The 115,343-nt window shown below is 72.2% G+C and carries 89 protein-coding genes and 1 pseudogene (2 of these 90 only partly in view); 45 read left to right on the top strand and 45 right to left on the bottom strand.

Annotated features, from left to right (window positions below):
• Together FHX81_RS04155 and FHX81_RS04150 are read left to right on the top strand one after the other, a co-directional pair.
• On the top strand, nt 1-839 hold the 3' portion of the coding sequence (locus FHX81_RS04155; protein WP_246107620.1) for an ABC transporter permease. Its footprint begins 151 nt before the window's first position; only the last 839 of its 990 coding nucleotides appear in the window; its start codon lies off the left edge, out of view; the stop codon is at nt 837-839.
• A 29-nt stretch (nt 840-868) separates the two neighbouring features.
• Entirely contained in the window at nt 869-2,053 is a 1,185-nt protein-coding gene (locus tag FHX81_RS04150) for a substrate-binding domain-containing protein (RefSeq protein ID WP_141975285.1), read from the top strand.
• 234 nt (nt 2,054-2,287) lie between these two features.
• Here the strand turns inward: FHX81_RS04150 and FHX81_RS04145 are convergent, their stop codons facing one another.
• Entirely contained in the window at nt 2,288-3,343 is a 1,056-nt protein-coding gene (locus FHX81_RS04145) for a LacI family DNA-binding transcriptional regulator (protein WP_141975284.1), read from the bottom strand.
• Nucleotides 3,344-3,688: 345 nt separating this feature from the next.
• The gene (locus tag FHX81_RS04140; protein WP_141975283.1) at nt 3,689-4,462 is read right to left on the bottom strand and encodes a FadR/GntR family transcriptional regulator; all 774 of its coding nucleotides are present in this window, start codon (nt 4,460-4,462) and stop codon (nt 3,689-3,691) included.
• 153 nt (nt 4,463-4,615) lie between these two features.
• Between FHX81_RS04140 and FHX81_RS04135 the strand changes: the two genes are divergently transcribed.
• The 7 genes from FHX81_RS04135 to FHX81_RS04105 all read left to right on the top strand — a co-directional run bounded on the left by FHX81_RS04135 (nt 4,616) and on the right by FHX81_RS04105 (nt 14,327).
• Nucleotides 4,616-5,884, top strand: coding sequence for an ABC transporter substrate-binding protein (locus FHX81_RS04135; protein ID WP_141975282.1), 1,269 nt, complete (start codon nt 4,616-4,618; stop codon nt 5,882-5,884).
• Nucleotides 5,885-5,923: 39 nt separating this feature from the next.
• Nucleotides 5,924-6,868 (top strand): carbohydrate ABC transporter permease, encoded by a 945-nt coding sequence (locus tag FHX81_RS04130; RefSeq protein ID WP_246107619.1) that lies wholly within the window; start codon nt 5,924-5,926, stop codon nt 6,866-6,868.
• Entirely contained in the window at nt 6,868-7,695 is an 828-nt protein-coding gene (locus FHX81_RS04125; RefSeq protein WP_141975281.1) for a carbohydrate ABC transporter permease, read from the top strand. The genes FHX81_RS04130 and FHX81_RS04125 overlap by 1 nt, the downstream gene beginning before the upstream one ends.
• Nucleotide 7,696: 1 nt before the next feature.
• Nucleotides 7,697-8,884 carry a mandelate racemase/muconate lactonizing enzyme family protein gene (locus tag FHX81_RS04120; RefSeq protein ID WP_141975280.1) on the top strand — a complete coding sequence of 396 codons (1,188 nt, stop codon included), beginning with the start codon at nt 7,697-7,699 and terminating at the stop codon, nt 8,882-8,884.
• Between the two features lie 144 nt (nt 8,885-9,028).
• A complete protein-coding gene (locus FHX81_RS41805) occupies nt 9,029-11,413 on the top strand; it encodes an RICIN domain-containing protein (protein WP_246107618.1) in 2,385 nt (794 codons plus the stop codon).
• A 235-nt stretch (nt 11,414-11,648) separates the two neighbouring features.
• The gene (locus FHX81_RS04110; protein WP_342787165.1) at nt 11,649-13,133 is read left to right on the top strand and encodes an arabinofuranosidase catalytic domain-containing protein; all 1,485 of its coding nucleotides are present in this window, start codon (nt 11,649-11,651) and stop codon (nt 13,131-13,133) included.
• Between the two features lie 75 nt (nt 13,134-13,208).
• Nucleotides 13,209-14,327: an RICIN domain-containing protein gene (locus tag FHX81_RS04105; protein ID WP_246107617.1), complete on the top strand. Its 1,119-nt coding sequence runs from the start codon at nt 13,209-13,211 to the stop codon at nt 14,325-14,327.
• Nucleotides 14,328-14,384: 57 nt separating this feature from the next.
• On the opposite strand, the gene FHX81_RS41800 is transcribed toward FHX81_RS04105, so the two are convergent.
• Nucleotides 14,385-15,815, bottom strand: coding sequence for a glycoside hydrolase family 10 protein (locus FHX81_RS41800; protein WP_425473801.1), 1,431 nt, complete (start codon nt 15,813-15,815; stop codon nt 14,385-14,387).
• Between the two features lie 425 nt (nt 15,816-16,240).
• On the opposite strand from FHX81_RS41800, the gene FHX81_RS04095 reads away from it, so the two are divergent.
• The 7 genes from FHX81_RS04095 (at nt 16,241) to FHX81_RS04065 (ending at nt 27,854) form a co-directional block, all read left to right on the top strand.
• Nucleotides 16,241-17,884 (top strand): glycoside hydrolase family 27 protein, encoded by a 1,644-nt coding sequence (locus tag FHX81_RS04095; protein WP_141975278.1) that lies wholly within the window; start codon nt 16,241-16,243, stop codon nt 17,882-17,884.
• Nucleotides 17,885-18,030: 146 nt separating this feature from the next.
• A complete protein-coding gene (locus tag FHX81_RS04090; protein WP_246107616.1) occupies nt 18,031-19,509 on the top strand; it encodes a glycoside hydrolase family 43 protein in 1,479 nt (492 codons plus the stop codon).
• Between the two features lie 310 nt (nt 19,510-19,819).
• Nucleotides 19,820-21,595 carry a glycoside hydrolase family 6 protein gene (locus FHX81_RS04085; protein WP_141975277.1) on the top strand — a complete coding sequence of 592 codons (1,776 nt, stop codon included), beginning with the start codon at nt 19,820-19,822 and terminating at the stop codon, nt 21,593-21,595.
• A gap of 14 nt (nt 21,596-21,609) precedes the next feature.
• Nucleotides 21,610-22,926 (top strand): glycoside hydrolase family 6 protein, encoded by a 1,317-nt coding sequence (locus tag FHX81_RS04080; RefSeq protein WP_141975276.1) that lies wholly within the window; start codon nt 21,610-21,612, stop codon nt 22,924-22,926.
• 128 nt (nt 22,927-23,054) lie between these two features.
• Entirely contained in the window at nt 23,055-25,745 is a 2,691-nt protein-coding gene (locus FHX81_RS41795) for an RICIN domain-containing protein (RefSeq protein ID WP_141975275.1), read from the top strand.
• Nucleotides 25,746-25,914: 169 nt separating this feature from the next.
• Complete coding sequence (locus tag FHX81_RS04070; protein ID WP_141975274.1) at nt 25,915-26,802, top strand: sugar phosphate isomerase/epimerase family protein; 888 nt, start codon at nt 25,915-25,917, stop codon at nt 26,800-26,802.
• A gap of 35 nt (nt 26,803-26,837) precedes the next feature.
• Entirely contained in the window at nt 26,838-27,854 is a 1,017-nt protein-coding gene (locus FHX81_RS04065) for a LacI family DNA-binding transcriptional regulator (RefSeq protein WP_246107615.1), read from the top strand.
• 7 nt (nt 27,855-27,861) lie between these two features.
• On the opposite strand, the gene FHX81_RS04060 is transcribed toward FHX81_RS04065, so the two are convergent.
• Complete coding sequence (locus tag FHX81_RS04060) at nt 27,862-30,228, bottom strand: glycoside hydrolase family 9 protein (RefSeq protein WP_246107614.1); 2,367 nt, start codon at nt 30,226-30,228, stop codon at nt 27,862-27,864.
• Nucleotides 30,229-30,916: 688 nt separating this feature from the next.
• Between FHX81_RS04060 and FHX81_RS04055 the strand changes: the two genes are divergently transcribed.
• A complete protein-coding gene (locus FHX81_RS04055) occupies nt 30,917-33,646 on the top strand; it encodes a beta-L-arabinofuranosidase domain-containing protein (protein WP_141975272.1) in 2,730 nt (909 codons plus the stop codon).
• A 223-nt stretch (nt 33,647-33,869) separates the two neighbouring features.
• Here the strand turns inward: FHX81_RS04055 and FHX81_RS04050 are convergent, their stop codons facing one another.
• The 6 genes from FHX81_RS04050 to FHX81_RS04025 all read right to left on the bottom strand — a co-directional run bounded on the left by FHX81_RS04050 (nt 33,870) and on the right by FHX81_RS04025 (nt 42,306).
• Complete coding sequence (locus tag FHX81_RS04050) at nt 33,870-35,369, bottom strand: glycoside hydrolase family 43 protein (protein WP_141975271.1); 1,500 nt, start codon at nt 35,367-35,369, stop codon at nt 33,870-33,872.
• An 80-nt stretch (nt 35,370-35,449) separates the two neighbouring features.
• Nucleotides 35,450-37,408: a beta-galactosidase gene (locus FHX81_RS04045; RefSeq protein WP_141975270.1), complete on the bottom strand. Its 1,959-nt coding sequence runs from the start codon at nt 37,406-37,408 to the stop codon at nt 35,450-35,452.
• A 192-nt stretch (nt 37,409-37,600) separates the two neighbouring features.
• Entirely contained in the window at nt 37,601-38,641 is a 1,041-nt protein-coding gene (locus FHX81_RS04040) for a LacI family DNA-binding transcriptional regulator (protein WP_141975269.1), read from the bottom strand.
• 70 nt (nt 38,642-38,711) lie between these two features.
• Nucleotides 38,712-39,686, bottom strand: a complete 975-nt coding sequence (locus FHX81_RS04035; protein ID WP_141975268.1) for a carbohydrate ABC transporter permease — start codon at nt 39,684-39,686, stop codon at nt 38,712-38,714.
• Nucleotides 39,683-40,630: an ABC transporter permease gene (locus tag FHX81_RS04030; RefSeq protein ID WP_246107613.1), complete on the bottom strand. Its 948-nt coding sequence runs from the start codon at nt 40,628-40,630 to the stop codon at nt 39,683-39,685. Before FHX81_RS04030 ends, FHX81_RS04035 begins: the two co-directional genes overlap by 4 nt.
• Nucleotides 40,627-42,306 (bottom strand): type 2 periplasmic-binding domain-containing protein, encoded by a 1,680-nt coding sequence (locus FHX81_RS04025; protein ID WP_141975267.1) that lies wholly within the window; start codon nt 42,304-42,306, stop codon nt 40,627-40,629. Before FHX81_RS04025 ends, FHX81_RS04030 begins: the two co-directional genes overlap by 4 nt.
• Before the next feature lie 197 nt (nt 42,307-42,503).
• Between FHX81_RS04025 and FHX81_RS04020 the strand changes: the two genes are divergently transcribed.
• On the top strand, nt 42,504-45,350 hold the full coding sequence (locus FHX81_RS04020) for a glycoside hydrolase family 3 protein (protein WP_211363368.1): 2,847 nt from the start codon (nt 42,504-42,506) through the stop codon (nt 45,348-45,350).
• Between the two features lie 44 nt (nt 45,351-45,394).
• Here the strand turns inward: FHX81_RS04020 and FHX81_RS04015 are convergent, their stop codons facing one another.
• Nucleotides 45,395-46,387, bottom strand: a complete 993-nt coding sequence (locus FHX81_RS04015; RefSeq protein WP_141975266.1) for a PaaX family transcriptional regulator — start codon at nt 46,385-46,387, stop codon at nt 45,395-45,397.
• 264 nt (nt 46,388-46,651) lie between these two features.
• Between FHX81_RS04015 and FHX81_RS04010 the strand changes: the two genes are divergently transcribed.
• Nucleotides 46,652-47,980, top strand: a complete 1,329-nt coding sequence (locus FHX81_RS04010) for an extracellular catalytic domain type 1 short-chain-length polyhydroxyalkanoate depolymerase (RefSeq protein ID WP_141975265.1) — start codon at nt 46,652-46,654, stop codon at nt 47,978-47,980.
• A 43-nt stretch (nt 47,981-48,023) separates the two neighbouring features.
• Here the strand turns inward: FHX81_RS04010 and FHX81_RS04005 are convergent, their stop codons facing one another.
• Nucleotides 48,024-50,384, bottom strand: coding sequence for a family 43 glycosylhydrolase (locus FHX81_RS04005; RefSeq protein ID WP_141975264.1), 2,361 nt, complete (start codon nt 50,382-50,384; stop codon nt 48,024-48,026).
• A 563-nt stretch (nt 50,385-50,947) separates the two neighbouring features.
• Between FHX81_RS04005 and FHX81_RS04000 the strand changes: the two genes are divergently transcribed.
• On the top strand, nt 50,948-51,931 hold the full coding sequence (locus FHX81_RS04000; protein WP_141975263.1) for a LacI family DNA-binding transcriptional regulator: 984 nt from the start codon (nt 50,948-50,950) through the stop codon (nt 51,929-51,931).
• A 20-nt stretch (nt 51,932-51,951) separates the two neighbouring features.
• Here FHX81_RS04000 and FHX81_RS03995 read toward each other — a convergent pair whose 3' ends face one another.
• The 3 genes from FHX81_RS03995 to FHX81_RS03985 all read right to left on the bottom strand — a co-directional run bounded on the left by FHX81_RS03995 (nt 51,952) and on the right by FHX81_RS03985 (nt 54,711).
• Complete coding sequence (locus FHX81_RS03995; RefSeq protein WP_141975262.1) at nt 51,952-52,215, bottom strand: hypothetical protein; 264 nt, start codon at nt 52,213-52,215, stop codon at nt 51,952-51,954.
• Between the two features lie 53 nt (nt 52,216-52,268).
• Nucleotides 52,269-53,438: an ABC transporter substrate-binding protein gene (locus FHX81_RS03990; RefSeq protein WP_141975261.1), complete on the bottom strand. Its 1,170-nt coding sequence runs from the start codon at nt 53,436-53,438 to the stop codon at nt 52,269-52,271.
• A gap of 262 nt (nt 53,439-53,700) precedes the next feature.
• Entirely contained in the window at nt 53,701-54,711 is a 1,011-nt protein-coding gene (locus tag FHX81_RS03985; RefSeq protein WP_141975260.1) for a LacI family DNA-binding transcriptional regulator, read from the bottom strand.
• Between the two features lie 159 nt (nt 54,712-54,870).
• Here FHX81_RS03985 and FHX81_RS03980 point away from each other — a divergent pair, with 159 nt between their 5' ends.
• From FHX81_RS03980 to FHX81_RS03960, 5 genes are read left to right on the top strand one after another with little or no spacing between them, the layout of a single operon-like run.
• Nucleotides 54,871-56,100: a sugar ABC transporter substrate-binding protein gene (locus FHX81_RS03980; RefSeq protein WP_141975259.1), complete on the top strand. Its 1,230-nt coding sequence runs from the start codon at nt 54,871-54,873 to the stop codon at nt 56,098-56,100.
• Between the two features lie 4 nt (nt 56,101-56,104).
• On the top strand, nt 56,105-56,986 hold the full coding sequence (locus tag FHX81_RS03975; RefSeq protein WP_141975258.1) for a carbohydrate ABC transporter permease: 882 nt from the start codon (nt 56,105-56,107) through the stop codon (nt 56,984-56,986).
• Nucleotides 56,983-57,795, top strand: coding sequence for a carbohydrate ABC transporter permease (locus tag FHX81_RS03970; protein ID WP_141975257.1), 813 nt, complete (start codon nt 56,983-56,985; stop codon nt 57,793-57,795). The genes FHX81_RS03975 and FHX81_RS03970 overlap by 4 nt, the downstream gene beginning before the upstream one ends.
• Nucleotides 57,796-57,805: 10 nt before the next feature.
• Complete coding sequence (locus tag FHX81_RS03965; protein ID WP_246107612.1) at nt 57,806-59,536, top strand: amylo-alpha-1,6-glucosidase; 1,731 nt, start codon at nt 57,806-57,808, stop codon at nt 59,534-59,536.
• Nucleotides 59,537-59,550: 14 nt separating this feature from the next.
• On the top strand, nt 59,551-61,377 hold the full coding sequence (locus tag FHX81_RS03960) for an RICIN domain-containing protein (protein ID WP_141975255.1): 1,827 nt from the start codon (nt 59,551-59,553) through the stop codon (nt 61,375-61,377).
• A gap of 48 nt (nt 61,378-61,425) precedes the next feature.
• Here the strand turns inward: FHX81_RS03960 and FHX81_RS03955 are convergent, their stop codons facing one another.
• The 3 genes from FHX81_RS03955 to FHX81_RS03945 all read right to left on the bottom strand — a co-directional run bounded on the left by FHX81_RS03955 (nt 61,426) and on the right by FHX81_RS03945 (nt 66,403).
• On the bottom strand, nt 61,426-63,078 hold the full coding sequence (locus tag FHX81_RS03955) for a glycoside hydrolase family 27 protein (protein WP_141975254.1): 1,653 nt from the start codon (nt 63,076-63,078) through the stop codon (nt 61,426-61,428).
• A gap of 144 nt (nt 63,079-63,222) precedes the next feature.
• Complete coding sequence (locus FHX81_RS03950; RefSeq protein ID WP_141975253.1) at nt 63,223-64,248, bottom strand: LacI family DNA-binding transcriptional regulator; 1,026 nt, start codon at nt 64,246-64,248, stop codon at nt 63,223-63,225.
• Between the two features lie 610 nt (nt 64,249-64,858).
• Nucleotides 64,859-66,403, bottom strand: a complete 1,545-nt coding sequence (locus tag FHX81_RS03945) for a nucleotidyl transferase AbiEii/AbiGii toxin family protein (RefSeq protein WP_141975252.1) — start codon at nt 66,401-66,403, stop codon at nt 64,859-64,861.
• A 97-nt stretch (nt 66,404-66,500) separates the two neighbouring features.
• Here FHX81_RS03945 and FHX81_RS03940 point away from each other — a divergent pair, with 97 nt between their 5' ends.
• Nucleotides 66,501-66,857, top strand: a complete 357-nt coding sequence (locus tag FHX81_RS03940; protein WP_141975251.1) for a VOC family protein — start codon at nt 66,501-66,503, stop codon at nt 66,855-66,857.
• Between the two features lie 47 nt (nt 66,858-66,904).
• A complete protein-coding gene (locus FHX81_RS03935; RefSeq protein WP_141975250.1) occupies nt 66,905-67,297 on the top strand; it encodes an HNH endonuclease in 393 nt (130 codons plus the stop codon).
• A 340-nt stretch (nt 67,298-67,637) separates the two neighbouring features.
• Here FHX81_RS03935 and FHX81_RS03930 read toward each other — a convergent pair whose 3' ends face one another.
• Both FHX81_RS03930 and FHX81_RS03925 read right to left on the bottom strand, forming a co-directional pair.
• Nucleotides 67,638-68,663, bottom strand: a complete 1,026-nt coding sequence (locus tag FHX81_RS03930; RefSeq protein WP_141975249.1) for a ferric reductase-like transmembrane domain-containing protein — start codon at nt 68,661-68,663, stop codon at nt 67,638-67,640.
• 291 nt (nt 68,664-68,954) lie between these two features.
• The gene (locus tag FHX81_RS03925; protein WP_141975248.1) at nt 68,955-69,734 is read right to left on the bottom strand and encodes an NAD(P)H-dependent oxidoreductase; all 780 of its coding nucleotides are present in this window, start codon (nt 69,732-69,734) and stop codon (nt 68,955-68,957) included.
• Nucleotides 69,735-69,872: 138 nt separating this feature from the next.
• Here FHX81_RS03925 and FHX81_RS03920 point away from each other — a divergent pair, with 138 nt between their 5' ends.
• Nucleotides 69,873-70,721 (top strand): helix-turn-helix transcriptional regulator, encoded by an 849-nt coding sequence (locus FHX81_RS03920; protein WP_141975247.1) that lies wholly within the window; start codon nt 69,873-69,875, stop codon nt 70,719-70,721.
• A 39-nt stretch (nt 70,722-70,760) separates the two neighbouring features.
• Here FHX81_RS03920 and FHX81_RS03915 read toward each other — a convergent pair whose 3' ends face one another.
• Complete coding sequence (locus tag FHX81_RS03915; RefSeq protein WP_211363366.1) at nt 70,761-71,378, bottom strand: LLM class oxidoreductase; 618 nt, start codon at nt 71,376-71,378, stop codon at nt 70,761-70,763.
• Between the two features lie 103 nt (nt 71,379-71,481).
• On the opposite strand from FHX81_RS03915, the gene FHX81_RS03910 reads away from it, so the two are divergent.
• A complete protein-coding gene (locus FHX81_RS03910) occupies nt 71,482-72,351 on the top strand; it encodes an AraC family transcriptional regulator (protein WP_141975246.1) in 870 nt (289 codons plus the stop codon).
• 73 nt (nt 72,352-72,424) lie between these two features.
• Here FHX81_RS03910 and FHX81_RS03905 read toward each other — a convergent pair whose 3' ends face one another.
• From FHX81_RS03905 to FHX81_RS03875, 7 genes are all read right to left on the bottom strand, one after another.
• Complete coding sequence (locus tag FHX81_RS03905; protein ID WP_141975245.1) at nt 72,425-73,225, bottom strand: maleate cis-trans isomerase family protein; 801 nt, start codon at nt 73,223-73,225, stop codon at nt 72,425-72,427.
• A 22-nt stretch (nt 73,226-73,247) separates the two neighbouring features.
• Nucleotides 73,248-73,922: a transglutaminase-like domain-containing protein gene (locus tag FHX81_RS03900; RefSeq protein ID WP_141975244.1), complete on the bottom strand. Its 675-nt coding sequence runs from the start codon at nt 73,920-73,922 to the stop codon at nt 73,248-73,250.
• A complete protein-coding gene (locus FHX81_RS03895) occupies nt 73,915-75,087 on the bottom strand; it encodes an acyl-CoA dehydrogenase family protein (protein WP_141975243.1) in 1,173 nt (390 codons plus the stop codon). The genes FHX81_RS03900 and FHX81_RS03895 overlap by 8 nt, the downstream gene beginning before the upstream one ends.
• 72 nt (nt 75,088-75,159) lie before the next feature.
• On the bottom strand, nt 75,160-75,534 hold the full coding sequence (locus FHX81_RS03890; protein WP_141975242.1) for an ectoine synthase: 375 nt from the start codon (nt 75,532-75,534) through the stop codon (nt 75,160-75,162).
• 46 nt (nt 75,535-75,580) lie between these two features.
• Nucleotides 75,581-75,838, bottom strand: a complete 258-nt coding sequence (locus tag FHX81_RS03885) for an acyl carrier protein (protein WP_141975241.1) — start codon at nt 75,836-75,838, stop codon at nt 75,581-75,583.
• Complete coding sequence (locus tag FHX81_RS03880; protein WP_141975240.1) at nt 75,838-77,307, bottom strand: AMP-binding protein; 1,470 nt, start codon at nt 77,305-77,307, stop codon at nt 75,838-75,840. Before FHX81_RS03880 ends, FHX81_RS03885 begins: the two co-directional genes overlap by 1 nt.
• 306 nt (nt 77,308-77,613) lie before the next feature.
• The gene (locus FHX81_RS03875) at nt 77,614-78,066 is read right to left on the bottom strand and encodes a MarR family winged helix-turn-helix transcriptional regulator (RefSeq protein WP_141975239.1); all 453 of its coding nucleotides are present in this window, start codon (nt 78,064-78,066) and stop codon (nt 77,614-77,616) included.
• A 411-nt stretch (nt 78,067-78,477) separates the two neighbouring features.
• Between FHX81_RS03875 and FHX81_RS03870 the strand changes: the two genes are divergently transcribed.
• The 5 genes from FHX81_RS03870 (at nt 78,478) to FHX81_RS03850 (ending at nt 81,824) form a co-directional block, all read left to right on the top strand.
• Complete coding sequence (locus FHX81_RS03870; RefSeq protein ID WP_141975238.1) at nt 78,478-79,059, top strand: DsbA family oxidoreductase; 582 nt, start codon at nt 78,478-78,480, stop codon at nt 79,057-79,059.
• A 17-nt stretch (nt 79,060-79,076) separates the two neighbouring features.
• Nucleotides 79,077-79,400, top strand: a complete 324-nt coding sequence (locus FHX81_RS03865) for a DMT family transporter (RefSeq protein WP_141975237.1) — start codon at nt 79,077-79,079, stop codon at nt 79,398-79,400.
• Between the two features lie 52 nt (nt 79,401-79,452).
• On the top strand, nt 79,453-79,857 hold the full coding sequence (locus tag FHX81_RS03860; RefSeq protein ID WP_141975236.1) for a DMT family transporter: 405 nt from the start codon (nt 79,453-79,455) through the stop codon (nt 79,855-79,857).
• On the top strand, nt 79,857-80,321 hold the full coding sequence (locus tag FHX81_RS03855) for a deaminase (RefSeq protein WP_141975235.1): 465 nt from the start codon (nt 79,857-79,859) through the stop codon (nt 80,319-80,321). The genes FHX81_RS03860 and FHX81_RS03855 overlap by 1 nt, the downstream gene beginning before the upstream one ends.
• A 171-nt stretch (nt 80,322-80,492) precedes the next feature.
• A complete protein-coding gene (locus tag FHX81_RS03850) occupies nt 80,493-81,824 on the top strand; it encodes a cytochrome P450 (protein WP_211363365.1) in 1,332 nt (443 codons plus the stop codon).
• Between the two features lie 83 nt (nt 81,825-81,907).
• Here the strand turns inward: FHX81_RS03850 and FHX81_RS03845 are convergent, their stop codons facing one another.
• The 3 genes and pseudogenes from FHX81_RS03845 to FHX81_RS03835 form a co-directional block, all read right to left on the bottom strand.
• Nucleotides 81,908-82,444 carry an RICIN domain-containing protein gene (locus FHX81_RS03845; RefSeq protein ID WP_141975234.1) on the bottom strand — a complete coding sequence of 179 codons (537 nt, stop codon included), beginning with the start codon at nt 82,442-82,444 and terminating at the stop codon, nt 81,908-81,910.
• A gap of 750 nt (nt 82,445-83,194) precedes the next feature.
• Nucleotides 83,195-84,271 (bottom strand): annotated as a pseudogene (locus FHX81_RS03840) (winged helix DNA-binding domain-containing protein); the annotation flags it as partial.
• 68 nt (nt 84,272-84,339) lie between these two features.
• Nucleotides 84,340-84,762 (bottom strand): VOC family protein, encoded by a 423-nt coding sequence (locus FHX81_RS03835; protein WP_141975232.1) that lies wholly within the window; start codon nt 84,760-84,762, stop codon nt 84,340-84,342.
• A 94-nt stretch (nt 84,763-84,856) separates the two neighbouring features.
• Between FHX81_RS03835 and FHX81_RS03830 the strand changes: the two genes are divergently transcribed.
• On the top strand, nt 84,857-85,813 hold the full coding sequence (locus tag FHX81_RS03830) for a helix-turn-helix transcriptional regulator (protein ID WP_141975231.1): 957 nt from the start codon (nt 84,857-84,859) through the stop codon (nt 85,811-85,813).
• A 19-nt stretch (nt 85,814-85,832) separates the two neighbouring features.
• Here the strand turns inward: FHX81_RS03830 and FHX81_RS03825 are convergent, their stop codons facing one another.
• The 5 genes from FHX81_RS03825 to FHX81_RS03805 all read right to left on the bottom strand — a co-directional run bounded on the left by FHX81_RS03825 (nt 85,833) and on the right by FHX81_RS03805 (nt 92,880).
• Nucleotides 85,833-87,047, bottom strand: coding sequence for a GNAT family N-acetyltransferase (locus FHX81_RS03825; RefSeq protein WP_141975230.1), 1,215 nt, complete (start codon nt 87,045-87,047; stop codon nt 85,833-85,835).
• 94 nt (nt 87,048-87,141) lie between these two features.
• Entirely contained in the window at nt 87,142-88,899 is a 1,758-nt protein-coding gene (locus tag FHX81_RS03820) for an ABC transporter ATP-binding protein (RefSeq protein WP_141975229.1), read from the bottom strand.
• Between the two features lie 137 nt (nt 88,900-89,036).
• Nucleotides 89,037-91,244: a rhamnogalacturonan lyase family protein gene (locus FHX81_RS03815; protein ID WP_281291714.1), complete on the bottom strand. Its 2,208-nt coding sequence runs from the start codon at nt 91,242-91,244 to the stop codon at nt 89,037-89,039.
• A 359-nt stretch (nt 91,245-91,603) separates the two neighbouring features.
• Nucleotides 91,604-92,236 (bottom strand): choice-of-anchor M domain-containing protein, encoded by a 633-nt coding sequence (locus FHX81_RS03810; protein WP_141975228.1) that lies wholly within the window; start codon nt 92,234-92,236, stop codon nt 91,604-91,606.
• The gene (locus FHX81_RS03805) at nt 92,233-92,880 is read right to left on the bottom strand and encodes a choice-of-anchor M domain-containing protein (protein WP_141975227.1); all 648 of its coding nucleotides are present in this window, start codon (nt 92,878-92,880) and stop codon (nt 92,233-92,235) included. The genes FHX81_RS03810 and FHX81_RS03805 overlap by 4 nt, the downstream gene beginning before the upstream one ends.
• A gap of 218 nt (nt 92,881-93,098) precedes the next feature.
• Here FHX81_RS03805 and FHX81_RS03800 point away from each other — a divergent pair, with 218 nt between their 5' ends.
• Genes FHX81_RS03800 through FHX81_RS03775 form a run of 6 tightly spaced genes read left to right on the top strand, consistent with a single transcriptional unit; the run spans nt 93,099 to nt 99,959 of the window.
• Complete coding sequence (locus tag FHX81_RS03800; protein ID WP_141975226.1) at nt 93,099-94,625, top strand: anchored repeat ABC transporter, substrate-binding protein; 1,527 nt, start codon at nt 93,099-93,101, stop codon at nt 94,623-94,625.
• The gene (locus FHX81_RS03795) at nt 94,613-95,413 is read left to right on the top strand and encodes a choice-of-anchor M domain-containing protein (protein WP_170231918.1); all 801 of its coding nucleotides are present in this window, start codon (nt 94,613-94,615) and stop codon (nt 95,411-95,413) included. Before FHX81_RS03800 ends, FHX81_RS03795 begins: the two co-directional genes overlap by 13 nt.
• Entirely contained in the window at nt 95,406-96,158 is a 753-nt protein-coding gene (locus tag FHX81_RS03790) for an anchored repeat-type ABC transporter ATP-binding subunit (protein ID WP_141975224.1), read from the top strand. The genes FHX81_RS03795 and FHX81_RS03790 overlap by 8 nt, the downstream gene beginning before the upstream one ends.
• Nucleotides 96,155-97,036, top strand: coding sequence for an anchored repeat-type ABC transporter permease subunit (locus FHX81_RS03785; RefSeq protein WP_141975223.1), 882 nt, complete (start codon nt 96,155-96,157; stop codon nt 97,034-97,036). Before FHX81_RS03790 ends, FHX81_RS03785 begins: the two co-directional genes overlap by 4 nt.
• The gene (locus FHX81_RS03780; RefSeq protein ID WP_141975222.1) at nt 97,033-98,349 is read left to right on the top strand and encodes a choice-of-anchor M domain-containing protein; all 1,317 of its coding nucleotides are present in this window, start codon (nt 97,033-97,035) and stop codon (nt 98,347-98,349) included. Before FHX81_RS03785 ends, FHX81_RS03780 begins: the two co-directional genes overlap by 4 nt.
• On the top strand, nt 98,346-99,959 hold the full coding sequence (locus tag FHX81_RS03775) for a choice-of-anchor M domain-containing protein (RefSeq protein ID WP_141975221.1): 1,614 nt from the start codon (nt 98,346-98,348) through the stop codon (nt 99,957-99,959). The genes FHX81_RS03780 and FHX81_RS03775 overlap by 4 nt, the downstream gene beginning before the upstream one ends.
• A gap of 107 nt (nt 99,960-100,066) precedes the next feature.
• On the opposite strand, the gene FHX81_RS03770 is transcribed toward FHX81_RS03775, so the two are convergent.
• From FHX81_RS03770 to FHX81_RS03725, 7 genes are all read right to left on the bottom strand, one after another.
• Complete coding sequence (locus FHX81_RS03770; RefSeq protein WP_141975220.1) at nt 100,067-101,566, bottom strand: hypothetical protein; 1,500 nt, start codon at nt 101,564-101,566, stop codon at nt 100,067-100,069.
• A gap of 117 nt (nt 101,567-101,683) precedes the next feature.
• Entirely contained in the window at nt 101,684-102,112 is a 429-nt protein-coding gene (locus FHX81_RS03765) for a hypothetical protein (RefSeq protein ID WP_141975219.1), read from the bottom strand.
• A gap of 4 nt (nt 102,113-102,116) precedes the next feature.
• Complete coding sequence (locus tag FHX81_RS03760) at nt 102,117-102,563, bottom strand: hypothetical protein (RefSeq protein WP_141975218.1); 447 nt, start codon at nt 102,561-102,563, stop codon at nt 102,117-102,119.
• Nucleotides 102,535-107,031: a hypothetical protein gene (locus FHX81_RS42570; RefSeq protein WP_170231917.1), complete on the bottom strand. Its 4,497-nt coding sequence runs from the start codon at nt 107,029-107,031 to the stop codon at nt 102,535-102,537. The genes FHX81_RS03760 and FHX81_RS42570 overlap by 29 nt, the downstream gene beginning before the upstream one ends.
• A 135-nt stretch (nt 107,032-107,166) precedes the next feature.
• Nucleotides 107,167-107,517: an MmcQ/YjbR family DNA-binding protein gene (locus tag FHX81_RS03735; protein WP_141975213.1), complete on the bottom strand. Its 351-nt coding sequence runs from the start codon at nt 107,515-107,517 to the stop codon at nt 107,167-107,169.
• A gap of 20 nt (nt 107,518-107,537) precedes the next feature.
• Entirely contained in the window at nt 107,538-108,752 is a 1,215-nt protein-coding gene (locus FHX81_RS03730; RefSeq protein ID WP_246107611.1) for an MFS transporter, read from the bottom strand.
• Nucleotides 108,739-110,052 carry an FAD-dependent oxidoreductase gene (locus FHX81_RS03725; RefSeq protein ID WP_141975212.1) on the bottom strand — a complete coding sequence of 438 codons (1,314 nt, stop codon included), beginning with the start codon at nt 110,050-110,052 and terminating at the stop codon, nt 108,739-108,741. Before FHX81_RS03725 ends, FHX81_RS03730 begins: the two co-directional genes overlap by 14 nt.
• A gap of 100 nt (nt 110,053-110,152) precedes the next feature.
• On the opposite strand from FHX81_RS03725, the gene FHX81_RS03720 reads away from it, so the two are divergent.
• The 3 genes from FHX81_RS03720 to FHX81_RS03710 all read left to right on the top strand — a co-directional run bounded on the left by FHX81_RS03720 (nt 110,153) and on the right by FHX81_RS03710 (nt 112,600).
• Nucleotides 110,153-110,998 (top strand): helix-turn-helix domain-containing GNAT family N-acetyltransferase, encoded by an 846-nt coding sequence (locus FHX81_RS03720; RefSeq protein ID WP_141975211.1) that lies wholly within the window; start codon nt 110,153-110,155, stop codon nt 110,996-110,998.
• Between the two features lie 89 nt (nt 110,999-111,087).
• On the top strand, nt 111,088-112,065 hold the full coding sequence (gene ligD, locus FHX81_RS03715) for a non-homologous end-joining DNA ligase (protein ID WP_246107610.1): 978 nt from the start codon (nt 111,088-111,090) through the stop codon (nt 112,063-112,065).
• Nucleotides 112,066-112,120: 55 nt separating this feature from the next.
• Complete coding sequence (locus FHX81_RS03710) at nt 112,121-112,600, top strand: DinB family protein (RefSeq protein ID WP_211363364.1); 480 nt, start codon at nt 112,121-112,123, stop codon at nt 112,598-112,600.
• A gap of 74 nt (nt 112,601-112,674) precedes the next feature.
• Here the strand turns inward: FHX81_RS03710 and FHX81_RS03705 are convergent, their stop codons facing one another.
• Nucleotides 112,675-113,106 (bottom strand): hypothetical protein, encoded by a 432-nt coding sequence (locus tag FHX81_RS03705; protein ID WP_141975210.1) that lies wholly within the window; start codon nt 113,104-113,106, stop codon nt 112,675-112,677.
• Nucleotides 113,107-113,226: 120 nt separating this feature from the next.
• Between FHX81_RS03705 and FHX81_RS03700 the strand changes: the two genes are divergently transcribed.
• Nucleotides 113,227-114,366, top strand: coding sequence for a VanZ family protein (locus FHX81_RS03700; RefSeq protein ID WP_141975209.1), 1,140 nt, complete (start codon nt 113,227-113,229; stop codon nt 114,364-114,366).
• Here FHX81_RS03700 and FHX81_RS03695 read toward each other — a convergent pair.
• A protein-coding gene (locus tag FHX81_RS03695) for an acyl-CoA carboxylase subunit beta (RefSeq protein ID WP_141975208.1) crosses the window boundary here: on the bottom strand, nt 114,363-115,343 show its 3' portion. Its footprint extends 612 nt past the window's final position; 981 of the gene's 1,593 nt are visible here — the last part of the coding sequence; the start codon falls outside the window, past its right edge — the gene reads right to left on this strand; its stop codon occupies nt 114,363-114,365. The genes FHX81_RS03700 and FHX81_RS03695 overlap by 4 nt on opposite strands.

The following is a 115,343-nucleotide window of genomic DNA, read 5'->3' as shown; positions in this document are numbered from 1 at the left end:
TGGCGATCGGCCAGTACTTCGTGGTCGTGTCCGGCGGGTTCGACCTGTCGGTCGGGTCGCTGGTCACCGCCGAGGTGGTGATCGCCGCCCGGCTGATCGACGGCGACGACGCGAACACGGCGTGGGTGATCGCCCTGGTGCTCGGCTTCGGCGTGCTGGTCGGCCTGGTCAACGGCCTGGTCACGACGAAGCTGCTGGTGCCGTCGTTCATCGTGACGCTCGGCATGCTGCTGGTGCTCGACGGCGCGGTCTTCCTGTGGACCGGCGGGTCGCCGCGCGGCGCGTTGTCGCCGTCGTTCCGGGCGTTCGGCCGGGGCGGGTTCGACGTGCCGGTCCTCGGACAGGTGCCGTGGTCGGTGGTGATCCTGCTGGTGGTGTCGGTGGCCGCGGTGCTCCTGATGCGGAGCGGCACCGGCCGGATGCTGTCGGCGGTGGGGGACAACGAGCGGGCCGTCCGGCTGGCGGGTGGCCGGGTCGACCGGCTGCGGGTGCTGGCGTTCGTGCTCTCGGGACTGCTCGCCGCCCTCGCGGCCATCCTGCTCGCCGGGTTCGCCGGGGTGTCCGCGCAGGTCGGCACCGGCCTGGAGTTCCGGGCCATCACCGCGGTCGTGCTGGGCGGCGTGCTGCTCGGCGGCGGCCGCGGCTCGGTGGTCGCCGCGGCCGCGGGCGCGTTGTCGCTGGAAGCCCTGTTCTCGCTGTTGAACCTGCTCGGCGTCGCGGGAGCGCTCGAGTCCGCCGTGCAGGGCCTGATCATCATCGCCGCGGTCGCCTACGCCGCCCGCGGTACCGGCTCGTGGCGCAGGCTCCGGCCACGCCGCCCCGGGCCGGTGACCTCCTGAACGCCGCCGAAGAACCTGGGAGCAACACCATGCGCAGGAAGTGGTTCGCCGTCGTCCTCGTGGGAGCACTGGCCACCGCCGGTTGTTCGAGCGACCTGCCCACCGGGGGGCCGGGCGCCACGACGACGTCGGCGCGGGCCGACTCGGAGTTCTTCGACCGGGCCGAGTACGAGCGCCAACTGGCGCTGCGCACCGCGAAGCCCGTCGGGTTCGCGGACGCCGATCCGCCGGCCGGGCCGTGGGAGCAGGTGCTCGACCCGGAGATGGTCGACACCGCGCGGTTCGCCGCGCCGGGAGGCGACCACCACCTGTGCTTCTCCAACGCCTCGGTGGACAACCCCTGGCGGCAGGTCGGGGTGAAGACCATGCGGGAGGAGGTGAAGCTGCACCCGGAGATCACCCGCTTCACCGTGCTCGACGCGGAGGCCAAGGACGACAAGCAGATCAGCGACATCGGGTCGTTCGCCTCGCAGGACTGCGACGCGCTGATCGTGTCGCCGAACACCACCGCCACGCTGACGCCGGCCGTCGAGGCCGCGTGCGCGACCGGCGTGCCGGTGATCGTGTTCGACCGGGGCGTCGACTCCGACTGCCCCGTCACGTTCATCCACCCGATCGGCGGGTTCGCGTTCGGCGCGGACGGGGCGGAGTTCCTGAAGGAGGAGGTGGAGGCGGGCGGCAAGGTGCTCGCGCTGCGCATCCTGCCCGGTGTGGACGTGCTGGAGCAGCGGTGGGCGGCGGCGAACGAGATCTTCACCGGCAGCGGGCTGGACGTCGTCGGGGTCGAGTTCACCGACGGTGACGCGGCCAAGACCAAGTCCATCGTCGGCGACTACCTCCAGCGGGAGGGCCGGATCGACGGAGTCTGGATGGACGCCGGCGCGACCGCCGTGGCCGCGGTCGAGGCGTTCCAGGACGCGGGTGTGCCGATCCCGCCGTTCGTCGGCGAGGACCAGCAGGACTTCCTGCGGACGTGGGTCGCCGAGGGGATGACCGCGGTCGCGCCCACCTACCCGACGTTCCAGTGGCGCACCCCGGTGATCGCCGCGCTGCGGATCCTCGCCGGTCGTGAGGTGCCGCGGGAGTGGGTGCTGCCCCAGCCCAAGGTGACCCAGGAGAACGTCCGCGACTACATCGCCCAGGACATGCCGCCGCTGCACTACGCCATGTGCGGCTGCGAGGACATGCCGGGCTACCCCGGTTCCTGGAAGTAGCGGACGGGTCCGGGCGGGCCGCCGGCGTCCGGCGGCCCGCCGAACCTCCCCGCCGTGGCGGCGCCACGCTGGAGGACCTCGCGCGCGCGGCGGGAGAAAGACTCCCCGGAACCACGTGTCCTCCAGCTCACCGGACCGGCCTCGGCGCCGCCGGTGCTCGGTCCGACCCGGCTGGTCGGCGCGAGCCGCACCCGTGGGTGCGGGGGTCGGGCTGACGTGACGGACCGGCTCCGCTCACCGGGGCGGGGCCACGGAGTTCCGGTGCCGCACGGGCATCGGGACGCGGTGGGTGCGGCCGCGGCGGGCGTGGTCGGAGCCGGGCTGCCCGGTATCGGCGAAGAGGAGGTCGACGGCCTTCGCGCCCAGGTCGTGGTGGGGGAGGGCGACCGTGGTGAGGGCCGGGCGCAGCCAGGAGGCGATGGGGTGGTCGTCGAAGGAGACCACCGAGACGTCGTCGGGCACGGTGAGGCCGGCGTCCTGCAACGCCTGGTAGGCGCCGAGCGCGAGCCGGTCGTCCAGGCAGATCAACGCGCGGGGCCGGGCCTTGCCCAGCAGGTCCGCGGTCGCCTCGAAACCGCACTCCGGTAACCACCAGCGGCACGGCCGCCCGCTCTCCACCTCGACGCCCACCTCGGCCAGCTCCTGGTGGATGCCCGCGAGCCGGTCGGACGCCGTGGTGCGGCCCGGCGGGACGTCACCCCCGGACGGGCCGACGCCGATGAGGTGGATGCCCTCGCGGTGGCCGGCGTCCAGCAGCACGCGCGCGGCGGCCCGGCCTGCCTGCAACTCGTCGGGCAGGACCGAGATGAGCGGTGACGGCTCGCGCGGCAGCAGGTTGAGCAGCACCGCGGGACCGGTGGCGAGCTCGCTCGGGGTGGTGATCGTCCGGGTGTGCGCGGAGGCCAGGATGAAGCCGTCGACCTGGTAGTCGCGCATCGTCCCGATGAGCGTGCGCTGGAACCCCGCGTCGCCCTCGGTCTCGCCGAACAGCAGCGTCACGCCGTGCCGCCGGGCCGCGCCGAGCGCCCCCTTGATCATGTGGCCGGCGAGCCGCGAGCTGGCGACCGAATCGGACACGAAGGCGACCGTCCGCGTCCTCGCACCGAGCCGTGCCGTCGAGACCCGGTTGCGGCGGTACTCCAGCTCCGTCGCCGCTTCGCGGACCCGGCGCTGCATCTCCTCGGAGATCCGCAGGTCCCGACCGCGTCCCGACAACACCAGGGACACGGTGGTCTGGGAGACGCCGACCACCTTGGCCACGTCGGCCAACGTGACCCGTCGTGCGCCCACTGTGGACCTCCCGTTCTCCGAGCCGGCGGCCGACGCACGGCGATCGGTGCGGGCGAACGGGGGACGGGGCCGTGCGGATCGGAAGCCACCCCAGGGAACGCTCGCCGCCTGTCCTCCGGATGAGTCTGACTCATCGCGCCGTGCTAGCTACTCATGACAGCCTGTGCGCGTCGGTGCCGTCAAGAGAAACGGGGCTATTTCCGGAGATCCGCGTTCTGTCCGGGTAAGTACTACTCATCGTTCCCTTGAGCGCCGGTGATCGGTATGCTGACCGGAGTCGTCCGCGGGAGCGCGACGACGCTCAGCGGAGTGGCTGTGCGGAGGGGGTGGTGTCGTCGCCTGAACCTAGCGCTCCAGGCGGCTCGGATCCCCGTCTTCGGTGCGGCGCGCCAACCACGCTTCGGTGATGTGGTCGTACATGGCTTCGGCGGCGCCCGCCGGGTCGTGCGCCGCGATCCGCTCGTAGATCCGGCGATGGCCCCGGTTCGACGCCACGCACAGCGCGCGTTCGGTCCGGCCCATGTAGCGGGCGGTGTTGATGACCTGGCTCTCCAACGAGCGCACGACACCGCGCGCGATCCGGTTGCCCGACGCCCGCATGACCGCGTCGTGGAACGCGCGGTCCTGCTCGTGGTAGGCGTCCGGGTCGGCGACGAGCTGGTCCATCCGGTCCACGAGGTCGCGCAGCCGGTCGACCGTGTCCTGGTCGGCCGTGCGGGCGGCCACCTGGGCCATGTCCGATTCGAGGAGTCGCCGGGTGACCACGAGATCGTCGAGCACGGCCAGCGTCTCGTCCTCGGCGATGGTCGCCGCGAGGACCAGCTCGTCCAGCATGTTCCACGTCGTCGGCTGGGTGACCAGGGTGCCCGCGCCCTGGCGCACCTGGACCAGTCCCTTCTCCTGGAGCACCTTCACGGCCTCGCGGATCACGGTCCGGCTCACCGAGAAGGTCTCGCCCAGCACGGGTTCCGGTGGCAGCGCCGTCCCGGGCGGGTGGACGCCGCGGACGATGCGCCCGACGAGCTCCGCGGTGACCGCCTGGGCCAGGTTGGCCGGTCGGCGTGCCCACTCGGGGGCCGCGGGTGGGTCGTCGGCCGGTCGCCGGCCCGCTGAGGTCATCTTTCCTCCGGTCGCGCGGTGCGCCCCGGTGCCTTCAGGGCTGGGCCGAGTATACGGAGCAGCGTTGACGTCAGACGTCATACGAGTTACGTTTCCGATCCAATCGCGCCGAGCGCGGAGATCGCCCGGTCGCCGTCTGGGAAGTGAGCAGCGATGAAGCAGCGCGCACTGTGGTCGGCCGCCGTGGTGTTGGGACTGGTCCTCGCCTCGGGGTGCGGCAGCGCCACGTCGCCGGGCGCCTCCGGCGGATCGGGCGACGGGCTGGTGGTCTGGGACTGGAAGTCCGGTGACGCGAGCGCCGCCGCGTACCTCGAGAAGGCCAAGGCCGACTTCGCGAAGACCCACCCGGACGTGGACGTGGAGTTCGTGGCGCAGCCGTTCGACCAGTACTACACCCTGCTCGGCGCCGCCATCCAGGCGGGCGAGGGGCCCGACGTCGTGCTCTTCAACGGCGGCGGCCAACTCCGGGACCGGGTCGACGCGCTGCTGCCGCTGGACGAGTACCTCGCGCCGGACCGGCAGCGGCTGGCCGGCTGGGAGGCGTTCGCCCGGGACGGCAAGACCTACGCCGCACCGGTGACGCTGCAAGGCCACCCGCTGTACTACAACAAAGCGTTGTACGAACAGGCCGGACTGGACCCCGAGGCGCCCGCCGACACCTGGGACGACTTCGTCGCCGACTGCGGCGCCATCGCCGGCAAGACGGGCGCGAAGTGCTTCGGCGTGGGCAACAAGGAAGGCATCGGCATCCAGTTCTTCCTGTCCGCCATGGGTTCCGCGGTGCTCACGCCGCAGGAGTACGACGACTGGATCGCCGGGGAGCGGGACTGGAGCTCGCCGGGCGTGAAGCGGGTCTTCGAGCTGTGGAAGCAGGCGAACGACGCCGGCCTCAACAACGACGGGGTCAACTCCACCGCGATGTTCAACGACGCGTTCGCGGTGTTCCAGTCGGGCAAGGCCGCGCACATCATCGGGCTGATGTCCGACATCGGGCACTGGAAGGACTTCGGCGAGTTCCTCGACCCGGCCGACGTGGGCGTCATGGCCGCGCCGGTGGTCAACCCGGCGGCGACGCCGAGCCTGCCGTACGACGGCGGCATCGGGTACGCGGTGGCCAAGTGGACCGCGGACCCGAAGCGCGCCGCCGACCTGGTGCGGTCGCTGACGTCATCCGAGGCGCTGAAGGCCTTCCACGCCGACGCGGGGGCGATCACGTCCGACACCACCATCGACGTCTCCGCCGGCGGCCCGGCCGTCACCGCGATCACCGCGGGGATCAAGGGCGGCAAGCCCGCGCTGCACGTCGCGCTGTCCAGCAAGACGATCGACCTGATGGGCCGCCTCTCGCAGCAGTTGCTCAGCGGCTCGGTCACCGTGGACGACGCCGTGGCGCAGCTGGCCGCCTCCGACAAGGCGAGCTGATCCGTGCCACCCGGGGGTTCTCCTCCCTCGGTCCGCCCGGTGGTCGCCGAGCGGACCGGGGAGGTCGTCCGAGCGGCCGCCCGGCGGCCGGTGGGGCGGGTGTCGCGGCGCGCCCGTCGCGGGTCGCGGTCCGAGCGCCTGGCGCCGTTCGTCCTGCTGGCGCCGGCCGTGCTGACCATCGTGGTGCTGCGGCTGTGGCCGTTGGTGCTCGGGGTGAACTTCTCGTTCACCGGTGACGGTGACCGCAACGGCACGCCGGTCGGCCTGGACAACTACGCGACCCTGCTCGCCGACCCGCTGTTCCGCACCGCGTTGCGCAACGTCGGCCTGCTGGTGCTGCTGCTCCCGGTGGCGGTGGCGATCCCCGGCCTGCTGGCCACGTTCATCCACCTGCGGGTGCCGGGGCACCGGGTCTACCGGGGCGTGTACTTCTTCCCGGCCGTGCTGTCCCCGGTCATCGTCGGGGCGATCTTCAACCTGCTGCTCGCCCACGACGGCCCGCTCAACGCGGTCCTCGGCGGGGTGGGCCTCGGGCCGGTGGACTGGCTCGGCGATCCGGACGTGGCGATCTTCGCGGTGGTCGGGGTGCACGTCTGGGCCACGTTCGGCATGGCGCTGGTCGTGTTCCTGGCCGGCTTCTCCACCCTGGACCCCTCGCTGCTGGACGCGGCCAAGGTGGACGGCGCGTCGCTGCCGCAGACCATCCGGCACGTGATCGTGCCGGGGTTGACCCGCACGATCCAGTTCGTCTTCGTCACCACCATGATCGGCATGCTGACGTCGATGTTCGGCCTGCTGTACGTGATGACCGGCGGCGGACCGGAGGGCTCCACCTACCTGCCCGAGTACTACGTCTGGGTCCAGCAGGGGCAGTTCAACCAGCCCGCGCTCGCGTCCGCGGCGTCCACCGCGCTGTTCGTGATCATGCTCGTCGTGGGGCTGGCGCAGATCGCCGTCCTGCGCCGCGCGGGCAGGGAGGGCTGATGGCCGGCCGGAGGTTGACGGGCTGGGTCGTCGCGGTGCCGATGGCCGGGCTCGCGCTGGCCACGGTCTACCCGCTGGTGTTCACCACCAACGTCGCCCTGAAGACCCGTCGGGAGTACGTCCTCGACCGGTTCTCCCCGGCCGGGTCGTGGCACTGGGAGAACATCGCCGCGGCCTGGTCGAGCGTCGGGATGGCGCGGTACTTCCTGAACTCGGTGATCGTCGTGGCGTGCGCGGTCGCCGTGCTGTCGCTGTTCGGCTCGATGGCCGGGTTCGCGCTCGCCCGGCTGCGCTTCCGCGGCTCGTCCGCGTTGTTCCTCGGTGTCCTGGCGGCGCTGTTCGTCCCGTTCCAGGTGATCATGGTCCCGTTCGCGCGGATCATGGCCGACACCGGTCTCCTCGACACCTACCCGGGACTCGTCCTCGCGTACGTGGCGCAGTTCCTGCCGTTCACGGTCTTCCTGATGACCAGCTTCTACGCGGCCGTGCCGCCCGAGATCGTGGACGCGGCGCGGATCGACGGGAACACCGCGTACGGCGTGTACTGGCGGATCATGCTCCCGATGGGCGCGCCGGCCCTGCTGTCGGTCGGCGTGCTCAACGCGCTGTTCTGCTGGAACGACGTGCTCATCTCGCTGCTCGTGATGCCGTCGGCGGACCATCGCACGCTGATGGTCGGCGTCACGTCGTTGCGGGGCCAGTACTCCGACGACATCCCCGTGTTCGCTTCCGGCGTGCTGATCGCCGCGGTTCCCGTCCTCGTCGTCTACCTGTTCCTGCAGCGCCGGATCGCCGACGGCGTCACCGCAGGGGCCACGAAGGGCTGACATGCGCATCACCGGCTACCGGACCCTCACCACCGTCCAGGACTGGGGTCGACCGGTCGGCGACGCCAACGGCGTGTTCGCCGACGGCGTCGTGCGGGTGCCGATCGTCCTCGTCGAGACCGACGCGGGCATCACCGGCGTCGGCTTCGGACCGCACGTGGAGATCGACTCGGTCTTCGCCGCCATCGAGGGCGAAGACCCGCGCGGCGTCACCGCGCTGTACGACCGGATGCTGCGACAGGTGTTCAAGGCCGGTCACGCGGGCGCGGTGTTCGGCACCATCGGCGCCCTGGACACCGCGCTGTGGGACATCAAGGCGCAGGCCGCCGGCGAACCCCTGTGGCGGCTGCTCGGCGGGCGGGACCGCCGCGTGCCCGCCTACGCGTCCGGTGTGGACATCGGGCTGGGCGACGACGAGCTCGTGGCCCTGTACGCGACCTACGCCGACCTCGGACTGCGGGTGGCGAAGCTCAAGGGGGGTCTGGACGTCGAACGGGACCGCGACCGGCTCATCCTGGTGCGCGACGTGCTCACCGACGCCGGTCGGGGCACGCGACCGGGCCTGATGCTCGACGTCAACGAGGCGCTGACCCGCAAGCAGGCGGTGCGCCACGTCGGCGAGCTGGAGCGGACGCTCGACCTGATCTGGATCGAGGAACCGGTCCGGCGGTGGGACGCGGAAGGCCACGCGGCCGTCGGGCGGGGCGTCCGCGCGTCGGTCGCCACCGGTGAGAACCTGACCGGCCTGGAGCAGTACCGCCCGCTGATCTCGACGGGTGCGGTCGACGTCGTGCAGGCGGCCGCGGGCTGGGGCGTCACGCACTTCCTGCGGGTGGCGGCCTACGCCCACGCCCACGACCTGCCCGTCAGCCCCATCGGCAACACGCCGGTGGGGTTGCTGCACGCCGCGACGTCCGTGCCGAACCACCTGGTCAGCGAGCTGCAGGAGCTGCGGCCACCGTCGGGGGTCGCGGTCGACTTCCACATCGAGGACGGGGCGTTCGTCCTGGGTGACAGCCCGGGGCTGGGCATCCGGGTCGACGAGGCCGCGATCGCCGCGTCCGAACTGCTCGTCCTGCCCGTGACCGAGGGCCCGCACGTGCGCCCGGAACGGGCCGGGCAGCGCCTGCTCGCGGTGGTGCAGGGCGTCGGCACGCCACCGGAGCAGCTGCACCCGCTGCCGTCCTGACGAACGGCCCGACAACGTTGTCCGGCTGACCGCGGTTCCTCGTCGGTCACCTCTTCCGCCGTCACGCCCGCGCGTCCGGCGGCCACACCCGCGCGACGCGCGCCCTCGTCGTGCGTCGCGCCACACCCGAGCCAGGAGGTTCCCTTGTCCGCGCCCTCTTCCGCCGCGTCGCGCAGGCTGCCGTCGGTCGGCACCGCCGCCGCGGTGCTCGCCGCGCTGGTCACCCTCGCCCCACCCGCGTCCGCCGCCACCACGACCCTCTACGCGTCACCGTCGGGCACCGGCACGAGTTGCTCCGCCACCCAACCGTGTTCACTGACCGCCGCACAGGCCGCTGTGCGGTCGCAGAACAGCTCCATGTCCGGTGACATCGTCGTGCAGTTGGCCGACGGGGTGTACCGGCTCGCCCAGCCGCTGCGGCTGACCGCGGCGGATTCCGGCACCAACGGCTACCGCGTGCTGTGGCAGGCCGCGCCGTCCGCGCGTCCCGTGATCAGCGGCGCCCGCGCGGTCACCGGCTGGTCGGTGGTGGACGCCGGTCGGAACATCTGGCGCGCTACCGTCCCCACCGGGATCGACTCGCGCCAGCTCTACGTGGACGGTGCGATCGCGACCCGGGCGCGCACCCGGGTCAACCGCGCCGACTTCACGTTCACCAGCACGGGGATGAGGTTCTCCAGCACGGCGTTGACCTATCTGAACAACCTGGCGAACCAGAACCGGGTCGAGGTGGAGAGCGTCAACTCGTTCACCGACCGGTACTCGCCGGTGCAGAGCATCAGCGGGAACTTCCTGACCATGCAGCAGCCCGCGTGGAACAACAACACCTTCGGCTACGACACGCTGAGCCAGCCGCACCGGGCGGGGCCGTTCTACCTGGCCAACGCCTACGAGTTCCTGGACACGCCGGGGGAGTGGTACCTGAACCCGGGCACGGGCGCGTTGTCCTACATCCCGTTGGCCGGGCAGAACATGAGCACCGCGAGCGTCGAGCTGCCCGTGGTGCAGTCGCTGGTGGACATCGGTGGCACCTACGACGCGCCGGCGCACCACATCTCGTTCAGCGGCATCACGTTCACCGGCACCAGTTGGCTCGGGCCCAGCAGCAACCAGGGGTACGTCGACCAGCAGACCGGCAGCTACATCGCGGGCAACTGGAACTGGCCCGCCGACCGGCTCACGTCGTGCCAGAACGGCTGCACCCAGTTCGAGGCGGCGCGGCCGCACTGGAACCAGATGCCCGCGGCCGTGCAGGTGTCCGCCGCCGACAACATCACGTTCAGCGAGTCCCGGTTCGTCAACCTGGGCCAGACGGCCATCGGCATCGGCAACGACGCCAACGCCCACGCGAGCGGCGTCGGCCTCGGCGCGAGCAACGTCACGGTCACCCGGTCGGAGATCGCCCACAGCTCGGCGGGCGGCGTCGTGGTCGGCGGCGTGCGCGCCGACGCCCACCACCCGACCGACCAGCGGATGGTCAACCGGAACATCACGATCAGCCACAACCGCATCCACGACCTCGGCGTGGAGTACCGGGGCAACGTCTCGGTGCTGAACACCTACGTCAGCACCGCCACCGTGGCCCACAACGAGGTCTACAACATGCCCTACTCGGGCATCTCGATCGGCTACGGCTGGGGCGCCAACGACGCCGGCGGCAACACCAACTACGCCAACCGCGGGCTCTACAACTACCAACCGCGGTACACGACGCCCACCACCGCGTCCAACAACCGGCTCATCAACAACTACGTGCACGACGTCATGCAGCAGATGAACGACGGCGGGTGCATCTACACGCTGGCGTGGAACCCGGGCGCTTCGATCAGCGGGAACCACTGCCAGCGGACCAACGGCTACTTCGGGGTCTACTTCGACGAAGGCTCGAAGTACTACTCCGTCACGGGCAACGTGTTCGACAACACCGGCACGTGGGCCACCGCCAACTACTGGGGCGGCGAGAACATGGGCAACTGGACGCTCACCGGCAACTGGTCGACCAACGGCAGCACCAACGTGACCAACGGCGACCGGGGCAACGTGGTGTCCGGCAACACGGTGGTGGCCAACGGCAACTGGCCCTCCGGCGCGCGGGCCGTGACGGCGAACGCCGGGCCCGCGGGGGGCACCGGCACCGGTCCGCAGAACGCCATGCTCGTGGGCACCCAGTCGGGGCGCTGCGCCGAGGTCGCCTCCGGCGGCGGCAACGGTGCCCAGGCGCGGCTCTGGGACTGCAACGGCGCTGCGAACCAGCGGTGGACCCACACCTCGGGCAAGCAGCTCGTGGTGAACGGGAACAAGTGCCTCGACGCCAGCGGCGCGGGGACCGCCAACGGGACCGCGGCGATCATCTGGGACTGCCACGGCGGCGCCAACCAGCAGTGGAACGTCAACGCCAACGGCACCATCACCGGCGTGCAGTCCGGGCTGTGCCTGGACGCCAGCGGCAACGGGACCGCGAACGGCACCCTGCTCCACCTCTGGGCGTGCCACGGCGGCACGAACCAGCAGTGGACCACGCGCGGCTGACCTGGAGGTCGGGACCGTCGCGACCGGTGCGCACCACGCCGGTGGCGGAGCCGACCGTTGCTTTAGCGCTTTTTTAGCCCCTACCGTCGGCATGCTTCGAAGCGGTTCGACGCCGCCACCGCTCCCGTCGCGCCCGCAGCACGGCTGCGGGCGCGCGCTGCCGCCGTTCACCCTGCCCTCCCACATCGTCGTAGGAGTGACAATGCAGCCTTCACCCGTTCCCGAGACGGGGCCCGTGCAGCGATGGTGGCGCAAGCCGGCGGCGGTGCGCGCGCGAGCCGCGGCCGCACTCGCCCTGCTGCCCGCGGCGTTGCTGACGTGGTCGGCGCCGGTGGCCGCGTCGGCGGCCGGCACGGGCCCGTGCGACATCTACGCGTCCGGTGGCACGCCCTGCGTGGCCGCGCACAGCACGACCCGGGCCCTCTACGGCTCGTACGCCGGCAACCTCTACCAGGTCAGGCGTTCCTCGGACAACACGACGCGGGACATCGGCCTGACGGCCGCCGGCGGTACCGCGAACGCGGCGACCCAGGACTCGTTCTGCGCCGGCACCACCTGCGTCATCACCGTGGTCTACGACCAGTCCGGTCGCGGCAACGACCTGTGGTACCAGGGCTCGACCGTGGTACCGGGGTCACCCCAGAGCAGGCCCGCGGTCGCGACGTCCGAATCGCTCGCCGTCGGCGGCAGCAAGGCGTACTCGCTCTACATCAACCCCGGCAACAGCTACTGGCGCGACGGCCACCTGACGGGCGTGCCGACCGGCGCCGCGCCGGAGGGCATGTACATGGTGACCAGCGGCACGCACGTCAACAACGGCTGCTGCTTCGACTACGGCAACAGCGAGACGACCCGCAAGGCGGACGCGGCGGGCGCGATGGACGCCATCAACTTCAGCACCCAGTGCTGGTTCGGCGGGTGCGCCGGCACCGGCCCGTGGGTCCAGGCGGACCTCGAATGGGGGCTCTTCCCCGGTGGAAGCCAGTCGTGGAACCCGAACCAGCGCGCGTTCACCAGCAAGTTCGTCACCGCGATGCTGAAGAACAACGGCACCACGCGGTTCGCGCTCAAGGGCAGCGACGCGCAGGTGGGCAGCCTCACCACCCTGTGGGACGGCGCGCTCCCCAACGGGTACAGCCCGATGAAGAAGCAGGGAGCAATCATCCTGGGCAGCGGCGGCGACTGCTGCAAGCCCGACGGCGGCGCGAACCTCAGCGCGGGGACCTTCTACGAAGGGGCGATGGTCGCGGGCTACCCGTCCGACGCGACCGAGAACGCGGTGCAGGCCAACATCGTCGCGGCCGGGTACACCACCGGCGGTGGCACCACCCCCGGTGGGGCGGTGCGCGCGGTCGGCGCGGGCAAGTGCCTCGACGTGCCGAGCGGCACGGCGGGCGCGCAGGCCCGGATCTGGGACTGCCAGGGCAGCTCCGGCCAGACCTGGACCCGGACGTCCTCGGGCCAGTTGACCGTGTCCGCCGGCGCCGGTCAGATGTGCCTCGACGCGTACGGCCAAGGGACGAGCGCGGGCACGCGGGCGGTCCTCTGGTCGTGCAACGGCCAGGCCAACCAGCGCTGGAACGTCAACGCCAACGGCACCATCACCGGCGCGCAGTCCGGCCTGTGCCTGGACGTGTCCGGCGCGTCCACCGCCAACGGTGCGCTGGTGCAGCTGTGGACCTGCAACGGCGGCGCCAACCAGCAGTGGCGGGTCGGCTGATCCCACCACGAGTTCCCTGCTCCACGGCGGTCCGGCACACCGGTGCCGGACCGCTGCTCACCACGAGGAGTGCAAGTGCGACAACGCGTCAACAGAATCGCCGCCCGCGGCGCGGCCCTGATCACCGCCGCGCTGGTCACCGCCGCGCTGCTGCCCGCGGGCCCCGCCGCCGCGGAGTCGAACGGCGGGGTGCGGGTCATGCCGCTGGGTGACTCCATCACCGAGGGGACGCAGGTGCCCGGCGGCTACCGGATCGGGCTGTGGCAGCGGTTCGGGGCGGGCAACTACCGGGTGGACTTCGTCGGCTCGCAGTTCAACGGCCCCGGATCGCTCGGCGACCACGACCACCAGGGGCACCCGGGCTGGCGCATCGACCAGATCGACGCCAACGTGGTCAACTGGCTGCGCAACACGAACCCCCGCACGGTGCTGCTCCACATCGGCACCAACGACATCCTGCAGAACTACAACGTGGCCAACGCACCCGCCCGCCTGTCGGCCCTGGTCGACAAGATCACCGCGACCGCCCCGAACGCGGACGTGTTCGTCGCCACGATCATCCCGCTGTCCAACTCGGGGCAGAACGCCGCGGCCCGGACCTACAACGCGACCATCCCCGGCATGGTGCAGAGCAAGGTCAACGCGGGCAAGCGCGTGCGCATGGTGGACATGCACGCCGCCCTGACCACGGGCGACCTGATCGACGGCGTGCACCCCACCGCCACCGGCTACGACAAGATGGCCGCGACCTGGTACGCCGCGCTGCGCGCCGTGCCCGGGAGCATCGGCGACCCGGTCGCGTCGCAGGGCAGGCAGGTCGTGGGCGTGGCGTCGGGGCGCTGCCTGGACGTGCCGGGTTCGACGACCGGCAACGGCACGCAGCTCCAGCTCTGGGACTGCCACGGCCAGCCCAACCAGTCGTGGACGCACAACTCCTCGCGCCAGTTGGTCGTCCTCGGCACCAAGTGCCTGGACGCCTACGGCCGGGGCACGACCAACGGCACCCAGGTGGTGACCTGGGACTGCCACGGTGACACCAACCAGCAGTGGAACGTCAACGCCAACGGCACGATCACCAACGTGCTGTCGGGGTTGTGCCTGGACGCGTACAACCTCGGTACCGGCAACGGCACCAAGCTGGTCCTGTGGACCTGCTCCGGCCAGTCGAACCAGCAGTGGACGCTGCGGGCCTGACCCTGACGCACGGGAAAGGCGGGGGACGACGTGTCCCCCGCCTTTCCCGTCATCGGCTCAGCCGACGCGGACGAGCTGCCACTGCTGGTTGGCGCCGCCCGAGTCGGTGTACTGGACGACGTTGGCGCCGTCGTTCGTGGCCGAACCCTGCACCTCGACGGCCTTGTTGCTGTTGCGGTTGACCAGTCGGAAGTAGCCACCCGACTCGACCGCGCGGAACTGCTGGTTCGTGCCGCCGTGGTCGGCCCACTGCTGGAGCGCGGCGCCGTCGGCGGTCGACGAGTTCGGTACGTCGAGCACCTTGCCGGAGTGGCGGGACTTCACGCGGTAGTAGCCGCTGCCGGAGTCCAGGAACTGCCACTGCTGGTTGGCGCCGTCGTTGCGGCTCCACTGGGCGATCCGACCGCCGTCGTTCGTGGCCAGGCCGTACACGTCCAGCGCCTTGCCGCTGTTGCGGTTCACCAGCACGTACCACGCGCTCGGGTCGATGACGCCGGGCTGCGGCGTGGTGCCGCCGTTGAGGGCGTTGAGGACGGCCGTGTAGGCGGCCTTCTTGTTGCCCGAGCCGTCGAACAGCAGCGGGGTGCCGTAGGAGCGCCACGAGTCGGTGTCGCGGATGCCCCAGACGGTGATGCCGGTGCAGCGGGCGACGGCGAGGCAGGCCTTGACGACGCGTTCGTAGTTGGCCGCCTGCGCCGAGCCGGAACCCTCGATGTCGAGCTCGGTGATCTGCACGTCCACGCCGAGGTTGGCGAAGTTCTGCAGCGTCGTCTGGTAGTTCGACGGCACCGGGCTCTGGGGGTTGAAGTGCGACTGGAGACCGACGCAGTCGATCGGCACGCCCCGCTGCTTGAAGTCCTGCACCAACCGGTAGACGGCCTGGGTCTTGGCGTGGGTCCAGTCGTCGGTGTTGTAGTCGTTGTAGCAGAGCTTCGCACCCGGGTCCGCCGCCCGCGCGGCGCGGAACGCGGCCTCGATCCAGTCGTTGCCGGTCCGCTGGAGGTTGGAGTCACGACGCGCGCCCGAACTGCCGTCCTGGAACGCCTCGTTCACCACGTCCCACGCGTAGATCTTGCCCCGGTAGTACGTGGCCACCTGCGTCACGTGGTTCAACATCGCGTTGCGCAGCGCGGACCCGCTCATGTTCTGCATCCAACCCGGCTGCTGCGAGTGCCACGCCAACGTGTGCCCGCGCACCCGCTTGCCCTGGGAGCGGGCGAGGTTGACGATGCGGTCGGCGTTGCCGTAGCTGAACCGGTTCTGCTGCGGCTCGGTGGCGTCGATCTTCATCTCGTTCTCGGCGGTGACCATGTCGAACTCCCGCTGGAGGAGCCCGGTGTAGGTCGAGTCGCCCAGCCTGCCCGCGGCGACGGCCGTGCCGAAGTACCGGCCCTTCTCCGCCGCCGCGGCGGCGAGCGTCGCGCCCGCCGCCTGGGCCGAGCCCTGCAGCGCCACCATGGTGGCGACCAGCCCTGCGACGAGCAGCAACGTCGTTGTTCTGACCGCTCGTAGTGAAAGTTCCATCACGGGCCCTTCGCGAGGTATTGTCTTGTTATCGCTAACAGGTGGCGGCGGAATCCGCAGGTGAAGGGGATTGTGCGGAGGTGCGGCGACGATGGCCGCGAACTCGGTGTGCCCTGCTGACTGTGAACGATCCTCCCGTGGCCGGTCAAGCCGTAACGCAATTGTTTCGTGCAGGTGAGTAGCGCTTCCGGTGGGCTGAACGGAGCAACTTCCCGGCCACCGCCGCAGTGCGGCGCGCCGATAAGACCTGGTCTGGACTCACTTCGGTCGAAGTGCTCAAAGTTAGCGCTCACATTTAGCTTTGACCTGTCCTCGGGCGCATAGTTCCATGGGCGTGACCCCGTATCGCGCACCGCCGACGGTGTTCCGGTCGAACCGAAGGGACGACGATGTCCGCTGGTACCCGGCGACTCCTGCACCTCGCCGCCGCTGCCGCCGCCGCGCTCGGCCTGGTCACCGCGTCCCCCGTCGAGCCCACCGCCCAGGCCGCGCCGGGCAGTCCCGCGCTCACCCCGCCGCTGGGCTGGAACAGCTGGAACAGCTTCGGCTGCGGCATCACCGAGGCGCAGGTGCGCCAAGCCGCCGACGCGATGGTGAGCTCGGGCATGCGTGACGCGGGCTACCAGTACGTCGTCGTGGACGACTGCTGGTTCGACCCGCAGCGCGACGCCCAGGGCAACCTGCGCGCCCACCCGACCAAGTTCCCCAGCGGCATGAAGGCGCTCGGCGACTACATCCACGGCAAGGGGTTGAAGTTCGGCATCTACCAGGCGCCGAACGAGAAGACGTGCGCCCAGGGCGTCGGCACCCACCCCGGCTCGACCGGCAGCAAGGGGCACGAGGTCCAGGACGCACGGTCGTTCGCGTCGTGGGGTGTGGACTACCTGAAGTACGACTGGTGCTCGGGCAGCGGCACCCGGGACGAGCAGGTCGCCCGGTTCACGATCATGCGTGACGCCCTGCGCGCGACCGGCCGCCCGATCGTCTACAGCATCAACCCCAACAGCTTCCACGCACCGACCGGCGACAAGTACAACTGGGGCGAGGTCGCCGACCTCTGGCGGACGACCGAGGACCTGCTGGACATCTGGCAGAACGGCAACACCAACAGCTACCCCATGGGCGTCGGCAACGTCCTGGACGTCACCGCCCCGCTCGCCGTCCAGTCCGGACCCGGGCACTGGAACGACCCCGACATGCTCGTGGTGGGCCGTCCCGGGCTCACGCTGACCGAATCGCGCTCGCACTTCGCGCTGTGGTCGCTGATGGCCGCGCCCCTCATGGCGGGCAACGACATCCGCACGATGTCGGCCGACGTCAGCGCGATCCTGCGCAACCCGCGCCTGATCGCGGTCAACCAGGACCAGCTCGGTGTGGGCGGTCGACGGGTGCGCGACGACGGCAACACCGAGGTGTTCGCCAAGCCGTTGAGCGACGGCTCGGTGGCCGTGGGCCTGGTCAACCGGGGCAGCGGCACCGCCACGGTGTCCACCACGGCCGCCCAGATCGGCCTGTCGGGCGGCTCGTTCACCCTCCTGGACCTGTGGACCGGAGGCGCTTCGACCACCTCCGGCACGATCTCGGCGAGCGTGCCGGCGCACGGCGTCGCGGCGTTCCGCGTCTCCGGGGGCAGTCCGATCGCCGCCACCACCGGCAGGCTGCGCGGCGCGGGCTCGGGCCGCTGCGTCGGCACGGAGAACGCCTCCACCGCCGCCGGCGCGGCCACGCTGCTGTGGGACTGCGACACCGCCGCGAACCAGCAGTGGACGACCTGGCCCGGCGGCGAGGTCCGGGTGTTCGGCGACAAGTGCCTCGACGCGTACAACCAGGGCACCGCCAACGGCACCCGCGTGATCGCGTGGTCGTGCAACGGGCAGGACAACCAGAAGTGGACCCTCGGCTCGGACGGGTCGCTCCGCAACACCCGGGCCGGGCTGTGCCTGGACGCCGAGCAGGCGGGCTCCGCCAACGGCACCCGGCTGATCCTGTGGACCTGCAACGGCCAGGCCAACCAGAGGTGGAGTCGCGCCTGACGGTGGCGTCGAGCGGCAGGCCCGTCCTCCGGCGCGGTCGCGCGACGCAGGCACCCGGCCCCTTCGCGCACGGCACCGCGAGGGTGCCTGGTCCACCCCGCCTCCGATCGGCTTCGCCCCACCCCGCTGTCCTCGGAAGGAACACCGTGCGCACCGCCCGCCAGCCCGTGATCGGCAATCCCGTGATCGGCGGATCCCACCCGGACCCGAGCGTGTGCCGGGTGGGCGAGGACTACTACCTGGTGTGCTCCAGCTTCGAGTACTTCCCGGGCGTGCCGATCTTCCACAGCCGCGACCTGGTGCACTGGCGGCAGGTCGGCAACGTCCTCGACCGGCCGGAGCAGGTGCGGCTGTCCACCGGCACGTCGTCCGCGCGCGGGATCCACCAGCCCACGATCCGCCACCACGACGGGCGGTTCTGGGTGATCGCGAGGGACCTGTCCGCGGGCGGCACGTTCGTCGTCACGACCGAACGCCCGGCCGGGCGCTGGTCGGACCCGGTGTGGCTCGACCTCCCGTGCGCCGTGCCCGACCTGGCCTGGGACCGCAACGGCGACTGCTGGTGCGCCACCACCGACGGGTGCACCGCCAGGGTGGACCCGTACCGGGGGACGGTGCTGGAAGGTCCGTGGCCGATGTGGACCGGCGACGACGCTCCGCACCCGGAAGCGCCCCACCTGTACCAGGTGGGTGGCTGGTGGTACGTGATGTTCGATCGCGGTGACGCGCCGGCCGTCGCCCGCGCGCGCAAGCCCCGCGGGCCGTTCGAGCCGGCGCCGGGCACCCTCGCCGACACCTCGGGGCCGACCCGGGTCAGCGGCCGAGCGGACCTCGTCACGACACCGGGCGGTGCCTGGTGGTTGGTGCGGCCGGGCACCCGCGAGCACCCGTCGGGCTTCCACGTGCTGGGGCAGGAGGTGTTCCTGACCCCGGTGCGCTGGGACAACGGGTGGCCCGTGGTGGACGAGGCGACGGTGACCGCGGCGGGGGAGTCGCCCGCCGCGCCGCACCCCTCGCGCGACGACTTCGACGAGGTGGTGCTGGCGCCGTTCTGGATCTCACCGCGCGGGCTCCCGGAGGGGGCCTGGTCGTTGACCGAACGGCCCGGCTGGCTGACGCTGCGCGCCACCGGCGACACCCTCGACCGCCCCGGCTGCACGTTCGTCGGCAGCAGGGTGCGGCACCTCGACTCGCGGGTGTCGGTCCGCCTGGACCCCGGCACGGCCCGCGCCGGCCTGAGCATCCGGCGCGACGAGGCGCACCGCTACGACTTCGAGGTCGTGCCGGGCCGGGTGGACGTGATCGCCCGGATCGGGCCGGTGCGCCAGGTCGTGGCCAGCCGCACCAGGGCTCCCGGTCCGATCACGCTGACCGTCCGCACCCGCACGACCGACCTCGTGCCGCCGTCGTTCGTGCGGCCGACCGACGAGCCCGTGGGCGTCGAGCCGTCCGGGCCGGACACCATCGCGTTCCACGTCGACGACGATCCGGGCCCGTTGGCGGAGCTGGACGGCCGGTACCTGTCGCCCGAGGTCACCAGCGGGCTCGCCGGGCGGGTCGTCGGCATGTACGTCACGCGCGGTGTCGCGGCGTTCGACTGGTTCGACTACCGCGGGCTCGCCTGAAAGCGCTCCGCGTGCGCGGCAACCTTTCTTGTGTGCGTTAACAAAGAAAGGGGCGCTGCTGGTTCGGATGGGCGAATCGGGTGGGGGATCGACTCGGAAAAGCCACTTGACAGCGTTGTGGATCTGCGCTCCGAAACCCTGCGGGGCAGAATCCGCTAAAGTTAGCGCTAACAGTTTTAGCGTCCCGGGCAATTGACTGAGGTGTCGGCCGTGGTTACATTCGAGCCGCAGTGCGCATCTTTCTCCATGCCTGGGAGCGCTCCCGGAAGCTGCAGCCCACATCACAGCAACGACGCTGCGAGGACCCTGAATGACTGCAACGAAACTGGCACGCGGCGGCGCCGCTGCCGCCGCCCTGACCCTGTGCTCCGGGTTGCTGGTCCTGGCGAGCACGTCGGCCGACGCGGCACCCGGGTGCTCGGTCGACTACCGGGTCAACCAGTGGGACAGCGGCTTCACGGCCAACGTCACGCTCCACAACCTCGGCGACCCGATCACGAGCGGGTGGACCCTGGAGTGGGACTTCCCGGGCAACCAGAAGATCACCAACGGCTGGAGCGCGACCTACGCCCAGTCCGGGCAGCACGTGAGCGCGAAGAACCCGTCGTGGGCGGGGAGCCTGCCCACGGGTGGGAGCGCGACCATCGGCTTCAACGGCTCGTACTCGGGCACGAACGCCCTGCCCACGTCGTTCAAGCTCAACGGCGTCACGTGCGGCGGCGGCCCGACGAGCACGACCACGTCGACCTCGACGTCAACGTCCACCACCACGACGACGACCACCACGACCTCGACCACGCCGGACACCCCCGGTGAGCACGTGGCCAACCCGTACGTGGGCGCCAAGGGCTACCTGAACCCGGACTACGTCGCCAACGTGAACGGCCTGGCCGACGCGACCGGCGGCGCCCTGGGCACCTCCATGCGCAAGGTCGCCCAGAACTCCACCGCGGTGTGGATGGACCGCATCGGCGCGATCACCGCCGGGCGAGGGCTGACCGGCCACCTCGACGAGGCGCTGCGCCAGGCTTCCGGCGGCACGCCGGTGGTCATCCAGGTCGTCATCTACGACCTGCCCAACCGCGACTGCGCCGCGCTCGCGTCCAACGGCGAGCTCAAGGTCAGCGAGAACGGCCTGGCGCGCTACAAGGCCGAGTACATCGACCCCATCGCGGCGATCCTGGCCGACCCGAAGTACCGCTCCCTGCGGATCGTCGGGATCGTCGAGCCGGACTCCCTGCCGAACCTCGTGACGAACCTGAGCAAGCCCAAGTGCGCGGAGGCCGGCTCCAGCGGCGCCTACGTCCAGGGCATCCAGTACGCCCTGAACAAGCTCAGCGCGATCCCGAACGTCTACAACTACGTGGACATCGCGCACGCCGGCTGGCTGGGCTGGGACACCAACATGGGCCCCGCGGTGCAGCTGATCGCCAACACCATCAAGGGCACCACCAAGGGCGTCGACAGCGTGGACGGCTTCGTGTCCAACATGGCCAACACCTCGCCCACCGACGAGCCCAACCTGCCCGACCCGGGCTTCACCGTCGGCGGCCAGCCGCTGCGGTCGGCGACCTTCTACCAGTGGAACCCCTACTTCGACGAGGCCGACTTCGGCACGGAGATGCGCAACCGGTTCATCGCGGCCGGGTTCCCCAGCGGCATCGGCATGCTGATCGACACCTCCCGCAACGGCTGGGGCGGCCCGAACCGGCCCACCGCCGCGAGCGGCTCGACGGTGGACGCCTACGTGAACTCCGGTCGCGTGGACCGCAAGCTGCACCGGGGCAACTGGTGCAACCAGGCGGGCGCCGGCATCGGCGAGCGGCCCACGGCCGCGCCGCGCGCGGGCTTCGACGCCTACGTGTGGATCAAGCCCCCGGGTGAGTCGGACGGCATCGCCACCAAGACCGACGGTCCCAACGAGGAGGGCAAGCAGCACGACCCGATGTGCGACCCGGCCTTCCGCGGTGACGACCAGGCCAACGGCGGCAACCTGACCGGCGCGATGGCCGGCGCACCGCACGCCGGTGCGTGGTTCCCCGCCGGGTTCACCTCCCTCGTCCAGAACGCTTACCCCGTGCTCTGAAAGGGAGGGACACCATGACTCGCAGAAGAGTGACAACGGCCGCGTGCTTGCTCTCCAGCGCGCTGCTGGCCGGAACCGCGGCCCTGGCGGTCGGCGGCACCACGACCGCGCAGGCGGCCGATTCCGCGTTCTACGTCGACCCGAACACGTCGAGTGCGAGGTGGGTCGCGGCCAATCCCGGTGATTCGCGTGCGGCGGTGATCCGTGACCGGATCGCGTCGGTGCCGGCGGCGCGGTGGTTCACCACGACGAACACCTCGACGGTGCGTTCGGAGGTCGGTTCCTACGTCGGTGCGGCGGCGTCGGCGGGGAAGATCCCGATCCTGGTGGTCTACAACATCCCCAACCGCGACTGCGGTGGTGCCAGCGGTGGTGGCGCGCCGTCGCACTCGGCCTACCGGGCGTGGGTGGACGAGGTCGCGGCGGGGTTGGCCGGTCGGCCGGCGGCGATCGTGCTGGAGCCGGACGTGCTGCCGATCATGAGCAACTGCCAGAGCGAGAGCCAGCAGTCGGAGACCCGGGCGTCGATGGCGTACGCGGGCAAGAGGCTCAAGTCCGGGTCGGGGCAGGCGAAGGTGTACTACGACATCGGCAACTCGGCGTGGTTGAGCCCGTCGGAGGCGGCCAACCGGTTGCGTGCGGCCGACATCTCCAACAGCGCCGACGGCATCGCGTCCAACGTGTCGAACTACCGGCGCACGTCCGACGAGGTGGCCTACACCAAGAACATCCTCAACGCCCTGGGCGACGGCAGGCTGACCGCGGTGATCGACACCAGCCGCAACGGCAACGGCCCGCTGGGCACCGAGTGGTGCGACCCGGCCGGGCGCGCGATCGGCACGCCCAGCACGACCAACACCGGCGACTCCCGCATCGCCGCGTTCCTGTGGGTCAAGCTGCCCGGCGAGGCCGACGGCTGCATCGCCCAGGCCGGCCAGTTCGTGCCACAACGCGCCTACGACCTGGCCATCGCAGCCGGCCCGACATCCACCACCACCACGACATCGGGCAGCAACCCGGGTGGTGGCTGCACGGTGAGACACCGCGTGGTCAGCCAGTGGACGGGCGGGTACACCGGTGAGATCGTGATCACGAACTGGGGGGCGCCGCTCACCGGCTGGACCCTCACGTTCTCGGCGCCGGGCGTGTCCGTCACGCAGGGCTGGAACGGGACGTGGACCGACACGGGCGACGTCGTCCGGGTCACGAACACGTCCTGGAACGGTTCGCTCCCGACCGGTGGGCAGACCACCATCGGGTACAACGCCGGCTACAACGGATCCGCACCGCCGTTCAGCTCACCCGCCCTGAACGGCACCGCGTGCTCCTGACGCGGTAGCCGCCTCGAATCGGTTCCCCGTCCCGGTGATCGCCTCCACGGGACGGGGAACCGGTCGGCGCGCGGCTCCCGGGTGGAGTGGCCTCCCGAAGACCGGAACCGAGCGAAAGCGAGAACAGGGTGAAACCAGCCAAGACCGCCGCGAGGTCGTTGGTCGCGATCGCGGTGTTCGTGTCCACTGCGCTGCTGCCGACCTTCGGAGACCACTTCGAGGCCTCGGCCGCCGTCCAGGCCACGTACTACGTCGCCCCCACCGGGGATGACGCCAACCCCGGCACCGTCGCCGCGCCGTTCCGGACGGTGCAGCGCGCGCGGGACGTCGTCCGCGCGACCAAGGGGACCATGTCGGGCGACATCCAGGTCTACCTCCGCGGGGGCACCTACCCGATCACCGGCGCCGTGGAGTTCACGCCGAGCGACTCCGGCACGAACGGGCACCGCGTCGTCTACTCCGCGTACCCGAACGAGAAGCCGGTGCTGAGCGGTGGTGTGCGGGTGACCGGGTGGACGCAGCACGGCGGCAACATCTGGAAGGCGCCGCTCAACCGCGCCAACAAGCTCCGGGCGCTCTACGTCAACGACAAGCGCGCGTTCATGGCCACCAAGACGATCACCTCCCAGGGGTGCTACGGCACCTACAGCGTCACCGCGGGCCAGGCCGCCTGGGCGCGGGAGTCGGGCTCCCAGTGCGATGGCGCCAAGTACGGCCTCGGTGACCTCCCCGCGATCTCCCGCAACGCCGACGACATCGAGATCGAGACGGCGACGACCTGGACGACCGCCATCGCGGGCGTCCGCCAGGTCACCACGAGCGGTGACGGCGCCAACCGCGTGGCGCTGTTCCAGCAACCGGGCGCGGCCATCGCGCAGGGCGCGTTCAACGGCAACCACCAGGTCGGCGGGACCCACAAGTTCATGAACGCCTACGAGTTCCTGGACTCGCCGGGCGAGTTCTACTTCGACAAGACCAGCCGGACGCTCTACTACTACAAGACCGATGCCGAGAACATGACGACGGCGGAGGTCTACGCGCCGAACAACGTCCCCACGGTGCTCCGCGTCGCCGGGACCTCCACGACCGACCGCGTCCGCGACATCACGTTCGCCGGTCTCACGGTGCAGCACTCGGACTGGAACCTGTTCACGGTGGCCGGCTCCTCGTTCAAGCAGGCACAGCAGGGCAACCTGGGCAACACCCAGTACGTGAAGGGGAACTTCCACGTCTACTACTACCGCAACGTCGACGTCGCGCCGGGCATCATCCAGATCGAGAACGCCGACGGCATCCACCTGGACCGCAACCGGGTGCAGCACACCGGCGTCGACGGGATCACCATGGTCAACGACGTGCAGAACACGAGGCTGACCGGCAACCACACCAACGACATCGCCGGCTCCGCCGTCTCCGTGGGCCATCCCCAGCACGTCTACACCGGTGACCACACCGCGACCAACGGCGAGAAGTACCCCGCCCACGTCGAGGGCCTGCCGAAGAACATCGAGATCAAGAACAACTTCCTGTACGACAGCGCCGTGCTGTTCCACGGGCACAGCCCCATCTCGGCGTACTTCGCGGACACCCTGACGATCCAGCACAACCGGATCGAGAAGAGCCCGTGGTCGGGCATCACGCTCGGCTGGGGCTGGTGGAACTTCGACGGCTCCTCGGGCTCGATCGCACCCAACCGCCCGACGACCACGGCGCGGAACAACACCATCAGCCACAACCACATCATCGACACGGTGCAGCGCCTCAGCGACACGGCCCCCATCTACACGCTGGGCAGCCAGCCGGGCACCACCATCACCGCCAACTACCTGCAGGGCGTCCCGGCCGGCCACAAGTACGGCCTGCACCCGGACGAGGGCTCGGCGTACATCAGCTTCCGCGACAACGTGCTCAGCGTGGACAAGAACATCACCTGGATGATCAACTCAGACGACTTCGGCCGCAAGCACGACCTGAGCATCACGCAGACCTACGGACCGGTCAACAAGGTGTCCCAGAAGGTCCTGCCGAACAGCACGATCCAGGACATCCTGACCTACTCGGACTACGTCTGGCCGGCGCCGGCCCACGCGATCGCGGTGAACTCCGGCCTGGAGGACGCGTACCGGGACATCGTCCCGCCGAGCAACCTCTCCCTGCCGGACCACGTGCTCCCGTCCAGCACGTTCGTCGGGTCCGGGGGTACGACGATCCCGATCCGCAGCGCCGGCGACGCGACCAGGTCGGTCTGGTTGGCACCGTCGGGCACGACCACGTTCGTCGCCGGTCCGACGATGACCAGGGCGAGCGGCACCGCGACGTCCATCGCCGTGCCGAGCTCGCCCGGCGACTACCGGCTCTACGTCGTGGACGCGCAGGGCAACCGGTCGGCCGAGTCGAAGTCGATCGCCCGCAGGCAGGGCGGCGGTCAGCAGGGCGTCACGATCGTCGGGGGGCAGTCCGGCCGGTGCGTCGACATCCCCGGCTCGACCACGACCAACGGCGCGCAGGCCCAGCTGTGGGACTGCCACGGCGGCAGCAACCAGCGCTTCACCCACACCTCGGGCAAGCAGTTGCAGGTGGGTGGGACCAAGTGCCTGGACGCGAACAACCAGGGCACGACCAACGGCACCACGGTGGTGCTCTGGGACTGCAACGGGCAGACCAACCAGCAGTGGAACGTCAACGCCAACGGCACCATCACGGGCGTGCAGTCCGGCCTGTGCCTGGACGCCTCCGGCGCGGGCACCGCGAACGGCACGAAGATCATCCTGTGGTCCTGCGGCGGTGGCGCCAACCAGCAGTGGAGCCTGCGCGCCTGACCGACGTCCCCGACCCGGCGGGGTGACGGCGGGCCCGAGGGCGTGCGGCAGTGGCCGGTGACGGTCGCGACGGACGCCCTCGGCGCACCGCCGCGGGAGCGGCCCTCGGGCCGGAGGTGTCCGGCGGCGGGTGGGCCGGGAGCCGCCTTTCGACCAGGACGACGGAGGAATGGTGCACCCGATCGGTGTGAGCACGTGGGTCTGGACGTCGCCGCTGCGGGACGCGGAACTGGCTGAGTTGGCGTCGCGGGTGGCCGACTGGGGGTTCGACGTGCTCGAGCTCCCGGTGGAGGAGGTCGGCGACTGGGACCCGGTGCGCGCCGCGCGCGTGCTGGCCGACCACGGACTGGCCGCGACCGTGTGCCTGGTCATGCCTCCGGGCCGGGAACTCGTCGCGGCCGAACCCGCCACCGTCGCCGCCACCCAGGACTACCTCCGGCGGGTCGTCGACATCGCGGCGGAGGTCGGGTCGCCGGTCGTCGCGGGACCCGCCTACGCCTCCGTCGGCCGCACGTGGCGCATGGGGGAGCGGGAGCGGCACGACCGCATCGCCGAACTGCGGGACAACCTGGCCCCGGTGGTCGAGCACGCCCGCGCGGCGGGTGTCCGGGTCGCGGTGGAACCCCTCAACCGGTACGAGACCAGCGTGCTCAACACGATCGGGCAGACCCTCGCCGCGTTGGACGGGCTGCCCGTCGACGGGTGCGGTGTCGCGGTCGACGTCTACCACCAGAACATCGAGGAGAAGCACGTCGGCGCGGCGATCCGGTCCGCCGCGGGGCGGGTCGCGCACGTCCAGGTGTGCGCCAACGACCGCGGCGCGCCGGGCGACGACCACCTCGACTGGCCCGACATCGCCGCCGCGCTCGCCGAAGCCGGCTACACCGGGCCGCTGTGCATCGAGTCGTTCACCGCGCGCAACGCGAGCATCGCGACCGCCGCGTCCATCTGGCGACCGCTCGCGCCGACCCAGGACGCGCTCGCCGTGGACGGGCTGGCGTTCCTCGGGGCGTTGGTCGCGGGCCGCCGCGCGGCCGGGGGCTCCGGCGGGTCATGATCGGTTGGCGACGCCGGCTCGCGTAGGCTGCCGCCGTGGCTGCGGATGGGCGCGCGGGCGGTGAGGTGCGGGTCTCCTGGATCGCGGACCTGGCCGGGGTGTCCGCCTCGACCGTGTCGAAGGTGATCCACGGGCGGCCGGGCGTGTCCGACGGGACGCGCCGGCGCATCGAGGAGCTGATCCGCGAGCACGGCTTCCAGAAGAACGAGAAGGTCGAGGCGGTCCCGATCGTCGAGGTGGTCTTCCAGTCGCTGGACAGCCTGTGGGCGTTGGAGATCATCCGCGGTGTCGAGGAGGCGGTCCGGCCGGACGGGCTGGCCGTGACGCTGACCGAGATGCACGGCGGCCACACCCCGGAGAGCGCCTGGGCCCGGCAGATGCTGGCCCGCCGTCCGGTCGGGGTCATCGCGGTCTCCGCCGAGTTCAGCGAGGCGCAGCTGGCCCAGCTGGGCAGTCGCGCCATCCCGCTGGTGGCGCTGGACCCCACCGGCGAGCCGACCCACTCGATCCCGTCGGTGGGCGCGACGAACTGGAACGGCGGCCTGGTCGCCACCCGTCACCTGATCGGGCTCGGCCACCGCCGCATCGCCATGGTGAACGGTCCGGCGGAGTTCCTGTGCTGCCGCGCCCGCCTGGACGGCTACCGCGCGGCCCTGGACGCGGCCGGCGTACCGCAGGACCGCAAGCTCGTGCGGACCGCGCCGCTCTACCACGACGGCGGCCGGGACGCCGCGCGCGAGCTGCTGCGCCTGCCCGACCGGCCCACCGCCGTCTTCGCGGCCAACGACCTGCAGGCGCTGGGCGTCTACGACGCGGCGCGGGAGCTCGGGCTGCGCATCCCGCACGACCTGAGCGTGGTCGGCTTCGACGACCTGGCGTTCACCCAGTGGTCGGACCCTCCGCTGACCACCGTGCGGCAGCCGTTGCGGCGGATGGGCGCGGAGGCGGCCGGGATGCTGCTGACCCTGGCGGCGGGCGGTGAGCCGGACAACGACCGCGTCGAACTGCCGACGAAGCTCGTCGTCCGGGGCAGCACCGCGCCGCCGCCGTGACGGTCGGTCAGCCCGTGCAGGTGTAGCCCGACGGCAACGCGGTGCTGCCGTCGGGGCGGGATCCCTGGAACCCGAACTCTGCCGTCGCCCCCGGCGCGAGCGAGCGGGTGGCCCGTGCGGTCACGGCCTGCCCGCTCGTCGTCACCGCCGCGTTCCACGACCCGGTGATCGAGTGCCCGGACGGCAGGGTGAACGCCACGCTCCACGTGATCGTCGACGTCCCGGTGTTGGTGACCCGCACCGGCTGGACCACGTACCCGGTGCCCCACCGGGTCTGGGTCGTGGCGACGACCGTGCAGCCGGACCCACCGCCCGGCACGGTCACCGTCACCGCCGAGGACACGGGCGACGTGTTGCCCGCCGCGTCCCGCGCCCGCACCTGGTACCGGTAGGTGCCCGCGCCCAGGCCGGAGTCGGTGTGGCTCGTGCCCGACGCCGTGCCGACCCGGTCGAACGGGCCGGACGTGCCGGTGGCGCGCAGGACGTCGTAGCCGGTCACCCCGACGTCGTCGGTGGAGGCGCCCCACGACAGCGACACCGAGCCACCCGAGGCCGACGCGGTCAGGCCCGACGGCGCGCTCGGGGCGGTCGTGTCCGCGGGCGAGCCGGACCCCGCCTCCTCCGCCGCCCACGCCGACAGCCACGCCAGCGCGGAGTTCCAGTTCAACGCCACCTCGTTGACCGACCAGGCGTTGATGTCGTCCAGGTAGCACTTCTGGGGCTTGCACCCCGCCAACTGCGCCTGCGCCACCGGGTCCTGCAGGTCGGCGTTCGGTCCGCCCGCGAGCGCACCCGGCGGCGGGGTCGGCAGCGACGGGTCGAGCTGGTTGGCCCAGAAGCGGTGGTGGGAGTTGCGGGTGGCGCGCTCGCCGTAGCCGGTCACGTAGGAGTGGTTGAACGGGTTGCGCCCGAACAGGTAGTCCAGCGCCTGGTACACGCCGTTGCGGTACTTCGCCTGGCCGGTGAAGTCGTGCGCCAGCGCCAGCACGTTCGCCGCGTTGGCGACCACGCCGTTGGAACCCCAGTAGTAACCGCTCGCCGGCGCCGGGTAGCCCTGGGTCGACGCCCGGTCGAGCAGCCGGTCGCCGTAGGAGGCGAACGCCGCGCGGGTCGCCGACACGTCCGAGGCGGACAGGCCGTTGGGCACCAGCGCCAACGTCGTGTCACCGAGTCCCGCGGTCCACCACCAGTCGAACCCGCCCTGCTCGAAACCCCTGCCCCGGAACATCGACGACCCGGTCACGTCCGCCCGGTAGCCGCTGGAGCCGGTGGTGGTGAACAGCTCCGCCGCGGCCCAGAAGAACTCGTCGGTCACGTTGTTGTCCACGTACGTGCCGCCGCCATTGCCGTCGTCGGGGTCGGCGTAGCGCGCGGGGGCGGCTTTGGCCGCGGTGTAGGCGCGTTGCGCGGCGGTCAGCGCGCGGGAGGCGAAGTCGGCGTCGATGGTGCGCCACACCCGGGCGGCCTGCGCGGCCACGGCGGCGAGGTTGAGCGTGGCGGCGGTCGTGACGGCCGACAGCAGGCGGGGTTGCGGGTCTTGGTCGGGCCGCGTCGGCAGGGCGGTCCAGTTCTCGTCGCTGACCTTGTGCCGCACCATGCCCGCGTCCGCGCGGCCCGGCGGGACCTGCATCCTCATCAGGAACTCGACGCCCCACCTGGCCTCGTCGAGGATGTCGGGCACGCCGTTGCCGCGCTCGGGGATCGCGAGCGTCCCGTCACCCAGCGCGGCCCGGTCCGCGCCGGTCACGTACAGGGTGCGCTCGTACTCGTTGATCAGCTGCCAGGCCGCGATACCGGTGTTCACCCCGTACTTGCCGTGGTCGCCGGCGTCGTACCAGCCACCGCGCACGTCGGAGGTGTAGCCGCACGACACCCGGCACGCCACGCCGTTGTCGCCCTGGTTGGGCGAGACGTTCAGGTGCCCGGCGGGCCGCGCGTACCGCGAGCCGACGTGCTCGGCCAGGATCGGCGTGCCGCTGCGCTGGTGGTAGAAGAACGCAAGGCTGTCGTACCGCAGGCGCTCGAGCGGATCGGCCGAGATGTCGAACGGGGTGCTGTCCGAGCCCGCGACGGACAGCACGTAGCCGGTGCCGGGCGTGTCGAACGACGAGAAGTCGACCACGTGGACGGTGTCGCCGGACAACGAGTCCGCGCCCCGGACGCTGGTCTGCCCCGAGGCCACGGTGGTCCCGGAGGCGTTGCGCAGCGCCCACGCCGCGGGCGAGGTGGAGCCGTTGACCACGGTGGCGTGCTTGGGCAGGCCGGGTACGTAGGCCACCTGGTTGACCTTGACCGCGGGACCGGTGTCGGGAGCCGCCGACGCCGACGGTGCCAGGGTGGTCGCGGCCAGCGCCAGGGCCCCCGCGACCGCCACCCCCCGACGGAGCGAGTGATGAGTGCGCACGGACAGATCCTCCTTGGATCACGCCGCCGCCTGGCCGAAACATTCTCGATCCAGAACGACAGTGTTGCGGACCGGGAGCGCTCCCAGAGGAGTGCTTTCAAGGTCGGATCGTGGCGTACCGGGAGTGATTCGGTCAACGTTCGTGGCTAAGAGAGAAATTTTCCTTCTCGGGTGGCCACGGTGCTCATCGGGCCGCCCGGCGATGTTCACGCTCACACAGAGTCGTCGCTGAGCGCGTCTTCCAAACTCCTGAACTGTGACAGCCAGTCGCACGGCTAAAGTGAGCGTGAACATTTTTAGCCCTCGGAGCCGTTGACGCCCTGTTCCGGTGCCGGCTACTGTCCAGACGGGCCGCCAGGTCCGAGTCGGTCACGCGTCCGCCGGTACGACCGCCCGTCAACGACGACGATGGGGACTTCGATGCGACGAGCACGGCCTACCGCTCCTGTCCCACCACGCTGGGCATCGTCGCCGCGGTGCAGTCCTCGCCCGCGAACGCCCTGACTCCGCACGCCCCCCCAGCTCCCTCGCGGCGAGCCGTCGTCCGCCCCCATCCCGCCTCACGACCGGTCCCGCCGGTCGCACCGCTGTGCGCGGCGGCGTGAACGCGCGGCGGCCACGCGGCACCCGACCGTCACCCGATCCCCAGGAGACCCCCATGTCGTCACCTCTCAACCGCCGCACGCTGCTGCAAGCCGTCGGCGTCGCGGCCGTCGCGACGGCCATGCCCACCCTGGCCCCCGGGTCCGCGCTCGCGGCGTCGGTTCCACCCGCCCGCGGTGACGTCGGTGCGGCGGCCTACGCGTTCGACCTCGGCGAGGTGCGCCTGAGCCCGGGCCGGTGGATGGAGAACCAGAGCCGGACGTTGACGTACCTGAAGTTCGTCGATGTCAACCGGTTGCTCTACAACTTCCGGGCGAACCACCGGTTGTCGACGCAGGGTGCGGCGGCGTTGGGTGGGTGGGAGGCGCCGAACTTCCCGTTCCGCACGCACAGTCAAGGGCACTTCCTCAGCGCGTGGGCGCAGGCGTGGGCGGTGCTGGGCGACACCACGTGCCGGGACCGGGCCAATCACATGGTGGCCGAGCTCGCCAAGTGCCAGGCCAACAACGCGGCAGCCGGGTTCAACACCGGCTACCTGTCGGGGTTCCCGGAGTCGGACTTCGACGCGATGGAGGCGGGCTCGCCGAAGGCTGTGTCGTACTACGCGCTGCACAAGACCCTGGCCGGGTTGTTGGACGTGTGGCGGCACGTCGGCAGCACGCAGGCCCGCGACGTGCTGCTGCGGTTGGCGGGGTGGGTGGACTGGCGCACGGCACGGTTGTCCTACAGCCAGATGCAGCGGGTGCTGGGCACGGAGTTCGGCGGGATGAACGCCGTGCTGACCGACCTCTACCAGCAGACCGGTGACGCCCGCTGGCTGGCCACCGCGCAGCGGTTCGACCACGCGGCCGTGTTCGACCCCCTGGCGGCCAACCAGGACCGGCTCAGCGGGTTGCACGCCAACACCCAGGTGCCCAAGTGGATCGGCGCGGCGCGCGAGTACAAGGCGACCGGCACGACCCGGTACCGCGACATCGCGTCCAACGCCTGGAACATCACCGTGGGCGCGCACACCTACGCCATCGGCGGCAACAGCCAGGCCGAGCACTTCCGCGCCCCCAACGCCATCGCCGCCTACCTCAACACCGACACGGCCGAGGCGTGCAACACCTACAACATGCTCAAGCTGACCCGTGAGCTGTGGCTGCTCAACCCGGACAACGCCCCCTACTTCGACTTCTACGAGCGCGCCCTGCTCAACCACCTCCTGGGCCAGCAGAACACCGCCGACCCGCACGGCCACATCTGCTACTTCACCGGCCTCAACCCCGGTCACCGCCGCGGCAACACCGGACCGGCGTGGGGCGGCGGGAACTGGAGCACCGACTACACCACGTTCTGGTGCTGCCAGGGCACCGCCCTGGAGGTCAACACCTCCCTGGCGAACTCGATCTACTTCCACAACGGCACCACGCTCACCGTGAACCTCTACACGCCCTCGGTGCTGACCTGGGCGCAGCGCGGGATCACGGTCACCCAGACCACGACCTACCCCGCCTCCGACACCACCACCCTCACCGTGACCGGCAGCGTGGGTGGGTCGTGGACGATGCGCCTGCGCATCCCCGCCTGGACCACCGGCGCGACCGTCAGCGTCAACGGCACGGCACAGGCCATCACCACCACCCCCGGCACCTACGCCTCCCTGACCCGGACCTGGACCTCCGGCGACACGGTCACCGTCCGCCTGCCCATGCGCGTCACGCTCCAGCCGGCCAACGACAACCCCGCCGTCGCCGCCATCACCTACGGGCCGGTCGTGCTGTCGGGCAACTACGGCAACACCGCGCTGAGCAGGCTCCCGGTGCTGGACACCACCTCGATCACCCGCACCTCCGGCCTGGCGTTCACCGCGCGAGCCGACGGCGCGACGGTCAACCTCGGCCCGTTCTACGACGCCCACGGCTTCAACTACACCGTCTACTGGAGCACGAGCGGCGGCGGTGGCGGCACGGCGGCCGGCTACCGGCTGGTCAACGCGGGCAGCGGCCTGGTGCTGGGTGTGCAGGACATGTCGACCGCCGACGGCGGCCTGGCCGTGCAGTGGAACGACACGGGCAGCGCCGACCACAACTGGGAGCTCGTGCCCGACGGCAGCGCGGTGCGGCTGCGCAACCTCAACAGCGGCAAGGTGCTCGGCGTGGAGGGCATGTCCACCGCGGACAACGCCCGCGTCCTGCAGTGGAGCAACACCGGCACGGCGGACCACAAGTGGACGGTCCTGGACAACGGCGACGGCACCCACAAGCTGCGCAACGGCAACAGCGGCAAGCTGCTGGGCATCCTCAACGGCTCCACCGCCGCCGGCGGGCAAGCCGTGCAGGACCCGGACAACGGCACCGCGGACAACCGCTGGCGGTTCGTGCCCTCCGGCGCCCGCCGCGTGCAGAACCTGGCCAGCGGCCTGGTGCTGGGCGTGCAGAACATGTCGACCGCCGACGGCGGCCTGGCCGTGCAGTGGGACGACAACGGCACCGCCGACCACCTGTGGACCGCCGTCGTGGACCCGGACGGGTACTTCCGGCTGCGCAACTCGCACAGCGGCAAGGTGTTGGGCGTGGAGAACGCGGCCAACGCCAACGGCGCCCGGGTGCTGCAATGGGCGGACAACGGCACGACGGACCACAAGTGGCGGCTGCGCTACGGCTCAGGGGGCTACTTCCGCATCCAGTGCGGCAACGGCGGACGGGTCCTCGGCGTCACCGGCGCCTCCACCGCGCGGGGCGCGCAGATCGTCATCTGGGACGACAACGGCACCAACGACCACCTCTGGCGCTTCGTCTGACCGCCGCGACCGGGCAGGGCGCGCAACGGCGCGGCCTGCCCGGTCGGCTCGGGCACCCGGTCGGCTCGGGCATCGGGTCGGTAGCCGGCGGGTCAGGCGACAGGCGGGTCGGGCCCCGGTGGGTCGGGCTCGGCGGAGAGACCTCGTGGTGTGCGGCCAGGCCAGTCGTACGACCGGGTCGGGGCCGCGGCCACCGCCGTGGTCAGTAGCCAGTCGTCAATCGTCAGTCGTCGATCCGCTCGTGGGCGAACCAGTCGAAGTGGACGGTGCCCGCGCCGGCGTACAGGCCGATGACCCGGCCGGTGAAGCCACCCGCCACCTCGGTGGAGAGGTAGCGGCCGTCGAGGGTGGCCAAGGTGGTGAACGTCCCGTCCGGCTCGCCGATGCCGAAAGAAACGGTGTCGGGGCCGGTGCGGGCGTCCCGGAGGTTCTCCTCCTCCCGCACGTCCACGCCCAGCACCACCGGCCCGCCCGCCACCGCCCGGGACGCGACCGCGGTCTTCAGCGAGCCGACGCGGGCGACCACCCGCACCTCGTCGGCGCTCGCCTCGATCTCGTAGTGGTGCTCCTCGTCCAGCCGCACGGCCAGACCGCCCGTGCCGGTCGTGGCGTCCACCAACGCGCTCACCCGGCACGACGGGTGCTGCTGGCGTCGGCCGGTGAACACGACGTCGCGATCGTCCAAAGACGCCCCGCGTGCCCGGAGGGTCAACCACCCGGCGCGCTCGGCCGTCGTGCAGTGCCGTTCCCGGCGGTCCCGCAACGAGATCCAGGCCGGCCCGAGCGCGGGCAGGTCGAAGTCGTCGCGGTACGCCGCGGTCGGCTCCGGCGCCACGGGCCAGGGCACGCTCGCGGCGAGCTCCAGCGGACCGACCACCGGCCAGTCGTCCACCCAGGTCACGGGCGCGAGGAAGGTCTCGCGGCCCAGCACGTGCCAGCCGGGTGTCCCGCCGCCCGGCCGGACCCCGAGCAGCACCAGCCACCACGAGCCGTCCGGTCCCTGCACGAGGTCGCCGTGCCCGGTGTTCTGGATGGGGTGGTCGGTGCCGCGGTGGGTGAGCACCGGGTTGGTCGGGCACGGCTCGAACGGCCCCGAGGGCGTTCGGCCGCGGGCGATGGACACGCCGTGGCCGCGCTCGGTGCCGCCCTCGGCGATGACCAGGTACCAGTACTCGCCGATCCGGTACAGGTGCGGCGCTTCCGGCGCCTTCACGCCGGGCGCTCCCGACCAGATCCGCCGCGGCGCGTCGAGCACCTGTCCGGTGCGCGGGTCGATCCGGACCTGGGACACCCCCGCGACAGTGCACCAGCAGGTGCCGTCGTCGTCCCACGCGAGGTCCGGGTCGATGCCGGGCAGGTCGGGCAGCAGGACCGGGTCCGACCACGGCCCGGCCGGGTCGGTGGCGGTGACGAGGAGGTTGCCACCTCCGCTCACGTTCGTGGTGACGAGCCAGAACCGGCCGTCGTGGTGGCGCAGGGTCGGCGCGTACACGCCCGCGGACGACGGCGTGTCGAGCGGGAGGCGCAGCTGGTCGGGCCGGTCCAGCACGTTGCCGAGCTGCGTCCAGCGCACCAGGTCGCGGCTGTGGAAGAGCGGCACGCCGGGGAAGTACTCGAAGCTGGAGCACACCAGGTAGTAGTCCTCGCCGACCCGGCACACGCTCGGGTCGGGGTGGAAGCCGGGGAGCACGGGGTTGGTGAACGCGCCGCGTTCGGGGGACATGCCATCAGGCCTTTCCGTGGTCGGGGCGCGCGCCGGCGCACCGGTGCGGCACGGCGCACGGTGTGGTCGGCGGGGTCGGGTCAGGGCGTTCGGAGGACGGCGCAGCCGCGCGGTGGCAGCTCGGTCAGCGGCCCGCCGGTGAGCAGGTCGTGGTCGGCGCGGGGCAGCGGCACGGCGTCGTCGCCGTGGTTGAGCAGGAAGCACCACCTGCCGCGGGTGACGGCCTCCACACCGGGCGGCCACTCCCGCACCACCCCGGCCTCCCGCAGCAGGCGGTCCACCAGCGCGCCGTAGTCGGGCGCGTCCAGGACGGTGGAGAGGTACCAGCCGTGGCCGGCACCGAAGGCGTGGCGGGTGAGCGCCGGCCGCCCGGCGAGCATCCCTCGGGTGTAGGCGGCGACCGCCTCGGCACCTTCCAGGTGCAGGTACTCGCTCCACACCGCGCCGTGCGCGCCGTCGGACAGCGTGATCCGCTCGTCCCGCGGCAACGGCCGCGGTTCCTCGACCCGGATGCCGAGGGCTTCGCGCAGCGGCCGGGCCGGGTAGCCGCCGAGGCGGGCGTGCGGGCGGTCGTCGACCACGCCGCTGAAGTGCTGGACGAGCAGCGTGCCGCCCTCGGCGACGTAACGCCGCAGGTTCGCCGCCCCGGCGTCGGACAGCAGGAGCAGGGCGGGGGCCAGGACGAGCCGGTACCGGCCCAGGTCGTGCTCCGGGTGGGCGAAGTCGGTGACGACCCCCGCGTCCCACAGCGCCCGGTGCGCGCGCCGCAGCATCGAGTGGTAGTCGAGGTCGCCCGAGGGCAGGCCGTCCGCCTGAGACGCCCACCACGCCTCCGCGTCGTGCAGCACGGCCACCTCGGCGGTCACGGTCGACCCGGCCACCTCCGCGAGCCGGGCGACGGCCTCGCCGACCTCCGCGACCTCCCGGAAGATCCGGCTGTCCGGACCGGCGTGCGGCACCATCGCCGAGTGCCACGTCTCGGCGCCCGCCTTCGACTGCCGCCACTGGAAGAACAGCGCGCCCTCGGAACCGCGCGCGATGTGGCCGAGCGTGTGCCGCAGGACGTCGCCCGGGTCCTTCGGCAGCACCCGGCCCTCGGCGTAGACGGTGTTCGCGCCCTGCTCCATGAGCAGCCACGGCCGGCCGCCGCCGAACGACCGGGCGCGGTCCGCGCCGAACGCGGTGTCCGCCGCCGCGTCGAGGCCCGGCCGGTCCGGGTAGTGGTCGATGGTCACGAAGTCCAGTTCCCGGCCGAACGCCCACAGGTCGAGGTTCTGGTAGCCGGGCAGCATCAGGTTGGTGGTCACCGGGCGGTCGCTGCGGGCGCGGATCGCGTCGCGCTGCTCCCGGTAGGCGGCCAGCGCCAGGTCGGAGGAGAACCGGCGGAAGTCGAGCGACTGCCCGGGGTTGTGGTGCCACTGCGTGGCGCGCGGTGGCAGCACGTCGTCCCACGAGGTGTAGCGCTGGCTCCAGAACGCCGTGCCCCACGCCTCGTTGAGCGCGTCCAGCGTGCCGTGCCGCTCGCGCAGCCAGGTGCGGAACGCGGCGGCGACGTGGTCGCACCAGCAGAGCGTGGCGTACTCGTTGTGCACGTGCCACAGCGCGACCGCGGGGTGGTCGCCGTAGCGCTCGGCCAGCTCGGAGGCCACGCGGCGGGCCGCGTCGCGGTAGGCGGGCGCGGCGAGGCAGTAGGTGTCGCGGCTGCCGTGCACCAGCCGGACACCGTCGGGGGTCACCGGCAGCGCGTCCGGGTGCGCCCTGGTGAACCACGGGGGAGGGGACGCGGTCGGCGTGGCCAGGTCGACCGCGACACCGCCCGCGTGCAGCCGGTCGAGGTGGGCGTCGAGCCAGGCGAAGTCGTAGCGGCCCTCCTCCGGTTCCAGCAAGGCCCACGAGAACACGCCGACCGTGGCCAGGTTGACCCGCGCCCGGCGCATCAGCTCGTCGTCCTCGGCCCAGACCGGCTCGTCCCACTGCTCGGGGTTGTAGTCACCGCCGAACGCGAGCCCGCCGAGCCGTCGGGTCAGGTCGTGCGTCATGCCTGCTCCTCGTGCAGCGGTAGTCGTGCGTCGTCGCGGGCGAACGGCGGTATGCGGACCGCCCGTCCGCACCCGGCCGGCGTCGGGCACGCGCCTCGACGCGCAGCGTCCCGCCGTCGGCGGGCGTTGCCGAGTTCGCGGCAGTGCGTCCGGTGCTCCTGGCGGGTGGTGGGCGTCACGCCCGGCACGGGGTCAGGGCCGGCTGGGCGTGCGGCTGCGGTGCGGCCCCGTGCTCTCCCGAACGGTCAGGACGGGCCGGAGCAGGACGAGTTCGTCGTCCGGCGTCTCGTCGCGCCCGGCCGCGGTGATCCGCGCCAGCACCTGCTCGACGGCGACCCGGCCCAGCTCCTGCGCCGGGCCGGTCACCGCCGTCAGCGCGGGCGCGTACTGCTCGGCGAGCAGCTCGGGGCACAGCGCGATCACCGAGGCGTCCTCGGGCACGATCCGCCCGCTGATGCGCAGCAGGCTGAGCAGCGGGCCGATCGCGCCCTCGTTCTGCACCACGAACCCGGTGGTGTCCGGCCGGTCGGCGAGGATGCGGGCCAGCGTGCCGGCGGTGCTCTCGTAGGTCCCCTCGCACGGCCGGTGCACGAAGCGCAGGCCTCGTTCCTCGGCGCGTTCCCGGAACCCCACCAGGGTGCGCTCGGCGTACCCGGCGTGCCGCTGGTACACCCCCGAGCCGTACCCGATGAACGCGACCTCCCGGTGGCCCAGGTCGGCCAGGTGGTCGGCGCACAACGCGCCGGCCGCGGTGAAGTCGTGGTCCACGCAGGACAACCCGCTGCGGTCGTCGGGCAGGCCGATCAGCGCGGCCTGGGTGCGCAGCTCGCGCAGCACCGGGATGCGCTCGTCCGCCAACCCGACGTCCATCAGGATCACGCCGTCCGCCAGCCCGCTGAGCGCGACCCGGCGCACGCCCTCCGGGCCCTCGTCGTTGGTGATCAGCAGCACGTCGTAGCCGTGCTGGCGGGCCGTCATGGTGACCGAGATGGCGATCTGCATCATGATCGGCACGTAGACGTCCGCGCGCAGCGGCACGACCAGGGCGATTATGTGGGAGCGCTTGGCGGCCAGCGCCCGGGCGCCGGCGTTGGGGTGGTAGCCGAGCTCGGCCACCGAACGCTCGACGCGGCGCCGGGTCTCCTCGGAGATCGAGCGCTTGCCGCTGAGCACGTAGCTGACCGTGCTGGCGGACACGCCCGCGTGCCTGGCCACATCGGCGAGTGTCACCATGCGTGATGCTCCTGCTCCTCGTCCTCTTCCGGGCCCGATCCGGCGCCCGTGCGCGCCCAAGTGTGCCGGGTCAGCCCTTCACCGCCCCCGTGAGCACGCCGACACGGAAGTGCTTCTGCATGAACGGGTACACCAGCAGCAGCGGGACCAGGGTCAGCACGACCACCGCCATCTGCAACGACAGCGGCGCGGTCTGCGAGAACTGGGTGCCGAAGCCGGAGTTCACCGAGCCCGGCAGCCCGTTGCCGCGGTTGACGTAGGTCAGCAGCACGTACTGCAACGGCCACTTCTCGCTGTCGGTCGGCATGTACAGCATCACGTTGAAGAACGAGTTCCAGTAGCCCACGCCGTAGAACAGGGCGACCACCGCGGTCACCGCCCGTGACGTGGGCAGCACGATCGACCACAGGATCCGCCAGTCGCCCGCCCCGTCGATCCGCGCCGCCTCGATCAGGTCGGCCGACGTGTCCTTGTAGAACGCCCGGAGCACCAGGATGTTGAACACCGACACCGCGCTGGGCAGGATCAGCGACCACCACTCGCCGTAGCCGCCGAGCCCGGTGACGACCAGGAAGGTCGGGATCAGGCCGCCGTTGACGAACATCGTGATGATGAGCAGCACCAGGATGAACCGGTGGGCCACCGAGCGCGGCCGGGACAGGCCGTAGGCGCACAGGATCGACACGGCCATGGACAGGGCCGTGCCGACCAGCGTGATGCCGAGGCTCACCACCAGGGCGTTGCGCACGGTGGAGTCGCCGAGCATCACCCGGTACGCCTCGAACGTGATCTCCTCCGGCCAGAGCACCAGACCGCCCGCGCGGTTGACCGTCGCCTGCGTGGACAGGCTGGTCGCCACGACGATCCACAACGGCACCAGCACGACCGCGACGACGGCGCCGAGCGTGAGGCCCTTGGCCGTCTGCCCGGCGGCGGTGGGCGGTTCCTCCCAGCGCGGGCGCGTGGCGCGGGGCCGGCGTCGGCCGGCCGGCCGCCCGACGCCCCTGGTGTCCCCGGTGCGTTCCTTGATCAGCGTCTCGGTCATTTCCGGTACAACCCGTCCTCGCCGAAGGCGTGCGCCAGCTTGTTCGCGCCCCAGATGAGCAGGAGCGAGATGACGCTCTTGAACAACCCGGCCGCCGCGCCGTAGCTGTAGTTGTTGGTGGCGATGCCGTAGTAGAACGCGAACGTGTCGAGCACGTCGGCGGCTTCGTGGCCGACCGCCTGCCGCTGGATCAGGAACTGCTCGAACCCGACCGTGAGCGCGTTGCCCAGGCGCAGCACGAGCATGAGCATGATGACGCCGCTCATCCCGGGCAGGGTGATGTGCCACAGCCGCCGCCAGCGCCCGGCCCCGTCCACCGCCGACGACTCGTACAGGTCGGTGTTGATCGCGGCGAGCGCGGCCAGGAACACGATGATCGACCAGCCGGCCTCCTTCCAGATCGCCTGCGACGTGACCAGCAGGACGAAGGTGTCCGGGTCGGTCATGATGTCCCAGGTGCCGATGTCGTTGCGGCGCAGGAACTGGTTCAGCAGCCCCGCGCCGCCCAGCATCTGCTGGAAGATCGTGATCGCGAGCACCCACGAGAAGAAGTGCGGCAGGTAGACGATCGACTGGATGGTGTTGCGCAGCCGTTCGCTGAGCACCGAGTTCAGCAGCAGCGCCAGCGCGATCGGGATCGGGAAGAACAGCAGCAGCTGGACGAAGCTCAGGTAGAGCGTGTTCCCCAGCGCGCCCCAGAACAGCGAGTCGCTGAACAGCGCCTCGAACTGGGCGAAGCCGACCCACTCGCTCTGCCACACCCCGACCAGCGGGTTGTAGTCCTGGAACGCCGTCAGCAGCCCGAACAGCGGCACGTAGTTGAAGACGAGCAGCAGCCCGACCGCGGGCACGGTCATGAGCAGCAGCGTCCGGTCGCGCCGCAGCCTGACCCGCAGGCTCAGCCTGCGCGACCGCACCGGTGGTTCGGTGTCGACCCCGCTCACTGACCGGTTCCGTACTTCTGGAGGACGTTCTCGTCCATCCACTGGATCAGCTTGTCACCGCCGCCGGACTTCCAGGTGGTGATGGCGTCCTTGACCTCGGCGACCGGCTTCTTGCCGTGGTAGCAGTCCTTGATGGCGTCCTCGACGGCCTGCGCCGCCTCGGCGGTGGCCATCGACCGCGGCAGGCTGATGTTCATGTTCCAGAACACCGGCTTCTCCAGGTGCTGGACGTTCGCGGCCTGCCAGGCGGCGTAGTCGTTGGTGACGGAGTCGGCGCCGGGGTTGCTGATCACCGCGGGGGGCGAGGCCAGGAACGGGAAGGTCTGCGCCTGGACGAACTTCTTGCCGTCCTCGGTCGCCGTCGGCACCCCGTTGACCATCGTGTGGTGGACGCCCTCGACGCCGAAGTTGACCAGCGTGTACTCCTTGGTCCCGTACGGCGCCGCGAGGTAGTTGGCGACCGCGAGCAGCTCCTCGATCTGCTCGGGCTTCAGGTTGCTGTTGAGGTAGCTCATGATGCTGGTGGAGTTGCCGAGGTACATCTTCGGCTTCGTGTTGCCGCCCGCCGTGATGACGTCGAACGAACCGCGCCGGAAGTTCGGGTTGGCGGCGGTGCCGGACTGGTGGTCGGCGAGGTTCCACGCGCCGGTGCCCCCACCCGCGACCAGCACCTTGCCGGAGTAGAAGCGGACGTTGCCGTTGGTGTTGTCGCCCGCGATCGCGTCCGGGTGCAGGTAGCCCGCGGTCGCGAGCCTGTGGTGCCAGTCCAGCGCCGCGAGGAACTCCTCGGTCTCGTACTTGTGGACGAGCTTGCCGTTGTCGACCTTCCACCGCAGGGGCGCGCCCCACGACGGGAACAGGTAGTCCCACACGTCGTCGAACGCCCACACGCCGCCCTTGGCGTCGGTGAGTTCCTTGCCGAGGTTCATCAGGTCGTCGGCGGTCTTGACCTCGTCGGCGGTGATGCCCTTGGCCTCCAGCACGTCGCGCCGGAAGAAGATGGTGCCCGCGACCACGAAACCGCTGGAGAACGAGGGGATGCCGTAGATCTTGTCGCCCCACGCGCCCGCCCGCCAGGCGCCCGTCGGGATGGCCGCCAGGTTGGGGTACTTCTTGATGTTGTCACCGGACAGGTACGGGGTCAGGTCGGCCAGTTGCGACCCGGCCAGCTCGCCGACGTTGAAGTTGGCGTTCCACCAGGTCGGCAGCTGGATCCAGTCCGGCAGCTTCTTGGCCGCGGTCATGGTCGGGATGATGGTGGCGTAGTTGTTGCCGTCGGCCGGCTTCATCTCGAGCGTGACGCCCAGCGCCTCGTTCATGGCCTGGTAGAAGGAGTTGTCGGCGGGCGGGACCGTGCCCCACAGCGGGGTGACGGTCGAGTACCTGCCGCCCTTGCCCGGGACGCCGGACACCGTGGCCACGCGGTCCGTGGGATAGGTGAGGAAGCCCGGGTCGGTGAGGATGTCCTGGCTGCCCGCCACCGAGGCGATGTCCGCCTTGACCGACGTGCTCGGCACGTAGTTCGGCAGGGCGGACTTGAGGGCGTCGCTGTTCGCGCCGGCCTTCTGCGGCGTGCCGCTGCCGCCGCACGCCGACAGCAGGCCTCCCATCGCCGTGAGCCCCGCGACCGAGGCCGAGACGCTCAGGAACCTCCGGCGGTTCAGCTCAATCCCCATGACAGGGCCACCCTTCTTCATTGAAAGCGGAGTGTCGAAGCGCTTGACGATGTCGGGAGAGTAGTCATGTGACGTAAGGCACGGCAAGGGTCAGTTCCGGGCACGTTTCGAGGCCCTGTCGAGCCGATTGACAGCCTCGCGCGATCCGTGTCAGCGTTGAAGCGCTTCACCTGATCTGATGCGAGGGGTTGTGCCGCGTGAGTTCCTCATCTCTGTCCGCCACCGGGCGGCTGCCGTTCCACGACTCCGAGCTGGACGTGCGCAAGCGCGTCGATGATCTGCTCGGCCGGCTGACCCTCGACGAGCGGCTCGCGATGCTCCACCAGTACGCCCCCGCCGTGCCGCGGCTGGGCGTGGCCGCGTTCCGCACCGGCGCCGAGGCGTTGCACGGTGTCTCGTGGCTCGGCGTCGCGACGGCGTTCCCGCAGGCCGTGGGGCTCGGCGCGACCTGGGACGAGGACCTGGTGCGTCGCGTGGCCGAGGCGACGTCGGTCGAGCTGCGCGCGTTCCACCTGCACCGCCCGCCGGCCGAGGGGGAGGGCCGCACCAGCCTGCAGGCGTGGGCCCCCGTGGTGAACCTGCTGCGCGACCCGCGCTGGGGGCGCAACGAGGAGGGCTACTCCGAGGACCCGGTGCACACGGCCCGGATCGCGGAGGCGTTCTGCCGCGGCCTCGCGGGTGACGACCCGCGGTTCCTGCGCGCGGCACCCGTGCTGAAGCACTTCCTGGCCTACAACAACGAGGACGACCGCTGCGTCACCTCCTCCGGCGTGCGTCCCCGCGTGCTGCACGAGTACGACCTGGCGGCGTTCCGGCCCGTGGTGGCCTCCGGGGCGGCGACCGGCGTCATGGCGGCCTACAACCTGGTCAACGGCCGCCCGTGCCACGTCAGCCCGCTGCTCGAGGACGAGCTGCGCCGCTGGGCCGAACCGACCGGGCACGAGCTGTTCGTGGTCAGCGACGCAGAGGCGCCGTCCAACCTGGTCGACCTGGAGCACTACTTCGACGACCACGCCGAGTCCCACGCCGCGGCGCTCAGGGCGGGCATCGACAGCTTCACCGACCACGGCCTCGACAGCGACACGCCGGTCGAGCGGCTGCGCGAGGCGCTGGATCGCGGCCTGATCGACGAGGTCGACGTCGACCGCGCGGTGCGCCGGCAGTTGGCGCTGCGGTTCCGGCTCGGCGAGTTCGACCCGGACCTCGACCCGTACGCGGCGATCGGTCCCGAGGTGATCGACCACCCGCGGCACCGGGTGCTGGCCGCGCGTGCCGCCACCGAGTCGGTGGTGCTGCTGAAGAACGACGGGCTGCTGCCGCTCGACCGGGCCGCCGGGCCCCGGGTCGCGGTGATCGGGCCGCTCGCCGACGTGCTGCACGAGGACTGGTACAGCGGCACGATGCCGTACCGGGTCACGGTCGCCGCCGGTCTCGAAGAGGCGGTCGGCGAGGTCGTCCGCGTGACCGGCGAGGACCGCATCGCGCTGCGGTCCCGCACCACCGGCCGGCTCCTGGCCGACACCGAGTTCGACGTCACGGACTGGGGCGACGGCGTGGTGACGCTGCGGTCCGCAGACACCGGTCGCCACCTCGGCGCGAAGTACGGCCTGCTGGTCGTGGAGGAGGAGCGCATCAAGAGCTGGGACGTGCACGAGACGTTCCGGCTGGAGCCGGTCGCGGACGACGACGGGACGGTGCTGCTGCGCAACGTGCTCACCGGCCGTTACGCCGCGCTCGACGCGGTCGACGGCCGGGTGGCCGTCACGGCCGAGACGCCCGGGGCCGCCGAGCGCTGGTCGCGCGAGGTGGTGCGGGACGGCGCGGCACAGGCCCGTGCGGCGGCGTCCGCCGCCGACGCCGCGGTGGTCGTCCTCGGCAACCACCCGCTCATCAACGGCCGCGAGACCCAGGACCGCACCGGCACCGCGCTCCCCGAGCGGCAGGAGGCGGTGCTCCGCACCGTCGCCGAGGTCCGGCCGGCCACCGTCCTGGTCGTGATGAGCAGCTACCCGTACGCCGTGGACTGGGCCGACGAGCACCTGCCCGCGGTGGTGTGGACGTCCCACGGCGGGCAGGAGACGGGGCACGCGCTCGCCGCCGTGCTGCTCGGGGACGCCGAGCCGGCCGGTCGGCTGCCGCAGACCTGGTACCGGGGTGACGACGAGCTGCCCCACCCGCTCGACTACGACGTCATCAAGGCGGGGTGGACCTACCAGTACCACCGGGTCGCGCCGCTGTACCCGTTCGGGCACGGCCTGTCCTACACCGACTTCGCTCACCGCGACCTGCGGTTGTCGTCGGAGGTCGTGCCGCAGGGCGGATCGCTCGACGTGTCGGTGACGGTGGTGAACACCGGCGCGCGGGCCGGCAGCGAGGTGGTCCAGGTCTACGCGCGGGCGGTGGACGCGCGCTACGAAGCGCCGCGGCTGCGCCTGGTCGACTTCCGCAAGGTCCGCGTCGGCGCGGGCGAGGCCGAGGAGCTCGCGTTCCGGCTGCCCGTCGACCGGCTCGCGCACTGGGACGTCGCCCGCGGCGCGTTCACGGTGGACCCCGGCGACTACGAGCTCGTCATCGCCCGCTCCGCGGAGAACCACGTCCTCGTCGCCCGGCTCACCGTCACCGGCGAGGCCCCCGCGCCGCGCGCGCTGGTCGACCGCGACACCCGCGCCGTCGACTTCGACGACTACGCGGCGATCGCGCTCGTGGACGAGAACCGGACCACCGGCGACGCGGTCGCCCCGGTGGACCCGACGCGGCCGGCGGAACTGGTGTTCCGCGCGGCGGACCTGACCGGCGCGGTGGGCGTCGAGGTCGAGGTGGCGCGGCCGGGTGGTGCGGGGCCGGCGTGGCTGGAGTTCCGCGCGGCGGACCGGACCCTCGGCGCGGTGGACGTCCCGGTGACGGGCCACCGCTACGCGTGGACGACCGCCACGCAGCGGTTCGAGGAGCCGTTGGACGGTGTGCACGACCTGTCGTTGGTCCTGCACGGCGACTTCCGGCTCGCCGCGTTCCGCCTCACGTCGTCGCGGGCGGTTGCGGGCTGAGTGCGGATGTGGGGCCCTCGCCGATCCGGGCGGGGGCCCGCGGCTCACGGCCCGGCCGGTGAGCCGGTCCGGTCGGCGGTCGGCTCCCAGGCGGCTTGCAGGCCGACCAGCATGTCCGCGACGGTGTGCGCCCGCACGTCGGTGAGCGGATCGGTGGTGAAGCGGCTCGCGACGGCCCGCACGTGGTCCTCGGCCGGTCCGGCCAGGCCGTCGTAGACGGCGGCGAACAGGTCGCGGGCCGGTTCGCGGGGCCATCCCGGTGGCAGCAGCCGCAGCGGCAGGCGCGGGTCGAGGATCGGCAGGCGGCGGTAGGTGTCCATGACCTCCGTGCGGGCGCGGACGGCTCCCACGCCGGTGATCCGGGACGCGCGGATGTCGGGCAGCAGCGGGCGCCAACGGCGCAGGAAGTCCTCGTAGTGGCGCGTGATGGCGGCCGTGTCCCAGGCGTCGAGCGGGTCGCGCCCGGTCGAGTGGCCCAGTTCGACGTGCCGGGCGCGGAAGACGGTCATGGCGCCGAAGGCGAGCTCGGCCAACTGCGCCTTCGTCTTGTCGGTCAGGTCGTGCGGCGAGATCCAGAGGCCGTCGTAGAGGGGCGCGCAGCCGAACCAGCGCAGCCGGTCCCGCAGCTCACGCCGTCGGGCGACCTCGTCCTGCGGCACGGAGAAGGCGATCAGCGTCCACCGGTCGTCCCACGGCTCGTCGGCGGCGGCCGCGGCCACGATGGATCGACCGCCGGCGGCCAGGTTGAGGGCGGCGGCCGAGGTGAGCCGGTACGAGCTGTTGCGTCCCTGCCTGCTGCCTTCGAGCACACCGCGCCGGGCGAGCCTGCTGATCGTCGTGCGGGCGCCGGCGTGGCTGACGCCCGCCTCGGCGAGCAGCGCCACGATCGCACCCGACGGCAGCCACGCCCTGGCCCGCAGCGTGTAGTCGGCCAGCAGCGTCACCGTCAGTCCCTGCGGTGAGTTGCCGGACTGCCGCCGGGGGAGCCGGACCGCGTCGTCCGGGAAGATCTCCTCGATGTCGTACGGGCTGGTCACGGCGGCTCCGGCGGTGGCTCGGACGGGTCGTCGCCACCGACCCTAATCCGGAGGGCACCCGCCGCGCGGCCCGCGAACCGGTCGAGATGGTTGATTGACAGTTTCTTGGCCGAGCGGCAGTCTAACTGTCACACGATGGACGGGGTCCGACCAGCCGGCTGGTCACCCGCCGGGCACGTCCACGCGTGCACCTCCACCGCCACGCGGGCCGCACCTGCGGCCACCCCCTTGTTCGACCGTGCGCGAACCGAAGGAGTCAAGCGCATGAAGGTCACACCGAGTCTGTTACTGGCCGCGGCGACGTCACTGGTCGTGGCAGGCCTCGTCGCCGTCGCGCCCGCGCCGGCCTCCGCCGCGTCGCTGACCGAGGTCACGAACTTCGGCAACAACCCGGGCGGGATGCGGATGCACGTCTACGTGCCGGACACCCGCCCGGCCAACCCCGGCATCGTCGTGGCCATGCACGGCTGCGGCGGTTCGGGCCCCGGCTTCTACTCGGGCAGCGAGTTCGCCTCGCAGGCCGACCGGCACGGCTTCGTCGTGATCTACCCGAGCGCGCAGCAGGAAGCCGGGTTCGGCAAGTGCTTCGACACCTGGTCCGACGCGGCCAAGCGCCGCGGCGGCGGCAGTGACCCGGTGTCGATCGTCTCGATGGTGAACTACGTCCAGCAGCGCTACAGCGGCGACCCGAACCGGGTCTACGCCACCGGCTCGTCGTCCGGCGGCATGATGACCAACCACATGCTGGCGCTGTACCCGGACGTGTTCAAGGCCGGCGCGGCGTTCATGGGCGTGCCCTACAACTGCTTCGCCAACGCCGCCGACTACCCGCCCGGCAACAGCCGGTGCACCGGCGGTGGTGGCGCCAACCGGACGCCGCAGGAGTGGGGTGACGCGGTCCGCCAGGCCTACCCGGGCTACACCGGCGTCCGGCCGCGCGTGCAGCTCTGGCACGGCACCAACGACACCCTCGTGCCGTACGCGCTGCTCCAGGAGTCGATCGAGCAGTGGACCAACGTGTTCGGCCTGAGCCAGACGCCGACGTCCACCGACACCCCGCAGCCCAACTGGAACCGCCGCCGCTACTCCGACAAGGTCGAGGCGTACAGCATCCAGGGCGCCGGGCACAGCCTGCCGTCGAGCGGCATGGCCGCCCAGGCGATCGCGTTCTTCGGCCTGGACCGGTCCGTCGACCCGACCTCCACCACCACGACCACTTCCACCACCACCACGACCACGACCACAACCACGACGACTACAACCACTCCGCCGCCCGGCACGTGCCGCGTCACGAACACCGTGAACGCCTGGAACACCGGCCTGACCGAGAACATCACGATCACCAACACCGGCACCAGCGCCGTCAACGGCTGGTCCCTGACCTTCACCCTGCCCGGCGGGCAGACCATCACCGGCGGCTGGAGCGCGACGTACTCGCCGACGTCCGGTCAGGTCACGGCCAGGAACGTGGCCTACAACGCCTCGATCCCGCCGAACGCCTCCATCGGCATCGGCTTCCAGGCCACCCACACCGGCAACACCGCCAAGGCCACGTCGTTCAGCCTCAACGGCATGGCCTGCACGACCGCGTGACGCCGGCGAGGCGGCCCGGAGGGGTTCCGGGCCGCCTCACCGCTCAGCGGCAGGTGCGCGCCTCGTACGGCACTGAGAGGGCGGTCGACACCTCGTGCCCGTCGACCAGTGCCTTCGCCGTCACCTCCACCACACCCGCGGCCAGGTCCGACTGCCGCGTCATGAACGGGTGGGACCGGGTCCTGCCCGGCCGGACGTCGTCGAACGCCTTCGCGCCGAACGGCGTCCGGACCACGACGTCGACCGGCACGGCCTCGCCGTTGGTCACCCGCACGGTCAGCTTGGCGTTCGGGCCGGCGCACCGAGTGTCCGCCGAGCCCTCCACGTCCAGCGACGGCCTGGTGAAGCGCCAGCTGTCCACCTCCACCAGGTCCCGGCCCTCGGGCCCGACGAACGTGAAGTACACGTCGTGCGCGCCCGAGACGCCGTCGAGGTCGGCGGAGACCTCGGTCCACTCGCCGACCGGCCCGTCGACCGGGATGGTCGCCACGACCGGCGCGGTGCGGTCGTCCAGGCGGACCTGGATCGACCCGCCGGCGACGAGCGGCTTGACCCGCGCCGACACGCCGGTGGCCCCGGCGCCGAAGTCGGCCGACGACAGCGACGTCCAGTCGCCGTTGTCGACGTCGTGCAGGGCCAGCTGCGGCACGTCGTTCGGCGCGTTGAGGCGCTTGGTCGCCAGGCCCTGCTGCCAGGCGATCGTCTCCGCCTCGACCACCCGGTACGGGTCGAGGTGGCGGATCTGCTCGACGCCGTCGAACGTGCCGAGGACCTCCTTCACGGTCCCGTCGGCGTTGAACTCGAGCTTCGCGATGTGCGGGCTGCGGAACCCCTGCGTCGCACCGCCGGTGATGCGGCGGTTCAGCGTCTGCGCGTGGTAGGTGAAGTAGTGCTCGCCGTTCAGCTCGAAGACGGACTGGTGGTTGTTGCCGCCGGCGCCGAAGTACACGCCCGGGTTCTTGAAGATGACGCCCGCGTACTTCTCCGGCGTCCAGGGGCCCATCGGGCTGTCCGCCACCAGGTAGGCGATCGCGCCGGTCGGCGGGCCGTTCGGGTCGATCGGGCCACCGAAGCCGAAGTTGGACGAGTACGAGTAGTAGTACTTGCCGCCGCGCTTGAAGACGTGACCGGCTTCGAACATCAACGGCGCGTCGATGACCTCGGCGGCGCCCTCGGTGCTGATCATGTCGTCACCCAGCTTGATGACGCGGGTCGACTTCGGGTGGTTGGTGTTCTCGGCCGAGTTGGAGCCGTCGTTGCCGCCACCGCCGAAGTACAGGTAGCCCTGGCCGTCGTCGTCGATGAACACGCCCGGGTCGAACAGCCAGTTGCGGCCGTCCGAGGCGCCGGGGGTCTGGCTCGTGATCAGCAGGCTGCCGCGCTCGTCGCGCCACGGGCCCAGCGGCGAGTCGCCGACCAGGACGCCGGTCGCCGCGCCGTTGTTGGCGAAGTAGAGGAAGAACCGCTCCTCGCCGTTCACGACCCGGCTCTCGACCGCGGGCGCCCACGACTGCGAGGCGTACTTCGCGATGCCGTTCGGGCCGGCCACTCCGATCTCGCCGTGGTCGGTCCAGTTGACCAGGTCGTCGGACGAGATCACGGTGATCGTGTTGATCCCGCCGTAGGTGTTGGTCGGGGAGGTGCCGTCGGGGCCGGGGTTGTACACCTGGGTGTCGTTGGTCATGTACACGTAGACCCGGCCGTCGTGCACGAACGCGTTGCCGTCGGCGCCGAACTTGTGGGAGATCAGCGGGTTGCCCTCGCCGGGGTTCTTGCCCAGGACCTCGATGGTGGTGGACGGGGTGAACTCACGCAGGGTGATGTCGTCGACCTTGAAGTCCATCAGGTGGGTGGCCGGCGCGGCGGCCGGGTCCGCCGTCCACGGCGTCTCGACGAAGACGCGCGGCGTCGCGACGGACTGCCCGGCCGGGATGGTGAACGTGCCCTGGAGCAGGCCCCACTGGCCGCGCGGCACGGTGCCCGTGCCCAGGTTGGTGTAGGTCGACCCGCCGTAGTGCATGGTGACGAAGAACTGCTTGGTCGCCGGGCTCGCCGGGTTCTCGTACTTTACCCACGCGGTGACGGTGTAGGTCCTGCCCGCCTGCACCTTGCCCGCCAGGTCCTGCGCGGGCCCCGACCCGGTGGTCTTCCGGTCGGTCACCAGCACCGCCGCCGATCCCGAGTGGGCGTCGGCGGTCGGTGACAGGGTCGCGCTGTCGGTGGCGTTGCCGTTGTTGACGGCCCAGCCGGCGAGGCCGTCCTCGAAACCGGGGTTGGACAGGAGGTTCGGCCCGGCGGCCACCGCCGTCGGTGCGACCGCGAGGCCGCCCGCGAGCAGGACTCCGACGGCGGCGAGGACGACGGCTCTGCGCCGGCCCGACCGCTGTGGGCGTGGTCTGTGCACGTGGTTCTCCTTGCTGTGGTGCGTTGGCCGGACAATGCGGCAAAGGGCGTGGGGGACCGCGGGACCCACTGGGTTCGTCGGCCTCGGGCACGCCGGGGTACCCGGCGGAGAGGACCTCCGCTCGGAGGTGGAAGAGCAGGTCAGGAGGGGATGTGATCGTTAACATTCGCGCTCGATCAGTGTTGGCGATCACGCATTTGGGTGTCAAGACCGCCGCTGGGGTGGTCGGCGCGGTCGGTCGGGTCCGACCCGACCCGCGGCAGCGCCGCCACCAGCGGGTTCGTCCACAAGAGATGATCGGGGCGACGGACTGCCGCGAAACATTTGCGTGGCGCTAAAAATAGCGCCCGAACATTTAGCGCGCGTCCGCGTTGACTGTCCAAATAGGGCGTGGCTACATTGACTTGCTGGTCAGAGTCGATCGGCCTCGGTGCGGCGCGCCGATTACCGCGGGTGCCGCTCGCGCCGTGCGTCATCCATCGACTTCGTGGCCGGCCGACCGGTCCAGTGCGGGCGCCGCGCAGATTGGACAGGTAGTGGGGAGAACATCCGGTGTGCCCGCGATGGCTGACGTCGCCCGGCTGGCCGGGGTGTCCCACCAGACCGTGTCCCGGGTGCTCAACGGGCACCCGTACGTCCAGGAGCAGACGCGGCTGCGCGTGCGCGCGGCGATCGAGGAGCTGGGCTACCGCCCGAACCGGGTCGCCCGCGCGCTGGTGACGGGCCGCTCGCAGCTGATCGGCGTGGTCGCCCAGAACACGACCCTGTGCGGGCCCGCCTCGCTGCTGGCGGCGTTCGAGCAGGTGGCGTCGGCGGCCGGGTTCGTGGTGACCACGCACCGGGTCAACGTGCTGGACCGCGAGTCGATCACCAAGGCCCTGGAGCGGCACCGCGACCAGTGGGTGGCGGGCATCGTGGTCATCGCGCCGACGGCGTCGGCGCACGACGCGGTCGACACCGTGCCACCCGGCCTGCCGCTGGTGATGGTCGACGGCGATCCGGAGCGCTCCACCCCGCTCGTGACCGTCGACCAGGAGGCGGGCGCGGTGGCGGCCACGCGTCACCTGCTGGAGGCGGGCCACCGCACGGTGTGGCACGTCTCGGGGCCGCCGGACTGGTTCGACAGCGCGGGCCGGATCAAGGGCTGGCGGTCGGTGCTCGATGAGGCGGGCGCGGAGGTGCCGCCGGTGGTGCCCGCGGACTGGAGCGCCGCGTCCGGGTACCGGGCGGGTCAGATGCTGGCCCGGATGTCCGAGGTGACCGCGATCTTCGCGGCGAACGACCACCTGGCCCTGGGCATCCTGCGGGCGATGAGCGAACGCGGCCGGCGCGTGCCGGAGGACGTGAGCCTGGTCGGCTTCGACGACGTGCCCGAGGCCGCCTACTTCATCCCGCCGCTGACCACCGTCCGCCCGGATTTCGACGCGGTCGCCCGCGACGCCCTGGACCTGCTGATGGCGCAGTTCGACCACGACTTGGTGGCGGACGTCCGGCGCACGTCCGACCCCACGCTCGTGCCCCGGGCGAGCGTCCGGCCGCCGCGATGAGGCGCCGGGTCCGGACCGGGTCAGGTCGAGCAGTTCCGCGTGGGTCGGGGCGTCGGCCGCGGCGATGAGGCCCGGGACGCCGGTGTGCGCGCTGTCGGCCGGAACGCAGCCGTCAACCCCTCGTCGGTCAGCAGCCGGGCCGCGCGCAACCGGTCCGCGTGGGGGAACGGTGGGTCGAGGTCGAGGGTCGACCAGCCCGCGACCACGATCGACTCGCCCGGAGCGAAGCCCCGCAGCAGCGTCCGCGGCAGGCCCGACGTGAACGACGCGCAGCTCGGGGTCACGCAGGCTCGCGTCGCCGGCGGCGGAGCGCCACTACCCGCCGCCTTCCTGCGGCTCACCGACTTCCGGTGAGGATTTCGTCGATGCGCCGTGCGGCCGCGCCCATGCCGTCCTCGACCCCGACCTCGCCGGCGAGGACGTCCCGGACGGCCGGTTCGAAGACGTCGTCGTAGATGCGGGCGAACTCCACCGTGCCCGGCATGAGCGGTTGGGCGATGCGGGCGTCGTCGGCGAACTCGGCCACCAGGGGGTTCTCGTGGAAGGAGTTTTGGTCGAGGCGGATCGAGGGGTAGCCGGACCCCTTCATCCAGCTCTCCTGCGCCTGCTCGCCGACCCAGAACGACAGGAACCTCCGCGCCGCCCGCGCCTTGTCCGGGGTGAGGGCGGCGTTGAGCGCCAACGACGTGCTCGACCCCAGGGTGGCCTGGCGGACCGGTCCGGGCGGGACCGGGGCGAGGTCGAAGTCCACCCCGGCCTCCCTCAGGGTGCCGGTCGCCCAGGGACCGGTGATCGTCATCGCCGCCTTGCCGTCGCGGAACAGCTCCTCCGCGTCCGTGCCGGAGAGGCCGATCGGCGACACCTTCCTGTTCCGCACGAGGTCGGTCCACGTTCGCACGGCGGCGATCGACTCCGGTCGGGTGAGCGCCGACTTCGAGCCGTCGGCCTCCAGGAGGTCGCCACCGTGGCCCCACAGCAGGATCGGCCAGACCGGGATGGTGTCGTGGTCGGGGATCGCCAGGCCGTGCCGCGCGGGTGCGCCGTTTGCGGTCCCGGTCAACCGGATCATCGCGTCCCGCCACCGGTCCCAGGTGGTGGGCGGGCGGTCCGGGTCCAGCCCGGCCTCGGTGAACAGCGTGCGGTTGTAGCAGAGCTTGAGGCTGGTGAACGTCATCGGCACGGCGTACTTCACGCCCTGGTGGGTCACCGCGTCGACGGCCGCCGTGACGAGGGCGTTCGACGCCGGGTCCGCGGCGAACCAGTCGTCCATCGGCGCGAGCACGCCCTTCTTCGCGTACTGGGCGACCCGGGTGCTGTCGAAAGCGGCGAGGTCGGGCCCGCCTTCCGAGGAGTACGCGGGCAGCAGGTTGCGGAAGAACACGTCCCACGGCATGAGGCTCACCTCGATCCGGACGTCCGGGTTGGCGGCGTTGAACTCGTCCACGACCGCCTCCAACGTGGACGGCGCGGGACCTGCGTAACCGCTCCAGAACGACAGCCGCGTCACCGACGGGGACGGCGGACCGGCGTCCTCACCTCACCCGGCGAGCAGCGCCCCGGTGCCGGCCGCGGTCGCGAGACCTGCCATCGCCCGCAGGACGTCGCGGCGCGCCGGCAGCCTCGTCACGGCCATGGGTGGTTCCTCCTGTGTGACGTGGACCACTGCACTGTTAACGTTAACGGCAGGGCCTCGTCCGGTCCAACACCCGCCGGGTCGGACTTGTGGCGCACCACCGGTTCGACGGAGGCTCGAACCGGTTCGACAGCGGTCAGGGGCGTCGGGCGCCCGTGCTCGACCGCAGTGAGATGGCCGGCTGCAGGAGGGCGTCGCGCGGCGGCGCGTCGGGGTTCGCGATGCGCTCGACCAGCAGGTCCACGGCGAGTCGGGCCATCTCCTCGGCGGGCACGTCGGCGGCGGTCAGGGGTGGGTGGAAGGCCTCGGCCAGGCGGCTCGCGATCACGCCGGTGATCGAGAAGTCGCGCGGCACGCTGAGGTCCGCCTGGCGCAGGGCCCGCTGGAGGCCGGGCAGCGCGGCTTCGTTGATGGTCACGGCCGCGGTCACCTCGGGCCATCGGTGGCGGATGTCCTGGAAGCACGCCAGGCCCGCCGCGGGCTCGTCGGCGCAGCACACGGTGTGCGCGGTCAGGCCCCGCCGCTCGGCGGCGGTGAGGAAGCCCGCCGAGGAGCGCAGGGCGGGCCCGTACCCGGCGGCGACCAGTTCGTCGGACCGGTTGATCAGCACGACGTCGCGGTGGCCGAGGTCCGCGAGGTGGTGCACGCAGCGGGTGATCAGCTCGGCGTAGTCGACGTCGACCCACGACGAGGTGCCCGGCCGCTCGACGTGGCCGATGGTCACGAACGGCAGCGCCTCCTGTTCCAGGCGGGCCACGCGCGGGTCGTCGAGGAGGATCTCCATCAGGATCACGCCGTCCACCCGGCGGCCGGTGACCACGCGCTCGAACGACCGGTCGTGGTCACCGCCGCTGGGGGACAGCAGCACGTCGAGGTCGTGCGTGGCCGCCGCCTCGACGACGCTGGCCACGAAGCCCAGCTGCACGTCGGTCAGCCGCCTGCTCGCGGGCGGTATGACCAGGCTCAGCGTGCGGGTGCGCCCCTCGGCCAGCGCCCGCGCGCTGGCGTTGGGCCGGTAGCCCAACTCGGCGATCACCTCATTGATCCGCTGCGCCGTCGCCGTCGACACCGGGCGCTTGCCGCTGAGCGCGTAGGACACCGTGCTGCGGGACACGCCCGCCCGCTTCGCGATCTCGCCGATGTTCATGCGGCCTCCGTCCAACCGGTTCGACAACCAATGGAGGATACGACATCGAGGTCTTGTGCGGTTTCTGGCGCCTGTATACCGTGGCGAAACAGCGCAGTGGTCGAACCGGTTCGATGAGGTTCGCCGGGTCATCGGCGCAGGCGTTCGAGAGGACCACCCATGAAGCGCTCCACGTTCAGCCGACGTCTCACCACCGCCCTGGTCACCGCGGGACTGGCCCTGGCGGCGTGCTCCTCCGCCGGGCACCAGGACGCCGGTCCGTTCGCCGTGTGGGACCCGTACCCGCAGTTCGACGGGAACTCGGCGTGGGCGGAGGTGATCGACGAGTGCGGCGCGGCGGCCGGGGTGGAGGTCGAGCGCCAGGCGTACGACACCTCGGACCTGACCAACAAGGTGCTCCTCGCCGCGCAGCAGGGCACCGCGCCGAACGTGCTGGTGGTGGACAACCCGGTGGTCTCGACGCTGGCCGAGGGCGGGGTGCTCAAGGCCAACCAGGACACCGGGCTCGACGCGTCGCAGGCGTCGCCGAACCTGGTGGCCGCCGGGGAGTCGGGCGGCAAGACCTACGGGGTGCCGATCGGCGCGAACACCCTGGCGCTGTACTACAACAAGGCGGTCCTGGCGCAGGCCGGCGTCGACCCGGCGTCGCTGACGGACTGGGCGTCGCTGGACGCGGCCCTGGCCGCGGTGACCGGCGTGGGCAAGAAGGGGATCACGTTCTCCGCGATCGGTACGGAGGAGGGGTCCTTCCAGTTCCTGCCGTGGTTCTGGGGCGCGGGCGCGCGGCTGACCGACCTGTCCTCGGCGCAGGCCGTGGCGGCGGTGGAGCTGTGGAAGTCCTGGCTGGACAAGGGGTACGCGCCGAACTCGGTCGTGGGCAACACGCAGACGACCGGTTGGCAGGAGTTCGCCACCGGGGAGTACGCGTTCGCCGAGAACGGCACGTGGCAGCTCGGCAACGCGGCGGAGCTCGGCTTCGAGTACGGCGTCATCCCGATCCCCTCCCGGGACGGTGGTGTCGCGCCCGCGCCGACCGGCGGCGAGTTCGTCACCGTGCCGGTGCAGGGGCAGGCGGACCGCGAGGCGACCGCGGCGAGGATCGCCGCCTGCCTGACCGGCGCCGACACCGTGCTGGCCACCGACACGGCGCTGACCTACGTCTCGGCCATCCCGGCGGTGCGGGAGCGGCAGGTCGCCGCCAAGCCGGAGCTGGCGGTGTGGGTCGACGCGGTGCAGGCCGCGAAGGGGCGCACCGGTGACGGCCTCGGCACCCGCTACCCGCGGATCTCCCAGCCGTTGTGGACCGCGGTGCAGGCGGTGCTGACCGGGTCGAAGCCCGCCGCGGACGCCTTGGAGGCCGCCCAGAGCGCCGCGGCGTCGGCGAGGTAGCCCCGTGGTCCGCCGCACGCTCGTCGGCTGGGCGTTCCTCGCACCGCTGGTCGCGTACCTGCTCCTGTGCTACGGCTACCCGCTGCTGACGACCCTCGACCTGAGCCTGCGCGACTACACCGTGCGCACCTTCGTGCACGGGGGTGCGCCGATCACGGGACTGGCCAACTACGCCACCGTGGTCACCGATCCGGTGTTCCGCACCGCGCTGCTCAACACGGTCGTGTTCACCGCGGTGTCACTGGTGTTCCAGTACACCATCGGCTTGGCGCTGGCCGTGTTCTTCTCCCGGAACTTCCGGCTCTCGGCGACGTTGCGGGCGCTGTTCCTGGTGCCGTGGCTGCTGCCGCTGATCGTGTCGGCGTCGACGTGGGCGTGGATGTTCGACAGCGAGGCGGGCGTGGTCAACGCGGCGCTCGCGGTGTTCGGTGTCGACCGGGTGCACTGGCTGACCTCGCCGGACTGGTCGCTGGTGTCGGTGATCGTGGCCAACGTCTGGATCGGCATCCCGTTCAACCTGGTCGTGCTGCACAGCGGGTTGCAGAACATCCCCGCCGAGGTGCGCGAAGCGTCCGCCCTGGACGGTGCGAGCCCGTGGCAGGCGTTCCGGCACGTCACCTTCCCGATGCTGCGGCCCGTTTCCGCGGTCACGCTGCTGCTCGGCCTGGTCTACACGCTCAAGGTGTTCGACCTCATCTGGATCATGACGCGCGGCGGCCCGAGCGGGTCGTCCACCACCCTGGCCACCTGGTCCTACGAGCTCGGGTTCGGCAGCACGCTGCCCCGCTTCGGCCCCAGCTCGGCGGTCGGCAACGTGCTCATCCTGCTCGCCGTGGCCGCCGGACTGGTCTACGTGCGGGTGCAACGCCGGCAGGAGGCGTCATGACCCGTTCGTGGTGGCGCACCGCGGTGGGTCTGCTGCTCACCGCCGCGATGCTCTTCCCCGTCTACTGGATGGTCAACGTCTCGCTCACGCCGCCGGGGGCGATGCGCAGGTCACCGCCGGACCTGTTCCCGGGCGACCCGACGTTCGACGGGTACGCGCGGGTGCTGGACGAGCAGCTGCCCTACTTCGGCACCAGCCTGCTGGTCGCGCTCGGCACCGCGGCGCTGACGTTGGCGCTGGCCTCGCCCGCGGCGTACGCGCTGGCGAAGCTGCGCCCGCGCGGCCGGGGACCGCTGATGTTCGTGCTGCTGGTCGCGCAGATGATCCCCGGCATCATCATGGCGCTCGGCCTGTACGGGATCTACGTCGAGCTCGGCATCACCGACACGGTGTGGGGCCTGATCTTCGCCGACTCCACGATCGCGGTGCCGTTCGCCGTGCTGGTCCTGACCTCGTTCATGGCCTCGGTGCCCGACGAGGTCGTGCAGGCGGCGCGCATCGACGGCGCGGGCGCGGTGCGCACGTTCTGGTCCGTGGTGCTGCCCGCCGGCCGCAACGGGGTGGTCACCGCCGGGCTGTTCGCGTTCCTGTGGGCGTGGTCGGACTTCGTGTTCGCCGCGACGCTCGACAGCGGCGGGTCGATGCAACCGTTGACGCTCGGGATCTACCGCTACATCGGCAACAACAACCAGGAGTGGAACGCGATCACGGCCACCGCCGTGGTCGCCTCCGTGCCCGTCACCGCGCTGCTCGTGCTGGCCCAGCGCTTCGTCGCCGCGGGCATCACGTCCGGCGCGGTCAAGGACTGAAGGGATCGCGGTGGACGACTTCTCGGTGCGGGAGATCCCGTTCAGCCATCCGGGGGCGTGGTTCGGCCTCTCCGCGGTCGTGGGCCTCGCCGCGTACGCCGACGACCTGCACCTCGTGTCCCACCGCAACGGCATGCACGCGGTGCTGTCCTTGACGCCCGTGTCGGCCGGCGACCGCGTGACGACCGAGGTGCGCGCGAACGCCGCGCTGCTCACCTGGAGCGCGGGACGGGCACGGGTCGCGGCGGCGTTCGAATCGCCCACCGCGCTCCGGGTCTCGGGCACCGGGCTCGGCCTGCGCATCGCCGCCGCGGACGACACCCTGACCCCCTTCACCGGCACGTTCTTCTTCCACGACCCGGTCACGTCGTCGTACGTCTTCACCTCCTACGAGACCGGACACCGCTACCGGGTCACGGTGTTGACCGGCCACGAGGACGTGCGAGGGGCTTCCGCCCTCGGCACGGCGGAACGGGCGGTCGTCGTCGGCGGTGACGGCGGCCGGTGGGAACTCGTGGTGGAGGAGCTGACGACCGCCCGCGAACGGTTCACCACCGCGGCGGCGTTCGCCGACGTCGTGGCCTCCTCCCGGCGGTCCTTCGAGCAGTTCACCGACCGTGTCGCGCCCTGGCGCACCGACCGCACCCCGGCCGCCGAACTGGCCTGCTACGTGCTGTGGTCGGCCGCGGTGAGCCCGGCCGGGTTCCTCGGCCGCCCCGCGGTGCTGATGTCGAAGAACTGGATGGACAAGGTCTGGAGCTGGGACCACTGCTTCAACGCGCTCGCCCTCGCGCCCGGCGTGCCCGACCTGGCGTGGGACCAGCTCCAGGTCGTGTTCGACCACCAGACCCCGCAAGGCGCGCTGCCCGACTCGATCACCCACGCCGAAGTGCTGCACAACTTCGTGAAGCCACCCGTCCACGGCTGGGCGGTCGGCAGGCTGCGCGCGAAGCTGCCCGGCGGACTCCCGGCCGCCGACCTGCCGCTGCTCTACCGGCGGTTGGCGGCGTGGACGACGTTCTGGCTCGACCACCGCCGCGCCCCGGGCGAGGTGTTGCCGCACTACGAGCACGGCAACGACAGCGGCTGGGACAACGCCACCGTGTTCGACGGGCGCCGGCTCGTCCAGTCCGCCGACCTCGCCGCCTTCCTCGTGGTGCAGTCGGGTGAGCTGGCGCGGCTGGCTCGCGACCTCGGCGACGCGGCCGCCGCGACGCGGTGGGACCGGCGAGCCGCGGCCGTGCTCGACGCCATGCTGACGACGTTGTGGGACGGGACGGCGTTCACCAGCCGCGCGCTCGACGGCACTACCCGCACCACGGCGAGCCTGCTCGACCTCATGCCCGTCATCCTCGGCACGGCCCTGCCCCCGGACGTGCACGCGAAGCTCGCCGAGGGCGTCGCCCGGCACCTGACCGCCGTCGGCCCGGCCACGGAACGGCCCGACTCGCCCCACTACGAGGCCGACGGCTACTGGCGCGGGCCGGTGTGGGCCCCGTCGACCGTGCTCATCGAGGACGGCCTGCGCCGGGGAGGCGCGGTCGACCTCGCCGACCGGGTCAGCGCCCGCTTCCGCGCCACCTGCGAGAAGAGCGGCTTCGCCGAGAACTTCGACGCCCGGACCGGCGAAGGGCTGCGCGACCGCGCCTACACCTGGACCGCCGCCGCCTACCTGCTGCTCGCCGCCGACGCCGAGGCGCGTCGGGCCGCCGCGGAGCCCGTGCACACCCGTCCTCTCTGACGAAGGAGTCACCCGTGCCACCCATCCCCGCACGACGGCGAGGCCGCCGCTTCGTCCCGGTCCTCGCGGTCCTCGCCTCCGCGTTGTCGGCCGCGGTCGGACCGGCACCGGCCGCCCGAGCCGGTGACGAGTCGATCTCCGTCGACTTCTCCGTCGCCGGCGGTTCCCCGACCTACCGGGCGTCCGGCTGGATCTACGGCATGACCGAGGACGCGGCCGGTCCGGCGGACCACTTCTACCGCGACGTGAAGTTCCGGTACATGCGCGCCGGCGGCGCCCAGCTCGACGGCCCCGGCGGCTGGATCGCGGGCAGGTACGACCGCCGGTGGAACTCCACCCGCGCCCAGTTGCTGCGCACCCGGTCCCTGGGCGGCGAGTTCGTGCTCCTCGTGCACGACCTGTGGGGCGCCGACGGCTACCCGATCGCGAGGTTCCCCGGCGACAACGGGAACTGGACCGACTACGACAACTTCCTCACCCGCTTGATCGACGACGTGCGCGCCACCGGCGCCCCGGTGCAGTGGGACCTGTGGAACGAGCCGAACATCACCCTGTTCTGGAACCGGCCGCAGGCGCAGTACTTCGAGCTCTGGCGGCGCACCTACCACCGGGTCCGGGCCGCGTTCCCGCAGCAGCTGATCGTCGGCCCGAGCTGCGCGTGCGTGCCGTCCTCCGGCGGGTGGTGGACCCAGTACCTGGACCACGTCAAGGCCACCGGCACCGTGCCGGACATCATCAGCTGGCACTCGCTGCCCGGCGACCCGGTGGCCAACGTGGCGACCGCCAACGCCACGCTGGACGCGCGCGGCATCCCGCACCCGCGGCCGTACCAGATCAACGAGTACGGCGCGACGAACGAGCAGAACCCCGGCGACGGGTCCTGGTACATCGCCCGCCTGGAACGGGCCGGGGCCGACGGCCTGCGCGCCAACTGGGCCAGCGCCGGGAACCTGCACAACGACCTGGGCAACCTGCTCGTCCGCACCTCGGCCGGCGTGCACCAGCCCAAGGGCGAGTGGTGGGTCTACCGCTTCTACGGCTCGCAGACCGGTCAGATCGCCTCCGTCACGCCCAGCCCCGCTTACGACGCGTTCGCCACCAAGGCGACCGGTGTCGCGAAGGTCCTCGTCGGGGGCGGCGGCACCACGGGCACCATCGCCGTCCGGCTCCGGCGGCTCGACGCCACGAGCGGCATCGTGCAGAACAACCAGGTGCGGGTGGTCGCCCAGCGCATCCCGCACAACGGGGGCGGCGCGGTCCAGGGGCCGATCACGATCCAGAACGCCGTCGTGACGCTGTCCGGCGACGCCACGACGGTCAACCTCCCGCACACCAACGCCGACGACGCGTTCACCATCACGGTGCTGCCGCCGTCGAGCAGGGGTGTCGCGTCCGTGGCCGTCGCGCAGCACTCGCAGCAGTGCCTGGACAACGCGAACCTCGGCACCGCCGACGGCAACCGCCAGCAGCAGTTCCCCTGCGAGGGCGGCGACCAGCAGCTGTGGGACTTCCGCCCGGTCACCGGCGCGGCCAACACCTACACCGTCGTCAACCAGCAGACCGGCAAGTGCCTCGACGTCAACGCGTCGTCCACGGCCGACGGCGCGGCCGTGCAGCAGTGGAGCTGCACCGGCGGGGTGAACCAGCAGTTCACCCCGCGCAAGGTCACCTACTCGGGCAACGACGCCCACGACTTCCAGCTCGTGGCCCGGCACAGCGGCAAGTGCGTCGACGTCAGCTCGATCTCGACGGCGGCACGCGCCCCGGTGCACCAGTGGACCTGCAACCCCGTCGACCAGGGCGGCCCGCTCAACCAGACCTGGCGGCTCTGGGGCTTCTGACCGCGGTGATCGCCCCGGTCGGGTGCGCACCCGACCGGGGCGGTGCGGTCAGGCGCGGCTCCACCTCTGGTTGGCCTGGCCGTTGCAGGTCCACAGGATCAGCCGGGTGCCGTTGGCGGTACCCGCCTGGTCGGCGTCGAGGCACAGCCCGGCGTGGGCGTTGCGGATGGAACCGTCGGAGTTGAGCGTCCACCGCTGGTTGGCCTGGCCGTTGCACGACCAGGTGATCACGCGGGTGCCGTTGGCGGTGCCCTGGTTGTCGGCGTCCAGGCACATGTTCCCGAACACGCGGATCTCCCCGCCCGCCCACGTGGTCCACAGCTGGTTGGCGGCGGTGTGGCAGTCCCAGAGCAGGGTGGCGGCCCCGGGTGCGGTGGAGGCGTTGTCCACGTCGACGCAGCGGCCCGAGCCCGCGCCGCGCAGCCTGCCGGTGGTGGCGGCGAGAGGGCTGCCGCCGCTGACCCGGAACGCCGCGACGCCGTGCGCCGGCACGCTCGCCGAGATCGTGCCGCCGGACGAGCTGGTCGCCCCGCTCCACAGGTCGGTGAGGGTGAACGAGCCACCGGACAATCCGAGCTGGGCGGCCGTGGCGGAGATGGTGGTCGTGCCGCTGCCCCGGTTGAACAGGCCCACGGCCACCGAGCCGTCGCTCAACGGCTTGGCGAACACCTCGGTGTTGCCGTCGTCGCGCACCCGTCGACCGCCCACACCGAGCTGGTCCTGGTTGACCGCGATCAGGCGCGGGTTGCGCAGGATCGCGCTGACGTCGGCCGACATCGTGCGGATGTCGTTGCCCGCCATGAGGGGCGCGGCCATCAGCGACCACAGCGCGAAGTGCGACCGGGACTCGGTGAGGGTGAGCCCGGGGCGGCCGACGACGAGCATGTCGGGGTCGTTCCAGTGCCCCGGGCCGGCTTGTGCGGCCAGGGGAGCGGTGACGTCCACGACGTTGCCGACGCCCATGGGGTAGCTGTTGGTGTTGCCGTTCTGCCAGATGTCCAGCAGGTCCTCGGTCGTCCGCCAGAGGTCGGCGACCTCGCCCCAGTTGTACTTGTCGCCCGTGATGGCGTGCAGGCTGTTGGGGTTGATGCTGTAGACGATCGGGCGGCCGGTCGCGCGCAGCGCGTCGCGCATGGCGGTGAACCGGGTGATCTGCTCGTCGCGGGTGCCCCACGGGTTGCACCAGTCGTACTTGAGGTAGTCCACGCCCCAGGACGCGAACGTCCGGGCGTCCTGCGCCTCGCGCCCGCCGCTGCCGGTCGAGCCCGGGTAGGTGCCCACGCGCTGGGCGCACGTGCGGTCGGTCGGGGCCATGTAGATGCCGAACTTCAGCCCCTTGCCGTGGATGTAGTCGCCCAGCGCCTTCATCCCGCCGGGGAACCGGGAGGCACTGGCCCGCAGGTTGCCCTGGGCGTCGCGCTGCGGCTCGTACCAGCAGTCGTCGACCACGACGTACTGGTAGCCGGCCGCGCGCATCCCCGAGTTCACCATGGCGTCGGCGGCTTGGCGGATCATGCCTTCGTTGATGTTGCAGCCGAACGAGTTCCACGAGTTCCACCCCATCGGGGGTGTCACCGCGGGACTGCCGGGCGCGGCGGCGGCGTGGTCGGCTGCCGGGGGCGCGGCGGTCACGATCGCCGCGAGCGCCGCGGCGATCGTGACCAGGACCGGGAGCCGCTTCCGCGAAAGAGTGGGCGTCATTGCCTCTCCTGTTATCGCTAACACGAACCTGTCAGGACTGGTGATCCGGTCGGGCGGCTCGACGGGGTCACGACATGTTCACGTGAACATTGAACGTTACAGTAGGCAGGCGGGTGGCGGTGTGTCCAGTGCCGAACAGCGTGGTCAGGCGCTGCCGCCGCGCACCAGTTCGGTGGGCAGCACGAGCCCGGGCTCGTCGTCGCGGCCGTGCTCGACCTGCCGCAGGCAGCGGGCGACCAGGGTGCGGGAGACCCGGTCGACGGGGATGCGCGCGCTGGTCAGGGTGGGTTCGGTCACCAGTCCGACCGCGCCGCCGTCGAAGCCGGTGACGGCCACGTCGGAGCCCACCCCGAGCCCGAGGGAGTGGGCGACGCCGACGACCGCGGCCGCCACGGCGTCGCTGCCGGTCACGATGGCGCTCGGCGGGTTCTTGCCGGTCAGCAGTTGGCGCGCACGGCGGCGAACGCCCTGGTCGGAGCCTCGGAACATGGCTGACTTCGGCAGGCGGACGCCGTGGTGGGCCAGGCGTCGCACGACGCCGTCGAGCCGGTCGAGCTTCCAGTACTGGTCTCCGTCGGCGGCCAGGTAGGCGAACCGCAGGTGGCCGTCGGCGACCAGCGCGTCCACCACCGCGCTCATGCCGGCGGTGTTGTCGACGTCCACCCAGTGCTGCGGCAGGTCCGGCGCGAGGCGGCCGAAGCAGGCGAACGGGATGCCGCTGTCGGCCAGGAAGCGGGCCCGGTCGTCGTCCACGGTCGACTCCGACAGCACGATCGCGTCCACGGCGTGCCGGGCGACGAGGTCCTTGAACACGCCCAGCGGGTCGTCGCGGCGGTGGGTGAACACCAGGACCTGGTGGTCGACCTCGGCCGCGGCCCGCACCAGGGACTGCAGGAAGCGCAGGGTGAAGCCCTGCGCCTGGTCCAGTTGCTCGCCGAAGATGTGGTAGCCGATCTGGGCCGTGCGGCGCGAGCGCAACGTCTGCGCGGCGCGGTTGGGCCGGTAGCCCAACGCTCGCATGGCGCTGGTGACCTTCTCGTAGGTCGCGGTGGAGTAGTACTCCTCGCGCCCGTTGAGGACGTTGGACACCGTCTGGCGCGACACGCCGGCCGCGGCGGCGACGTCCACGATGCCGACGCGCCGTCGTTCCCGATCCGCGCCTGCGGGCACCGGTCACCTCCTTCGTCACCGGACATCATCCACCCTGTCCGCGAGACCTCCCCGCGTTGAACGATCCATGTCCGGCGGTCTACGTGCCGCGCCCCGGTACCGGAGGAGGCCGCGTCGCCACGTGAACGCGGTGGGGGAGCACGACTCGACCAGCACGACGGGCGCGAGGGCGGGGTGGTGGGCCCCGGCAGGTGCTCGGCCGGGTGGGAACCGGTCAGCGCGACCGGGGGAACGGGACCAGGACGACCTGGCGGTGCGCGGGGAGAACCGGCGCGGGTGCCGGCCGGAGCCCCGCCGGGCGGCGGCCGGGTGCGTGGCGCACGGCCGGACCAGCCAGGTGTTCAAGCGCCCCGACCCGATGCTCTCGGCGAGGATCGCCGCGAAAGGTCGGCACGGCCTCCTCCGGGATGCCGGCACGGGCCCGCAGCGCCGCGAGGTCTCCGTCGAACGCGACCCACCCGCCCCGACGATCGCGACGCGGTCGGTGAGCGCTTCCACGTCGTCCACGTCGTGCCGCGCCGTTCGGCCCGAGCAGCCCGATGATCTCGCCACGCTCGACGGTCGGGTCGACGCCACGAACGGCGCGCGCGCTCGTCGGCTCGCGGCCCCGTCAGCCGCCGGCGGTCAGCGCGTCCGCGAGCCTGCGCAGCCACGGCCGGGCATCACCCCCGACGCCCGGGTGCTCGGCGCGGAAGTTGTCCCAGTCGACGTCGAGGTCGAGCACGGACGCCCAGGTGAACCCGTCGGCCTCGGCGCCGAGTTCGGGGCGGATCAGGTCGCGGACGAGCTCGAGCGGGACCGAGGTGCGCTCGGCCAGCAGCACGGCGTCGTACAGGTCCTTGCCCTGCGGGTACAGGTCGGTCACGAGCCACTGGAGCTTCCAGGCCAGCGACAGCGCGGGTGACGCGGCGAGCACCCGCGTGCCCCGCGGCGGGACCTCGACGGTGACCGGCGCGTCCGGCAGGTCCTCGTTGAACACCAGGTCGACCTGCACCGCGCCCTGCGGCAGGCCGGCGACGTCGAACGGGAACACCAGCCGCCGACCCGGGACCCGTTCGTAGGTCCAGATGTGCTCGGCCACCACCTGGTCGGCGCGCAGACCCGGACCGGGGTCGGCCCCGATGGCCGCGACCAGGCCCGCCAGCATCGCCCGTGCCTCCGGGCCGTCCGGGGCGAAGGTCCGCGGCACCACCACGAAGTCCAGGTCGCCGGGTTCGCGGGCCACCTCGCCGAGCCACGCGCGCAGCGCGACGCTGCCGCGCAGCACCAGGTGCCCGGCCCACGGCGAGGCGGCCAGGACGGCCAGCACGTGCGTCATCGCGGCCCGCCGCGCGGCCGACCAGCGGGTGCCGTCGGCGGGGTCGCCGAACACCGGCTCACCCGCCCGGAACGCGTGGCCGAAGTGCTTGAGCGCCGGGTCGAACACCGGGCGCTGCCGGATGTCGCGCCCGTCGGCGGCCAGCGGGCGGAACGTGGCCGGCGTGCTGAGCCCCCGGGAGGTCCCGCTGCCGAACAGGTCGTCGCGCACGGTGTGCCGATCACCCCACCGCTCCGGGTCCAGCCACCCGCGGTCGACGTGCAGCGCGTCGTCGTGGACGACGTACTCCTCCTCGACCTCCAGCACTTCATAACCCTTGTCGCGCAAAGCGGCCAGCAGGGCGTCGAGCCTGGTTCTGGCGGTGGCCCGGCCGACACCGCGGCACCGCTGCGTGACGAACCGCTCCTCGTGCCGACCGCGCTGTCGCCGGGCGTTGCGGGACACCGCCGCGCCGGTGTCGGCGATCGCCCACCTCAACCGGTCCGCCGCGCCGTCGTCGGAGGGCAGCAGCACCTTCACGTGGTGCTCGAAGTACAGCTCGTCGGAGGCGTCCAGGTCGGACTCGGGCACGCCCTCGTTCCACGGCGCGGCCTCGATCTTGACGCGGACCACGCCCAGCCCTTCCGCCGCCAGGTCGGCCCGCCACGCGTCGGTGAGGCGGTGCAGGTCCTCCAGCGTGCCGCTGCCCTGCACGGTCAGCATCGGTTGGGACGGTGTCTCGCCGCTGTTGAGCAGGATGTGGGTGAACTTCGCACCCCGCCGCGAGGCGAACGCCTCCAACGCGTGCGTGTCCTGCACGGCGCCGGTCAGGTGCACCTCGAAATCCCCCGCGACCATGCCCGGATTCTGCCATCACCGCCCGGACCGCCCTGGCGCGTGACAACCGGACGGTTCCGGACGCAGATCGTCCGGAACCGCTCTTACGATGCCCGGCATGGCTATCGCTCGCTTTCCCGGCATCGTCATCGACTGCCCCGACCCCCGTGCGCTCGCGGAGTTCTACGGCGCGATGCTGGACTGGAAGGTCGACGTCTCGGACGACTGGGCGGACGTCCGCGCCGACCACGGTCAGTGCATCTCGTTCCAGCAGGTGGAGGGCTACGCACCGCCGTCCTGGCCGACCCAGGAACTGCCCCAGCAGATGCACCTGGACGTCGTGGTGGACGATCTCGACGTGGCCGAAGCCGCGGTGCTCGACCTCGGCGCGACCAGGCACCCGCACCAGCCCGGCACGACCTTCCGGGTCTTCCTCGACCCCGCCGGCCACCCGTTCTGCCTCTGCGTGAACTGACCGCCCGCGGCCCGTCACGGACGGGTGATGGCGTTAAGGTCGCGCGCATGGCCGTCGGAGGTAGCAGGAGGGCGCGTGCGGCGCGCAAGCGGGTGCGCCGGATGCGACGCGTCGAGAACGACCTCTCCGCCGCGGAGTGGACGGCGGTGAAAGCGGCCTGGGGTGGCTGCGCCTACTGCGGTGCCAGTGGTGTCCCCCTCCAGAAGGACTGCGTGCAGGCGTTGTCGCGCGGGGGTCGGTACACGCTCGGCAACATCGTGCCCGCGTGCGCGTCGTGCAACGCGAGCAAGTGCAACGCCGAGGTGACCGGGTGGATGCGGCGGAAGCGGTTGGACGAGCGCGCCTTCCTGCTCCGCCACGTGGAGGTGAACGCCGAGTTGGCGCCGCGGTTCGCGGGCCCCGCTGTCGCCGGGAGCCCCGAGCACGACGAAGTGCGGTGACGGCTGCGAGTCCCGCCGGTCCACGGCCGGTTTCCCGCCATCGGGCCTCGAGGTCCAGCGGCTGTGCTTCCGCGACCGGCGCCTGGTCGCCCGGGACGTCCTCTCCCGGTGATCCATCCGCGACCGTCGACCCTGCTTTCGTCGAGGACGACGAGGAGGCGGTGGTCGGGGCCGGGATCCGGGTGCTCGCACACGGAGGAGACCTGCGGCAACGATGCGGTGGCGCCCGGCTCCGCGGCCTCCTCGCTGCGCCGGCTCGGAAACACCACCTCCGCGGAGCCGACCCATAGGCCGTCGTCCTCGCGCCAGTGCACGGCGCTCCGCTCGTCCCGGGCCGACGTCACGAGGACCGTTCGGCGCGCTCCGCCCGGCGTGCCACGCCGACCGCCAGGACCACGGCCAGCGCGAAGACCGCCGTCCCGGTCCACACCATCCAGGGCTGCACCGACAGGCCGGCGCTGTGGCGGGCGCCGGGCGTCCGGCCACCGTCACGACCGCTGACCACCACGGCGATCAGGACCGCGGCGGTGGCCGGCACCACCGCGAGTGCCGCGACCCGCCGCCCCACCGCCAGGGCACCGCGGGCCCGGCCGAACCGTTCGCTGGGACGACCGGGTGCGAGCAACCGCGCCAGCAGCAGCACGGCGACCGGCAGTTGCAGCAGCCACAGGGTGGTGCGCGGCCAACCGTCGAACCACACGTTCGTGCCGTACAGCAGGGTGTGCCAGACGCTGAGCACGTACACGGCGAGGACGAACCGGTGCAGGGCCCGCCACACGCGTGCGCCCGTGCGGGCGCGCAGGTAGTAGGCGAGCCCCAGCGGAATGGCCAGGTAGAACGCCAGCAACCCGAGCAGCACCGCGACCCGACCCGTGCCGGAGGGGTAACCTCCGGGCACGAACACCTCGACGAACGCGCTGCCGAGGCGGCCCGCCCAGCCCAGCCCGTGCTCGTTGACCCGCACCAGCTCGGCGAAGAACCAGAACGCGTGCGCGAACATCAACCCGATCGTGGTCAGGCTGGTGGCGCGGTGCCACCGCTCGACCGCCACGGGGGGCACGCGCAGCCACGCGGGTCGCGCGGCCGACCGGACGAGCCCGAGCATCGTCGTCAACCACGCCCAGAGCAGCGCCGTCCAGCCGAACGCCTGGCACAACCAGTACATCGGGTAGCTGTCGGCGTCGGCCAGGAACGGCATCACCGCGACGGTCGCGGACGTCCCGTTCCGCACCCGCGCGTACAGCCACGCGAAGATCACCGCCGTGATCACCGACGCGGCCACCGCGTCGACCACCGCCGTCCGCAGGTCCGCGCGCAACCCGACCCCGCGTCGCGCCCCCTCGACCGCTGCCTTCGCGGAGACCATCCGCCACCACCTCCACGACCCGGGACGACGCGCCGCCGATGCGCCTTCCTCGTCAGATTCAGTCGGAGGCGGACCCGCGGTGGTTCCCGCCCCGACCGCACCGGTTCAGCCGACCGACGCCCACCCGCGCCACTCACTCATCCGGGAGCGACCTCGCCCCGGCTGGGCTTGTCCTCCTCCGTCACGAGGTGCTCGACGCTGGACTCGTACGCCGGCCCCGTGAACTTCCGACGTCGTCCTTCCTGGCGGGACGGGAGATCCCGGTGTGCCGCCCTCCGCCGCCCAGGACGGTCAGCCGCGCACGTGGAGCCCGAACCCCGAGCGGCCCGCGGGTTCCAGCCCTTCCTTCAGGTGCAGCGAGGGGATCTCGTAGTCGCCGGCGTTCTGCCGCCGGAACGCGATCGGCTCGGTCGAGTCCAGGGTGAGCAGGCGCTCCCGCCACGCCTTGGCGACGTCCGGGTAGTCCTCGGTGGTCATCCGGTCGGTGCCGTACAGCACGAACGGCGGCAGCACCTCGATGCCCGGGTAGTAGAGGACGCCGTGCTGGATCGGGAACAGCAGGTCGTCGATGGGGCCGTTGATCCCGCGCGCGGCGTAGTGCGACTCCGGGCCGCCCGCGGTCACCGACAGCAGCGCCCTGCGGCCCGCCAGGGTGCCTTCGCCGAAGCGCTCGCCGTACTCGGTGGCGCTGTGCTCGCCGACGCCGTACGCGAAGTGGTAGGTGAACACCCGGTCGACCCACCCCTTGAGGATCGCGGGCATGCCGTACCACCACAGCGGGAACTGGAACACGATCGTGTCGGCCCACAGCAGCTTCTCCTGCTCGGCGCGGACGTCCGGGGTGAGCGTCCCGGCGTCGAAAGCCCGGCCCGAGTCCGCGGCGACCCGCAACGGGCTCGACGCGTGCGGGCCGTAGTCCGCGGCGTCCACGACCGCCTTCCAGTTCATCGCGTACAGGTCGCTCACCCGCACGTCGTGCCCGGCTTCCTCCAACGTGGACACGGCCAGGTCCTTCAGCGAGCCGTTGAGCGACCTCGGCTCCGGGTGGGCGTGCACGATCAGCGTCTTCACGGGGACTCCTTCGGATCGGGTGCCTCCGATGCTGGGTGCCGCGGCGGCCGTCGTTCAGGGGCGCCTCGTCCGTCGGACCGGGCTTCCTGGTACCGGCAGGACCACCTTCACCGGCGTCGCCGACGTCATACTGGGGTCATGGACGACCTCGCGAGCTTCCTGCGCACCCGGCGCGCCCGGGTCGACCCGGCGGCCGTCGGCATCCCCGCGGACAGCCGTCGCCGGGTCGCGGGGCTGCGCCGCGAGGAGGTCGCCCACCTGTCCGGCGTCAGCGTCGACTACTACGTGCGCCTCGAACAGGGCCGCGCGACCCAGCCGTCCGAACAGGTCCTCGACGCGCTCGCCCGCATCCTCGGCCTCGACGAGACCGAACGCGGGCACCTCGGCCGGCTCGCCCGGCAACGCCGCCGCCGCGCGCCCGTGCCGGGCGGGCGGCTGCGACCGGACCTGCTGCGCGTCCTCGGCCTGGTGGCGCACGCCCCGGCGGTGATCATGGACCACCGCCTGGACGTGCTCGCCGGGAACCGCCTCGCGGGCCTGCTGTTCGACCGCCCGATGCCGGGCCTGAACACCGCGCGCCACCTCTTCCTCGAGGAGGGCGAGTCCGGGCTCTACGCGGACTGGGAGGGGTGCACCCGCGACGTGGTCGGCCACCTGCGCCTGGCGGCCGGCAAATATCCCGACGACCCCCGACTGGCCTCGCTCGTCGGCGAGCTGGCGATGGGCAGCGAGCGCTTCCGCCGCCTCTGGGCCCGCGCCGACGTGCGCGCCCGCACGCACGGCCGCAAGGCCTACCGGCACCCGCTGGTCGGACCGCTGGAGCTGCACCAGGAGAACTTCGCGTTGCCGGACGACTCGGGCCTGGAACTGCTGGTGCTGTCCGCGCCCGCGGGCAGTCCCGCCGAGGACGGGCTGCGCCTGCTCGGGGCCCTGGACGTGGACCGCGGTGACGCGCACCCCGCCGGGCACGCCCGGGTCCGCGGGTGACGTTCTGCCGGGCGGGAGCACCGCCCGGCAGGCCGGAACTCAGACCGACGCGGTCGCCGTGTAACGGCTGACCGGGCGCGGCAGGCCGTAGTGCTCGCGCAGCGTCCGGCCGGTGTACTCGGAGCGGAACAGGCCTCGGGCCCGCAGCAGCGGCACGACGTGGTCCACGAAGTCCTCCAACCCCGACGGCAGCAGCGGCGCCATCACGTTGAAGCCGTCCGCCGCGCCCGTGGTGAACCACAGCTCGATGTGGTCGGCGACCTGCTCGGGCGTGCCGGCGACGACCTGGTGCCCGCGCCCGCCGCCGAGGCGCCCGAGCAGTTGGCGCAACGTCAGCCCTTCCCGCTGCGCCAGGTCGCGCACCAGCTCGAACCGGCTCTTCGCCCCGTTGACGTGGCTGACCGGCGGGAACTCCGGCAGCCGCGCGTCCAGCGGGTGGTCGGTCAGGTCGACGCCGATCAGCTCGGTGAGCTGCCGCACCGCCCGTGCCGGGATGATCAACCCGTCCAGCTCGTCGGCCAGCGCCCGCGCCTCGGCCTCCGTGCCACCGAGCACCGCCGTGGACGCGACCGTCGTGCGCTGCCTCCTCGTCCCGGCCACGATGGCGCTGCTCGGCGAGCGCACCTGGTGGACACCGGGCCGCGCGCGGGTGCCCACCGCCGCGCGGTGAGCCGGCGTCCGGGACATGATCGGACCGGTTCGCCGCGATCGGGCGGGGACGGGGTGCGGTCGGTCAGGGTGGTCGGTGAAGGGAGGACCCGTGATCTCGGCACTGAACCGGCTCGTCGACCACGTGGAGGAGCGCTTGGGCGAGGAGCACGACGTCGACGGGTTGGCCAAGGAGCTCGGCACGACCGGGTACCACCTGCGGCGGATGTTCTCGTCGCTGGCGGGCATGCCGCTGTCGGAGTACGTGCGCCGTCGCCGCATGACCGTCGCCGCGGGCGACGTCGTCCGCGGCGAGGACGACCTGCTCGGCATCGCGGTCCGGCACGGCTACGGCTCGACCGAGGCGTTCGGCCGCGCGTTCCGGGCGGTCCACGGCGCCAACCCCGGCGACGTCCGCCGTGACGGAGGTCCTCTTCGCGCACAACCGCAGCTCAGGTTCCGCCTGACCGTCGAAGGGACGACCCCCATGGACACCCGCATCATCGACCGCCCCGCGTTCCGGCTGGTCGGGCACGCCACCCGCGTCCCGCTCATCCACCACGGGGTCAACCCGCACATCCAGCAGCACATCACCGCGCTGCCGCCGGAGGAGCACGTCCGGCTCAAGTCCCTCGGCGACACCGAGCCGCCGGGCTTGTTGCAGGTCTGCGACGACCTCGACCCCGATGCCACCGAGGGCAGCGAGCTGACCTACCTGCACGGGGTCGCGGTGTCCCCGGACGCGTCGGTCCCGGACGACCTGGACGGCATCGAGGTGCCGCCCGGCCGGTGGGCGGTCTTCCGCAGCACCGGTCCGTACCCGCAGGCCCTGCAGACCACCTGGGCCGCCACCGCGACCGAGTGGTTCCCGTCCAACCCCTGGCGCCTGCGCCCGGGCCCCTCCATCGTCACCGTCCTCGACCGCTCAGCCGACTTCACCACCGCGACGTGCGAGCTGTGGCTGCCGGTCGAACCGGCGTGACGAACCGACCCGGTTGCCTCCCCGCCACCCTTCGGGGAGACAGCCGGGTCGCCCTGGGCGCGGTACTGACGGCTCAGGTCGGGGTCACGGTGAACAAGCGGCCGTAGTCGGTGATCTCGGGCAGCACGTGGCCGGCGCCCGCGAGGTGGAGGGAGTGCCAGAGCAGCACCTGGTTCGCGGTCAGGACGGCGAAGTCGCAGTCGCGTTCCAGGGCGTCGATCACACCCACCGCGCGGATGCCGTTGCCGGCGACGAGGACGGCGTCCGGCTCGGCGCGGGCGACCGCGGTGCGGATCCAGTCCGACAGCGCTCCCGGGGTGATCAGCTTCTGGTCGCTCGGCAGCCCGCACGGGCCGTGCTGCACGACGTCCAGGCCGTGCTCGGCGAAGTAGTCGGCGCCGAGGCCGGACAGCTCGTCGTCGAACCACGGCGGGTTGACGACGGCGATGCGGCGGGCACCCAGGGCGGCGAAGCCCGCCACCGCCGCCCTGGTGGTGCCGGTGATCGGCAGGCCCCGGGCGTGCTCGCCCAACCGGTCGAACAGGTCCTTCTCGCCGGCCGCGCCCAGGACGTACGCGGAACTGGTGAAGCCGAGCGCGATCACGTCGAGCGGCGCGGCGGCGAGCAGGTCGACGGCCGTGTCGACGTGCGGTGGTTCGACGAACGCCCGTACCGGCGCGTGCGGGATCTTGGGGTCCATCTCGCCGCCCGCCCGCATCGCGCCGAAGTGGACGCGGGAGCCGTGGATCACGACGTCACGTGGTGCGAGTGCCTGCATCTCGGACTCCGGGCCGACGTCGGCGTGCGGCACGACCACACCGATCCGGGCGCGGGCGCGCCAACCGTCGTCCGGGACGCGGGAGGGTTCGGTCATCGTGCGTCCTCCTTCCGGGCCGTCACCTGGTCGCCTCGGCGGCCAGGGAGCCGCCACGAACGGTGCCCGTGCCCTCCGGGTCGAGGAAGTCGGGGTGGTTGGTCCGCATCTGGTCCATCACGAACTCGTACGGCAGGTCGTCGAAGCCGCCGTGGTCGACCAGGAACTCCATGCTCTTGCGCCCGTCCTCGTCGAACGGGTGGTGGAGGCTGTCGTGGACGCCGTCGAACTCCAGCGGCTTGAGCCCGTAGAGCTTGCACAGCAGCCCGTTGAAGACCGGTGTCGCCTTGACCCACCTGCCGTCGAGGTGCACGGCGGTCAGGCCGTGGAAGAACACGTCGCCGCCGATGTGCGCGCGCAGCCGGTCGGACGCCAGGTGGTTGCGGACCTTGCCGTAGTGCAAGCGCGCCGGGATGCCCACCGCGCGGCAGCACGCCGCGTACAACACCGACTTGTGCAGGCAGAACCCCTGCTTGCGGGTCGCGACGGAACTGGCCCTGAACCCGTCACGGGACAGGTCCGCCCCGTAGACCTCGTAGAACACGTCGTCCCGGACCGCGTAGTACAGCGAGACCGCCAGTTCCCGCTTGTCGGCACCGCGATCCGCGACCGCGACGTCGATGAACTCCTGGACGGGCGCGGAGTCGTGGTCCAGGAATTCCGTGGGCGCGGTCAGCCGCGCCAGGTCGTCAGTCACGACGCACCCCCTGGGAAGTGGTGGGACGCAGGCCCAGCAACGCCGCGATGCGGTTGCGCTGCACCTCGTTCGTCCCGGAGTAGATCGTCCCGCCGACCGCGTTGCGCACGTCCGCTTCGACACCCGTGCCGGTGAGGTACCCGGCGCCGCCGAAGATCTGCACCGCGTCCAGCGCGGTGCGCAGGTTCGCCTCGCTCACCACCGTCTTGGTGGCGGCGACGTCGATCGAGGCGTCCTCGCCCGCCTCGACCTTCGCCCCGGTGTCGTAGAGCCACTTGCGGGCCGTCTCCACCGCGATCTTCATGTCGGCGACCTTGTGGCTGACGGCCTGGAACGCGCCGATCGGCTGACCGAACTGCGTGCGCGTCTTCGCCTGCCGCACGCACCGGTCCAAGCGGTGCGCCATCTCGCCGAGCGTGATCGAGAACGACAGCAGGATCTCCCGCTTCATGATGTGGTCCAGGATCAGGAAGCCCGCTCCTTCCCGGCCCACCCGCCGCGCCGCGGGCACCCGCACGCCGTCCAGGGTGACCGCGCCGAGCGGTGAAGTGCGCAGCCCCATCTTGTCGAGCGGTTCACCGATGCGCAGGCCCGGGGTGTCGCGCTCCACGAGGAAGCAGCTCAACCCGAGCGGACCCGGCTCGCCGGTGCGGACGTAGAGCAGGATCAGGTCCGCGACGGGCGCGTTCGTGATGAACATCTTCTCGCCGTCGAGGACGTAGTCGTCGCCGTCCCGACGTGCGGTGGTGGTGATGCCGGTGGCGTCCGAACCGGTGCCCGGCTCGGTGATCGCGTGCGCGGTGATCAGCTCACCGGAGATGATCCCCGGCAGGTACGCGGCCTTCAGCTCCTCGTCGCCGAACGCCTGCAGGACCAGGCCCACGCTGACGATCTGCGTCGACGTGGAGAAGCTCAGCCCCGCGTCCCGGCAGGTGTGGCCGAGCCCTTCCAGCGCCCGCATGGTCTCGGTGAGCGAGTGGCCCCGGCCGCCGTAGCGCCGGTCGAACGGGACGGCGAGGATGCCGCTGCGCTGGATCGCTTTCCACTTCTCCCGCGGGAACTCGCCCCGGGCATCCCACGACGCGGTGTCGCGGTTCAGGTCCTCGGCCCAGTCGGCGACGGTGGCGAAGGTGTCTGTGGTGGAGGTGTCGGTGGTCGCAGTCATGGTGATTCGTGCCCTCGCTAGTGCCGTGGGCGGGGGCCACCCGGCCGGCGGGCGACCCCCACCGTGACCGGATCAGTACTGGGAGAACCCGTCGTCGGATAACGAGTGCCTCTCGTCGCCCCGCAGCGGGGGGTTGAACACCGAGATGAGCCTCAGGTCCTCGTCGTCGGAGGCGACGAGGTAGTGCGCGTCGTGCTTGTCCAGCGCGTACAGGGTGCCCTCGACGATCTTGTGGCGTTCACCGTCGGCCGTGACGACCTCGCCGGAACCGCCGATGCAGTAGCACGCCTCCAGGTGCCGCCGGTACTGCAGGGCGCTGGTCGTGCCCTGGCGCACCAACGTCTCGCAGACGGTGAAGCCCAGGCCGTCGGACTCGGTGAGCAGGCGGTGGCTCGTGCCGTTGCCCCACTCGACCGGGGCGATCTCGTCGTAGCTGCGGACGATCACGTGGTCTCTCCTAGTTGAATGGGTTTTCGGGGAAGGGCCGCCCCGGTCAGACCGACGCGGCGGTGCTCGTCTGCCGGATGAACGAGCAGATGTGCTCGATGTCGCGGAAGCTCGCCGGGTCGAGCGGGATGTCGTCGACCGGGATGGCGTAGGTCTTGCTGATGTGCGAGATGAGCCGGACCAGGCCCAGGCTGTCGACGACGCCGTTCGCGACGAGGTCGAAGTCGTCGGTCAGGTCGGTGACGTCCTCACCGGACAGGAACTCGGCGACGATGTGCTCGCGGATCCGGTCTTCCAGGTCCATCAGTCAACGCCCTCCATGACGCTGTGCTTGATCAGGGTCCGATCCGGTTTGCCGGTGGAGGTGCGGGGCAGCGGTGCGTCACCGACGCGGATCGTGGACGGGATGGCGTGGCGCGGCAGGGTCTTCGCGCCGTGGGCGCGCAGTCGGAGCGAGGTCAGCCCGGATCCGGGCTTGCGCTCGACCTCGGCGTGCAGGCGGTGCCCCGCCACGTCGTCGGGCACGGCGACGACCGCGGCCGCCTCGACCTGCGGGTGCGCGGCCAGCACGGCCTCGACCTCCAGCACGTTCGTGCGGATGCCGCGCACCTTCACCTGGAAGTCGCGCCGTCCTTCCAGGACGAACGAACCGTCGGCGCACCGGGTCGCCAGGTCGCCGGTCCGGTAGAACGGTCCGCCGACGCCGTTCGGGGCCGGGCGGAACGCCTTGTCGTTGAGCGCGCGTTCCAGGTACCCGGTGGTCTGGAACGGTGTCCGAACCAGCAGCTCGCCGGTCCCCGGCCCGTCGACAACGGCACCGTCGTCGTCGATGAGCACGGCGTCCACACCGTCGATCGGCCGGCCGATGGGTATCCGCGGTCCCGCGGTCGCCGGGTCGACCTCGTGGATGAAGCTGTCGTTGGTCTCGGTGCAGCCGAAGACGTTGTACAGCCGGGCCCTCGGGAACGCGCGGGCGACGCGGGGCAGGAGCCGACGCGGGAGCGCTTCACCGGTGAACACGACGGTCCTGGTCGGGAACGTCAGGTCTTCGTCCTCGGTGAGCAGTCGGTGCACCAGCGGCACACCCTGGACGAACGTGACGCCGTGGTCGTCCACCAGCAGGCGCAGCCGCTTGCCGTCCGCGCCCGCGGCCGGGTCGACCAGCACGACCTGGGCGCCCAAGCGCAGGAAGACCCACACGTCGAGCAACGACAGGTCGAAGTTGAGCGGGGCGTAGCTGAGCGAGACGTCGTCCGCCGTCAGTTCGAACTGCTTCGCCGCCCACTGCGCGAAGTCGTCGAAACCGGACTCGGGCACGGGGACGATCTTCGGAGTGCCGGTGGAGCCGGACGTGGTGAACACGATCTTGGCGACGCTCGGGTCGACGGGTGCGAAACCCTCGGGTTCACCGGCCTCGACCACCGTCGACACCGGCCGCCCGTCGGCGCCCGCGGTGAGGACGTGCGAGCACCGTGCCTGCTCGCAGATGGTCCGCAGAGCCGCGGGACCCAGTTCGGACGAGGGCACGAGGACGCTCGCGCCCACCGTGAAGCAGGCGATCAACAACGCGATGGTCTCGGCCGACTTGTGCGCGGGAACGCACACCGGCCGTCGGGGGGTCACGCCGAGCGCGGTCAGTTCGGCCGCGTACCGCTCGGCGAGCCCGGACAACTCGCCGTACGTCCACTTCCGGTCCGCGCAGACCAGTGCGACCGACCGGGAGCGGTTCACCGCGTGTTCGGCGAGGTGACCGAGCAAACGCGACGAAGGCACGATTCCTCCTCGGAGCAAGATGTGCCGCGAAAAAGGGCTGCCTGAGCGAGGGACCGGCGCCGCGTGGCGCCGGGAGGTCGGCGTGGCCGCTGAAGCGGCAAGGGGTTCGCCCCGGCTGATCGCTCAGCGGTCCCGACCGTCCTGTCGCTGCGACCCCGTAACCTAATCGGCACTCAGATGCACGGTCAAGCAACTACTTCGGTCCCGGTGCGGGGATCACACATCGCCGCTGCCGAGTGCGCCCGAGTGGCGCACCAGGAGGGTGCTCCGGCTGTCGACGGCACTGCTGCGAGAGGGGGAACCGGGTCAGCCGGCGCTGCGGATCGCCTGCACGAGGCGGGCGAGCTCCTGGTCGGCGCCGGCGGTGTTCAAGGCGGAGCTGAGCACCTCGGCGTAGGTGACCGTGGCGGCGACGTGCAGCTGCCTGCCCTCGTCGGTGATGACGGCGTAGACGCCGCGCTTGTCGTCGGGGCACAGGTCACGGCGGGCGAAGCCGAGGGCGTCCAGGCGTGCCACGAGGCGGGTCACCGAGCTCTGGCCCAGGCCGATCCGGTCGGCGAGTTCCTGCATGCGCCACTCGCCCGCGGCCGACTTCGACAGCTCGGCCAGCGCCCGGTACTCCGACAGCCCGACGCCGTGGCGGCGCTGCATGGCCTGCGCCAACTGGCGTTCGACGAGGACGTGCAGGGTCAGCACCCGGTTCCAGGCGGCCTGGTCGGAGGCGGTCGCTTCGGTGGTCTGGCGGGGAGCTGCGCTCATCTCGTCACCTGCGCTTCGGATCGGGCAGCCAAGTCCATGCGTGAGCAACATTCTAGTCCGCGTTCGGCTTGGCCGGTGCCGAGGATGCTGGTACATACAACGGGCTGGGAACGACTCTACCGGCCGCGGCGCCGAGGGCCGAAGGTCTCGTGCGCCCCCCGTCCGGCAAAACTGCTGGTCAGTCCTGGTTGCCGCGTTCGAACGGAAGCTCCACTCGGACGCAGGTACATGCCTGTGCAAGAACCGAGCTGAGTGTGTGATCGGTGACGGCCGGATGGTCAAGAACATGTTTGCGCAGTTCAACCGCGTATCGAGGAGATCGGTGGTCCGTCAGCGGTGGAGGCTTGACAAGAGCATGTACATGCATGCAACCATCTAGTCCGTACCCGAGAGTGCGGACGGAGAGGAGACATGAACCCACCGGAGGTCGTCGTCTACTTCGACTACGTGTGCCCCTACTGCCTGCTCGCGGAGGACGTCATCGAGACGGCCGCCGCGGAGGCCGGTGCCGCGGTCCGGTGGCGGCCCTACGAGCTGCGGCCCCACCCGAACCCCACCCTCCGCCCGGAGGACGAGTACCTGCCCCGGGTCTGGCGCTCCTCGGTCTACCCGATGGCCGAGCGGCTCGGTGTGCCGATCAAGTTGCCGACCGTGTCGCCGCAGCCGTACACGCACCTGCCGTTCGAGGGCGCGTTGTTCGCCGAGCAGCACGGTCTGGCCAGGCAGTACCACCGGGCGGTGCTGCGGGCGTTCTTCCAGCACGACCGCGACATCGGCCGGCCGGACGTGCTGGCGGAGATCGCCGCCGAGGTGGGCCTGGACGCGGGGGAGTTCGCTGCCGCGCTGGCCGAGCGCCGGTACGCCGAGCAGCACCGGGCGGCGGTGGCCGAAGCCCGGCAGGCGGGCGTGCGGGCCGTCCCGACCATCGACATCGGCCGGCACCGCATCGAGGGCGTGCCGAACCTGGACAACCTGCGCGAAGCGCTGAGCTAGCAACGAAAGGAAGCGACATGCACTGGGTCTACCTGGCGATCGCCACCGTCTTCGAGATCGCCTTCGCGCTGTGCGCCAACGCCGCCAAGGGCTTCACCCGGCTGTGGCCGTCCGTCCTCACGCTCGTCATCGGCGCGCTGGGCACGTTCTTCCTGAGCCTCGCGCTCATCACCCTGGACGTCGGCGTGGGCTACGCGATCTGGACCGGCCTCGGCTCGGTCGGCATCGTGCTGCTCGGCACGCTGCTGTTCAAGGAGCGCCTCGACTGGCGCAAGGTCCTCGGCATCGCCGTCGTCATCGTCGGCGTGGTGGGGCTGGAGCTCTCCGGCGCGGCCGTCTGACCCGCCGCGCCCTCGGACCTGCACGTAGACCATCGCAAAGGATGCACACGAGATGACCACCTCGACCCAACCCGGCACCACCCGGCACGAGGACACGACCGCCACCGCGAACCGCCGCGCCTGGCTGATCCTGCTGCTCGCGGGCCTCGTCGAGATCGGCTACGCGGTCAGCGTCGGCGGCAGCAAGGGCTTCACCGACCTGAGCTGGTCGATCGCCGCGGGCGTGTTCTTCTTCCTCACCGTCTTCACGCTCAGCCTCGCGCTGAAGAACATCGACGTCGGCATCGGCTACGCGGTCTGGACCGGCATCGGCTCGTCCGGCGCGGCCGTCGTCAGCGCGTTCCTGCTCGACCAGCCCCTCACCCCGGCGCGCGTCCTCTGGCTGGCGGTGATCATCGGTGGCGTGGTGTGGCTGAAGCTGGCCTCCAGCCCGAAGTACGCCTCGGGGCAGGCGTGATGCCCACGCTGGACGTCGACCGGATCACCGACCACCTGCGGGACGCGGTGCGGATCGCACTGGCGGAGGTCGAGCGTGGCGGCATCCCGTTCGCGGGGGTGGTGCTCCACCCCACCGCCGGGGTCCTCGGCACCGGGGTGAACCGCGTGCTGGTCGAGCAGGACCCCACCGCGCACGCCGAGGTCGTGGCGCTGCGCGAGGCGGAGCGGGCCGGATCGGCGCCGGTGTCCGAGTCCGTGCTGCTGGCCTCGGGCGAGCCGTGCGGGATGTGCTACCGGTTCGCGTTCGACCTCGGCGTCGACACCGTCTACTACGCGGTCGGAGCCGATGAGGCGGCGCGGTACGGGTTCGACTACCGGGCCTCCCACCGCGGCCTCGACCGCGGCGGCCGGACCGTCGAGCCGTTGCGGGTGGCGGGAGCGCTCGACCCGTTCACGGCGTGGGCGCGGCGCGCCGGCCGGTGATCGTCGCGGGGGCACGGACCCGGGCCGTGCCCCCGGCCGTTCGTCGGCGATCCGTCGCGCGGGGCTCGCCGGTCACCTGATCGCCGGTCGACCGAACGCGTGGTCCCGACGTGCGGTGGCGGTCCCCGGCCGTCATCGTGGGCCGGGCGCGAGCACATCGCTGGAGGTCCGATGAACCGCACCGCGGCGGTGGCGCCGGGAGCGCTGCCGGTGATCGGTCACGCGTGGCCGATGATGCGCGACCCGTTGCGGTTCATCGGGTCGCTGTCCGCGCTGGGCGACCTGGTGGAGGTGCGGTTGGGCCCGGTGCGGGCCTACGTGCCGTGCCACCCGGACCTGGTGTGGCAGGTGTTGACCGACGACCGGGTGTTCGACAAGGGTGGGCCGTTCTTCGACCGGGTGCGGGCCACGATCGGCAACGGCGTCGGCAGTTGCCCGCACGCCGAGCACCGCAGGCAGCGGCGGTTGATCCAGCCCGCGTTCCACCGCGCCCGGCTGGAGCGCTACGCGGCGGTCATGGCGGAGGAGTCCTCGGCGTTGACGTCCGGTTGGCGGGACGGGCAGGTCGTCGACGTGTACCCGGCGTTGTTCGGCGCCGCGTTGCGCACCGTGCTGCGGTGCCTGTTCACCACCCGTGCCGACGACGGGGCGGTGGAGCGGATGCGGCGGTCGGTGGAGACGTTGCTGCACCAGATCACCGCGCGGATGTTCGTGCCCGCGGTGGTGCAACGGCTGCCGGTGCCGGTCAACCGCCGCTTCGACCGGGCGCTGGGCGACCTGCGGCGCGCCATCGACTCCATGGTCGAGGTGTACCGCCGCGGCGACGGCGACCGGGGCGACCTGCTGTCCTCGCTGCTGGCCGCACGGGACGAGGACGGGCGCGACCGGCTGGACGACGCCGAGCTCGGCGACCAGGTGCTGACGATGCTGGTGGCCGGGTCCGACAGCGTGGCGGCGACGGTCTCGTGGGCGCTGCACCTGCTCGACCGGCACCCCGACGCGGCGCACCGGCTCCGGGCCGAGGTCGACGAGGTGCTGGGCGGCCGACCGGTCCGGGCCTCCGACCTCGCGCGCCTGTCGCGCACCGGGCGCGTGGTCACCGAGGCGTTGCGCCTGTACCCGCCGGGGTGGCTGTTCACCCGGATCACCACCGAGGAGGTGGAGCTGGGCGGCCACCGGCTGCCGGCCGGCACGACGGTGGCGTTCTGCCCGCCCGCGGTGCACCTGCGCGCCGGGGTGCACGACCGGCCGCACGCGTTCGACCCGGACCGGTGGCTGCCGGCGCGGGCGCGGGAACTGCCCCGCGGTGGGTTCGTCACGTTCGGCGGCGGTGCGCGCAAGTGCGCGGGGGAGGCGTTCGGGCTGGCCGAGAGCAGCCTGCTGCTGGCGACGCTGGTGAGCCGGTGGCGGTTGCGCGGCGCGCGGGGCAGCGACGTCCGGCCGGTGGCGCTGTCCACCGCCCTGCGCCCCCGCCGCCTGCTGCTCGAAGCGTCCGCGCGGTGACGAACCCGGCCACCCACCGCGGTGGGTGGCCCACGTGGGCCTGGTCAGGGCGCCGCGGGTGGTAAGGGCTCCGCAACGGCACATCACTCGTGTCGGATCAGCTGCCACTCCTGCGCGCCGTAGGGACGGGGTGGTTGGAGGTCGACGTGAGGCGGGTCGATCGGCAGCGGTGCTTGGTCGAGCCGCAGTTCGCCATCGGGCAGCGGGGTCGAGATGAACACCCGGTCGGCTTGTGAGCTGATGCGCACCTGCCACTCGAACGGGCGGGTGTCGACGAGGACGAGTCGGTGCGGCCGCACCGTCGCGGCGGCGGGTGTCAGGTAGAGGCCGCTGCGCAGGTTCCGGATGGTGCACGTGCCGTCGCCGCTGGAGTCGACGGCCCACTCCTGGTAGCCGGGTTCGCCGAGCGCGGGCCGCAGCACGACCGGCGTGCCCGCGTCACCCGACTCGTCGGTGAGCAGGGCGTCCTCCTCACCGTAGAACGCGGCACCGTAGACGCCGTCCCGGACGGCGCAGGACGCTGCCGCCACGGCCGAGGGAGTGGTGGTCAACGCGGTCACCGTGCCGAGCGCGGCGACCCAGGCGACCGTCGTCGAGGCGGCACGTCGGAAGTCCATCATGGTCCGTCCCCTTTCCCGGGCTGCGGAGGGCATACCGCCATCCTCCGGCTCTCCCGCCCCACCGGACGACCACAGTGCCGCCACGAACGAGCGAATCCCTCCACACCGGACCGCGACCGCACTGCGTCGCACCGACCGACCACGGAGGTAATCCCTCCGGGCGACGGTTGGCGAACCGTTCGGGTGATCCGTCGTGCGCTCGGTATGCGCAGGTGTTAGACGGTTATCGGCTGGGGTGCGCACTCCGGCGAAGGCACGGCTCGCCACGAACCCCGGGGACGGAGAATGGGCACGACGACGCGGCTCCGACTGGGCTTGGCGCTGCTGCTGCTGTGGCAGACCGGACCCGCGTTGTGGGCGGCGGTGTCACCGGCCGGGTTCTTCACCACCTTCCCGACCTCCGCCCACGCCTGGGTGCGCTTGTTCCCGCCCTACAACGAACACCTCGTGCGCGACTTCGGGTTGGCCCTGTTGCAGTTCGCGCCCGTCGCCGCGGTCTGCGTCCGGTGGCCCGAGCCGGTGTTCGTCCGAGCGGTCCTGGTCGGTTCGTTGCTGTTCAGCGTGCCGCACCTGGTCTACCACGAGCTGCACGTGGTCCGCGTGGACGACCTCGGCTGGCAGCGGCTGTCGCTGTGGTTCCCGATCGCCCTGGCCGCGTGGTTGTTGTTCCGGACCAGGTCCTCCCGACGACCCGTCGAGCCGGGCGGCCCGCGACGCCCGTGACCTCGCGGGCCCGAGAGCACGGCGCGCGACCTCCACGCGGTCGCTGCCGGTCAGGAACGCCGCGAGGTCCCGACCTTCCGTGACGACGGCGGCGTGCTCGGTCGCGGTGAGGGCCCGCAGCGGGGTGACGGCGACGCCGTCCGCGTCGCTGGTCCAGGTGGCGGTGACCCGGCCGTCGACCAGGACGACGCGCGCGCCGGCGACCGACAGGCCCCGGTGGGCGTGGTCGATGATCCGGGTGCGGTCGTGGTAGCCGAGGATGGCGTTGTCGAACGCGGGCAGGAAGCGCACCGGCGCGGGGGTGTCGGGGTCGGGGCGCGGGGCGTCCGGCAGGTCGAGCAGTTCGCGGCCGTGCTCGTCGCGGAACGCGATCAGGTCGCCGCGGGCGGCGGCCACGGCGCGGGGCAGGCCGGCGAGGCCGGACCAGGAGCGCAGGTCGGCCGCGGTCGCCGGGCCGAACGCGGCCAGGTAGCGCGCCACCAGCGCCGCGCCGACCGGGTCGGAGCCGTCCGGCGCGGGTGGGGGCACCTCCCGGCCCAACCACGAGGACATCGGCACGGTCCGCGCGCCGGCCTTCCGGCGCCACAACCCGCGCGGTGGCAGTTGGACGGTCGGGATGAGGGCGGCGACCACCATCTCGCCCAGTGCCCGGGGTCCGGCCGACGGCCAACGGGGAGCGAGCGCCCGGCCGAGTTCGGGCATGGTGCGGGGCTCGCCGTCGGCCATCACGTCCCGGGCCGCCGTCGCCAGCTCGTCGAGGTCCACGCCGTCGAACTCGCGGCGGTACACGCCGAGGACCCGTTGGCGCAGCATGGGGTCGTGGCGGGCGCGCCAGGCCAGCGCGTCGTCGGCGGTGACGAGGTGGACCGTGCGGCGCATGAGGTGGGTCCGCACCACGCGCCGCCCGGTCAGCAGGTCGTCCAGCGCGGTCGGGTCGAACGCGCGCAGCCGTGACCACAGGCCGACGAACGGTTCCTGCGGTTCCTGCGCCTGCAAGCCGCACAGGTGCGCCACGGCGGCCGGCACCGGCACGTCGGCGCGGTCGAGCAGGAACTGCCGGGCGAGCGTCGCCCGGTTGAGCGCCCGTGAGTCGAGCATCTTCATCGCGGTGCCGTCCCGTCGGGTATTCGGGTGGGTGGGCGGCCCGTGCCGCCCACCCCGCGGACCAGGTGTCAGGCGTTGTGCTCGGCGGCGACGTCGACGACCCAGACGACGCCGAACCGGTCGCGCAGCATGCCGTAGGCGGGAGCCCAGCCCGCCGGGCCCAGCGGTACCACGACGGTCGCGCCGTCGCCCAGCCGCTCCCAGTAGCCGGTGACCTCTTCGACGGTCTCGCCGCGCACGGAGACGAAGAACGCGTTCTCGCCCGGGTCGTAGCCCATCCGCGACGGCACGTCGTAGGCCATCACGTGGAAGCCGTTCGCGGCGAGCACCTGGCCCCACATCACCTGGTCGGCCTCGGCCGCGACCTGGACGGCGCCCGCGTCGGCGTAGGTGACGACGGCGAGGTGCCCGCCGAAGGCGGATCGGTAGAACTCCAGCGCCGCGCGGGCGTCACCGCGGAAGTTCAGGTGGGTGGTGGTCGTGACGGACAAGGAGAGCTCCTCTGTCGACTCGGTGCCTGACGTGGACCACCTTCGCAGCAGTAGTGGACAGGGTGTGTCCTCTTCTTCCGGCACAATCGCGGACATGCCGAAAACCTCAGCACGACTGCTGTCACTGCTGTCACTGTTGCAGGCGCGCCGCGACTGGCCGGGCGCGCTGCTCGCCGAGCGGCTGGCGGTCAGCCCGCGCACGGTGCGCCGCGACGTCGACCGCCTGCGCGAGCTGGGCTACCCCATCGTGACCACCAAGGGGCCGGACGGCGGTTACCGCCTGGGTGCGGGCACGCAACTGCCGCCGCTGCTGTTCGACGACGAGCAGGCCGTGGCCCTGTCCGTGGCGCTGCGCATCGCCACCACGTCCGGCGCGGGCATCGAGGAAGCCGCGGCACGGGCGCTGAACACCGTCCGGCAGGTCATGCCCGCCAGGCTGCGCCACCGCATCGACACGTTCCGGGTCACCCCCGTCGAACGGACCCCGCGACCGCAGGTGGACAGCGGGGTGCTGATGGCGCTCAGCGCCGCGGTCCACGCGCGAGAGGTGCTGCGCTTCGACTACGGCTCCGGCGACCCGGCCGCGACACCGCCGCGCCGGGCCGAGCCGCACCACCTCGTCACCCGGGGCGGCCGCTGGTACCTCGTCGCCTGGGACCTCGACCGCGACGACTGGCGCACCTTCCGCGCGGACCGCGTCACGCCGCGCACACCCACCGGTCCCCGGTTCACCCCGCGCGAGGTGCCCGGAGGTGACGTGGCGGGGTTCGTCGCCGGGCGGTTCTCCGGGTCCGACGACCAGGGCGGCCCACCCTGCCGCGGCGAGGTGGTCCTCGCCGTGCCCGCCGCCGAGGTGTCGCCGTTCGTCCACGACGGCGTGGTGGAGGAACTCGGCCCGGACCGCTGTCGCCTCACGGAGGGCTCGTGGTCGTGGCACGCCCTGGCCGCCGGCCTCTGCCGGTTCGACGCCGACATCGAGGTGGTCGGACCGACCGAGCTGAAGGACGCGTTCGCCCACCTCGCCCGGCGTTGCGCCGAAGCCGCACGGTGAAGGCGGTTGTCGCGCGTGATCAGAACCAGTGCAGGCAGTGCGGCGCGCGTTCGGTGCGGAACAGGGCGTCGGCGCGCGCGGCAGCGGCCGGGTGGTGCGCCTTGACGTGGCCGGCGCGCACGAGCGTGCTCGGCGCCGTGCCGCCGAGGTAGACCGAGCCCAGGTCGCGCACGTCCAGCGACAGGTCCGGCTCGCGGTCCGTGGGCACGCACTCGGCCACGCCGCCGCGGACCGCCAGCTCGTAGCGGCCGTGCTCGTCCAGGAACGGGTCGCTGACGTCCAGCACCAGCTCGCCGTCGGCGGACCAGCCACGCGCGGTCAGCGCGCGGGGGACGTCCAGCAGCCGCACCCACAGCCAGTCGGTGTCGTGGCCCACCTCGGCGGCGCGGAGGTCCGCGAACTGCCACCGCAGCGGGTGGTCGGGCGGGACGTGCTTGAACACCACCTTGCCCACCAGGTCGTGGCCGAGCACGAACCGGGCCAGGGTGGTGAAGACGGAGTCGTCGGTAGCGATCGTCTCGTCCACGGTCAACGTGTCCCCGTCACCCAGCGAGTAGCTCGCGTACCCGTCCGGCACGCCGTCCGCGTCGCGGTGCACCGCGATGTAACGCGGTGCCGGCGAGGTCGGCGGCTGCCCCGCGCGCCGGTCCCACCAGCGGTGGGGACGCGACAGCGCCCCGGGCTGCGCCCGCCGGTACCGGTCGTAGACCTGTTCCAGCAGCTCACCGCATTCCGCCCGCCGCATCACCTCGACCGAGCCCGAGCCGGCGCCCGCGCCTCCGGCTCGCGAGGCGGCGAGCGCGGCCTTGTGCCGCTGCACGGTCAGCCGCCGCGTGCGGGTCGCCGGGCCGTAGCCGAACCGGCCGTAGATCGTCGCCTCGGAGGCCAGCAGCACGGACAGGAACTCGCCGCGACCCCGCAGCTCGGCCAGCTGGTGCCGCATCATCGCGCTGAGCACGCCCTGGCGGCGGTGCGTGGGCACGACGCCGACGGCGCTCACGCCGGAGGTCGGCACGACGACCTCACCGGGCAGGGTCAGCTCGAAGGAGTACGCGGCGGCGGTGCCGACGGGCCGCCCGTCCGCGGTCACCGCGAGCAGCCCGCGGTCCGGCTCCAACGCCGACCACCACGTGCCGCGGCCGTCGGCCGTCGTCTCCGGGAAGCGCCCGAACGCGGTGTGGAGCGTGTCGATGAAGACGCCGTGGTCCTCGTCGGTGGTCGAACGGATCTCCATCGCTGCCTTTCGCCGGACCGGGGCGCCGAGATCTCCGGCGCGTCCGCGGCAGTGCAACCGCAACCCGCGCCCGGGTCAAGTGAATAACGGCCGGTCACCCCGCGTGCAGCCGGGCGTAGACGCCACCGCCGCGCAGCAGCTCGTCGTGCGAGCCGGTCTCCCGGATCGCGCCGTCCCGCATGACCACGATCCGGTCCGCGCTCCGCACGGTCGACAACCGGTGGGCGACCACGAACGTGGTCCGGCCGCGGACCAGCCTCGCCAACGCCTGCTGGACCAGCGCCTCGGACTCGACGTCCAGGGCGGACGTGGCCTCGTCGAGGATGAGCAGGCGGGGGTCCCTGAGCAGCGCGCGAGCGATGACCAGGCGCTGCCGCTGGCCGCCGGACAGGTGGGAACCGCGGTCCGCCACCGACGTCTCCACCCCGTCGGGCAGGCTCTCGACGAAGTCCAGGGCGTTGGCGTCGCGCAGTGCCGCCCGGATCGCGGCGTCGTCGACGTCGGGCAGGCCGAAGGCGACGTTCTCGCGGACCGTGCCGTCGAACAGGATCGGCTCCTGCGGCACCACCGAGATGAACCGCCGGTACGTGCGCAGGTCGAGCCCCGCCATGTCGACGCCGTCGAGCAGGATCCGGCCCGATTGGGGCCGCAGGAAGCCGATGAGCAGGTTCAGCACGGTCGACTTGCCCGCACCGGACGGCCCGACCAGGGCGACCGTCTCACCGGGCGCGACGGAGAGCGTGAAGTCCCGCACGGCGGGCCGCCCGGTCTCGGCGTAGGCGTGGTCGACGGCCCGGAACTCCACCGCGCCGCGGACAGCCGTGACTTCCGCCTTGCCCTTGTGGTCCTCCAGGTCGGGCGTGCGCAGCACCTCGCTCGCCGAGCGGACGGACTCCAGTCCCTTGGAGATCACCGGTGCCAGGCTCATCAACGTGGCCAGCGACGTGGTCGACGTCGTGAGGAACGCGCTGAGCATGACGACGTCGCCCGCCGTGATGCCCCAGACGCCCAGGTAGGCGACCAGGGCCGAGGCCGTCAGGAAGACCACGCCGAGGATGTTGAGGAACACCCACGACAGCGACGCGACCCGGCCGTTCAGCAGGTCCAGCCGCAGTCCCGAGTCCAGGACCCGCCGCAGGGTGGCGTCCATCCGGCGCAGCGCGTGGCCCTCCAAGCCGTGCGCGCGGGTCACCGGGATCAACCGGGTCATCTCGTTCACCCGCGCGGCCAGGTGCTCGACGTCCTGGCGGAACTCCTCGTTGTGGTCGCGCAGGCTGGACCGCAGGCGCAGCACCACCAGGGCGGCGAGCGGCACGATCACCAGCAGCAGCGGCAGGAACTGCGGCGCGCGCACGCCCACCACGGTGAGCCCGCCGATCAGGACGGTGACCGCGCCCAAGCCGCTGTCGGTCGTCTGCTGCACCATCTGCTCGACCGTCTCGACGTCGCGGACGACCTTCGCCTGGAGCACGCCCGCGCTCGTGCGGTTGTGGTAGCCGATGGACAGCTCCTGCAACCGCGTGCACAGGGCCGACCGCAGCGAGGTGCCCGCCCGGCGCACGCTCCCGTGCAGCAGGCGGACGTAGAGCAGGTGCAGCGGGTAGTTGACGACCAGGATGAACATGATCAAGCCGGTGGCGACCCACATCCCGGCCAGCGGCAGGCGCAGCACCACGGTGTCCACGATGGTGGCCGTGACCAGGGGGAGCAGCCAGACCGGGCTGTGCTTGACGACGAAGACGGCCAGTGCGCCGAGCAGGTGCCGCCGGTGCGGGCGGAACAGGCGGCGGAGTGCGCGCAGCGCGTGCTCGCCGGGGTCGCGGTGCCCTCGCGGCGGGTCGGACGAGGTCACCGGACGGTGCTCCCTCCCTCGGCGGGGAACAGGTCTGGAAAGCGCTTTCCACAATTCCGGAGAAGCCCCGTCACTGTCAAGGCCGGCCGTGTGCGCCCGAAGTTCGGACGCACACGGCCGGTCGGGTAGGTCGGTCGTCAGCCGGCGTAGTGCACGTCCGGCCACGGCGGGGTGGCCATGCCGTTCCCGATGTGGAAGCTCGGGTGCGGCGGCTGGTTGTAGGCGGTGTTCTGCCAGGCGATGGCGACGCGGTACTGGGTGTCGTGCATCAGCGTGGGGATGCGCCGGTCGGTCTGGTTCGGCGTGGCGTAGATGCGCAGGGCCCGGTTGTCCGTGGTGGGCCAGACGACCTCCTCGCGCCAGTCGCCGAGGATGTCACCGCTCAACGACGGGGTGGCCTTGGTGCCGTTGTTGGAGCGCACGCCGGAACCGGTGAGCAGGCGCGTGTCGCCGCCGGTGCCGTACTTGTCGATGCGGGTCTGGTCGAGCAGCTCGCGGGTCGGGTCGCCGTCCCACCAGATGAGGAAGTTCGCCGACGACGGCTTGCGGCCGATGCCGGTGCCGCGCGTGTTGCGGACCTGGCTGTCGGCGGAGGACCAGGACTCCGCGCCGGGGCTGCCGGCGTAGATGTCGGCCGACACGCCGCGGCCGTTGTCGCCGGACGGCGCGGTCTGCCACAGCACCTGGCCGGTGCGGGCGTCGGCGAACCAGGTGCCGGGCTGGTTGCTGTTCTCGGAGACCTTGTAGTACTCCAGGCCCGGCCGCGAGGGGTCGAGGTCGCTCAGGTGCGCCGCGTCACCGTGGCCGAACCGGGTGTTCCACAACCCGCGCCCGTTGTCGTCGATCGTGGCCGCGCCGTAGACGATCTCGTCCCGGCCGTCGGCGTCCACGTCGCCGATGGTCAGCGAGTGGTTGCCCTGGCCCGCGTAGGTGCCGTTGCCGGAGGCGTTGGAGTCGAAGGTCCACCGCTTGGTCAGGGTGCCGTTGCGGAAGTCCCAGGCGGCGATGACCGCGCGCGTGTAGTAGCCCCGCGCCATGATCAGTGACGGGCGTGCGCCGTCGAGGTAGGCGGTACCGGCCAGGAACCGGTCCACCCGGTTGCCGTAGCTGTCGCCCCACGACGACACCGTGCCACGCGGCGGGTCGTAGCTGACCGTCGACACCGCCGCACCCGTCTGACCGTTGAACATCGTCAGGAACTCCGGCCCCGAGAGGATGTAGCCGTCGGAGTTGCGGTAGTCGGCGGAGGCGTTGCCGATCACCGTGCCACGACCGTCACGGGTGCCGTCCGCGGTCTTCATCGCGACCTCGGCCTTGCCGTCACCGTCGTAGTCGTAGACCTGGAACTGGGTGTAGTGCGCACCCGCCCGGATGTTGCGACCCAGGTCGATCCGCCACAACCGCGTCCCGTCCAGGCGGTAGGCGTCGATGAAGACGTTCCCGGTCACGCCCGCCTGGCTGTTGTCCTTGGCGTTGCTGGGGTCCCACTTGAGCACGAACTCGTAGTCGCCGTCACCGTCCAGGTCACCCACGCTCGCGTCGTTCGCGCTGTGGTCGCCGCTGGGCGCGGAGATCGGCACGTCCCGGTACCCGGACCCGAACGACAGGGAGGCCGGGGACGCCGCCTGCTCGGTGCCGTTGACCACCGCGCGCACGGTGTAGGAAGCGTCCGCCGCCGCGCCGCTGTCCAGGTAGTTGGTGGACGTGGTGATCGGGGAGGAGTTGAGCTTGGTGCCGCCCCGGTAGACGTTGAAGCCCGTCGACGGGGAATCGCCCGCCAACAGCCGCCAGCTCACCAGGTTGCCCGAACCCGACCGCACGCTCACCACGCCCCGGTCCAGCCGCTCAACCTGTTTGCGACCCGTCGGGTCACCCTGGCCAGGACCCGGGTCCGTCGTCGTGGTCGTGGTGGTCGTGCTTGTCGGGTCGACGTTGCCCGTGCAGGTCGTGCCGTTGAGGGTGAACGACGACGGCGTGCCGACCGAGTCACCGGTCATCGTGCCGTTGAACCCGAACGACGCCGTGCCCCCGGTGGGGATCTGCCGGTTGTAGTCCACGTTGGACGCCGTCACGCTCGCCCCCGAAGCGGAGAACACCGCGTTCCAGCCCTGGCCGTACCGCTCGGAGCCGGGGAACGCCCAGGCCAGCCGCCACCCGTCCACCGGGTCGCCGAGGTTCTTGATCGTGACGGTGGCGGAGAACCCGCCCTGCCACTTGTTCGACACCGCGTAGTCGACCCCGCAGCCGGGGGCGGCCGACGCCACGCCCGCCATGACGAGTCCACCGGTCAGCGCGCCGATCGCCGTAGCGGCGGCGACCACCCGCACTCGCGAGTTGATGAGCACCGTTGCTCCATTCGCTCCGTCATTCCTGGGAACGCTCCCAGAAATGCCTTGATGCGTCCCCGCGACCACAGGCGTCGGGGACGACCTCTCCGCCAGTCATGAAACGATTCAACTTTCCTGGGATAGGCTTGGAAAGCGCTATCCTGGTGGTGGGTAGACGGTACGAACGTCGTTGTCGCGCTGTCAACCGCTGGGTCGAAATACTTTCGGGCGTCTCGAATCGGGGTGCGGGCGTCCGGCCCACTCGCTGGGAGCGCTACCAGAAAACACGCCGTGATTCATCGGAGGTCTGGTGCCGCTGACGAACCGCGAAGCCGCGGTGGCGCTCACCGAGCACCACCGCGACTCCCGGATGTGGATCAAGGCTGGACGGTGAAGGTGTAGCTCTTCTGGCCGGTGGTGACCGCACCGCCGGCCGCCTTGGTGGCGGTGACCTCGAAGACGGCGGTGTAGGTGCCCGCCGCCTCGAACGCCCAGTTGGCGTGGGCATGGCCGTTGATCGCGAGGGTGCGGGTGTCGGGCAGGCCGTTGCCGCTGTCGAACCACACGCTCACCGAGCCGCCGAAGCCGGTGGTGTAGACGCTGAAGTCGGCGGGTCCGGTGACCGAGACGAGCTTCACGCTCACCGAGTTGTTCAGCAGCACGCCGGACGGGACACCCGAGGTGTCGAAGCCCGGCCACAGGATGCCGCTGACCGAGTTCTGCGGCAACACCCAGAACGTCGATCCCGGCGCGCCGAGGAACGAGTACGCGCCGCCGGAGGGGACGGTGGACCTGCTCGCCGGGACGGCGTTGAGCGTCACGGTGGACGGGTCGCGGTCGACGGCGGGGGAGGTGGTGCCGTCACGCAGGTCGAGCGTGAGGGCGCTGCCGGTCCAGTCGACGTCGATGACGTCGACGTGGCCGGAGGAGAGGGTGGTCGCGTGCGCGGTGCCCGTGGTGGCCAGGGCGAGTCCCGCGGCGAGCGCGACGGCGGCGAGACGGGCGATCATCGGTTCACCTTGAAGGAGTAGGTGGCGGGTGCGGACACGACGCGCTCGCCGGTCGCGGCGAGGGTGCCGACCGCGCGGACGGTGACGCTGTAGGTGCCGGCCGCCTCGAACGCCCAGTTGGCGTGCTGGTGACCGCCGGGGGTCAGGTCGATGCGGTCGGGCAGGCCGTTGCCGCTGTCGACCAGCACGGTCGGCGCGCCGACGGCGTCGGTGGTGAAGATGCTGAAGTCGTCGGGCCCGCACACGGTCACGACGCGCAGGCGCAGCGAGCCGTCGACGAACACGCCGGGCTCGACCTCCTCCGCGGCGATGCCGGGCCACAGCAGGTTCGGGTCCTCGACCTCGGGCAGCACCCAGACCGGCGCGCCGGGCGCGCCGAGGAACGAGTAGGCGGGGTCGGCGGGCACGGTGGTCCTCGCCGCGGACTTGGCGACGAGCAGGACCTCGGCCGGTTCGTACTCGGCCTCGGCGGCCTCGTCGTGGACGTGCAGGTGGAACTCGCCGTCCTCGTAGGCGACGCCGAAGACGTCGACGTGGCCGGTGTCGATCGTGACGAGGGACGTGGCGGAGGCGGTGGTGGCGACGAGGCCGGACAGGCCGGTCACCGCCGTCAGGAGCAAGGCGATGCGTGCGGTCGTGCGCAAGGTCGGTGCACTCCGATCGTGGGGTTGGCGCGGTCCGGACGGGGACCGCGGGACGAGTGTTGCACATGATTATCGTTCTCAAGACGGCCGAACGGCCCAGTCTGGAACGACAACCGTTGTCGGTAGGACCGGATGGTCTATTGAAAACGATTGTCGTTCGGATTAGGTTCGCGGTGCCCCACCGGTCGGGTGCCGGGCGTCTGGAGGTTCGAGAACACATGCGAGTGCGTGCGCCCTCACGGGCTGCCGCGTCCTTGTGCGCGGTCGTGCTCACCCTGACCGCGTGCACCTGGGCGGGGGACCGGCGCGACGGCGAGGGCCTGTCCGTGGTCACGACCACCGAGATCCTCGCCGACCTGGTGCGCAACGTCGGCGGGGCGCGCGTCCGGGTCGACTCGCTGGTCCCGCCCGGCGGTGACCCGCACTCCTACGAGCCCACTCCGGCGGACGCGAAGAAGGTGGCCGCGGCGGACGTGACGTTCACCAACCACCTGCTGCTGGAGGAGCAGCGGCTGATCAAGGCCATCGACGCCAACGCCCGCGAGGGCACGCCGAACGTCTCGCTGGCCGAGGCGTCGGAGACCTACGGCGCGCACGTGATCCCGTTGGTGGAGAACGTCGGGCTCGACGTGCTGTGGCTCGGGTTGCGGGTGCGCGGCGACGGCGAGGAGCGCGGCGCCACGCGGACCTCCGAGGTGCGGTTGACCGCGACCGCGGTGGAAGGACCGGGCACGCTCGTGACCTACCTGACCGAGTCCCTGGGCAAGCCCGTGGTGTACTTCGACTCGGGCGACGGACTGTCCGACGTGGACTCGACCACCTTGCCGCCCGCCGCGCACACGCACCTCAACTGGGCGTTCACCGCACCGGGGACCTACCGGCTGACGCTGCGGGCGTCATTGCTCAACGGCGCGGACGAGACGCCGCTGGGGGAGGGCACGTTCACCTTCGCGGTGGGCGTCGACCCGACCGGCATGGCGGGCACCGTGCTCAACGAGGGGCACACGGACCTGACCGTGGACCTGGACACCGGCGAGCTCTACACGTTCAACGACCGCGCGGGCGGGACCACCCAGGAGGTCGTGCCCGCCGGGCGAGCCGTGATCGAGGTGCCGAACAAGGCGATCACCACCGTGCCCGACGACCCCCGGTTCGCGTTCCTGGGCCGCGGCGGCGCGTCGGTGCACCAGTTGCCGCAGGCGGTGCTCGGCAAGCACGTGCACGGCGAGATCGACCCGCACCTGTGGCAGGACGTGCGCAACGGGCGCGCCTACGCCGAGCTGATCCGCGACACCCTGCGGACCGCGGACCCCGGCGGGGCGGCGGACTACGACCGCAACGCCCGCGACTACCTCGCCCGGCTCGACGAGCTCGACGCGCGGGTCCGCGACACCGTCGCGGCCGTTCCCCGCAACCGCCGCCACCTGGTCACCACGCACGACGGCTTCGGCTACTTCGCCGCCGCCTACGAGATGACGGTGGCCGGGTTCGTGGTGCCCAACCCCGCGCAGGAACCCAGCGTCGAGGACGTCCGCAAGCTGACCGAGACCATCCGCAACCTGGGAGTGCCCGCCGTGTTCATGGAACCCAACCTCGCCCAGCGCGGCTCGGTGCTCACCCAGGTCGCCCGCGACCAGGGCGTCCGGGTGTGCCTGCTGTACGGGGACTCCTTCGACGACCGGACCCGCGACTACGCGGCCATGATGCGCCACAACGCGGAGGAGGTCGCCCGGTGCCTCGCCTGATCCGGGCCTTGCTCGTCACCGCCGCCCTGCTGCTCGCCCCGCCCGTCGCGCACGCCGAGCCGCCCGTCGTCATCGCCGACGGGCACGTGGACCTCGGCCCGCGCCTGGTCGGCGGCGAGTGGACCCTCCAGCTCCGCGACGACACCGGGGACGGTCCGGTGTGGCGCGAGCCGGCCGACGTGGTGCTCCAGGTGGGGGAGGCGGCCGAGGTCACCGTCCCCGACGATCCCGCGTACGCGTTCCTGGGCGCGCCCGGCGGTGCGGTCTGGGTGCTGCCGCAGGTCCAGGACCAGCGGCTGGTGTGGCCGGGGTGGAACACGCAGGACCCCAGCATCGCCGAGGTCATCGGCCGCGAGGTGGACTGGCGGCTGCACGGCGTCGACGGTCCCGGCCGCTTCGAGCTGTTCCTGACCGGCAACTTCGGCACGCCGGAGACGATCTTCAGCAGCGGACGCCCCTACCCGCAGGAGACCGGGGTCGAGGCGGGCACCCACGTGCACGGCAACTGGGTGTTCACCGCGCCCGGCGCGTACTCGCTGGACGTGGAGATGGCGACCGCCGACGGCCGCTCGGACCGGGCGACGCTGAAGGTCCACGTCGGACCGGGTGACCCGGCGGCCGCGTTCCCGACCACCGGAGCCGGCGTCCCGTCGCCCGACGCCACGCCGGCACCACCCGCCGAAGGCGCGCCGTGGGCGTGGATCGCGGTGGGCGGTGTGCTGGTGGCCGGCGCGGTCGCCGCACTCGTCGCCCGTTCCCGCCGTGCCGCCAGGAGGACCGATGACTGACCCGGTGCTGGACATCACCGGTGCCACCGTGCACCTGGGTGGCCGGGAGGTGCTGTCCGGTGTGGACTTCCGGTTGCGGCGCGGTGAGCTGGTCGGCCTGATCGGTCCCAACGGCGCGGGCAAGACCACGCTCCTGCGCACCGCGCTCGGCCTCGTCCCGGTCCACCGGGGCACGGTGGTGGTCGGTGGTCGCGCGCCGCGTCGAGCGCAGGGCTCACTGGGGTACGTGCCGCAGCGCCACGAGTTCGCCTGGGACTTCCCGATTTCGGTGGAGGGCGCGGTCGCCACCGGCCGCACCCACCTCGCCGGCCTGCTGCGCCGCCGAGCGGCCCGCGACCGCGACGCGGTGGCCGAGGCGGTGGACCGCGTCGGCCTGGCGGGGCTGAGGACCCGGCCGGTCGGCGAGCTGTCGGGCGGCCAACGGCAACGCGTCCTGGTCGCCCGCGCGTTGGCGCTGCGGCCGCGGGTGCTGCTGCTCGACGAACCGTTCACCGGAATCGACGCGCCCACGCAGGAGTTGCTGAGCACGCTGTTGGCCGACTTGCGCGACGAGGGCGTGGCGGTGCTGATGACCACGCACGACCTGGCCGCCGCGACCTCGCTGTGCACCCGGCTGTGCCTGCTCAACCGCGTGGTCGTGGCCGACGGCGAGCCGGCCGCGCTGGCCGACACCGACATCTGGCTGCGCACGTTCGGCCTGGACCGGGCCGGGCAGCTGCTCAAGGCGCTGGGGGTGACCGGGTGACCGCGTTCCTCGAAGCGCTGGCCGCGCCGTGGGAGTACGACTTCTGGCGGCGCGCGTTGCTGGTGGCGTTGATGTCGGGCGTGGTGTGCGGCGTGATCGGCAGCCACGTGGTGCTGCGCGGCATGGCGTTCATCGGCGACGCGGTCGCGCACTCGGTGTTCCCGGGCATCGCCGTCGCCTTCGTGCTGGGGCTGGACCTGGTGCTCGGCGGCGCGGTCGCGGGCGTGGTGACCGCGCTGCTGATCGCGGTGTTCACCCAGAACCGCCGGCTCAAGGAGGACTCGGTCATCGGGATCTTCTTCGCCGCGTCGTTCGGGCTGGGCATCGTCATCCTCAGCACCGCGCCCGGCTACGGCGGGTCGCTGGAGTCGTTCCTGTTCGGCTCGATCCTCGGCATCAGCGACTCCGACGTGGTGTCGGTCGCGGTGATCGGCGCGGCGGTGCTGCTGTGCACGGCGCTGTTCAACGGCCGGTTCGTGGCCGCGACCCTGGACCGCGAGCAGGCCCGCGCGGTCGGTCTGCCGGTGTTCCGGCTGGACGTGGTGCTGCACGTGATGGTGACCCTGGCCATCGTGATCTCGTTGCAGGCGGTCGGCAACGTCCTGGTGCTCGCCCTGCTCGTGACGCCCGCCGCGGCGGCCCGCCTGCTCACCGACCGGCTCGGCGTGATGATGCTGCTGGCGCCGCTGATCGGCGCGGGCGGCAGCGTGCTCGGCCTCTACCTGTCCTACGCGTTCGACCTGGCCGCCGGCGGTCTCATCGTGCTGACCCTGACCGCGGTGTTCCTGCTGTGCTGGTTCTTCGCCCCGCGCCACGGCCTGCTCACCCGTCCCCGCCGGGCCGCGGCGGCCATCGCGCCCATCGAGGAGGAGTCGTGACCCCGCACCGCACCGGCGCGCTGGTCGGCGTGGCCGCCGCGCTGTTGATGACCGCACCCGCCACCGCGGCCGAACCCGCACCGGACGCGGTGCTCGACGTGGAGAACGGCGCGCTGGTGCTGGACGCGCCGCCCGACCCGCTCGTGGTGCCGGCCGAGGCCGAGCAGGTGCGGTTGCGCTGGGACACCACCGCCATCGAGCCCGGCACGGTGTTCGGCGACGTCGTGCGGTTGCGCGTCTCGGTGGAGGCGTCCGGCGCGCCGGAGCAGGAGCCGGTGGTCGTGCCGGCCGACGCCGTCGGGACCGTGGAGGTGGACGTGCCGCCGCCCGGCGACCACGTGCTGCGCGTCGAAGCCGCGGCCCACGCGCTCGACGGCACCCCGTTGACCGCCACCCGGGACTACCCGGTGTCCGTGGCCGCCCGGCCCGCGACCGCCGATGAACCGGTGGCGCTCCCGCAGGCGCGGCCCGTCGCCCCGGCCGCTGTCGCCCCGGCCGTCGTAGCGCCGCAACCGCGCGCCGAGGCCCCCGCGCCCCGGGCCGAGGCCGCCGCGCGGCAGCCGTCCACGGTCACCGGCCGGGTCACCCTGGACCGCGGCCACGTCGACGCCGTCGCGGTGCGCCTGCTGCCGGACGGCCTGCGCGTGCAGGTGAAGGACGGCACGGTCACCGGCGCCACGACCTGGCGCGAACCGGCGGACGTCGAGTTCCGCGTCACCGCCGCGGCGCGCACCGCGCTCCCGGCGCAACCGGTGCTGTCCTTTTTGGGCAGCGCGGGCGAGCAGGTGTTCCTGCTGCCGCAGACGCAGGACGCCGACCTGCTGTGGACGGGCTGGAACACCGAGGAGCTGCGCCCGGCCGAGGTGTCCGGCCCGGTGACGTGGGCGCTGACGGCGGTCGACGGGCCGGGAGCGTTCGGCCTGTTCACCACCGGCTCGTTCGGCGCGCCGGAGGTCGTCTTCAACAGCGCCGACGGCCTGCCGGACGCGTTGTCCGTCGCGCTCGGCACGCACGCCCACGCCAACTGGGCGTTCGCCGGACCCGGCCGCTACCGGCTGACGTTCACCGTCACGGCGACCGGTGCGAACGGCGCCGCGCTGACCGACGCGGAAACCCTGACCTTCGTCGTCGGCGACGGCGGCCAGGCACCGCCCCCGCCCGCCGCCGAGCGGCAGACCGGCACGGCGAACCGCCTGGCCTCCACCGGACCCGCCTCGGTGCCCGCCGCCATCGGCCTCGCCGTCGCCCTGCTCGTCACGGGCGCCGCCGCCCTCGTGCTCGCCCGCCGCCGCCCCGCCAAGGAGATCCCGTGACCGCCCCGACCCGCGCACGAGCCGCGGCCGCCGTTCTCGCGGTGACCGCCCTCGCCGCGCTGTCCCTCGCCCCGGCCCTGGCCCAGGGGTCCACGACCGTGGTCGACGTCGGGCACGTCGACCTGCTCGCACCGGTGGTGGTCGACGGCGTGCTGGACATCCGCTACAAGGACGGCAACACCACCCCGCCCGCGGTGCTGGACCCCGAACGGGTCGTCACGCACGTCAAGCCGGAGTCGCGCATCCAGGTGCCCGACATCCCCGAGTACGCCTTCCTCGGCCCCGTGGGCAGCGACCTGTGGCTCATCCCCGAGGTCCAGGACCCGAACGTGGTGTGGGCCGGCTGGAACACCGAGTCCCTGACCGCCGACCAGGTCGACCCGGCCTCGGTGAGCTGGACGCTGGACGCGGTCGGCGGTGACGCCCCCGGCAGCCCGGCGCCGGGCCGGCTCACCGTGTTCCAGACCGGCCCGGTCGGCGAGCCGCTGCCGCGCGTGTTCGACACGTCCCTGCCGCTGCCGCAGCGGCAACCGCTGGCGACGGGCACCCACGCGCACGCCAACTGGACGTTCTCCGCCGAGGGCGTCTACCGGCTCACGTTCACCGTCGAGGCGACCGGCTCCGGCGGGGCGCCGTTGCGCGACACCACGACGTACGCCGTCGCCGTGGGCGCGGTCGACCCCGCGACCGTCGAACCCGGTACGGGAACGCCACCCAGCACCACTACTACGACGACAACCACCACCACGACAACCACGACGACCACGACCACTACTACGGGCGCGACGACGACCACCACCGCGCCACCGACCTCGTGCGTGGTCCTCGACAACGGCCACGTCGACCTGATCGCCCCACGCCTCGTCGACGGCGAGCTGGGCACCCACGTCAAGGACGGCACCGCCGGACCCGACCGGGCCGTGTGGCGCGATCCCGCCGACGTGGTGCTGCACCTGGTCCCCGCCGCGCGCAACACCGTGCCCACCGATCCCGCCTACGCCTTCCTGGGCTCGCCGGGCGCCCCGGTCTGGCTCATCCCGCAGACCCGGATCCCGGGCATCGTGTGGGCGGGCTGGAACACCGAGTCCCTCGACCCGCGTGACGTCCGCGGCGACGTCCGGGTGAGCTGGTCCGCCGTGGACGGTCCCGGCGAGGTCGCGGTGTTCCTCACCGGCATCACCCCGACCGTGCTCGTCGACTCCGGCGACGGGCTGCCCGACGCCGTCACCGTCCCGCTCGGCACCCACGCCCACGCCAACTGGGCGTTCGGCGCGGAAGGCGTCTACCGGATCGCCGTCGAGGTCACCGCCACTCTGGCCGACGGCCGCGCGGTCGGCGACCGCGACGTCTTCACCGTCGCCGTCGGCACCGCCGACCCGACCGCCGACGGGGCCTGCGCACCACCACCACCCACCTCCACGACTCCCGCCGTCACCACCGCCCCCGTCCCGCCGACAACGTCATCGGCGGCCTCCGCGCCGAGGCCGACCGGGCTGGCGTCCACCGGCGTGGACCACGTGGGCACCGCGGTGGCGCTCGCCGTGCTGCTCACCGCGGCAGGCACCGCGACGGTGGTCCTGGCGCGGCGCAAGCGGGTCCGCCGGACGTGAGCGGGTCGCACTCCGGTGCTCGCCGCTCCGACCACGAGGCAAGCCGTCCGGCACCACGTCGGCGTGCACGCCGTGGGCGTCGCCGGGAACGTGACCGCCGCAGCGCGTCACCCCCGTGACGACGTCTCCGGCCCGTTGTCGGCGGTCCAGTCGTCCGGCACGAAGGTCAGCACACCGTCCGGCGTGATCGCGTCCACCCGCGTCAACCTCGCCATGTCCCCGGGATGGCTCGCGTGCAGCGTCCGGAGCTGGTCGAGCAGCCGTCGTCGCAGCGCTTCCGGCGTCGGGGCGGCCCCGGAGGACGACTCCGGCCGCGGGTGCAGCGCGATGTTCTCGTGCAGGTCCACGATCACCCGCAGCCGGTCCTTGTCGGCGTAGGTCGAGAGCTTGGACGCCACGTTCCGGCCGAAGTTGTTGACGACCTGGTCGACCCCCCGTTCGCCGGACACGGTCGTCGTCACGCGGACGTGGTCGCCGATCTCCTCCGCCCGCTCGTAGAACTCCTGCGCGCCCACCCCCTCCGCGGGCTCCGCCGGGTCGTCGCCGACCAGGTAGTCCGGCTTCTTGGCGGCTTCGTTGAACGGCCACGGGTGCAGCCGCCGGTCACCCGACTGCCACAGCAGCTTGGCGTTGATCAGTTCGAGCAGGTCGTTCTGGAGCACGGTGGGCAGGCTGCTGGGACCTCCCCACACGGGGGAGTTCTGGTTCTCGGCGATCCGCACGTGCGCCGGGGTGCGCGCCTCGTTCCGCAGCTCGTAGAGGATGTCCCGGGCGTCGAGCGCCGGCGCGGCGGGGTCGGCGAGCGAGGCGATGAACCTGCGGATGTGGTCGGTGTACTTCGTCGGGTCGTCGCCCCGCAGCCGGCGGAGGATCCTGTTGTCGGGCCCGAGCAGGTTGTTGCCCCGGTCGAGCTCGCGGATCTCCCGCGCCCACGTGCCGGGCCACTCGCGCGCCTCGTCGACCTCGGTCCCCGTTTCCCCGACCGCCGGGGACTCCTGGTCGGGCGCGTCGAGGTGCGTCGTTCCCGGGTCCGGTCGGCGGGACGAACCCTCGGCGCCTTCCCGGTCGCGCTCGGCCTGCGCGATGGTGCGGAGTTCGCCGATCAGGCCGGCGTACCGGGCGTCGTCGATGTCGACCGGCGGGTGCCGGTGGTCGTCGGTCTGCCCGGCGTCGCCCGTCGGCGTCGCGCGGGCGGCGTTCACCAAATCGGTCAAGCCCTGCACGAAGGCGCTCCGCGCCGAGACGCGGCCCGTCTTGCTCTGCTGCCACCGGCCGATCGCGGCGAGGACCTGGTCGAGCCGGCCTCGGTTGGCCGGTGCGTCAGGGGCCGAGCGGTAGCCCTGGGCCCACACCCGCAACGTGCGGTCGACTTCCCGGAGCAGGGTGGAGCGCGGTTGCCACCAGGGCAGCGCGGACGCCTCGCGCCACCGTTCGGCGTACCCGGCCAGGGCGTCCTGCGCCGAGTGCGCGCCCCTCGCCTGCCCGCCACGCGCGGTCCGCTGCACCTCCAGCACCGGCGTGGCCGTCGCCGAGTGCACCCCGACGTCCGGTGCGGGGTCCTCCACCCGTCGTCCGCCGCGCCTGGCCTCCCGGCCGTGTGCCCGCATCGCCCCTCCGTCCAGCCGCCCGTCCCGGGCCGACCCTGCCCGCCGCGACGGTGGCGGCGCAGGGCTCGGAGGGCAGCGTCGGGGCAGAGTCGTTGCCCGGTCGGGCCGCGGGCGGGCTCAGCCGCGCGCGGCCGCGCGGAGCCAGTCGGGGACGTGCTCGTCGGCGCGGGGGAAGATCTCCAGCTCCCGACCGTAGGCCCGCGGCGGCGGCGGGGTGCGGAACCGGGGCTCGTCCTGGCGGTTGTACTCGATCGAGTACTTGTCGGGGTAGTCGAGCCAGTAGGTGGCGTGCAACCACGTGCCGCGCCCCGGACGGGCCATGCCGGCGCGCAACCGCGCGAACAGGTCGAGTACCTCCTCGGGCAGGTCCCAGCCGAACATGCCGCCGTTCGCCATGCGCAGCAGGCCGCCCGCCTCGACGTGGTCGCCGAGGGACTTGTGGTCGACCTGGAGGTGGCTCCACCCCGCCGGCAGGTCGAGCACCAGGCGCTCGGTGATGAGCTGCAACAGCTCGTCCTGCTGGACCGGGTTGAGTGGTTGCGTCATGGCGTCAGTATCCCGCACCGGCCGGATCGTCGGTCGGCAGCTTGTCCCGCAGCCAGCCCGGCACGTGCTCCGGGTCGCGCGGGAAGTGCTCCAGGTCCAGCGCCCACTCCCGCGCGGTCAGGTCCGGGGACCACTTCGGGTCGAAGTCGTGGTTGTACACCACGTGGAACTCGGCCGGCGGGTCCACCGTGTACCGCAGCGAGAACCACGTGCCACGCCCTTCCACGTACATCAGCTCGCGCAGCTCCCGCAGCGTCCGGCCGACCGACAGCGGCGGGTCGACCGGCGGGCTGGAATGGTCGGGCATCAGCACGGTCAACGCCATCCAGTCGGTCGTCACGGCCACCGACGCGCGCAGGTCGATCCGGAACCAGCCCTGCGGGCACGCCTCGACCAGGTCGCGCCCGATCTCCTGGAGCAGGTCACGGGGTTGGCGGCGGGAGGACGACACGGTTGTTCCTGGCGGGTTCGGGGACATTGTGGAAGCTCCTGATCTCCTGCACGGTGCGGGGCGGCGGCGGGTCGGACACCGTGAAGTGGTACCGCACGTGCAGCTTGTCCGGCGTGTGCACGTCCGGCGTGGTGCGTTCGGCGAAGAAGTCCACCCGGTCGACCGACGTGCCGTCGACCGCCGCGCGGCGCGCGATGTCCTCCTCCATCCGCCGCCACGTGTTGTCCGTCGGCGCGTCGTCGATCTTCATCGGGCGGTTCTCGTAGGCCCACTGCGGGACGTGGTTGATCCGCTCGCCCGGTCCGCCGCCCTCGAACGGCACGATGTGGCCGCCGTCGAACTTGAAGAGGTCGTGCCGGTTGCCGTAGTAGTTGAACGGCGCGTACTCGCCCGCGGTCGGGCTCTTGAAGCCCTCCGGGCCGCCGCTGGCGATCCGGCCGGTGTCGGGTTGGACGCCCTCGCCGACCGAACCGGGCGTGACGCCGCGCCGCGGACCCCAGAACTCCTCGGCCGTGGTGCCGCTCGGCGGGTAGACCGGGCGGCCGCTCGCGGCGACCGTGTCGCCGTGCACGTCGGTCCGGTACATCTGTTGCGGCTTGGTCGGGTCCATGCCCTCCATGTGCCGCGGGCCCACCGCGAACGTCGTGTTCGGCGCGGGGACCGGCAGGCCCGCGTCCCACGTCTCCTGGGTGCCGAGTTCGGGGTTGAAGCCTTCCCTGCTGTTGCCCGACCAGGTGTGCACGTGCGAGACCCGGCCGTCGACGTCGGTGTAGAACGTGCCGTGCCAGTCGCCGTTCTCGTTGTAGACGTCGTAGCGGGCGTTGCTCTCCAGCGGGTTGTCCGGGTCGTTGCCGCGCACGGAGAACGGGCCGTCGCCGTCGGGAGGGGGAGCCGGGTTGTAGTTCTCGTGCGGCGGCATCGTCCGGTAGGTGCCGTCCGGGCCGCCGGGCGGGTCCCACTCCACGGCGGGTGGCGTCGCGGTCTGGTCGAAGTCGTCGAAGCGGTCGGCGGGCCGGTTCTCCGGTGGCGCGTCGGGCGTCGTGCCGGTGTCCGACGTGTCCGGGGTGTCCGCGTCGTTGCCGGTGCTCACGTCCGCGCCGGTGTTCGCGTCCGGGATCTCCTGGCCGCGGAACGTGTGCGTGCTGACGCCGGTGTCCACTTGGTACACCACGCCGGGCTCGGGCCGTGCGGTGTCGGGGTTGACCGGCACGCCCGAGCTGTTGCGGGTGTTCGGCACGCTGGTGTCGACGTGTGTGACGTTGCGGTTGGCGTCGGTGTAGTAGGTGCCGCGCACCGAGCCGTCCGGATTGTGGACGACGACGCGGGAGTTCGGCTCCAGCGGCGGGCCGCCGTTGAAGTCGAGGACGCGCTGGTCCGGGTCGACGTCCAGGTCCACGCGTGGCAGGTCCTGGGGCGGGTCCCAGTCCACGCTGCGCTGCGGCGTGGGGTCGCGGCCCTCCGGCGGGTCGGTGATCGAGTTGTCCCGCACGCCGCGGTCTTGGGCGTCGGTGGGGTCGAGGTCGGTCTTGTCGGTGTCGTCGGTGCCGGGGGCGAAGCCGTCGGTGCCTGTTTTGGTGGTGGTGCCGTCGGGGTGGTGGGTGTTCCACTCGCCGTTGGGTGGGATGCGGGGTTGGCGGGTGCCGTCGGGGCCGGTGTGGGCGTCGCTGGTGTAGACGCGGCCGTGGGTGTCGGTCCAGGCGGGTTTGGTGGGGGCGAGGACGTCGGCGCCGGTGTGGCGGGCGAGGCGGTTGGCGAAGTCGTTGCTGCCGGCGTCGCAGCCGATGAGTCGGAGGGGGGTTCTGCCGTCCCAGCCGTTGCGGCGCAGGAGGTCGCCGTAGTCCTCGGGGGTGTAGGTGTGGTTGCCGATGCGGGCGCGGCCGTCGGGGGTGATGTGGACGTCGGCGGTGAAGTAGCGGGGGTCGGGTGGGACGCGGTGGGGCAGGTCGCCCATGTCGCTGTCGCCGCGGTGGTGCGAGATGCCGGCGGGGGTGGTCTCGCCGTGCCGGGCGTGGGCCTGGTCGATGTCGGGCCGGTCGGCGTCGGATCGATCGGTATCGGTCCGGTCGCTGCCGGTCCGGTCGGCATCGCTGTCGGTGCGGTCGGCGTCGCGGTGCGGGGTGTCGCCACCGGGGGAGTGCGGTTTCGGGGCGTCGGTGTCGCGGTGGGGCGGGGTCCACGCGTCCGGGACGCGGCGCGGGGTGGGCGTGTCCGGAGCGTGCCGCGGGGCGGGTGCTTGCGCGTCCGGGTGCCGCTGGGGTGGCGGGCCGTCGAACGGCCGGTTGGGAGTGTGGGGCAGGGGCCCGTCGCCGCCACGGGGACGGCTGAAGTCCGGGCCTGCGGGACCTCGGTTCGGCGCGCCGTGGTGCGGGCTGTTGTGCCCCGGCCCATTCGGTGAGTGCGGCGCAGTGGTGTGACCGGGTCCCGCGTGCGGCGGCATCGGGCCACCTTGCGGGCGGGCGTGCGCCGGACCGGCGGGGTTCGTGTGTGGCGGGTTCGGCCCCGCGTGGGGCGGCCGGCCGTGCGACGGCCCGGCGTGGGACGGCCCCGCATGTGTCGGCCCGGCGTGGGGCGGTCCGGCATGCGGTGGGCCTGCCTGGGGCGGCGTTGCGTGAGGCGCACCTGTGTGCGGCGGCCCTGCGTGTGACGGGCCGGTGTGCGGTGAGCCGGCGTGGGAGGGACCGGGACCGGTGCTCGAAGGGCTTGTGCCCGAGGGTCGGTGTGAGGGTGTGAGGTTCTCGGGACCGCGTGCGGTCGGGATGCCGGAGCCCAGGTCGCCCCGACTGCCGGGAGTTCCGGTCCAGCCCGCGCCGCTGCCCGGACGCGCGCCACCACCACCGGGTGCGCCACCACCACCGGGCGTGCCGCCGCCTGCGGGCGCGCCGGCAGGCGGAGTGCCACCCGCGCCGGGACCGGCAGCGGGGTTGCCGGGACCGGTGCCGGCGTTGCCACCGGTGTGAGGCTGGTCGGGGCGTGGAGGTGCCTCGGGAGCCGCGGCCGTGGCCGCGGAAGTCTGGTCGACGCGGTGCGACGGGGTGGTCGGGTTCGACGCGCCGCCACCATTCGGGCTGCCACCGGGGCTGCCACCGGAACCGCCGCCACCGCCGTGCGAACCGCCGCCGCCGGTGCCACCACCGCCAGTGCCGCCGCCGCTGGGGCTGCTGGCGGTGCCCGGGCCGCCGTTGCCATGACCACCGGGCGCGGGCTGACCGCCCGGACCGCCCCGGTGCTCGCCGACCGGAGAGCTGCTGCTCGGTGCGGGTTGGCCGCCGGGACCGCCCCGGTGTTCGCCGAGGGGGGTGTTGCCGCCGGGTGAGTTGCCGGTCGGCCTGCCGCCCGGCGTGCTGCCGGGGGTGTTGCCGCCGGGTGCGGTGGTGCCCCGGGGTACGTCGTGGTCGGGGGTGTTCGGGTCGCGGCCCGGGCGGGGTGTGGACGGTGGCAGGTCGGTCGGGTCGCCGCGGCCCGGGCGGGAGGTCGGGGGTGTGTCGGTGGTGGTGCTGCTGGAGGTCGAAGTGGTGTCCGCGGGGCGGTTGGATGGTGCGCCGCTGTCCGAAGTGGACGGACTGCCGGTTCCCGGGGTGCCGCTGCCGGAGGGGGTGTCGATGTCGGCCCGTCCCGTCTGGAGGAAGCCGCCCTTCTTGATGTTGCCCGGGTCCAGCACGTCCAGGCCGGTCGCCTTGCCCGCGAGCTTGCCGACCACCTTCATGATCTTCTCGAAGACCTCCACCAGACGCTTCAGCATCGGCGAGACCTTCTTGATCGTGTTCAGCAGGTCCTGGATGATCTTCGCGATCTTCGCGGCCCACTTCGAGATCGCCGTCACGGCCTGCGCCACGATCACCGGCGTCCCGAACCCCAGCGAGAACACCGCCTCCAGCACCCACGCGATCAGCTTGCCCACCAGGTCGGCGATCAGGTCGCGCACCATCTCGCGGACGAACGCCACCACCATGCCCATGAGGCCCACGACCGTGCCCACCGTGCCCGCGGCCGACGCGGCACCCGCCAGGGCGTCACCGTGCACCTTCGAGTTGGTCAGGTAGGCCTCCGCGGCCGGTCCGGTCCACCCCGCCGTGCCCCGCTTGACCCCCGCGTCGTACTCCTCGGCGATCTTGCCCAGCTCGGTCGCGACGTTGTTCCACGTCGTGGAGTACGACTCGATCACCGGCGGATCACCGGCCAGCCAGTCCAGCATGTCCTTCAACGGCTGCACGTGCTCCATCAGGAACGACGCCGCCGACGACATCAACGTCCCGAACGGATCGATCGCCATCGCCGCCGCGTCCGCGGCCAACCCGACCATCCCCAGGCCGGCCTCGACCCAGTTCCCGTCCTTGATCCCGTTGAACGCGTCCATCGCCGACTCCGCGATGGAGATCCCCGTCGCCCACCCGTTGTCACCCGTACCGGCGTTGAAGAACGAACCCGACTCCGCCGGCGGCGCAGCCACCAACGGGTTTTCCCCCGCCATCCGTCCATCCTCCCCGCGCCATCCGTCCGACAGATGATGACGCATTGGAGCCCTGCTCGGTTCCGTAAACGCCGGATCAGCGTGTCGGAGGTCCGCGCCGGCCGATCGAGGGCCGCTGACGGGCGCCGGTCGGCGTCAGCGGCGGGCCGGGTCGGGGACCTGGGCGACCAGGTCCCCGGGCGCGGACAGCCGCCACGCCTCGAAGACCAACTCGGACAGCTCGTCGGCCTCGACGCCCGCCAGGTGGACGACCACCCAGCCGAAGCCGCCGGACGTGAACTGCTCCTCGAACACGTCGGGCCGCTCGGCGACCAGCGCCTGCTGCTCGGACAGCAACTGCTTCAGGCCGACGGTCCGCGTGCGCGGCCAGTAGTAGCCGAACTTCCGGCCCCGCACGCTGAACGAGCGGTAGTCCCGGCTTTCCGCGCGTTCGACGTCGACGAGCGCGTTCACCATGCGAAAGAAGTCGTCACTGCTCACTGCCACCGCGTGCCCCCACAGAAGTCTCAGCCCGGAGTGTAGTGCGGCACCGACTTCAGCGAGACCACCGCCGCCACCACGCCCAACGCCGCCAGCACGGCGAAGACGGCCGGGTACCCGCCGAGCGGTCCGGCGAGCGCGGCGGCGACCCACGGAGCGGCGGCCGAGGTGACGGTCAGCGGTGCGTGGAGGATGCCGCTGAGCCGACCGTAGTGCGCCGTGCCCCAGCGGTCGGACACGGCGGTGGCCTGGACCAGCGTGAAGATGCCCCGCACGACACCCGCCAGGACGGCGGCGGCGACGAGGGCGGACGCCGGGCCGGGAACCAGTCCCAACAGGAGGGTGGTGGCGGCCGCCGTCAGCAGCACGCCCGCCGTTCGCGCCCGCACGCCGGCCCTGGCGACCAGCGGTCCGTAGCCGAGGCGGCCGAGGACCTGGCCGACACCGCCCAGGCCGAGCGCCCACGCGGCCGTCGTGGTGGACAGGCCGCGTTCGGCGAACAGCGGCACCAGGGCGACCACGATCGCGTGCACGGCCAGCGCGCCGAGGCTCATCGCCGTCACGAGCAGCACGAACGGCCGGCTGCGGGCGATCGCGGTCGGACCGCGGGTGTGCGCGCCGGCGGGCTGCTCGGGCCACGGCAGCCGCAGGCCGAACAGGTGCGCGGGCACCGTGATCACGCCGAGCAGCCCGGCGAGCACCAGGTACGTCTGCCGCCAGTCCAGGTGCGCGGCCAGCCCGGCGGTGAGCGGGGCGAACACGGTGCTCGCCAAGCCGCCCGCTACCGTCACGGCCGTCAGCGCGGCCACCCGGCGGTCGGGACCGTGCCAGCGGGTCAGGGCGGCGAACGCCGGTTGGTACAGCACCCCCGCCATCGCCACGCCGACCAGCACCCACCCCGCGTAGAACCACGGCAGGGACCGCGCCGACGCGACCACCGCCAACGCCGCGACGGACAGCACCGAGCCGGTCGTCATCACCACGCGGGGCCCGTGCCGGTCGAGCAGCCGGCCGACGGGCACGCCGACCACCGCCATGACCAGTTGCGCGACCGAGAACGCGCCGATGACCGCGGTGTCGGACCAACCGGTGCCCGCGCCGATGGCGGGCGCGAGCACCGGGAAGCCGTAGAACAGCACGCCCCAGCCGGTGACCTGGGTCAGGCACAGCACCGCCAGCGCCCGGCGCGGCCCGGCGTGCCCCCTGAGCACGCCGGGCCGGGCCACGTCAGACCCGGGCACCCGGGGCGGTGAGCGTCAGGTCGGCCACCTGCGGGGCGGCGCAGCACCCGCCCGAGGACGCGGGCTCCGCGTCGAAGACGCCCGACCCGCCGCAGACGCCGGTCTCGGGCAACGTGAGCTCGACCCGCGCCGCGGACTCGTGGTCACCGGCGATCTCGGCGACCACGCTGCGCACCTGCTCGTACCCGGTCAGTGCGAGGAACGTGGGCGCCCGCCCGTAGCTCTTCATGCCCACGAGGTACACGCCGGGCTCGGGCTGCCGCAGTTCATCCGCGCCGTGCGGGTAGACGGTGCCGCACGAGTGCACGTTCGGGTCGACCAGCGGCGCCAGCCTGGTCGGTGCCTGCAGCACCGGGTCCAGGTCCAGCCGCACCTCCGACAGCCACGAGTGGTCCGGTCGGAAGCCGGTCAGCGCCACGACCTCGTCCACCGGGTCGAGCCGGTGCCCGTCCTCCGACACCAGCGCCACGCGCTCGCCGGCGCGTTCGACCGCCGCGGTGCGGAAGCCGGTGACCACCTCGACGTGCCCGGCCTTGACCGCCGCCCGCGCCCGGAGCCCGAGCGCGCCGCGCGCCGGCAGCTGGTCCGCCTCGCCGCCGCCGAACACCGCGCCGACCGCGCCGCGGCGCAGCAACCACGTGATCTTCGTGCCGGGGTGCCGCTCGGCCAGGTCGGTCAGCGCGACCAGGGCGGTGAGCGCGGAGTGGCCGCTGCCCGCGACGGCGATCCGCTTGCCCGCGTACCGCTCCTCCTCGGCCACGACGTCCGGCACGCGGTAGCCGATCCGGTCCGCGGCCTCCCGCTCACCCGCGGCGGGCAGGCCGTCGCCGCCCAGCGGGTTCGGCACGCCCCACGTGCCCGACGCGTCGATCACGGCCCGCGCGGTGATCCGCTCGCCGCCCTCGACGTGCACGGTCAGCGGCTCGGTGTCGCGGCCCGCGTCCACCACCCGGTCCCGGCCCCGGCGCGCCACGCCGACCACGCGGGCATTCACCCGGACGTGGTCGCCGAGCGCCTCGGCCAGCGGCACCAGGTACTCGGCCGCCCACTGCTCGCCGGTCGGGTAGCCGTCGGGGTCGGGGGCGCGCCACCCGGTGGGCTCCAGCAGGCGGCGGGCGGCCGGGTCCACCAGCTCCGACCACTGCGAGAACAGCCGCACGTGCCGCCACTGGGCCACCGCCGCGCCCGCCTGCGGGCCCGCTTCCAGCACCAACGGCCGCACACCGCGCTCCAGCAGTCGGGCGGCCGCCGCCAACCCGACCGGCCCGGCGCCGACCACGACCACGGGGAACTCGTCCACCACACACCTCTTTCATCGGTGCTCTTCGATCAAGCGAAGGGTAATTTATCGAGAAGCATAGATTGATGCAACCATCGGTGGTTGTCGATAGTCTGGGCGCATGACGACGATGCTGCCCGCGGTGGGCCTCGCGCCCGAGGACGCCTCGACCTACGCCGAGTGGTTCGCCTGCCTGGCCGACCCGACCCGCGTGCGCCTGCTGCACACCGTCGCCACCCACCCCGGCGAGCTCACCGTGGGCGCGCTGACCGAGGCCGTCGGCATCAGCCAGTCGACCTGCTCGCACCACCTGCGCAAACTCGCCGACGTGGGGTTCGTCCGGCTGCGCAAGGAGGGCACCGCGACCCTGGTCTCGGTCAACCGGGTGTGCTGCACGGGCCTGCCGCACGCCGCCGACGCCATCATGGGCACCATCGTCACCAAGCCGTGCTGCCCGACCGACCTGCCCGCCGACGTCACCGTCCGCGCCCTGACCGACGACGACTGGGTAGACGTGCGCCGGATCTACGCCGAGGGCATCGCCACCGGCAACGCCACCTTCGAGACGGAAACCCCCAGTCGCCGCACGCTGGAGTCGAAGTGGCTGCCCGGGCACCGCTGGGTCGCCGTGGTCGACGGCCGGGTCGCGGGCTGGACCGCCGCCACGCCCGTGTCGACCCGGGAGTGCTACTCCGGCGTGGCCGAGACCTCGGTCTACGTCGGCGACGGCTTCCGCGGCCGGGGCGTGGGCAAGTCCCTGCTCCACCGCCAGGTCACCGCCGCCGACCAGAGCGGGCTGTGGACGTTGCAGACCGCGATCTTCCCGGAGAACCGCGCCAGTATCTCTCTGCACCACTCGGCCGGCTACCGCACCGTCGGCGTCCGCGAGCGCATCGCTCAGCACCACGGCGTGTGGCGCGACACGGTCATGCTGGAACGCCGCGCCGCCGGGGGCTCCGCCTGCTGAGGTGCGCCCGATCGGGGCCGCCGATGTGCGGCCCCGGGTGGCGCGGGTGACACTGGGCGTGCCGTGGTCCGTCTACAAGGGACGGTCGCATGCCGTTGCGCGCAGAGTCCGGTCTCCCCGAGCTGATCCGGCCCATGCTGGCCGCGCCCGGGCAGCTCCCGACGGGCGCCGGGTGGGCGTTCGAGTTCAAGTGGGACGGTGTCCGCGCGGTCACCTACGTGCGCGGTGGGCGGGTGCGGGCGATGACCCGCAACGACCTGGAGGTGTCCGCGACCTACCCGGAACTGCGGGCGCTGGCCACACTTCCGGGTGACCACGAGGTCGTGCTGGACGGGGAGATCGTCGCGCTCGGCGCACGGCGGCAGCCGGACTTCGGTCGGTTGCAGGCGCGGATGCACGTCGCCCGACCCGGTGACGAGCTGCTGGCCCGCGTACCGGTCGTGTACTACGTGTTCGACCTCCTGCACGTGGACGGTCGGTCGCTGCTCGGCGCGCCGTACGCGCGGCGGCGGGAGGAGCTGGGCGGGCTCGGGCTGGGCGGCGTGCCCGGGGTGCGCGTGCCGCCGTCGTTCACCGAGGTGGACGGCGAGGACGTGCTCGCGGTGGCCTCGGACTACGGGCTCGAGGGCGTGGTCGCCAAACGGGTCACCTCGCGCTACGAGCCGGGGCGGCGTTCGACCGCGTGGGTGAAGGTGCCGCTGGTGCGCACGCAGGAGGTGCTGATCGGCGGTTGGCGGCCCGGTGACGGTCGCCGCGCGGGCACGATCGGGTCGCTGCTGCTGGGCGTGCCGTCCGACGACGGGTTGCGCTACGTGGGCAAGGTCGGCACCGGGTTCACCCACTCGGCGCTGCTGGACCTCCAGGAAAGGCTAAGGCCGTTGGCGCGCACCGGTTCGCCGTTCGTCGACCCGGTGCCCGCCGACCAGGCCCGCCGCGCGCACTGGGTGCGGCCGGAACTGGTCGGCGAGGTCGAGTACCGCACGTGGACCACCGACGGGCGGCTGCGGCACTCGTCGTGGCGCGGGCTGCGGCCGGACAAGCAACCGGGCGAGGTCCGGCTGCCGTGAACTGTCGGTGTTCGCTGTTACCGTCCCGCCAGTCGATCGACGAGGGGACGGACCGGTGGACGAGGAGAAGGCGGCGCTGTCGCTGTTTCTGGAGGCGCAGCGCGAAGCCGTGCCGGCGATCCTGGACGGACTGGACGAAGCCGCGTTGACGACGGCGGTCCTGCCGTCGGGGTGGACGCCGCTGGGCGTGGTCGAACACCTCGGCCACGCCGAGCGGCACTGGTTCCAGGAGATCGTCCTGGGCCACGCCGAGCCGTTGCCGTGGCCGGACGACGCACCGCCCCTCACCACACCACGGTCGCCCGAGGAGGTCTTCGCCTTCTACCGGGCCCAGTGCGCGCGGTCGAACGCCGTCCTGGCCGCCACCCCGCTGTCGGCCCGCCCGGTCGGCCGGCACCCGGACCCGCTCGGCGCCGAGACCACCGACCTGCGCCGGATCGTGCTGCACGTGATCGAGGAGACCGCCCGGCACGCCGGCCACCTCGACGCCGCGCGGGAGCTGCTGGACGGCAGGACCGGCCTCGGGCCGCGCTGACGCCGAGGCGCGCCCCGCTCCCGCGCACCGGGTGAGCACGTCCGGCAGCCGGTCGGCGTGCACTACCGGACTTGTCACCGCCGGACCGTCACCGCGGGCGTGAACGGACCGAGCAGCCCCAGCGCGGTGGCCAGTCGGGGCAACCGGGCGTCCGGCTCGCGGATCCACCGCACCGGGCCGTCCGCCGTCACGCTGGGCGGCAGGGGCAGGTACTGGCCGTCGGTCATCAGCCGCACGTGCGGCGGCAGCGCGGGTGTCCCGGCGTCGGCCGTGTCGACCAGGAACGCCCACAGGCCGGCCGACAGCGCCAGCGCGGGCAACCCCGCCCCGACCCGGCCGCCGATCCCGGCGCGGACCAGCAGTGCGCCGATACCGCGACCGATCGGCAGGTGCACGTTGCCGTCGGACAGCACCAACGGCCACCGGCGGCCGATGGCCAGGCGCTCGACGGTCGCGTGCAGCTGGTTGGCGTAACGGGTGGCCGCGCACGCGGCTGGGTTGTCCATGGTTCCCCCATCCCTCGGCGGAAGTGCTCGACAGGGGTTCGGCGCCGGGGCCCGTTCGGTTCGACCACTCGACCAGGTGACTGACGAGCAGGTGGGGGAGGAGCGGCCTAGCGTGGCCGGGTGTCGGTGCGGCTGAGCGAGTCGATCATCACGCTGGTGCTGTTCGCGCTGGTGGTGCCGGTGGCGGTGCTGCCGTGGGTGCACTGGCAGTACCGGCGGCGCGGTCGGCTGAGCGGGTGGGCGGCGGTCGTCGCGGCGGGCAGCGCGCTGTACGGGTGCGGGTTGGTGGCGTTCACGCTGTTCCCGCTGCCGGACGTGACGGGCGCGTTCTGCGAGAGCCGGGCGCTGCGCGACTACTGGCAGACCCGGCCGTTCGCGTCGCTGGACGACATCGCCGCCGCCGGGTACTCGCCGACGAGCCCGGAGTTCCTCCAGGTCGCGCTGAACGTGGTCCTGTTCGTGCCGCTGGGGTTCCTGCTGCGCTACCGGTTCGGGCGGGGCGTGGTGGCCGCCACCGCGATCGGGGCGCTGGTGTCGCTCGCCGTGGAGACGACCCAGGGCACGGCGGTGTTCGGCCTCTACCCGTGCCCCTACCGGGTCGCGGACGTGGACGACCTGATGACGAACACGGCGGGCGCGGTGCTCGGCTGGCTGCTCGCCCGGTGGCTCGGTCGGCTGCTGCCCCCGGCCGTGCCGGAGCCCGTGCCCGACACCGGGCGGCCCGGCCTGCTGCGCCGCGGGTTCGCGTTCGCGGGCGACCTGCTGACCCTGACCCTGGTCCAGTTCGCGTGCCGGGTGGTGCTCGTGCTCATCGGTGAGGGGACCGGCACGCCGTGGCTGACCGAACTCGCCACGTCGGACTGGTTCGGCGGCGCGCTGGGCGTGCTGGTGCCGGTGGTCGCCACGGTCGTCGTACCGCTGCTGCGCGCCGACCGGGCCACGCCGGGCCAGGTCGCGTTCCACCTCGCCCTGGTCGATGCGCGGACGGGTGGCCGCGCGCCGGCACGCGCGGTGGTGCTGCGGTTCGCCTTGTGGTGGCTGCCGGTCCTGCTGCTGATCTCCACCGGGCACAGCGGCGTGGTGTTCTTCGCGGCCCTCGTGGTCGGCCTCGCCGCCCGCTCCCGCACCGACCGCCGCAGCCTGCTTGGCCTGATCTCCACCACCGACACCACCACCACCACGCGTGTCCTGCGCTCGCAACACCCGTGTCCGACGCCCGGCACGCCCGAGTTGAACGCCCAGCGCGAACCGGAGCCCTAGAGCGGCGCGTTGCCGTGCTTGCGGCGGGGCGTCTCGGCCCGCTTGTCCCGCAGCACGGCCAGCCCGCGCGCGATGGCCGCACGCGTCTCCACCGGGTCGATCACGTCGTCCACCAACCCGTGCTCGGCCGCGTGGTACGGGTGCATCAGCTCCGACCGGTAGTCCGCGACCAACGCCGCGCGCAGCCGCGCGGGGTCCTCCGCGGCGGCCAGCTCACGCCGGTGCAGCAGGTTCACCGCGCCCTCCGCGCCCATCACCGCGATCTCGTTCGTCGGCCACGCCAGCGACAGGTCCGTGCCCACCGACCGCGAGTCCATCACGATGTACGCCCCGCCGTACGCCTTGCGCAGGATCACCTGCACCCTCGGCACGGTCGCCTCGCAGTACGCGTACAGCAGCTTCGCCCCGTGCCGGATCGCGCCACCCAGCTCCTGCTCGGTCCCCGGCAGGAAGCCCGGCACGTCCACCAACGACACCAGCGGGATGCCGAACGCGTCGCAGAACCGCACGAACCGCGCGGCCTTCTGCGACGCGGCGATGTCGAGCACGCCGGCCAGCACGACGGGTTGGTTGCCCACCACGCCGACGACCCGCCCGTCCACCCGCGCCAACGCGCACACCACGTTGCGCGCCCAGTGCTCGTGCACCTCCAGGTAGTCGCCGTCGTCCACGACCTCCGCCAGCACCGACCGGATGTCGTAGGGCTTGTTCGGCTCCACCGGCACGATCTCGGCCAACCGGGGCCGGTGGTCCGTGCTGGCGCCGCACGCGGGCAGCGCCGGCGGCGGCTCCAGGTTGTTCGACGGCAGCAGCGACAGCAGCTCCCGCACCCCCGCCAGGCAGCTCGGCTCGTCGTCGTGCACGAACGACGCCACCCCCGAACGCGACCCGTGCACGTCCGCGCCGCCGAGGTCGGCGTGGCTGACCCGTTCGCCGGTCACCTGCGCGACCACGTCCGGCCCGGTCAGGTACATCTG

The sequence above is a fragment of the Saccharothrix saharensis genome, assembly GCF_006716745.1.
In the GTDB taxonomy this organism is placed as follows: domain Bacteria; phylum Actinomycetota; class Actinomycetes; order Mycobacteriales; family Pseudonocardiaceae; genus Actinosynnema; species Actinosynnema saharense.
The sequence above is the reverse complement of the archived record's forward strand: the minus strand, read 5'-3'. Positions and strand labels throughout refer to the sequence as shown.

What these genes read in the sequence shown, in the direction of transcription:
- FHX81_RS04150 (WP_141975285.1), top strand. Translation starts at nt 869, where the DNA reads ATGCGCAGGAAGTGGTTCGCCGTCGTCCTCGTGGGAGCACTGGCCACC.
- FHX81_RS04140 (WP_141975283.1), bottom strand. Translation starts at nt 4,462, where the DNA reads ATGACCTCAGCGGGCCGGCGACCGGCCGACGACCCACCCGCGGCCCCC.
- FHX81_RS04135 (WP_141975282.1), top strand. Translation starts at nt 4,616, where the DNA reads ATGAAGCAGCGCGCACTGTGGTCGGCCGCCGTGGTGTTGGGACTGGTC.
- FHX81_RS04125 (WP_141975281.1), top strand. Translation starts at nt 6,868, where the DNA reads ATGGCCGGCCGGAGGTTGACGGGCTGGGTCGTCGCGGTGCCGATGGCC.
- FHX81_RS04120 (WP_141975280.1), top strand. Translation starts at nt 7,697, where the DNA reads ATGCGCATCACCGGCTACCGGACCCTCACCACCGTCCAGGACTGGGGT.
- FHX81_RS04095 (WP_141975278.1), top strand. Translation starts at nt 16,241, where the DNA reads ATGTCCGCTGGTACCCGGCGACTCCTGCACCTCGCCGCCGCTGCCGCC.
- FHX81_RS04085 (WP_141975277.1), top strand. Translation starts at nt 19,820, where the DNA reads ATGACTGCAACGAAACTGGCACGCGGCGGCGCCGCTGCCGCCGCCCTG.
- FHX81_RS04080 (WP_141975276.1), top strand. Translation starts at nt 21,610, where the DNA reads ATGACTCGCAGAAGAGTGACAACGGCCGCGTGCTTGCTCTCCAGCGCG.
- FHX81_RS04070 (WP_141975274.1), top strand. Translation starts at nt 25,915, where the DNA reads ATGGTGCACCCGATCGGTGTGAGCACGTGGGTCTGGACGTCGCCGCTG.
- FHX81_RS04055 (WP_141975272.1), top strand. Translation starts at nt 30,917, where the DNA reads ATGTCGTCACCTCTCAACCGCCGCACGCTGCTGCAAGCCGTCGGCGTC.
- FHX81_RS04050 (WP_141975271.1), bottom strand. Translation starts at nt 35,369, where the DNA reads ATGTCCCCCGAACGCGGCGCGTTCACCAACCCCGTGCTCCCCGGCTTC.
- FHX81_RS04045 (WP_141975270.1), bottom strand. Translation starts at nt 37,408, where the DNA reads ATGACGCACGACCTGACCCGACGGCTCGGCGGGCTCGCGTTCGGCGGT.
- FHX81_RS04040 (WP_141975269.1), bottom strand. Translation starts at nt 38,641, where the DNA reads ATGGTGACACTCGCCGATGTGGCCAGGCACGCGGGCGTGTCCGCCAGC.
- FHX81_RS04035 (WP_141975268.1), bottom strand. Translation starts at nt 39,686, where the DNA reads ATGACCGAGACGCTGATCAAGGAACGCACCGGGGACACCAGGGGCGTC.
- FHX81_RS04025 (WP_141975267.1), bottom strand. Translation starts at nt 42,306, where the DNA reads ATGGGGATTGAGCTGAACCGCCGGAGGTTCCTGAGCGTCTCGGCCTCG.
- FHX81_RS04010 (WP_141975265.1), top strand. Translation starts at nt 46,652, where the DNA reads ATGAAGGTCACACCGAGTCTGTTACTGGCCGCGGCGACGTCACTGGTC.
- FHX81_RS04000 (WP_141975263.1), top strand. Translation starts at nt 50,948, where the DNA reads ATGGCTGACGTCGCCCGGCTGGCCGGGGTGTCCCACCAGACCGTGTCC.
- FHX81_RS03985 (WP_141975260.1), bottom strand. Translation starts at nt 54,711, where the DNA reads ATGAACATCGGCGAGATCGCGAAGCGGGCGGGCGTGTCCCGCAGCACG.
- FHX81_RS03980 (WP_141975259.1), top strand. Translation starts at nt 54,871, where the DNA reads ATGAAGCGCTCCACGTTCAGCCGACGTCTCACCACCGCCCTGGTCACC.
- FHX81_RS03970 (WP_141975257.1), top strand. Translation starts at nt 56,983, where the DNA reads ATGACCCGTTCGTGGTGGCGCACCGCGGTGGGTCTGCTGCTCACCGCC.
- FHX81_RS03955 (WP_141975254.1), bottom strand. Translation starts at nt 63,078, where the DNA reads ATGACGCCCACTCTTTCGCGGAAGCGGCTCCCGGTCCTGGTCACGATC.
- FHX81_RS03945 (WP_141975252.1), bottom strand. Translation starts at nt 66,403, where the DNA reads ATGGTCGCGGGGGATTTCGAGGTGCACCTGACCGGCGCCGTGCAGGAC.
- FHX81_RS03940 (WP_141975251.1), top strand. Translation starts at nt 66,501, where the DNA reads ATGGCTATCGCTCGCTTTCCCGGCATCGTCATCGACTGCCCCGACCCC.
- FHX81_RS03935 (WP_141975250.1), top strand. Translation starts at nt 66,905, where the DNA reads ATGGCCGTCGGAGGTAGCAGGAGGGCGCGTGCGGCGCGCAAGCGGGTG.
- FHX81_RS03930 (WP_141975249.1), bottom strand. Translation starts at nt 68,663, where the DNA reads ATGGTCTCCGCGAAGGCAGCGGTCGAGGGGGCGCGACGCGGGGTCGGG.
- FHX81_RS03920 (WP_141975247.1), top strand. Translation starts at nt 69,873, where the DNA reads ATGGACGACCTCGCGAGCTTCCTGCGCACCCGGCGCGCCCGGGTCGAC.
- FHX81_RS03905 (WP_141975245.1), bottom strand. Translation starts at nt 73,225, where the DNA reads ATGACCGAACCCTCCCGCGTCCCGGACGACGGTTGGCGCGCCCGCGCC.
- FHX81_RS03895 (WP_141975243.1), bottom strand. Translation starts at nt 75,087, where the DNA reads ATGACTGCGACCACCGACACCTCCACCACAGACACCTTCGCCACCGTC.
- FHX81_RS03885 (WP_141975241.1), bottom strand. Translation starts at nt 75,838, where the DNA reads ATGGACCTGGAAGACCGGATCCGCGAGCACATCGTCGCCGAGTTCCTG.
- FHX81_RS03875 (WP_141975239.1), bottom strand. Translation starts at nt 78,066, where the DNA reads ATGAGCGCAGCTCCCCGCCAGACCACCGAAGCGACCGCCTCCGACCAG.
- FHX81_RS03870 (WP_141975238.1), top strand. Translation starts at nt 78,478, where the DNA reads ATGAACCCACCGGAGGTCGTCGTCTACTTCGACTACGTGTGCCCCTAC.
- FHX81_RS03865 (WP_141975237.1), top strand. Translation starts at nt 79,077, where the DNA reads ATGCACTGGGTCTACCTGGCGATCGCCACCGTCTTCGAGATCGCCTTC.
- FHX81_RS03860 (WP_141975236.1), top strand. Translation starts at nt 79,453, where the DNA reads ATGACCACCTCGACCCAACCCGGCACCACCCGGCACGAGGACACGACC.
- FHX81_RS03855 (WP_141975235.1), top strand. Translation starts at nt 79,857, where the DNA reads ATGCCCACGCTGGACGTCGACCGGATCACCGACCACCTGCGGGACGCG.
- FHX81_RS03850 (WP_211363365.1), top strand. Translation starts at nt 80,493, where the DNA reads ATGAACCGCACCGCGGCGGTGGCGCCGGGAGCGCTGCCGGTGATCGGT.
- FHX81_RS03845 (WP_141975234.1), bottom strand. Translation starts at nt 82,444, where the DNA reads ATGATGGACTTCCGACGTGCCGCCTCGACGACGGTCGCCTGGGTCGCC.
- FHX81_RS03830 (WP_141975231.1), top strand. Translation starts at nt 84,857, where the DNA reads ATGCCGAAAACCTCAGCACGACTGCTGTCACTGCTGTCACTGTTGCAG.
- FHX81_RS03825 (WP_141975230.1), bottom strand. Translation starts at nt 87,047, where the DNA reads ATGGAGATCCGTTCGACCACCGACGAGGACCACGGCGTCTTCATCGAC.
- FHX81_RS03810 (WP_141975228.1), bottom strand. Translation starts at nt 92,236, where the DNA reads ATGATCGCCCGTCTCGCCGCCGTCGCGCTCGCCGCGGGACTCGCCCTG.
- FHX81_RS03800 (WP_141975226.1), top strand. Translation starts at nt 93,099, where the DNA reads ATGCGAGTGCGTGCGCCCTCACGGGCTGCCGCGTCCTTGTGCGCGGTC.
- FHX81_RS03790 (WP_141975224.1), top strand. Translation starts at nt 95,406, where the DNA reads ATGACTGACCCGGTGCTGGACATCACCGGTGCCACCGTGCACCTGGGT.
- FHX81_RS03770 (WP_141975220.1), bottom strand. Translation starts at nt 101,566, where the DNA reads ATGCGGGCACACGGCCGGGAGGCCAGGCGCGGCGGACGACGGGTGGAG.
- FHX81_RS03765 (WP_141975219.1), bottom strand. Translation starts at nt 102,112, where the DNA reads ATGACGCAACCACTCAACCCGGTCCAGCAGGACGAGCTGTTGCAGCTC.
- FHX81_RS42570 (WP_170231917.1), bottom strand. Translation starts at nt 107,031, where the DNA reads ATGGCGGGGGAAAACCCGTTGGTGGCTGCGCCGCCGGCGGAGTCGGGT.
- FHX81_RS03720 (WP_141975211.1), top strand. Translation starts at nt 110,153, where the DNA reads ATGACGACGATGCTGCCCGCGGTGGGCCTCGCGCCCGAGGACGCCTCG.
- ligD (WP_246107610.1), top strand. Translation starts at nt 111,088, where the DNA reads ATGCCGTTGCGCGCAGAGTCCGGTCTCCCCGAGCTGATCCGGCCCATG.
- FHX81_RS03705 (WP_141975210.1), bottom strand. Translation starts at nt 113,106, where the DNA reads ATGGACAACCCAGCCGCGTGCGCGGCCACCCGTTACGCCAACCAGCTG.